Origin of the sequence: Pseudomonas sp. MPFS, from assembly GCF_022537035.1 — a bacterium.
Lineage (GTDB): Bacteria > Pseudomonadota > Gammaproteobacteria > Pseudomonadales > Pseudomonadaceae > Aquipseudomonas > Aquipseudomonas sessilinigenes.
Map to the genome: position 1 here is coordinate 3,111,601 of NZ_CP066123.1, position 115,343 is coordinate 3,226,943.

The window sequence follows — 115,343 nt, forward strand, 5'->3', positions numbered from 1 at the left end:
AGGAAATTTCCTGCTTATTGATGGTGCCGGTCGATACTGGCGGGGACCTGGTCAGCGAGCCTGCAGATCGATGGAAAGTCCCGGGCGTGGCCTTAGAGGCTGTCCGGGTCGCCGAAGAACATTTGGATCCGCGAGCGCAGCCAGCGTTCCCCAGGGTCGTTGTCCTGGGAGCCGCGCCAGGTCATGTGCATTTCGAAGCTGCGCACCGGCAGGGGCGGGTCTTCGGCACGTACGCCGCCGGCGGCGGTGAGGGCCTCGGCGGTGTAGTCGGGGACGGTGGCGAGGATGTCGGTGCCGGCCAGCAGGGTGCTCAGGCCATTGAATTGCGGCACCGCCAGCACCACGTGGCGCTTGCGCCCGAGTTTCTCCAGCTCTTCATCAATGAAGCCGCTCAGGTCGCCGGCGAACGACACCAGGGCGTGGGGGCGGGCGCAGAAGTCGTCCAGGCTCAGGGGGCCGGGCATGGTGTCGGCGCGCAGCAGCTTGGGCATGCTGCGGCGCAGCACCTTGCGCTTGGCATTGGCTGGCAGGTCGGTGGTGTAGCTGACGCCGATGGATATCTCCCCGGACGCCAGCAGCGAGGGCATCAGCAGGTAGTTGGTCCGGCGTACCACCAGGACGATGCCCGGGGCTTCGGCGCGCAGACGCTTGAGCAGCATCGGCAGCAGGGCGAACTCGACGTCGTCGGACAGGCCGATGCGAAACACCGCGGTGCTGGTGGCCGGGTCGAATTCGGCGGCGCGGCTCACGGCAGTGGAGATCGAGTCCAGCGCCGGAGACAACAGGGCGAAGATCTCCACGGCTCGGGCGGTAGGCTCCATGCTGCGGCCGGTGCGCACGAACAGCGGGTCGTCGAACAGATTGCGCAGGCGCGAGAGGGCCGCGCTGATGGCGGGCTGGCCAAGGAACAGCTTTTCGGCGGCGCGGGTCACACTGCGTTCGTGCATCAATGTTTCGAACACGATCAACAGGTTCAGGTCGACACGACGCAGGTCATTACGATTCATCTGGAGTCCTGGCAGAGTCAGCGAGCTTGACGGGAGCGGCCATATCGAAACAATGGCCGGCGTGAATCTTACGGGTAAAGGCTGCTACTCTGCACCGGCTAATTGCCTGGATCGCCCCATGGAGAGCGCCCGACCCCGATTTTCAAGGGCCTGGAATCGATGACAGGCATGTCGACTATTAATCAGCACTGATAGTCTTGCTTTCAAAGCCCGGATAAAGTCCGCGGCATTAGAGGTTTTTTTTGACGAGGTTTGCGATGTCCCGCGCGATTCGTTTTCACAAGTTTGGACCGGCCGAGGTGCTCAAGTGCGAAGAGCATGCGGCCTCGTTGCCTGCGCCAGGCGAAGTGCAGGTACGAGTCGAAGCCATCGGTATCAGCTGGTATGACGTGCTCTGGCGGCAGAACCTGGCTTCCTCCCATGCCCGGTTGCCTTCTGGCCTGGGCCATGAGATGGCCGGTGTGGTCACCTCCGTGGGCGAGGGCGTCGAGGACCTGGCAGTGGGCGACAAGGTCGCCAGCTTTCCTGCCCAAAGCCCCAATGACTACCCGGTGTATGGCGAGCAGATCGTCCTGCCACGCTCGGCCCTGACTCGTTATCCGGAGGTCCTGAGCCCGATCGAGGCGGCCGTGCACTACACGCCGCTGCTGATCGCCTACTTTGCCTATGCCGACCTGGCGCGGGTCAAGCCTGGGCAGTTCGCCCTGGTTACCGATGCCAGCCATTGCGCCGGCCCGTCCTTCGTCCAACTGGGCAAGGCCCTGGGCGTGCGGGTGATTGCCGTCACCAAGACCGCCGAGGAGCGCGAGTACCTGCTGTCCCTGGGTGCGGAGAAGGTGATCGTCACCGAAGAACAGGACTTGCTGATGCAGGTCAACAAGCTCACGGACAGTCGTGGCGTCGATGTGGTGTTCGATGGCCTCGGCGGGCCGCAGATGTCCATGCTCGGCGATGTCCTGGCGCCTCGCGGCAGCCTGGTGCTGTACGGCCTGCAAGGCGGCAACCAGACACCGTTCCCGGCTTGCGCGGCGTTCCAGAAGAACATTCAGTTCTTCGTGCACTGCATCGGCAACTTCACCGGTAAACCCGAACTGGGGATCACCCAGGACCAGGCGGCCTTGCAACGGGCGCTGCGTGATATCAACCAGTTGACTACCGACCGGGTGCTGGTGCCATTGAAGACCCGGGTCTTCCCGTTCAGCGAGTTTGTCCAGGCGCACCGCTATATGGATGAATGCCCATGCCGCGAGCGGGTCGCACTGCAGGTCGAACCGGCCTGATTCCCTGACGCCAGGCTTCGCTTTCGAAGCCTGGCGTTCTTGTTCCTGCCTTCCTGGCAAATGCTTGCCTGTTGCTCTTGCCCATACATTTTCCTGGCGTTGCGTGCCCCCTGGGTTCGTGGCAAATGTTGCCGTGGCCGACGGATAGATTCCATCGCGCTGCGGTCAAACTGCCAGTAAACTGCGCGGCATTCTCGAACCACCCATCTTTTGAGGTTTTGCATGACTCTCAGTCCTTTTGCGGGCAAACCGGCACCAACCCAGTTGTTGGTGGATATCCCGCGACTGGTTACGGCTTACTACACCGGTCAGCCTGATGCATCGGTCCCTACCCAGCGCGTGGCGTTCGGCACCTCCGGGCATCGTGGCAGCTCGTTCGACCTGAGTTTCAACGAGTGGCATGTCCTGGCCATCAGCCAGGCCATCTGCCTGTACCGCGAAGCCCAGGGTATCGATGGTCCGCTGTTCCTGGGAATCGATACCCATGCTCTCTCGACTCCGGCCGGTGCCAGCGCCCTGGAGGTACTGGCTGCCAATGGCGTGACCGTGATGATCGCCGAAGGCGACGAATACACCCCGACGCCTGCCGTCTCCCATGCGATCCTCTGCTACAACCGTGGCCGCACTTCGGGCCTGGCGGACGGTATCGTCATCACACCGTCGCACAATCCGCCGCAAAGCGGCGGCTTCAAGTACAACCCCACCAACGGCGGTCCGGCCGATACCCACATCACCAAGTGGATCGAGGCCAAGGCCAACGAACTGCTGGCGGCCCGGCTGGCCGGGGTCAAGCGCATCAGCTTTGAGCAGGCGCTGAAGGCCGACACCACCCATCGTCATGACTACGTCAATACCTATGTCGCCGACCTGATCAACGTCATCGACCTGGATGCCATTCGCAATGCCAAGCTGCGCCTGGGCGTGGACCCGCTGGGTGGAGCAGGGGTGCGCTACTGGTCGGCGATCGCCGAGCACTACAAGCTGGACCTGGATGTGGTGAACCGCGAGGTGGACGCGACGTTCCGCTTCATGTCGGTGGACTGGGACGGGCAGATCCGCATGGACCCATCCTCCAGCCACGCCATGCAGGGCCTGATCGGTTTGAAGGATCGCTTCGATGTGGCCTTCGCCTGCGACCCGGACCATGACCGTCACGGCATCGTCACTCCGAGCGGTGGCCTGCTGGCGCCGAACAACTACCTGGCGGTATCCATCGACTACCTGTTCCAGAATCGTCCGCAATGGCGCGCTGATGCCGCGGTAGGCAAGACCGTGGTCAGCAGCGGCTTGATCGACCGTGTGGCGGCCCGCCTGGGCCGGCGCTTGTATGAAGTGCCGGTGGGCTTCAAGTGGTTTGCCGACGGCTTGTTCGATGGCTCCCTGGGCTTTGGCGGCGAAGAAAGCGCTGGGGCTTCGTTCCTGCGCAGGGATGGCGGTGTGTGGTGCACCGACAAGGACGGCCTGATCCCGGCATTGCTGGCGGCGGAAATGACCGCCCGTACGGGTCGCGATCCGAGCCAGGCCTATCGTGCATTGTGCGATGAGCTGGGTGAGCCGTTCTCTGTACGGGTCGATGCCAAGGCCAACCCGCAGCAGAAGGCGTTGCTCAGCAAGCTGTCGCCACAGCAGGTGACCTCCACTGAGCTGGCGGGCGAGCCGATCCAGCAGATCCTCAGCCACGCTCCGGGCAACGACCAGGCCATTGGCGGCTTGAAGGTGATGACCGAGAACGGCTGGTTCGCCGCGCGGCCGTCGGGCACCGAGGACATCTACAAGATCTACGCCGAAAGCTTCATCGGCGATGATCACCTCAAGCAATTGGTGCAGCAAGCCCAGGCCCTGGTGGATGGCGCCATCAGCGGTAACTGATCAGGCGACGGCCACCAATGAAAAGGGGCGACCATCTCGGTCGCCCCTTTTTTATTTGCCGCTGTGTCGCGCCTAGTCTCAGGCCAGGTCCACCAGGACGATCTCGCTGTCCTGTACTGCGGTTACCCGTAGCACCTGTTCATCCTGCACGGCGACGCCGTCTCGAGCTTCGGCGCGCAAGCCATTGATCTCGATGATCCCGGTGGCCGGCACCAGGTAGGCCCGGCGCCCGGCGTCCAGGCGATACTCGGCGCTTTCACCGGCCTTGAGGTTGGCTGCCACCAACCGCGCATCGGCACGGATACGCAGGCTCTCCACGTCGCCATCCTTGCCGCTGGCCAGGGTCACGAAGCCTTCACGTTGCCCCTTGGGAAACGGTTTGGCGCCCCAGGAAGGCGCAGAACCGGCCTGGTTGGGGATGATCCAGATCTGGAAGATCTTGGTTGGCGTGTCTTCCAGGTTGTACTCACTGTGGGCGATGCCGGTGCCGGCACTCATCACCTGCACGTCGCCCGCCTCGGTACGCCCCTTGTTGCCCAGGTTGTCCTGGTGGCTGATGGCGCCTTCGCGCACATAGGTGATGATCTCCATATCCCGGTGCGGATGCTGCGGGAAGCCGGTGCCAGGGGCGATCACATCGTCGTTCCAGACCCGCAGGTTGCCCCAGTGCATGCGTTCGGGATCGTAGTACTCGGCAAAGGAAAAGTGGTGATGGGCATCCAGCCAGCCGTGGTTGGCGCCGCCCAGGGAACTGAAGGGTCTGAGTTCAAGCATGATCGTCTCCTCGTCAGGGTTCGTCATGGCACGTTGCGTCTGGCCAAAAACGATAACCGTTGGTTGATGGCGAGCATCATCTATCAGTCATTGATCGATAAAAAGCGCAAAAAATACCGTAATCCAATCGATAAAGTAGATGTTTTTAAAGCTGGCAAAGAGGGTGTCGAATCTCCGGTTCATCGCTTAAGTTGATGACTTGCAAGCAATTGACTGGATGCTGCGAGAAAATCCGGCGACCATAACCGCTCAAGCCTCACACCCTGGAGTCCGCGTGTCGCAACACACCCCCGATCTACCTCCCGAACTCATGCCACTGGCGCAGATGCCGTTGCTCAAGCGCCTGGCGGCGCGTTTCTTCGGTCATGGCCTGAGTCGCCTGCGGGCCCAGCATCGGGCGTCCTGGCTGCATGGCCAGGCGGATGGCTTTCGCAGTGGCCATACGGCAGGGGTGGAGTACGGTTACCGGGAAGGACGCTTGGAGGGCTTGGAGGAAGGCCGGCAGGTCTTGCTGATTCGCGACAGTCGCAATACCGAGCACAGGCCCCCGGGTGTGGACGACCGCCTGTTCGACGATTGGCGCCTGCCCCTGGGGGCCGAGCTGAAGAAGCGCTTCAAGGCCGATGTCGCGCGCTTGCTGGCGCCCGAGGCCCAGCCCAGCGCCGCGCAATGGAAAATGATCTTCAGCGATACTCCAGCCACCGTGGTGATCGCCGGGGCGGGGGCCGGCAAGTCGACCTCGCTGGTGCTGCGCCTGCTGTTGCTTCATCACTACCTGGGGTTCGAGCTGGACTCCATGACCGTGGTGACCTTCACCCGGGAGTCGCGCAAGGATTTCATCGCCAAGCTGATACAGGTGTTCGCCCTGTGGGGCCGGCAACTGGATGCCCGGCAGGCCCGGGACCTGGTGCGCACCTTCCATTCACGGATCCTGCCCATGGTCCGCAGCCTGCCGGGGTTCGAACGGCTGCAGGCCTTCGAGAACCTCAACGAGCGGCAGCCGGGCCTCGACGCCGAGGTGGACAGCAACCCCTTCGACCTGCGTATCAACGATGCCCAGCGCAAGCACCTCAACGCCTGCTATCAGGGGCTGTATAACAGCGACGAGCGCTTTCGCCTGGCCTTGAAACCGCTGTTGCGCCATGCCCTGCAGCTCAAGGAGCTGGAGCGTGATCACCCGGATGTGCAAAAGCGCATGGCCGTCACCGAGCTGGCGGCCAAGCGCGACGAGGAACTGTGCGACGCAGTGGAGGACTTGTGGTTCAGGGCCGGGGCCTGGCCGATCAAGGGCATCGAACCCAAGCGTCAACGTTTCGAGATCAACGGCGCGCCGTTCCACTGCCATGGCTACTGCGCCGAACTCGATGCCTGGGTGGTGCTGGGCTTCGACCCGCGGGAAAACCCGCAAATCACCCGGCCCGGGGCCAAGCTGAGTGTCCGTGCGGAGTGGGCGGTAAAGCGCACCCTGTTTCAAGCTTTCTGTCGTAAGTCATTGATTTGGCTTGATAGTTACGAAGACTCAAAACGCGCCCTCGGCGCTTTTTCGGCCCAGGCCAGTGCCGGCCCTGGCTTCGATTACCGGGTCAAGGGCGAGCTGGCTTCGGCACCGCTGCTGGACTGTTTCGTCGCCGCTGCCGGGTTCATCGAGAACCTGGGGCTGGAGGTGGGCGACGCCGTGGGCCGCATGAGTTTTGCCCAGGATGACCCGGACCGGTACTTCTTCGAGGCCCTGAGCCTGTTCTGGCGCGCCCTGGAAGACCATCTGCTGGACCAGTCGCCACCGATCATGACCTACAACCGCATGTTCGCCCTGTTCAGCGAGCGTTCGCCGGAGAACTTCAAACTGCTGGCCGACGCCTGCCTGAGGCCGATGTCGCACCTGATGATCGACGAGTTCCAGGATGTCTCACCGCAGATCGTCTCCTGGATCAAGGCCAGCCTCGGCGAGATCCGCCGTCGTGGCGCGACGCTGCATGTCGGGCGTGGTGCGCAGCATTCCTCGTTGTTGTGCGTGGGGGACGACTGGCAGTCGATCTATGGCTGGCGGGGTAGCTCGCCGCGCTACTTCATCGAGTTCAACAAGGAGTTTCCATCCCCGGGCGTCACCCGGGTGATGCTCAGCGAGAACTACCGCAGCCACCAGTACGTCATTGATGCGGCGGAGCACATCGTCCGCTCGGCCCCGACGATTGCCGGTAAGAAAGCCAAGGCCAGCGGCGAGGCCCGCGAGCCATGGCCGGTGCAAGTGCTGGATCGGGACGACGGGGGCTTGGCCCAGCGTTTGACGGAGCACTATCGACAGGGCGATTCAATCTTGATGTTGTTTAGAAAAACAAGTGATAAGTTTTTGATTGAAAACGAAATTTCACAAATAGTTAATGTTGATTCTAGCTTGCCGTCAGCGGCCAGGCGGCTCAAGCAGTTGACCTTTCACAGCGCCAAGGGCTTGCAGGCCGACGTGGTATTCCTGCTGGGCGATTGCCAGCACCTGAGTAGCTCCCCTTACAAGAACCAGGTGTATCGCATGGCCGGGCTGGGCAAGGACGGCGATGCCACGCCCTACGACAGCGCCCAGAAAGACGAGATCCTGCGCCTGGCCTATGTGGGCATCACTCGGGCGGTCAAGCACTGCTACTGGTATGTCGAGCGCCAGGACTCCAGTGCGGGCAATGCTCCGAGGGCGTCGGACCGGGTGCCGAAGGACAAGCCGTATTTCCAGGACCTGCGGCAACGGCCATGAAAAAGCCCGCCGGTTGGGCGGGCCTGGGTGAAGGGGTCAGGCCTTGAGGACCAGGGAGGGCGAGAAGGCCTCCAGTTCATCCTCCACCGCCTCGATTATTCGTTCGACATCCGCGGCGCTCATTACCGTTGCGCAGGGAATGCCGGCGATGGCGATCATGGTTTCGCCGCTGGCGCGGTCGAAGAGCCGGGCGATCATGCTGCCAGGCGCATCCATGCTGGCTTCGAAACCCATGGGATGAAAATGCCAGCGCATCAGCTGGCAGGCGTTGGGGAAGGTGACTTTGCTGGCCCAGGCTGTGTTCATCGATGGCCCACCTTGATTCATTGAGCGCTTCCTTGTGCTCGCGGTAGGAACGAGGGCTCGTCGCTGAGCCGCTCGGTTGAGGTTCTAAAAATAGCACCGGGTCATGGCCGCTTGCAGTTTTTTTGGCCACCGTCCGGCGGTTCGTTCATGAAAGTTTGATGCCAGCCCTGCAGGCATTGGATGACCGAGCGCGCGGCTTGTCCCGGTTATCGGGGTGGTGATTGCCGCCTGTCGGCAAGTTCGGCAAGCTGCACTTTTTCTTTTCGGGAAATCTATGGCTGGCGCTGACGACGGGCCCCTGCAAACCGAAATCACCGGCGACACGGTGATGCGCTACCACCTGTGCTGGAAGCTGCGCGATCTGGAAGGGGTGATGGCGCTGTATCACCCGCAGATCCAATACAACGATTTCTTCCAGAATCGCACGCTGGCCCTGGCTGACCTGCGCGAATACGTGCAGGCCAGCATGCCGCGGGCCCCGGACGAGACCCTGGAGCATTGCGATCGTATCCGCCTGGATGGCGACACGGCCTTCATCCAGTACCAGGTGACCCTGAGGGGTAGCCGGGGGCTGGTGTCGTTCCGGGCCAGCGAAGCGATCACCGTGCGTGACGGCCTGATCTGGCGGGTCAACGAATATGCGGCCCTGGTGCGCGAAGGGGCTTCGGCCCAGGCTACCGGCGGCCCGCGTCCGGCAACCAGCCGCCTGGGGTTGTCGCCGCGCCAGCTGGGGCGCATGGCCGACGACCTGGATCAGTATTTCCAGCACCAGCAACCCTATCTGGACCCGGAGCTGGACCTGCAACGGGTGGCCGGCGAATCCGGCTACAGCCGCAACCAGATTTCCTACCTGCTCAACCAGGTGCTGGGCCAAAGCTTCTACCGCTATGTGAACCAGGCGCGCCTGCAACATGTGCTGGCGGCCCTGGAACAGGCCGTGCCGCCGGTGCGGGTCGATGAGCTGGCCTTCGCCGCGGGCTTCAATTCGCTGTCGGCGTTCTACAACTGTTTTCGCCAGCACACCGGCCAGACCCCCAAGGCCTATGCCCGGAAAATTTCCTTGCGTGCACGGGCACAAGACAGCGCCTGAGGCCGGGCACTAGGATCGGCCATCGAAAGTTCGGTTGGCGGAGTGTTGGCATGCCTGCGTGGCGCAATATCAGTTTGTGGATGGACCAGCTCGACGAGCCGCTAACCCCCCGGCCAGCCCTGGAACGGGACCTGGACCTGGACGTGGCGATCATCGGCGCCGGCTACACCGGCCTGTGGACCGCCTATTACCTCAAGCGCCTGGATCCTGGGTTGAAGATCGCCGTGTTCGAGGCACAGATCGCCGGTTTCGGTGCCTCCGGGCGCAATGGCGGCTGGCTGATGGGCAACTTGCTGGGCGAGGACCGCCTGCTGGCGCCGCTGCCGCCCGAACAGCGCCGGGCCTCCTATGAACTGCTGCATGGCATACCCGATGAGGTGGCCAACGTCATCGAACGTGAAGGCATCGACTGCGACTACCGCAAGGGCGGCGTGCTGTATTGCGCGGCCCGTTATCCGGAGCAGCACGCCAGCCTGCGCCAGTACCTGGCGCATCTGCATGACCAGGGCCTTGGCGAGGCCGACTACCGTTGGCTGACTCCCGAGCAACTGGCTGGGCAACTGCGCGTGGCCAATGCCTATGGGGCGATCCAGGCTGCCCATTGCGCCACCATCCAGCCGGCCAAGCTGGTGCGCGGCCTGGCCCGGGCGGTGGAGCGCCTGGGGGTGGCGCTCTACGAGAACAGCCCGGTGACCCATTGGCAGTCCGGCAGCCTGCAGACTCCACGGGCGGCGGTGCGCAGCCGCTGGATAGTGCCGGCGGTGGAGGGCTATTCGGTGACCCTGGCCCCCCTGGGGCGCTACCAACTGCCGGTGCAGAGCCTGCTGGTGGCCACCGAGCCGCTGCCCCAGTCCACCTGGGACGAGATCGGCCTGAGCCAGGGCCAGGCCTTCAGCGAGGGCAGTCGCCAGGTCACCTACGGCCAGCGCACCCTGGACGACCGCCTGGTGTTCGGCGCCCGGGGTGGCTATCAGTTCGCTGGCAAGCTGCGCCACGACTTCAACCTGAGCCAGGACGAAGTGCAACTGCGCCGCTACCTGTTCGGCGAGCTGTTTCCACAACTCAAGAACGTGCGCATCACCCATGCCTGGGGTGGCAACCTGGGCATGTCGCGCCAGTTCCATCCGCACATGCTCTGCGACCGCCGCAAGGGCATCGCCCTGGCTGGCGGCTACGGTGGCGAGGGCGTAGGGGCCAGCAACCTGGGCGGCCGGACCCTGGCCGAGCTGATTCTGCAGCGCGACAGCCCGTTGGTACGCCAGCCCTGGGTCCTGCCCGAAGGCGGCCTGGACCGACTGCGGGCCTGGGAGCCCGAGCCCTGCCGCTGGCTGGGCTACAACGCGATCATTCAAAGCTTCGTTCACGAAGACCAGACCCTGGCCAATCCGGCCACGGCTCCCTGGCGGCGCAGGATGGCCAGCCGGATCGCCGGGTTCATGGAAGGCTTCATGCACTGACCCGGCTTCACCTGCCGGGCGCTGTGCGCTCGGCGCTTCCGCCTGAGGTAGCACCATGAGCATCACGCAATTGAAGAACACCGCCACGGCCATCCTCGAGCAATCGGCTCCGGTCGCCGTGCCCCTGGGCGAGCCGTTGGCCGTGACCTCGGTCACCGCCGTGGAGCGCAGCGACGGGGTCGAGACCGGCATCTGGGAGTGCACGCCAGGACGCTGGCGGCGACAGATCGTCGCCCAGGAGTTCTGCCACTTCATCCAGGGCCGCTGCACCTTCACCCCCGACAACGGTGCAACCGTGCACATCCAGGCCGGCGATGCCTTGATGTTGCCGGCCAACAGCACCGGGACCTGGGACATCCTCGAGACCGTGCGCAAGACCTACGTCCTGATCTTCTGATCGCCAACTGCCTGCCAATAACAAAACCAACCACAGGTATCGCTCCATGACCCGCAAGACTCGCGCTTTGCTGCTGAGCCCGTTGTGCCTGGCCGCCGCCCTGGCCCAGGCCGCCGATACGGTGAAGATCTACAACTGGTCCGACTACATTGCACCGGACACCAACCGCCAGTTCCAGAAGGCAACCGGGATCGGTTTCACCTACGACGTCTATGACAGCAACGAAACCCTGGACGGTAAGTTGATGACCGGAAAATCCGGTTACGACGTGGTCTTTCCTTCCAACCACTTCATGGCCCGGCAGATCCAGGGCGGGGCCATGAAGAAGCTCGACAAGACCCAATTACCCAACTGGCAGAACCTCAACCCGGTGCTGCTCAAGGCCCTTGAAGTCAATGACCCGGGCAACCAGTACGGCTTCCCCTATCTGTGGGGCTCCACCGGCATCGGCTACAACGTGGCCAAGGTCAAGGCAGTGCTCGGGGACGATGCACCATTGGATTCCTGGGACCTGATCTTCAAGCCCGAGTACATGCAGAAGTTGCACAAGTGCGGGGTGGCGATCCTGGATAACGGCCCGGAACTGATACCGGCAGCCCTGAACTACCTGGGGTTGGCGCACCACAGCAAGAATCCGGCGGACTACAAAAAGGCCGAAGCCTTGCTGATGAAGGTCCGGCCTTATGTGAGCTATTTCCATTCCTCGAAGTACACCAGCGACCTGGCCAACGGCAATATCTGCGTGGCAGTGGGCTTTTCCGGCGACATCATGCAAGCCGAAAGCCGCGCCAAGGAGGCCGGCAACGGTATCCAGATCGGTTACTCGATTCCCCGGGAAGGCACGCCGCTGTGGTTCGACATGGTGGCCATGCCGGTGGATGCCCCGGATGAAAAGGCCGGCTACGCCTACATGGACTACCTGCTGCGTCCAGAGGTGATGGCCGATATCAGCAACTACGTGCATTACGCCAATGGCAACCAGCAAGCCGACAGCCGGGTGGATCCGGCGATCAAGGACGACCCCAAGATCTACCCGAGCCCGGCGATGATGGACAAGCTGTTCGCCTTGCAGGCCATGCCGCTGGATATCGACCGGCTCCGTACCCGTTTGTGGAACAAGATCCGCAGCGGCAACTGACAACCCAAGCCGCTAACAGGCCGTTGAAAAAACCTAGGCGAGGCAGCCAGCGCAAGGCAAAAACAGGCGAAAAAGCGCAGTTTACACGTGCTAGATGAGCATTTGACCGGGCTGGCGCCCCCGCTTGTTTTTAACACCGCGATGGCAACGTAGGTAGTTTTTCAACGTCCTGCTAGATCTGGGTGTTCTCTGGAAGCACGGCGCCGCCATCCACCACCAGGGTCTGTCCGGTGATGTAGCCGGCCTGCCGGGAGGCCAGGAAGGCCATGGCCCAGGCGATGTCCTGGGGCGCCCCCAGGCGCTTGAGCGGAATGTGCCTGGCCAGGGCACCGGCATCCCCCAGGTTGTCGGTGGCCTGGGTGGCGATCAACCCCGGCTCGACGCCATTGACCGTGATCCCGTATTCCGCCAGCTCCAGCGCCGCAGCGCGGATGAATCCGTTGACCCCGGCCTTGGACGCCGCGTAGTGGGCCAGCCCGGGTATCGCCGTGCGCGGCCCGGTGACCGAAGAGGTCACGACGATCCGCGGGTCCTGGGCCCGGCGCAGCGCCGGCAGCGCGGCCCGGGCCAGCCAGAAGCAGCTCTTGAGATTGACCGCCAGGGTGCTGTCCAGGGTCGCGTCCTCCAGTTCGGCGAGCCGCTGCATGGGGAAGATCCCGGCGTTGTGCAGCAGCAGGTCGAGGCCGCCGAAGGCCTGTTCGGTAGCGGCCACGGCCTGCTCGGCGGCGGCCCGGGTACCCAGGTCGATGGCCAGCAGCTCGGCGCAGCCGCCGGCCTCGCGGATCAGGCGCAGGGTCTCGGCGCCGGAGGCGGCGCTGCGGGTGGCCAGCATCACCTTGGCGCCCTGGGCGGCGAACAGCTGGGCGATGGCCCGGCCGATGCCCTGGCCGGAGCCGGTGACCAGGGCGATGCGTCCTGCCTGTTCGCCGCTCATGAACCTGCTCCCGGCAGCACCTGGGCCAGGCACTGGTCCAGCAGGCGGTTGTGCAGGTCCACCTGCTCCTCGCTGGCGCTGGGGCACAGCAGGGCCATGTTGTGGAACGGCGTCAGCAGCACCCCGCGATTGAGCAGGTACAGGTGCAGGTAGGCCTCGATCAGCCCGTGCCGCGCATGGTGGGCTTCGCCGCCGTTGCGCGGGGCATGGGGCATGAACAGGTACTCGACCCGGGCGCCGATGCGGGTCACGTGCCAGGGCAGTCGGTGGCGCTGGATGATCGCCTCGACCCCGGCCCGCAGGCGTTCGGCCAGCTGGAACATGCGTTGGTAGTTGGCCTCGTTCATCACCTCGCTGAAGGTGGCACGCATGGCGGCCATCTGCAGGGCGTTGCCGGCCAGGGTGCCGCCAAAGCCGAAATGGTTGATCGCCTGGCCCGGCGCAAAGTGCGGCAGCACCTGCCAGATGCGCTCGGCCATGGCCTGGCTGGCGCCCCAGACCGCGGTGGGAATGCCCCCGGCGATGCACTTGCCGAGGACGAAGAAGTCCGGTTCCAGGCCATGCTCGCCACAATAGCCGCCAGGGCCGCAGGACAGGGTATGGGTCTCGTCGATGATCAGCGGCACGTCATAGCGCCGGGTCAGTTGCCGCAGGCCATCATGGAAGCCCGGCGCCGGCGGCACCATGCCGACGTTGGTCATGAAGGGTTCGGTGAGTACCGCAGCCACATCGCCATGGGCCAGGGCCGCCTCCAGGGCCGACAGATCGTTGAACTCCACCAGGCGGGTGGTGGCCTCGTGATGCAGGCCGTTGGCATGCACGCCTTCGCGGGGAATCATCTGGCCGCCGGCATCGAACTCCACCTGGGACTCGTCGATGCTACCGTGGTAGTTGCAGTTGAACACCAGCACTTTCTGCCGGCCGGTGATCATCCGGCACAGGCGCAAGGCGAAGCGATTGGCATCGGTGGCCGAGGTGGTGACCTGCCAATAGGGCAGTTTGAAGCGCCGGCTCAGCTCCTGGCCGACCCACAGGCTGTCGGCGGTGGGCAGCATCAGGGTCGAGCCATGCCGCGCTTGCTCGGCGATGGCTGCTGCCACCACCGGTTGGGCGTGGCCGAACATGGCCCCGGTATCGCCCAGGGCGAAGTCGGCGTACTGCTGGCCGTCGCAGTCGGTCAGGGTCGCGCCCTGGGCATCGGCCACCATGATCGGATACGAGCCGGGCCACTGCTGCATCCAGTGCAGCGGGGCACCGTAGAGCCAGTGCTCGAGGTTCTGGCGGTAGAAGGCGCCGGAGCGCGGATGGCGCTCGGCAAACAGTTGCAGTTCGCTCTGGTAGCAGTCGGCGACGCGTTGCAGGTCGAGTCCCAGGGTCATGGCAAGGTCCTGTAAAAAGTGTGCGGTGGCAAAGGCTCAGCAATGGCTGGTGCGATTGAGCACCCGGGCCAGGGCGCCCACCGGGAAGTTGGCGAAGCTTTCGAAGTCCGCGCCCTGGTAGCCGAAGATCTTGCCGTCGCTGCGTCCGGCTGCGAGGTCGATCAGCACCAGGCCCAGGGTCGGGACGATCTTTTCCCGCCAGACGAACAGGTACAGCTGCTCGGCGACCTTGTAGTAGTGGCAACGGTCGGTGTCCGCCAGCCCTTGCTCGACGCCCTTGAGGCACTGCCAGCTGTAGAAATCGGCATTGAGGTAGACGTGTTCGTAGGCCTCGCTGGCGCTGTAGACGTACTGGTTGCGCAGGCCGACCAGTTCCTGGGTGGGGGCGTGCCGTGGCGTATCGGCGGTGCATGGCCGGTCGATGGCGCCGTGCAGGAACTGCGCCTTGACGCCGGTCAGCTCGCCGCCGGCCAGGGCCCGGCTGAACAGGTCGGTGCGGCACTCTTCACGGCTGGGCATCCGCCCGAGGACCGCGGTGAAGCACTGGCGCTCCAGGTCCAGGACCAGGCTCACCGAATGGGTGGCGCCCTGGTCCTGCTTGAGAAAGTCCACCAGGTACAGGCCGGGGCGCACGGAGGTGGCGCGGTAGGCCAGTGCCTCGCTGGCGGTTTCGCCGACGTTGTTCCAGCTCAAGGTGGCGGCGCCGAAGCGATGCTCGATCTGCCAGCCGTTGTCGAAGTGCAGGGTCAGGTGGCGCCCGGCCAAGTCGTCGAGGGCGGGGAGGATATGGTTGTCGCCGGCAAACCCGTCGGCCAGGGCGCCGACGGTGATCCATTCAGGTTGCTGGTTCATGGCAAGGCTCTTGTGCGTTGTCGTAGAGCTGCATGTTCGGGCCTGGTGCGGCGCCTGCCCATCAACCGGATGGTTGAGTCCTGGCTGTTTCAGAGGAACAGCGTGCTTACCAGTTCGGTGCGGTTGCCCGCGCCGACCTTGCGGAACAGGTTGATCAGGTGGGTCTTGACCGTGGGCAGGCCCAGGTCCAGGCGCCGGGCGATGGTCTTGTTGTCCGCGCCGTCGCGCAGCAGCCAGGCGATTTCCCGCTCCCGGGGCGTCAGCCCGGCCAAGCGCGGGTCGGCCTCGGGGCAGGGGGCCCGGGCGGCGATTTCCAGCAGCCCCTGCAAGGCTTGCAAGGTGGTCAGCTCATCGTTGCTGAAGCGCCCGAGGCTTGCATCGCGCAGCAGCGAAAGCCCGGCGATGGGCCGCTGTTTGTCGCAGGCCAGGATCTCCACCACATCCAGCACTCCGTGGCGCTGCAGGAAGCCCTGGTACACCAGGGTGTCGTGGCGATCCTGGCGGGCCATGCCCATGTGCAGCGACAGCACCGGGCGCCCGGCGGCCGCGCACAGCTGTGGTTGCAGCGGGTCGTAGCGCCGATAGCGTTGCAAGTAGGCTTGGTGCATTTGCTCGGGCATGCGGTACAGCGCGAAGTCTTGTGCTTGCAGTTGTGGGTCGATGCGGTAGAAGGCGCAGAGGGTGGCAGGCACCACCCGGGTGAAGGCGGCGATGCAGCGTTGGCCCAGCTCATGGGGCATGGCGACTGCGTTCATGGAAGACTCCTGGCTGCCCGCTGGGCAGGGGCTCGGGGCTGGCGCAGGTAGCGGGCCGCGCGATGGCGGCCGGCCATTGGAGAGTGCCGGCGCTGCCCGCTGCGAATGCGGGCAGTACCGGTGGGCCGGTCAGCGCCGGGCCTGGCTCAGGCCCTGGGCGAGGGCGTCGACGATGACATCCACCTGCGCCGGCTGGATCACCAGCGGCGGCGAGAGAATGATCTTGGTGCCCACCGGGCGCACCATGACCCCGTGCTCCCGGGCGATCTGCGCCACCTGGTTGGCATAGCCGCTGGTGGGGTCGATGGGCTCGCGGGTGCTCTTGTCGGCCACCAGGTCCAGGGCCACCATCAGGCCCTGGCCACGCACTTCGCCAACGCTGTCGAAGCGTTCGACGAACGGCTGCAGCTTGGCCAGCAGGTAGTCGCCCATCTTCGCTGCGTTGGCCGGCAGGTCTTCCTTGACCACGATGTCCAGGCAGGCCAGGGCCGCGGCGCAGGCCACCGGATGCCCGGCGTAGGTGTAGCCGTGCATGATGGCGCCGGTGAAGTTGCCGTTCTTCTCGAACGCTTCCTCGATCCGCCGGTTGACCACAGTGGCGCCCAGGGGGATGTAGCCCGAGGTGATGCCCTTGGCCAGGCACATGATGTCGGGCTTGACCCCCCACAGGCGGCTGCCGAACATCGAGCCGCTGCGGCCGAAGCCGGTGACCACTTCGTCGGCGATCAGCAGCACGCCGTACTTGTCGCAAACCTCGCGGATCAATGGCCAGTAGTTGGCCGGCGGCACGATGACCCCGCCCGCGCCCTGGATCGGCTCGGCGATGAAGGCCGCCACGGTGTCCGGGCTCTGGAACTGGATTTCCCGCTCCAGCAGGTCGGCGCAGATCTTGCCCAGTTCTTCCGGGTCCTGGCTGTAGGGGTTGCGGTACAGCCAGGGGGTGTCGATGTGATAGCAACCGGGCAGCAGCGGCTCGTAGTTGCGCCGGAACACCGTGTTGCCGTTGACCGAAGCACCACCGAAGTGGGTGCCATGGTAGCCCTGGCGCAGGGAAATGAACTTGGTGCGATCGGCCTGGCCCTCGAGCTTCCAGTACTGGCGAGCCAGCTTCAGGGCGCTTTCGATGGCGTCCGAGCCGCCCGAGCTGAAGGCCACCCGGCGCATGTCTTCAGGCTCCAGCAGGTTCATCAAGACCCGCGACAGTTCCTCGGCCCGAGGATGGCTGACCCCATCGAACAGCTGGAAGTACTCCAGCTCATCGAGCTGGGCGGTGATGGCCGCCTTCACTTCCTTGCGGTTATGGCCAACGTTGACGTTCCACAACCCGGCCACGCCATCCACCAGTTGACGGCCCTGGTCGTCGTACACATAGCAGCCATCGCCGCGCACGATGCGGATCGGCTCACGTTGCTTCATCTCGTTGGGGTGCAGCATGGGATGCCAGAAATGGCTTGCTTGGCTCACGTTGGATCTCCTGATAGGGCTCGAACAGCTTGGGGCCATTAGGGCGCGATTGGCCGACGTGTTGCTTGCCTCTGTGTGCCAGGGCATTTGATCCAGGCTGCCAAGGGTTTGTCGAGGCTGTCGGGCTTGGCAGCCAGCGCCAAGTTTTGCGGCAGCCAGGATCAAGACGACTCCCGGCTTTGGGCTCAGAGTCTCGGTCAACAGGTACAACCAAGAGGATTGACGATGAGCGTTGCCATCGACCCACGTGTCGCCGCATTCATAGACAGCCAGCACGGCCTGCTGATCGACGGCCATAGCCGACCGGCGCTCTCCGGGGCGCGGATGCCGGTCCATAACCCGGCCACCGGCGAGCAATTGACCGAAGTGGCCATGGCCGCCCAGGCCGACATCGACCTGGCGGTGGGGGCCGCACGCCGGGCCTTCGAGGGAGAATGGAAGACACTGCGCCCGGCCGACCGCGAGCGCCTGCTGCTCAAGCTGGCGGATGTGCTGGAAGCCAATGGCGAGGAGCTGGCACAACTGGAAACCCTCAACAACGGCCAGTCGATCCACCTGGCCCGGGCCCTGGAAGTGGGCGCGGCGGCGGAGTTCACCCGCTACATGGCCGGTTGGGCGACCAAGATCGAGGGCAAGAGCCTGGATGTGTCCATTGCCGCAGTGCCCGGCGCGCAGTACCGGGCCTACACGGTGCCGGAGCCGGTGGGCGTGGTGGGGGCCATCGTGCCGTGGAACTTCCCGCTGCTGATGGCCATCTGGAAGATCGTCCCGGCCCTGGCCTGCGGTTGCACTGTGGTGCTCAAGCCGGCGGACGAGACCCCGCTCACCGCGCTGCGCCTGGGCCAGTTGTGCCTGGAGGCGGGCATCGCCCCTGGGGTGGTCAACGTAGTGACCGGTACTGGGGCCGGGGCCGGTGCGGCCTTGGCGGCCCATCCGGGCATCGACAAGCTGGCCTTCACCGGCTCGACCCAGGTGGGCAAGCTGATCGGCCATGCGGCGGTGGACAACATGACCCGATTTTCCCTGGAGCTGGGCGGAAAATCGCCGGTGATCGTGCTCGATGACTGCGATCCGGACACCGCCGCCGCTGGCGCCAGCGCGGCGATCTTCTTTAACCAGGGCCAGGTGTGCACCGCTGGCTCGCGGCTGTACATCCAGCGCGGCATCTATCAGCAGGTGCTCGACCGGCTGGTGGCCATTGCCGGATCGCTGAGCATCGGCCCGGGCCTGGATGAAGAGGCGCAGATCAACCCGTTGATCTCGGCCAAGCAGCAGCGTCGGGTGCTGCAGATGGTCGAGCGCGGAGTCGAGGAGGGCGCGCGGGTGCTGTGCGGGGGCGTGGCCTTCGGCGAGCGCGGCTTCTATGTAAGGCCCACGGTGGTGGCCGATGTGCAGGCCGGGCAGCAGTTGGTGCGCGAGGAAATCTTCGGCCCGGTGGTGGTTGCCATGCCTTTCGACACCCTGGAAGAGGTGGTGGCGCTGGCCAACGACAACCAGTACGGCCTGGGCGCGAGCATCTGGTCCAACGACCTGGGGCAGGTCATGCGACTGATCCCGCAGATCAAGGCCGGTACGGTCTGGGTCAACACCCACAACATGCTCGACCCCTCAATGCCCTTCGGTGGCTACAAGCAGTCCGGCATCGGTCGGGAAATGGGCCATGCGGCCATCGAGGCCTACACCGAGAACAAGTCGGTGTGCATCGCCTATTGAGCCACACCCCGCAGGCCAGCCCTGCGGGACGACTCCAGGCTGCGCCAGACAGCCGAGCATGGCGGCCACGCGTGCCCTTGAAATGCCTAGAACAACAATCATCAATCCCTGCTTTCGAGGTTTACCAGCATGTCGCTCAACGACAGACTCAACCGGCACCTGCACCAGGGTGTCGTCGGTTTTCCCACGGCCCTGGCCAGTGCCGTGGGCCTGATCATGGCCAGTCCGGTAATCCTTACCGCCACCACCGGTTTCGGCATCGGCGGCGGGGCCTTCGCCGCGGCCATGGTGATCGCCCTGCTGATGATGCTGGCGCAGTCCACCACCTTCGCCGAGGCGGCCTGCCTGTTGCCCACCAACGGTTCGGTCTATGACTACCTGGCCTGCGGCCTGGGGCGTTTCTTCGCCATTACCGGCACCTTGTCGGCCTACCTGATCGTCCATGTGTTCGCCGGCACTGCGGAAACCATCCTCAGCGGGGTCATGGCCCTGGTCAATTTCGAGTCCCTCAATACCCTGCTGGAGCAGAGCGGCAGCGCCTGGCTGGTGGGGGTGGGGCTGGTGCTGTTCTTTGGTCTGCTCAACGCCGTAGGGATCACAGCCTTCAGCCGCGCCGAGGTGATCCTGACCTTCGGCATGTGGAGCACCCTGATCATCTTCGGCGTAATGGGCGTGCTCAAGGCCCCGGCGGTGCAGCTCGATGGCTGGTTCGGTGCTTCCACGGTGGGCACCGACCTGCCCACCATCCTGTCCCTGGTGGGCATGGCGATGTTCATGTTCGTCGGCTGCGAGTTCGTCACGCCCCTGACCCCGGACGTACGCAAGGCCTCGCGGACCATTCCCCGGGCCATGGCCCTGGGGTTGGTGGGGGTGGCGGTGTGCATGTTCATCTATGGCGCGGCGATGAAGCGCCAGGTGGCCAACGTCGCCCTGAGCGAGGACGGCAGCGTGCACTTGCTGGAGACACCCATGGCCATCCCGCATTTCGCCGAGCAGATCATGGGCCCGTTCGGGCGTATCTGGCTGGGGATCGGCCTGCTGTTCGCCGGTGCCGCCACTATCAATACACTGATGGCCGGGTTGCCGCGCATCCTCTATGGCATGGCCCAGGACGGCGCCTTGCCGAAGGTATTCACCTACCTGCACCCACGCTTCAAGACGCCGTTGCTGTGCATCGCCGTGGCGGTGCTGATTCCTTGCCTGCACGCCTGGTGGCTGGGTGGCAGCACCGACAGCATCATGCACCTGGTGCTGGCGGCGGTTTGTGCCTGGAGCACGGCGTACCTGTTGGTCACGCTGTCGGTGGTGATGCTGCGCATTCGCCGGCCGGACCTGCCGCGACCCTACAAGTCGCCCTGGTTCCCACTGCCGCAGATCCTCTCTTCGGTGGGCATCCTGCTGGGCATGTGGTTCATCACTCCACCGGGGATGAACCCGAGGGACATCTACGTGCCGTTCGGCAGCATGCTGGGCCTGACGGCAATTTATGCCCTGGCCTGGACCCTGCTGGTGCAGAAGGTCAATCCGTTTCGCCCGGTGCCGGTGGAAGAGGTGCTGGAGCAGGCGTTGGGAATGATTCCAGACGAGATCCCTGGTACTCGGGAGGGCATGGGCGATGAATCTTTCAAGCTGGCGACAAAATCTCTTTGAGTTCTGGCATCGGCCACCTTCGGGCTACCGCCCGGGACTGACCCTCAATCAGTTGCGGCGCGACCTTGCGGGGCTGGGGTTCGATGGACAGGGCATGGCGCGGGGGACTTTCCGTTGCCTGCAGCGCGGCCTGGCCTTCGAGGTGGCGGAGTGCCCCCAGGCCCAGTTCCTGATGCATATCGTGGCTTGCCAATGGTCCATGCGGGTGCCATGTGCCGGCCCGGGGCAGGCCCGAATCACCCTGCGCCATACCGGGGCGATCCGGCGCCAGGGGGTTGCCGCCCGGTTGCAGGTGGGCGATTCGGCCGACTGGGCGCCTCTTCTCCAGCGCCTGTGTCGGGATCGGCAGTTGCTTGAGGTGCTGCTGCCCCTGGATTTCAAGCGCCTGGAGCTGTGTCGTGACGAGCGGGGCTGGCAGGTGACGCTGGAGCACTTCGGCGCCAGCGAGGTGGTCAACCGGCTACCGGGAATGCGTCGCTACATCCGTTTGAACACCGAGCAGCGCGAGGCGTTGCTGGGCAGTTTCAGCCATCTGCAACGCTTGTTGGGAGGCTACTGAACCGCGTACTGGCACAACCTCTGCTTGAGCCGCGACAGGTTATCCAGGTTGCCAGGTGCCTTGCCTGGCAAATAGATAACATGTTAATGATATTGCCATAACAACAATGGCGGTCTGAACCGGCTTTCGGAGGTGCACAGTGCTTGCTTCGCATAGTTTCAGTTCCTGGGTCGGCGCCCTGCAGGGCGTCTGCGGTCGATTTGATGCCCGTCCGGCGCGCAATCCGGCGTTGTTCATTGGCGAGGTCGGATTGCAGGACTACGCCGGGCTGGAGGTGGCGCAGATCCGTACCAACGCCGGGCTGATCTCCCGGCAGAGCACCACGGCCGACCATGACGACGATCGCCATTGCTTCCTGATCGTCCAGCGCAGCGGCCATGCGCGCCTGAGCCAGGACGGCGAGAGCGTGGAGCTGGCCCCGGGCGACATGGCCTTGCTCGATTCCGCTGGTGCTTGCGAGATCGTGCCCCATGGCCTGATCGAGCATGCCTCGTTCCATTTGTGCCGGGAGGAGGTCTACCGGCACCTGCCGGCCCAGCAGCGCAAGTTCGGCAAGCTGTCGCAAAACTGCGCCAGTGGCCGGTTGATGCGCCTGCTGGTGGAGCAGATCTGTGCCGGCGACCTCCACGGCTGCGCGGCGCAGCAGGAAGGGCTGGCCTTGCAGGAAGCGCTGATCGCCTTGCTCGGCCCGACCTTGCGCCATACCGCAGGCCTTGCCGGCATCGACGAGGGCCTGCATGGCCCATGTCTTGGGGAGCAGGCGCGGCAATTGATCCAGCAATCGCTCAACGAGCCGAGCCTGACCCCGGTGTCCCTGGCTGGGCAACTGAATATCTCGGTGCGCCAGTTGTACCGATTGTTCGAGGAGCAGGGCGACAGCGTCTGTCGTTTCATCCAGCGTTCACGGCTCAAGCGCAGTGCGGCGGATTTGAGCAACCCGCACCTGCGCAACGAATCGATCACCGATATCGCCTTCAAGTGGGGCTTTACCGATTCGGCGCATTTCAGCCGCACCTTCAAGAAACATTTCGAACAGTCGCCCCGGGATTTCCGTGCGCGTTCATTGAATGCCTGAGGGCGTGTAGCCGCCGGCGTCGGTGGGGCGAGGCGATTCCCAGAAGGCCCTGCGGGCCTTGTCGCAGCCTTCCAAGCTCGGCAGCGGCTACAGGCCAGTGCTGTGTGTAGCCGCTGCCGCAGGCTGCGCCCGGGCGCGTAGCGGCCGCAAGGTTGGCGCAGTGGTGGATCGTTGAAGGCCGACGGGCTCAGGGGTTTTCCAGGTCGTGGCCCAGGGACTGGATGAACAACGAGAACAGTTCCGGCTGGCTGGAGATGTCCAGCTTGGCATAGAGATGCCGGCGGTGGACCTTGACGGTGTCCGGGGAGATCTTCAGGCGCTCGGCCATGGCCTTGGAGGAGAACCCGCGCAGGATCAGCCGGGCGATCTCCAGCTCCCGCTCCGATAGCACGGCATGACCGAACTGGCTCAGGGCATCGCGCACCTGGCTGGCCATCTCGACGGCGGCTGGCACCTGGGACTTGGCCTGGCTGTGCTGCCAGTGCTGCTGCATGAGCGGTAGCACCCAGGCGGCGAAGGTGGTGAGCAGGCCGACTTCATCGTTGCCGAACAGGCGCTGGCTACCCAGGGACAAGGACAGGGTGCCGGTTTCAGGCAGTTGCAGGATGAACTGCACTTCGTCCTCCAGCACGTTGTCGTGGAAATAGCTGAGGAAGTACTCGCTCTGGCGGAAGTGGTCCGGCGTCACTTCTTCCAGGCGATACAGGCCGCTGGGGTAGCCCTCGCGGCAGGCCTGGAAAAACGGGTCCAGCAGGTACATGCCACTCAGGTAGGTGACCATCGGGGCGGGCTTGCTGTTGGGCTGGGCATCGTACTCCTCGAGAACCTGTGGCAGGCCTTCGTGGGGGTAGAGCATCACCAGGGCGTTGTCGAACGGCGTGGCCTGATGCAGCAGCAGGACCAGCTGCTTCCAGAATCGCGGTTGGCCAATCAGCGTGAGGGCTCGTCCCAGGCTGCTATGCAGGCCGACTTCCCTGAACAGGTTACTCAAAGGTTGCGCTCCACCGATGTGCTGAAAATGCGTGATCACGGTTTCGTCGATTTACCCGATGCCGTCAAGGGGGAGTACTCCAATAGGGGAATTTCTCGCCAGCGAGCCACTGACTAGAGTGGCAGGCGTCAAGTGCGACCCAGAGCGCACCCGCCCGATGAATCTCGTTCCTGCCTCAGACCAACAATAAGCACGAGGATAACGATATGAGCTCTCCCTCTACGCCTGACGGCGTATTGAAACCCACCTTGAGCGTGTTCGACGTGGTGGCTATCACCGTGTCTGCAGTGACTCCCGCCAGTTCCGTGTTCGTGATCGCCCCCTTTGCCATCCATCAGGCCGGCAGCGGCGTGTTCCTGGCCTTCGTCATGGCGGGCCTGTTGGCGCTGATGTTCGCCTTCTGTTATGCCGAGCTGGGCCGGGCCCACAACAGTGCCGGCGGCGAATACGTGTATGCCAAGCGGGTGTTCGGCGGCCTGGCCGGCTATGCCACCTTCCTGACGGTGCTGGTGACGCTGCTGTTCATCCCGCCGGTCCTGGCCACGGGTGCCGCTACCTACCTGAACAACGCCCTGGGCACTCAGTACGATTCCCAGACCGTGGCCCTGGCGATCGTCACCTGCAGCTACCTGCTGGGCATCCTCAATATCAAGCTCAACGCCTGGATCACCGGGACCTGCCTGTTGCTGGAGGTAGCGGCGTTGCTGGTGATCGTCTGGCTGGGGTTCGGCAACGCCACGCAACCGGCAAGCATCCTGTTGCAACCGCAGATCCTCGATCATGGCGTGTTGCAAGCGGCGCCCTGGGCCCTGGTGATCGGTGCGGTGGGCATCGGCCTGTTTGCCTATAACGGCTACGGCCCGGCGGTGTTGCTGGCCGAAGACATGAAGTGCGGGGGCCGCGGGGTGCACAAGGCGGTGCTCTGGTCCCTGGTACTGGTGGTGATCATCGAGCTGGTGCCGCTCACGGCGCTGCTTATCGGCGCACCTTCTTTGAGCGAGATGCTCGCCAGCCCCGATCCGATCGGCTACCTGCTCACCAGCCATGGCAACGAAACCCTGGCCCGGGTGGTCAGCGCCGGGATCTTCCTCTCGGTGTTCAATGCCATCGTCGCCATCGTGATCCAGATCGGCCGGGTCGTCTTCAGCAGCGGCCGCGATGCCCTGTGGACACCGGGCATCAATCGTCTGTTCACCCGTATCCACCCGCGCTGGGATTCGCCCTGGCTGGCCACCTTGTTCCTGGCGGTTCCTTCGGCGCTGCTCAGTTTCAGCTCGAACCTGGCGGACCTAACGTCCTTCAGCGTGCTGCTGATCATGCTGGTGTATCTGGTGGTGGCTCTGAGCGCGCTGATGAGCCGGGTCCTGCTGCGCGATCGCGAGCATCCCTATCGCATGCCGCTGTGGCCGGTGCCGGCGCTGCTGGCGGTGGTCGGTGCCGGGTACCTGCTGGTCAATCTGTTTCTCGACGCGTCCCTGCGGGACATCATGGTAATCATCGGCTTGCTGGCACTGTCGGTGATCCTCTATTGCACCAATGGCCGGTACAGCCCGGCGTTCCAGAAATTGTAAGGAGTGGTTATGCGAGCACGTGAAGTGGGTATCAGTCTGGGCCTGGGAACTCCCGGCCCGCTCAATGCGATTACCGATGTTGCCGGTATCCGGGTCGGCCACAGCACGTTGAAAACCAGCATCGGCGGCAAGCAGGTGCGCACCGGTGTGACGTTGATCGAGCCCCGGGCCGAGCATGCTCGTCTGCAGCCGTGTTTCGCCGGTTGCCATGTGCTCAATGGCAATGGCGATGCCACGGGCCTGGAGTGGATTCGCGAGGCTGGAACCCTGACCACGCCGATCGCCATTACCAATACCCATAGCGTGGGTGTGGTGCGCGATACGCTGATTGCCCTGGAGCGCGAGGCGCTGGCCGATCCTTCGGTGTACTGGTGCATGCCGGTGGTGATGGAGACCTTCGATGGCCTGTTGAACGATATCTGGGGCCAGCACGTGGGGCCCGCGCAAGTGCGTGAGGCCATGTCCAGGGCCGAATCCGGACCGGTCGCCGAAGGGGCGGTTGGCGGGGGCACTGGAATGATCTGCCACGAGTTCAAGGGTGGCATCGGTACCGCGTCCCGACGGCTGCCGGCGGAGCAGGGTGGCTATACCGTCGGGGCGCTGGTCCAGGCCAACCATGGCAAGCGCGTGGAGTTGCGGGTCGATGGTTATCCCGTGGGACGCCACCTGCGCGAGATCGTCTCGCCCTTCGCTGAGCGTGGCACCCCGGGCATGGGTTCGATCATCGTGATCCTGGCCACCGATGCACCGCTGTTGCCGCACCAGTGCCAGCGCCTGGCCCAGCGCGCATCCATCGGCATCGCCCGCACCGGCGGTGGCACCGAGGATGCCAGCGGCGACATCTTCCTGGCCTTTGCCACAGGAAACCGGGACTTGCCCACTGCCGACTACACGCTCGAGGAATCAGGGCGGACGACGCCGGTGACGATGCTCAACAACGATCAGATCTCTCCGCTGTTCAGTGCTGCTGCCGAGGCCGTGGAGGAGGCGATCATCAATGCCTTGCTGGCTGGCGAGCCGATGACCAGCGCCGACGGCGTGCAAGTACCGGCCCTGACTCCGCAGATATTGAGGAATGCACTGCAACTCAGTGGTTGGAACATTAAGTAAGTACCAAAAAACTGAGACACAGTCGGCATAATTCAACAGGAGCGATATTTAATAATTAAATTGTAGATTGTCAGACAATGAGTGCTGCCCAGCAATTGAAAAGGGAATATCTGGACTGGGCAGTCATTGTTTGCTGGAGTTTCCCGGAACAGTGGAATTTGACGTCAAAAAAGTAGTGGACGTCCGATTTCAAATTGTGTCAGTTTCCTTGCGCCTGCTTAAGGCGAGTGATAGGACGATCTCGCCAGGGATTGTCGCTATCTGACAAAAACTGTTCCATTGATTACAAGGAAGTGTGTTTATGTCGAAAGTAAAAGTGAATGACGCTATTGATGCAGCTGAACAACAACTGGTGCCTCTGGCCGCAGCAAGTTCGGCGTATAACCAGATCAATAGCTTCAGCCACCAGTATGATCGTGGCGGCAATCTCACGGTCAATGGCAAACCTTCGTTCTCGGTCGACCAGGCAGCTACGCAGATCCTGCGTGACGGTGCTTCCTACAAGGACCTGAACGGCAATGGCAAGATCGATCTGACCTATACCTTCCTGACCTCGGCGACCCAGGCCACCATGAACAAGCATGGTATCGCCGGGTTCAGCCAGTTCAGCGCCCAACAGAAAGCCCAGGCCGTGCTGTCCATGCAGTCCTGGGCCGACGTGGCCAATGTGGTCTTCACCGAGAAGGCTTCCGGTGGTGACGGCCACATGACTTTCGGCAACTACAGCAGCGGCCAGGATGGCGCGGCGGCATTTGCCTACCTGCCGGGCACTGGCGCAGGTTATGACGGTACTTCGTGGTACCTGATCAACAGCAGCTATACCCCGAACAAGACCCCTGACCTGAACAACTATGGCCGTCAGACCCTGACCCATGAGATCGGTCATACCCTGGGCTTGGCCCACCCTGGCGACTACAACGCCGGGAATGGCAACCCGACCTACAAGGATGCCACCTACGGGCAGGACACCCGTGGCTACAGCATCATGAGCTACTGGAGTGAAAGCAATACCAGCCAGAACTTCAGCAAGGGCGGGGTCGAAGCCTATTCGTCCGGTCCGCTGATCGATGATATCGCTGCCATCCAGAAGCTCTACGGTGCCAACTACGCCACCCGTGCCGGTGACACCACCTACGGCTTCAACTCCAACACCGGACGCGACTTCTACAGCGCGACCTCGTCGGCCGACAAGCTGGTGTTCTCGGTATGGGACGGTGGAGGCAACGACACCCTGGACTTCTCTGGTTTCACCCAGAATCAGAAGATCAACCTCAATGAGACTTCGTTCTCCGATGTTGGTGGCCTGATCGGCAACGTTTCCATTGCCAAGGGTGTGACCGTAGAGAACGCCATCGGCGGTTCGGGCAACGACCTGTTGATCGGTAACAACGTCGCCAACGAGCTCAAGGGTGGTGCCGGCAACGACATCATCTACGGCGGTGGCGGTGCCGATAAACTGTGGGGCGGTTCCGGCGCGGACACTTTCGTGTTCGGTGCCAGCACCGATTCCAAGCCGGGTGCGGCCGACCAGATCATGGATTTCGTCAGTGGCCAGGACAAGATCGATCTGACCGGTATCACCAAGGGTGCGGGCCTGCACTTCGTCAACGCCTTCAGCGGCGCGGCGGGTGATGCGATCCTCAGCACCTCCGGTGGTGTCAGCACCCTGTCGGTGGACTTCTCCGGGCACGGCGTGGCGGACTTCCTGGTCACCACCATCGGCCAGGCAGCAGTCAGCGACATCGTTGCCTGAGTGAAGTAGACGCGGGGCGCTGCCGATGCGGCGCCCTGTGTTCTTGCATCGGCCCTGGCAACTGGGCGAGTCTACCGGGCGGACGGAGTACCTTATGACCCCACACACCCTGAGTCGCAAGGCGGCCATCTGGCTGGCGGCGACGTTGATGATGTTTTATGGAGCGATGAGCATGGCAAGTAGCCTGCGTTTGGCGGACCCCTCGGAACTGGTTGGGCATTGGCAGCTGCAGCAGGAGGCCCGCCCGGGCACCGCGTGCACCCTGGACTTGCTGCAGAACGCTGCCCTGGGGGCGGGCGCCGACTGCCTGTCGCAATGGGTCGGGGAAGCCGTTGTCGGCTGGTTCCCGGAGCCTGATGGCATCGCCATCACCGGGCGTGAAGGTTCGAAAGTGATTTTCTTCAGCCGCCAGCAAGAGGGGGTGTATGAAGCACGCCTCAAGGCCGACGAGCTGATAGTTCTACAGCGTGCGGCTAATTAACGGTCGAGGTTGTTCGTTCTCTATTGGATGGGCGCTGGATTGTTTCTCGATTGAACGACAGGAGTATGTTCGGGTTGCTGTTGCAGACAGCGGTCCGAATTATCTGTGTCCGCAGGCTTTATGAATTAAAAAGAGCAATTAACTAGTTATGTACTAGATTGGTTCTTCGCAAATGGACGCGGACTAACAGCTCAGGGAAATGGTTAAAAAATGGTGAAGAACTCTCATCCTGCACCTCCACTGTTCAAGGCACTGGGCGAATATAAAGGCATCTTGATCAGCGTCGGTTGTTTTACCGCGTTGATTAACTTGCTAATGCTGGTTCCTTCTATCTATATGCTGCAAGTGTATGACCGGGTGCTGTCTTCGCAGAACGAAACCACCCTGGCGATGCTGTCGCTGATGGTGGTGGGGTTCTTCGTGTTCATCGGCCTGCTGGAGGTGCTGCGCAGCTTTATCGTGATCCGCATCGGCAGCCAATTGGAGCGACGCTTCAACCTGCGGGTCTACCAGGCTGCGTTCGAGCGTAACCTGGCCCGGGGCGAAGGCCATGCCGGGCAGTCCCTGGGCGATCTGACCCATATCCGCCAGTTCCTCACCGGGCCGGCGTTGTTCGCCTTCTTCGATGCGCCCTGGTTTCCCATCTATCTGCTGGTGATCTTTGCCTTCAATATCTGGCTGGGCGTCATGGCCACGGTGGGCGCGGTGATGCTGATCGGCCTGGCCTACCTGAATGAGGGCTTGACCAAGAAGCCCCTGAGCGAAGCCAGCGGCTTTTCGCAGCAGTCCACGCAACTGGCCACCAGTCATTTGCACAACGCCGAGACCATCCAGGCCATGGGCATGCTGGGCGCCTTGCGCAAGCGTTGGTTTGGCGTGCATTCACGTTTTCTCGGCCTGCAGAACCAGGCCAGCGATACCGGCGCGGTGATCAGCTCCCTGAGCAAGACCTTGCGCCTGTGCCTGCAATCCTTGGTGCTGGGCCTGGGGGCCTTGTTGGTGATCAAGGGTGACATGACCGCCGGGATGATGATCGCCGGATCAATTCTCATGGGCCGGGTGCTGAGCCCTATCGACCAGTTGATCGCCGTCTGGAAGCAATGGAGCTCGGCCAAGCTGGCCTACCGCCGCCTGGATGCGCTGCTGGGCGAGTTCCCTCCCAGCGACACCGCCATGTCGTTGCCAACCCCCAAGGGCGAGGTAAGTTTCGAACAGGTCAGTGCCGGCCCTCCCGGGCGCCGGGTCGCGACCCTGCAGCAAGTCAATTTCAGCCTCCATGCCGGCGAGGTACTGGGGGTGCTGGGAGCCTCGGGTTCCGGCAAGTCGACCCTGGCCCGGGTGCTGGTCGGCGTGTGGCCAACCCTGGCTGGCGTGGTGCGCCTGGACGGCGCTGACATCCACCGCTGGAACCGTGATGAGTTGGGCCCCTACATCGGCTACCTGCCCCAGGATATCGAGCTGTTCACCGGCAGCATTGCCGAGAACATCGCGCGTTTTCGCCAGGCCGACCCGGAGCAGGTGGTCCAGGCTGCGCAACTGGCAGGCGTGCACGAGCTGATCTTGCGCCTGCCCCAGGGCTACGACACGGTGCTGGGGGATGACGGCAGCGGCCTGTCCGGCGGTCAGAAGCAGCGGGTGGCCCTGGCTCGGGCCCTGTACGGCAACCCCAGCCTGGTGGTACTCGACGAACCCAACTCGAATCTCGACACCGTTGGTGAAAGTGCCCTGGCGGCCGCAATCGCCCAGCTCAAGGCCCGCGGTACCAGCGTGGTGCTGGTGACCCACCGCTCTTCGGTACTGGCCCTGGCCGACAAGCTGCTGGTGCTCAACGAAGGTCGATTGCAAGCCTTCGGCCCCAGCCAGGAAGTACTCAAGGCACTGTCCGGCGCGCAACAGACCCAGGCCCAGGATGCGCCTCGGGAGCGACCCGCGGCAGCAGCTCCCGGCGGCTTGAGCATGAGCCGCCAGTATCAGGCCCCTACGCGCAATCAAGGCGCATGAGCAAGGACAGCAGCATGATGATCGAACAGGACTACGCGCCGGAGCGGGTCGAACGCGATGCCGGGTTTTTTGTGCGCATGGGTTGGCTCCTGGCATTGGCAGGGGCTGGCAGCTTCTTCGCATGGGCGGCCCTGGCGCCCCTGGACCAGGGGATACCGGTGCAAGGCACCGTGGTGGTGTCGGGCAAGCGCAAGGCCGTGCAGTCCATGAGCAGCGGCGTGGTCAGCCGCATCCTGGTACGTGAAGGCGAAAGCGTGAAGCAGGGCCAGCCGCTGTTCCGCCTGGACCAGACCCAGGTAGCGGCGGATGTGCAATCGCTGCAAGCCCAGTACCGCATGGCCATGGCCAGCCTGGCACGCTGGCGCAGTGAGCGCGACGGCCTCAAGCAGGTGGATTTTCCCGCGTCATTGACAAACAGCGACGATCCGCGCCTGGCCCTGGTGCTCGAGGGCCAGCGGCAGTTGTTCAGTAGCCGGCGCGAGGCCTTTTTGCGCGAGCAAGCGGCAATCCGCGCCAATATAGAGGGCGCTACCGCGCAACTGGCCGGCATGCGCCGGGCCCGCAGCGACCTGGGCAGCCAGGCCGAGTCCCTGCGCCAGCAACTGGGCAACCTGCAACCCTTGGCCGACAACGGCTACATTCCCCGCAACCGCCTGCTGGAGTACCAGCGCCAGCTGTCCCAGGTTCAACAGGAACTGGCGCAGAACACCGGTGAGAGCGGGCGAGTGGAGCAGGGCATCCTCGAGTCCCGGCTCAAGCTGCAGCAGCATGGCGAGGAATACCAGAAGGAGGTACGCAGCCAACTGGCGGAAGCCCAGCTCAAGACCCAGACCCTGGAGCAGCAATTGACTTCCGCCGGGTTCGACTTGCAGCACAGCGAGATCATCGCTACCGCCGACGGCATTGCAGTCAACCTCGGGGTCCATACCGAGGGCGCGGTGGTGCGCCAGGGCGACACGCTGCTGGAGATCGTGCCCCAGGGCACGCATCTGGAAGTGGAAGGGCGCCTGCCGGTGAACCTGGTGGACAAGGTCGGCAGCCAGTTGCCCGTCGATATCCTCTTTACCGCGTTCAACCAGAGTCGCACACCCCGGGTCTCCGGCGAGGTCAGCCTGGTGTCCGCCGACCAGATGATCGACGAGCGTACCGGCATGCCGTACTACGTGCTGCGCAGCAGCGTCAGCGACCAGGCCATGGAGAAGCTCAACGGGCTGGTGATCAAGCCCGGTATGCCGGCGGAGATGTTCGTTCGCACCGGTGAGCGTTCGTTGCTCAACTACCTGTTCAAGCCCCTGCTCGACCGGGCTGGCTCTGCACTGACCGAAGAATAAGGATGTCGCGTCGTATGAGTAAGCTTTCCATCCTCGCTGCAACCTTGGCTTTGCTGGTGTGCCAGGGGGCCCAGGCCATGGGGCCGTTCCAGGTCTACGAACTGGCCGTGCGCAACGATCCGGTGTTTCTCGCCGCGATCAAGGAGCGCGATGCCGGGCTTGAAAACCGCATCATCGGCCGCGCCGGGTTGCTGCCCAGGCTCAGCTACAACTACAACAAGGGCCACAACAACTCCAAGGCGACCTACCCCAGCCCTCGGGGCGGCAACCAGACCGACAAGCGCAACTACGACAGCTACGGCTCGTCACTGACCCTGCAGCAACCGTTGTTCGACTACGAGGCCTATGCCAGCTATCGCAAGGGCGTAGCCCAGGCGTTGTTCGCCGACGAAAACTTTCGCAGCAAGAGCCAGGAACTGTTGCTCAGGGTCCTGGACTACTACACCAAGGCCCTGTTCGCCCAGGACCAGATCGACATTGCCCTGGCCAAGAAGAAGGCCTTCGACCAGCAGTTCCAGCAGAATCGCCACCTGTTCGAGCGGGGCGAGGGCACGCGTACCGATATCCTCGAGGCCGAGTCGCGTTATGAGCTGGCCACTGCCGAGGAGATCCAGGCCCGGGACGAACAGGATGCGGCCCTGCGCGAATTGGCGGCGCTGATCGGTGAACCGGCCATCGATGTGCGAGACCTGGACCCGCTGCAAGAGAGCTTCCAGTCGTTCGCCCTGAGCCCGGCCACCTATGACAGTTGGCATGAGATCGCCCTGAGCAACAACCCGATGCTGGCCTCCCAGCGCCAGCGGGTGGAAGTGGCCCGCTACGAGGTGGAGCGTAACCGCGCCGGGCACCTGCCCAGGCTCAGCGCCTACGCCACCTCGCGCCAGAACGAGTCCGAGAGTGGCAACACCTATAACCAGCGCTACGACACCAACACCATCGGGATCGAGATCAGCATGCCGCTCTACGCTGGCGGCGGGGTCTCGGCCTCGACCCGCCAGGCCAGCCGCAATATGGAACAGGCCGAATACGAGCTGGACGGCAGGACCCGGGAAACCCTGATTGAACTGCGCCGGCAATTCAGTGCCTGTCTATCTGGGGTGAGCAAGTTGCGCGCTTATCAGAAGGCCTTGACGTCGGCCGAGGCGCTGGTGGTCTCCACCAAGCAGAGCATCCTCGGGGGCGAGCGGGTCAACCTTGACGCGCTGAACGCCGAACAGCAGCTGTACACCACCCGGCGCGACCTGGCCCAGGCCCGTTACGACTACTTGATGGCCTGGACCAAGTTGCACTACTACGCAGGCACCCTGCGTGAAGCTGACCTGGCCAGGGTCGATGAGGCTTTCGGCCAACGTACAGTGCCCTAGGCCTTTGCCGAAGGACGTGGGCACAGGGATGAAAAAAGGAGAAAGCAGATGAGCATCTTCGATTACAAGAACGCCCTTGGCAGTGCCGGTAAAGCCCAGTACAGCGACGCCATTACCCTGGCCCTGTATGCCTCGACCCCCACGGGGCAACCGTTGCCGGGGACGTCCTGGCGGCCGATCAGCGCGACGCAGCTGGGCTATGAGGGCAACGTCAGTGCCCAGGGCACCATTTCCGGCGAGCAGGCCTCGGTCAGCGATGCCCAGGTGGAGATCCTCGGCAAGTACGACGCCAGCGGGCAGTTGCTGTCCATCGGCATCAGCTTTCGTGGCACCGACAGCCTCGCCGATGCGGTGAACGACCTGCAGGCGGCGTTCTCCCCGGGCTTTGCCGACAACTACAGCCGCCTGGCCTTCGACAACCTGCTGGGCAAGGTCGCTGGCTTCGCCGCTGCCCAGGGCCTGGCCGGCAAGGACGTGCTGGTCACCGGGCACAGCCTGGGCGGGCTGGGAGTCAACAGCCTGGCCGCCATGAGCGGCGAGCATTGGGGCGGTTTCTTCAAGGATGCCAACTATGTGGCCTTCGCCTCGCCGACCCAGAGCGCCAATAGCCAACAGGTACTGAACATCGGCTATGAGAACGATCCGGTATTCAGGGTGCTGGACGGTACCCATTTCAACGGCTCGTCCCTGGGCACCCACGACCGGCCCCAGGAGTCGGCGACCAACAATATCGTCAGCTTCACCGATCACTATTCGTCGCTGCTGGGCAAGCTGGTGCCCCAGAGCATCCTCAACCCGGCATCCTGGTCGGCCCATAGCGCGGTGGACTACGCCGCGGGCCTGAATCGCCTGGTCGCCTCGGATTTCTATGACCTGACCAGTCGCGATTCCACGGTGGTGATCTCCAACCTGTCCGAGGGCAAGCGCGACCAGGTCTGGGTCAAGGACCTCAACCTCTACGCCGAGCAGCACACCGGCAGCACCTTCATCATCGGCACCGATGGCAACGACCTGCTGCACGGCGGCAAGGGCAACGACTACCTGGACGGCGGTGCTGGCGATGATCGGTTCCGCGATGACGGCGGCTACAACATCATCCACGGTGGCCAGGGCCATAACGTGCTGGAGCTGCGCCAACCCTTGCAGAACTTCTCCATCGCCAACGACGGCGACGGCACCTTGTACATCCGCGATGCCTACGGCGGTATCAGCATGACCCGCGATATCGGGGCGCTGGTCAGCCACGAGCAGGGCAGCTTCTGGCAGTGGGGCGGTCGGGACGTCACCTACAGCCTTAGCGCCGACGGCATGTTCGACGGCCATGCGTGGTACGCCTACAACCATTCCCTCAATGGCGATGGCTATGGCAACACCTTGCTGGCCGGCGTCGATGGCGACTGGTTGTTCGGCCATGATGGCAACGACTTCCTGGGCAGCGACAGGCCCAACGTGACCTTCGTCGGTGGCAGCGGCAATGACGTGATGCAGTCCGGCGGTGGCGGGGTGAACACCTTTTTGTTCAGCGGCAACTTCGGCAATGACCTGATCCACGGTTACCAGGCCAGCGACAAGCTGGTGTTCATGGGCGTACCGGGGATCGACGCCCACTACGACTACAACCAGCATGTGTCCCAGGATGGCAACGACACCTTGCTCAAGGTCGGCGACTACTCCGTGACGCTGCTGGGCGTCGGTATTGAGGGACTCAACGGCTCAAGCTTCGTTTTCGCCTGAAGCCGAGGTAACGGGCCAGGGGCGGGCGAGCGCCCCTGGTTCGATAGGGCCGCAAGCTTGCGGCCAGGCAACGCAGCGGTATACCGATCGACCCGGAATGGGCGATCCAACAACAAAAACAAGAGAAGTCATCGACATGGATGTGAGATCTGATCAGCTCAAGACGTTGACGGGCACCTTGTGCCTGGCGTTTGCCACCGGACTGCCGCTGTCGGTTGCGGCGGCTTATCAGGAGACCGGCCGCCAGGGCGATCCCGCCAGTTGGCGTTCGGCCGAATACCAGCAGGACTGGGGCCTGGAACGCATGCAGGCGAACCAAGCCTATGCGGCCGGCATCACCGGTGCCGGGGTCAAGATCGGCGCCCTGGATTCCGGGTTCGACCCGGCCCATCCCGAAGCCAGCCCCGAGCGCTTTCATGCGGTCACCGCCAGTGGCCAATACCTGGATGGCAGCCCATTCAATGTCTCCGGTGTCCTCAACGGCGCCAACGACAGCCATGGCACCCATGTCACCGGCACCATGGGAGCGGCGCGCGATGGCAATGGCATGCACGGCGTGGCCTTCAATGCCCAGGTATACGTGGGCAACACCAACCACAACGACAGTTTCCTGTTCGGCCCAGGCCCTGACCCCAAGTACTTCGCCGCCGCATATGGGGCCCTGGCCGATGCCGGGGTACGCGCCATCAACAACAGCTGGGGTAGCCAGCCCAAGGATGTCAGCTACCAGACCCTGGACGGCTTGCGTGCGGCCTACGCCCAGCACTTTCAGCAAGGGACCTGGCTGGATGCCGCGGCCGAGGTCTCGCGCCGTGGGGTGATCAATGTCTTCAGCGCCGGCAACAGCGGTTATGCCAATGCCAGCGTGCGCGCCGGGCTGCCGTACTTCCAGCCGGACCTGGAGGGCCATTGGCTGGCCGTCTCGGGGCTGGACAAGAACAACCAGCAGAAATACAACCAGTGCGGCATCGCCAAATACTGGTGTCTGGCGACACCGGGCGCAGCGATTACCAGCACGGTGCCCGGTGGCGGCTACGCGACCTACAACGGCACGTCCATGGCTGCGCCCCATGCCACCGGGGCCTTGGCCCTGGTGATGGAGCGCTATCCGTACCTGAACAACCAGCAAGCCTTGCAAGTGCTGCTGACCACCTCCCGGCAGCTTGATGGCTCGCCCACCCAGGCCCCCAGCGAGCGGGTCGGCTGGGGGGTGCCGGACCTGGGACGGGCGCTGCATGGGCCCGGGCAGTTGCTGGGTGAGTTCAATGTCAACCTGGGGGCCGGGCAGGGTGATATCTGGAGCAATGGCATCTCCGACCAGGCCCTGGTCCAGCGCCAGGCCGAGGATGCCGCCGAACACCAGGCCTGGCAGCAGACCCTCAAGGATCGGGGATGGGAGCATGGCCTGGCGCCGGGGGCCAGCCAGCAGGACCGTACCGACTACGCCCTGGGCATGGCCCGGGATGCGGCCGCAGCGCAGCGGTCCTACCAGGGCAGCCTGGTCAAGTCCGGGGACGGCTGGCTGGTGCTGGGAGGCGCCAATAGCTATCGCGGTGCAACGACGGTCGAAGGTGGGCAACTGAGCGTCAATGGCAGCTTGCTATCGACGGTCACGGTCAAGGCCGCAGGCACCCTGGGAGGGACCGGGCAGATTGGCGGGCTGACCGCGCAAGCCGGTTCCCGAATCGCTCCGGGCAATTCCATCGGCACCTTGAATGTGGCGGGCAATGTGGATCTGCAGCCGGGTTCCAGCTACCGGGTGGAGCTGTCGCCCACGGCCGGCGACCGCATCGTGGCCAGCGGCCAGGCCAGTGTCCAGGGCGCCAATGTCAGCCTATTGCCCCAGAGCCGGCCGGACCTGCTGAGCGCAGGCCCAGTGCAGAGCCTGGTCGGGCGCCAGTACGACATCCTGCAAGCGGCAGGTGGGGTCAGCGGGCGCTTTGCCGGTGTCCAGCCTGGTTATCTGTTTCTGGATACCCGCCTGGATTACTCGGCCAACGCCGTGCAACTGGACCTGACGCGCAGTGCCGCGAGTTTTGCCAGTGTCGGTGCCAGCGCCAACCAACGCTCCAGCGGCGCGGCCGTGGAACGGCTGGGACCGGGTAACCCGGTGTACGAGAGCCTGCTGCTCTCGACTTCCCAGGCGGGTGCCCAGGAGGCCATGCGCCAGCTGGCGGGAGAAATCTATCCGGCCCTGGATTCGATGCTGCTCAGCCAGGGCTCTGTGGTTCGTGACGCCCTGGGCGAGCGCCTGCAACGCTCCGCACTGGCCCCGGCGGGTGAGTCGGGGGCGAACCAGGTGTGGTTCAAGGGCCTGGGCAGTTGGGGGCGGATCGAGGGGGTGGACGGCAACGAGTCCTACACCAGCTCCCTGGGGGGGCGCTGTTGGGTGTCGATCGGGATTTCGACGAACAGACCCGGGCCGGCCTGGCGGCGGGCTACAGCGACAGTTCCCTGGGCATGGGCGATACCCATTCCCGAGCCAAGGTGGATAGCTATCACCTGGGGGCCTATGCCCGGCATGACGTGGACGCGTGGCGCCTGAGCCTGGGCGGCAGCTACAGCTGGCATCGTGCGCAGGTCCGGCGCGACCTGGCCTACGGCGAAGTGTCCGGGCGCCAGCGGGCCCGGGTCGATGCTCGTAGCCAGCAGCTGTTCGCCGAAGCAGCCTATCGCTTGATGTTGCAACCCCTGCAACTGGAGCCCTTCGCCAACCTGACCTACCAGAACCTTGAGCGCGACAGCTTCCATGAGAAGGGCGGTGCGGCCGCCTTGCATGCCGGTGAAGAGCGGCGGGACGCCTGGCTCGGTACCCTTGGGCTGCGGGCCGGCCAGCAGTGGCAGCTGTCTTCGCAGCAAAGCCTGGACGTGGCGGCGAGCCTGGGCTGGCAACACCGCCTGAGTGGCACTCAGGACAGTGAACACCTGGCGTTTGCCGGCAGCGATAGCGCGTTTCGGGTCGACAGTACACCGGCCCTGCGGGATGCAGCGGTCGTGGGGGCGCAGGCGCGCCTGGGGCTGACGCGCAACCTGGACTTGAGCCTGGACTACCAGGGCCGCCTGGCCAGCCGTGAGCAACAGCATGGTGCCGGGCTCAATCTCCAGTGGCGTTTCTAAGGTCACTGGCTGGCGAGTGGAACGCCCGCTGGCTGGGCGTTTCTCGCGCCATTTTATTGATGCGGTTTTTTCAATGCAGCTAAGGAAGGTCGTAGTGAAGCAACTCAAATGCAGCGAGGGTCGTACGGTTGGACAGGGCAGGGTGCTACGCCCGTTGGGGCGGGCATTGATGGGCTGGGCGGTGCTGGCGGGTACCGCCCAGGCCGCGCCCTATGTCGAGAGCGGGCGCCTGGGGGATGCCAGTAGCTGGCGCAGCAGTGAATTCAAGGCTGATTGGGGGTTGGGGGCGATCAATGCCGACAGCGCCTATGCCGCCGGCTATAGCGGCAAAGGGGTCAAGCTGGGGATCTTCGACCAGCCGGTGTATGCCAAGCACCCGGAGTTCGCCGGCCAGGACAAGATCGTGACCCTCATCACCAATGGCATCCGCCAGTACACCGACCCCTATATCCCGGTGAAGGCCGGTGATGCCTTTCGTTATGACGGCAGCCCGTCGGTAGGCTCGGATGGCAAGCTCGGCTCCCACGGTACCCACGTCGGCGGGATCGCCGCCGGTAACCGTGATGGCGTAGAGATGCATGGCGTGGCCTATGACGCGCAGATCATCAGTGCCGACAACGGCGACCCCGGCCCCGAGGATGGCATCGTCCTGGGCAACGATGGCGCGGTGTACAAGGCCGGCTGGGACAGCCTGGTGAACAGCGGCGCACGGATCATCAACAACAGCTGGGGCATCGGCATCACCGATCGCTTCGCCAAGGGTGGGCGCAATCCGGATTTCCCGCATTTCACCGTGGACGATGCCCGCGCGCAGTTCGCGCAGATCCAGCCATTGCTGGGCACCTTGCCCGGCGGTGCCTATGACGGCGCCATCGCCGCTGCCCGCAGTGGGGTCCTGACCATCTTCGCCGCTGGCAACGACTACAACCTGAACAACCCCGATGCGATTGCCGGGCTGGGCTATTTCGTCCCGCAAATCGCTCCCAGCTGGATGACCGTGGCGGCGTTGCAGCAGAACCCCGACACCAGCAGCGCCAATCCGTACGTGATCAGTACGTTCTCGTCCCGTTGCGGCTATACCGCAAGCTTCTGCGTCTCGGCCCCCGGTACCCGGATCTACAGCGCGGTGATTGGCGGCACCAGCCTGGAAAACCTGACCCTGGGCTACGCCAACAAGAACGGTACGTCCATGGCGGCGCCCCATGCCGCTGGCGCGGCGGCAGTGCTGATGGAGCGCTTCCCCTACATGAGCGGCGCACAGATCGCCAGCGTGCTGCGCACCACTGCCACTGACATGGGCGCGCCGGGCATCGATGCCCTGTACGGCTGGGGCATGATCAACCTGGACAAGGGTATCCGCGGCCCGGGCATGCTGGTCACCGAGCAGGACATTCCCGAGGAGTTCCGCATCGCCGGCGGCTACGGGCCAACGCAGTTCGTGGCCGACTTGCCGGGCATCGGCGCCCTGGTGGACGCCGGCAAGCCGACCCAGCGGCGTTGCAACGACCTGAGTTGCGTGCTGGACCTGTGGAGCAACGATATCGGCGGCCATGGCGGCCTGACCAAGCAGGGCGTCGGTACCCTGGTGCTCAGCGGCAACAACAGCTACTCGGGCCCGACCCTGGTCAACCAGGGACGATTGGCAGTCAATGGCTCGCTGCAATCGACGGTGACGGTCAATGCCGGCGGCATCGTGGGCGGTAACGGCCGGATCGGCGCGCTGATCGCCAATGCTGGCGGCGTGGTGGCGCCCGGTAACTCCATCGGCACCTTGCAGGTGAGCTCCGATGTGACCTTCCAGCCGGGCTCGACCTATGCCGTGGAAGTGGCCACCAACGGTGCCGATCGCCTGGTCAGCGATGGCAAGGCCTCGCTGGGTGGGGCAAACCTGGCGCTGGACCTGCAAAACCCGGGAGTTTCCCTGGCAGCACAGCAGGCACCGAGCCTGGTGGGGCGCCAGTTCGACATCCTGGATGCCGCAGGCGGAGTGCAGGGCAGCTTTGCCAACGTGACGTCCAACTCGCTGTTCCTCGGTGGCGGCCTGGCCTATTCCGGTACCGGTGTGCAGTTGGCGGTCCAGCGCAATGCCACCTCCTTTGCCAGTGTCGGCTTGACTGCCAACCAGCGCTCGGTGGCGGCGGCTGCCGACCGCCTGGGGGCAGGCAATCCGGTGTATGAAAGCCTGTTGCTGTCCTCCAGTGCGAGCAGCGCCCAGCAAGCCTTCGACCAGCTTTCCGGGGAAATCCACCCGGCGGTGAGCAACCTGTTGCTCAACGACAGCCGTCATCTGCGCGATGCCGTGGGTGAACGAACCCGCCAGCAGGGCGTAGCGGCCGCGCCTGCGGTGAGCGGCGCCGATACCGGGTTGTGGGTCAAGGCCCTGGGGGCCTGGGGCAAGACCGATGGTGACTCCGCCCAGGCTCGCTACAGCAGTTCCATCGCCGGCCTGCTGCTGGGCGTCGACGGGCAGATGAGTGAGGACACCCGCGTGGGGGTGTTCACTGGCTACAGCGACAGCTCGCTGAACATGGGCGATGGGCGTCACTCTTCGGCCACCGTCGACAGCTACCACCTGGGGGCCTATGCCGGGAAGGAACTGGAGCAGGTGCGCTTGAGCCTGGGCGGCACCCACAGTTGGCACCGGATCGAGACCAAGCGCGAGCTGCAGTACAACGAGGTCTCCGATCGCCAGAAGAGCAAGCGTGACGCCCAGAGCACCCAGGTGTTCGGCGAGGCGGCGTGGAAAATCGCGTTGCCCAGTGTCGCCCTGGAGCCCTTCGCTGGCCTGACCTACGTGCATGTGGACAGCGACAGCTTCAAGGAACATGGCGGGGCTGCGGCGCTCAAGGGCGCCAAGGACAATCGCGATGCCTGGCTATCGACCCTGGGCCTGCGCGCGGGCAAGCAACTGCAGTTGTCCACGGGCCAGACAGTGGAGCTGTCCGGCACCCTGGGCTGGCAGCACAACCTGAGTTCAGTGGGTTCCGAGCAGCACTTGGCCTTCGCCGGCCAGGGCGACAGCTACAAGGTCCAGGCGGTCGCCCTGGATCGCGATGCCGCCGTGGTCGGTGCCCGGGCAGGCATTGCCCTGAACAGCCAGGCCCGGGTCAACCTGGACTACAACGCATTGCTGGGCAGCCGTGACAAGAGCCATGGGGTCGGCCTGACCCTGGACTGGGCGTTCTGAGGCCCCAGCAACGGATATGCAAGGTGTTGTACCAGCCCTGCCAGCCTGGCGACAGGCCGGCAGGGCACTCGCTATCTCTGACAAATCCAACAAAAGAGAGGCAATACCATGGGTGTCTACGACTACAAAAACCTCAGTACGGCTGAATCCAAGGCGCTGTTCACCGATGCCATGGCCATCACGCTGTATTCCTACCATAACCTCGACAATGGCTTTGCCGTGGGCTACCAGCACAATGGCTTCGGCCTTGGCCTGCCGGCGACCCTGATCACTGCCTTGATCGGCAGTAGCGATTCCCAGGGGGTGATCCCCGGCATTCCCTGGAACCCTGATTCGGAAAAGGCCGCCAAGGACGCGTTGAACAAGGCTGGCTGGTCCACCATCAGTGCCCAGCAGTTGGGCTACACCGGCAAGGTGGACGCACGCGGCACGTTCTTCGGGGAAAAGAACGGCTATGAGACGGCCCAGGTGGAAATCCTCGGCAAGTACGATGCCCAGGGGCACCTGAGCTCCATCGGCATTTCCTTTCGCGGTACCAGCGGTCCGCGGGAATCGCTGATCAGCGACACCATCGGCGACCTGATCAGCGACCTGCTGGCAGCCCTGGGGCCCAAGGACTATGCCAAGAACTATGCGGGTGAGGCTTTTGGCAGGTTGTTGGGCGATGTCGCGACATTCGCCCAGGCCAACGGCCTGTCCGGCAAGGACATCCTGGTCAGCGGCCACAGCCTGGGCGGACTGGCGGTCAACAGCCTGGCCGACCTCAGTGGCGGACGCTGGTCCGGCTTCTTCAAGGATGCCAACTACATCGCCTACGCCTCGCCGACCCAGAGCGCCAGCGACAAGGTGCTGAACATCGGCTATGAGAACGACCCGGTGTTCCGTGCCCTGGACGGCTCGAAATTCAACCTGGATTCGCTGCATATCCACGACACTCCCCAGGCATCGGCCACCAATAACATCGTCAACTTCAACGACCACTACGCCTCGACGTTGTGGAATGTGGTGCCGTTCTCGATCCTCAAGATTTCCACCTGGATCTCCCACCTGCCCACCGGCTATGGCGATGGCCTGACCCGGGTGCTGGACTCGAAGTTCTACGAGTACACCAGCAAGGACTCCACCATCGTGGTGGCCAACCTGTCCGATCCGGCCCGGGCCGATACCTGGGTCCAGGACCTGAATCGCAATGCCCAGGCCCACAAGGGCAGTACCTTCATCATCGGCACCGACGGCAATGACCTGATCCAGGGTGGCAGCGGCAACGACTACCTGGAGGGCCGCGACGGCAACGACACCTTCCGCGATGCGGGTGGCTACAACATCATCCTGGGCGGCAAGGGCAGCAATGTCCTCGACCTGCAGCATTCGGTGAACGACTACAGTTTTGCCAGCGACGGCGCCGGCACCCTGTATGTGCGCGATGCCAATGGCGGGATCAGCATCACCCGCGACATTGGCGCGATCCAGAGCAAGGAACCGGGTTTCCTCTGGGGCCTGTTCAAGGACGACGTGCTGCACCAGATTTCCGAGCAGGGCCTGAAGGCGGGGGGCGAGTTGACCCAGTACGCCTCATCGGTGCGCGGCGATGCGGGCGACAATGTGCTCAAGGCCCATGCCGGAGGCGACTGGCTGTTCGGCCTGGATGGCAACGACCACCTGATTGGCGGCAAGGGCAATGACATTTTTGTCGGTGGCGCTGGTAACGACCTGATGGAGTCGGGGGGCGGCAACAATACGTTCCTGTTTACCGGGCACTTCGGCGAGGACCGCATCGTCGGTTACCAGGGGGGGGACAAACTGGTGTTCATGGGGGTGAGCGATGTGCGGCCCGACCAGGACTATCGGGCCCACGCCAGCAGCCATGGCAACGACACGGTGCTGACTTTCGGCACCGACTCGGTGACCCTGGTGGGCGTCAGCCTCGCGCAACTCAACGGTTCCGGGATCACCATCGCCTGATGGGCGAGCAGCGCGGGCCCGGCCAGGGTGCGCGCTGTTTTTTTGCAATTGAGTGACCATTTGGTCAGGTGATGACTCCAATACCCCTAAAGTGTTGCCTCGTGGCTGCGTTACTACAGGCGCAGGACAAACGGTGCAATCGGTTCCAGGAGTTGGAGAGTGTTGACAGTGAGTAACAGCAAGAGGTACGTGAGCGGCCTGCTGCTGGCCTTATGGGCGTTGTCGGCGGTGGCCGAGGAGCTGCCTCATGGCTCGATTCTGCAACGTTTCGGTGTCAGCCCAGACCAGTTGCCGGCCGGGCAGGCGGGGTCGTCGATGGACCAGGCTCCGGCCCCCGCACGTTTTCATCTGGAACCTGAACAGCCGGCGTTGCAGCTACGCCTGGGAGACGACCGGCCCCCGGAGAGCACCGGCAATATCAGCATCGACAACGCCAATGCCAGGGAGCGTGCGCGCTGTCGACAACTGCGTGACGAGCTGGTGAGGCGTGGCAAGGCCATGGGGGTGTTTTGTGAGCCGGGGCAGGCGGGGTTGCCCTGGTCGCCCTGAGCCGGGCGCGGGTGTTATTTTTCCTGGCGGACCGTGGCGACATCGTCCGCCTTGACCCGGATGGTCTTGCCGGAAATGTCCTGGAATTCGTAGAAGCCATCGGCGCTCTTGGTCTTGGGTTTGTCACGGGTCAGGTACTGAGTCCCGTTCTGCAGCGTGACCACCGTAGGGGAGGCGCAGCCAGCCAGGGCCAGGGTGCCGACAATGGCCAGGGGCAGGGCCAGTTTCTTCATGTTCATGCAGACCTCTATCTCTAATGGGGCATCCGGGCGGTATCGGACACTATAATCCTGGGCCTTGGTGTCGTGAAGACGACGAAAGTTCGCTGGTCGCCCATAAAAATCTTCTCTCCACCATTTATCCAATACTATTTGCCAGGCTGGGGTGCTCGCTGTTATCTGTACGCATAACCAGTATCCATCCCGCCGTGGCGCCTTTTTCCTGTGACTTCCAACCCTCTCGAGAACCCCCTGTATTACCTGCACAACTTCCAGCAGGTGCTGAGCTGGCTGGACCAGCGCTATGCCGATGTCTTGAGCGCCGAGGAGCAACGCTTCATCGCCGACTTCTCCGTGCTGGAACAGCCCTCCCAGGCATTGCTGGTCCGCATGGTGATGCGCAAGGGGCACCACTTTCGCTTGAGCAGGCTGGCCTACCCGGAGATCGGCGACAGCGCCCGGGCCCTGGCGCCATTGCTGGAGCTGGGCTGGGTCGATGAGCAGGCGCCGCTGGCGGTGGACGAATTGTTCGGCCTGTTGCAAAAGGCCGAGCTCCAGCAGTGCTTCAGTGCCCAGGCGTTGCCGGCCAAGGCACGCAAGGATCAGTGGCGGGAAATCTTGCAGGCGTTGTACCCGCAACCCCGGGCATTTGCCCAATGGTGCCCCGGGCTTGGGGACCGCCTGTTCAGCCTGACGATCATGACCCTGTGTGATCGCCTGCGCCTGATGTTCTTCGGCAATCTCTACCAGGATTGGTCGGAGTTCGTGCTGGCGGACCTGGGTATCTACAGCTACGAAAAGGTCGAGATCGATGCCCAGGCTCGCGGCTTGCGCAGCCGCGACGATGTGGACGGCTTCATCTACCTGCACCGCTGCCAGGAGGCATTCGAAGCCGGACATCCATTGCCCGAGGTACTGGCGCTGGTGGTTGCCTTCGAGAGTGCCAACCCCTGGCTGCACAAGCGCCGCAGCAAGTTGCTGTTCCTGCTGGGCCAGCATTGCGAGCGCCTGGCGCACTGGCCCCTGGCCCATCAGATCTACCAGCAGTGCACCTATCCCGGAGCGCGCTTGCGCCTGATCCGGGTGCTGGAGCGTAGCGACGAATACCCCGCGGCCCTGGCGCTGGCCGAGCAGGCCTGGGCCGCGCCGCACAGCGCCGCCGAGGCCCAGCAGCTCGCTCGCGTGCTGCCCAGGCTGCGGCGCAAGCTGGGAGGGCCGGTGGTCGCCCGGCCCAGCAGGCCAGAGGTAACGCGACTGGACCTGTGCCTGCCCCGCGAGGATGAAAGCCTGGCGGTGGAGCAGGTGGTCCAGGCGCACCTGCAGCAGGCCCATGCACCGGTGCATTACGTGGAGAACAGCCTGATCAACTCTCTGTTCGGGCTGCTGTGCTGGCCGGCGATCTTCGCGCCGTTGCCGGGCGCTTTTTTCCACCCGTTCCAGCGTGGACCGGTGGATCTCTTGAGCGAGGACTTCCACCAGCGCCGCAGCGAGCTGTTCCAGGCCTGCCTGGATGAGCTGGACGACGGTCGTTACCGCGACAGCATTCGCCAGCGCTTCGCGAGCAAATGGGGCTTGCAATCGCCCTTCGTGTTCTGGGGCGCCTTGAGTGAGGAGCTGCTGGAGCAGGCCCTGGACTGCCTGCCGGCTGCGCACCTCAAGCATTGGTTCGAGCGCCTGTTGCTGGATATCAAGGCCAATCGTGCGGGCATGCCGGACCTGATCCAGTTCTGGCCCGAGGACAGGACCTACCGCATGATCGAGGTCAAGGGCCCGGGGGATCGCCTGCAGGACAACCAATTGCGCTGGCTGGACTTCTGCCAGGAGCATGGGATGCCGGTGGCCGTGTGCTACGTGCAATGGCAGGAGCCGAGTCTTTGAGCTACCGCGTTGCGGTGCGGGCGCTTTGCGAGTTCAGTGCCAAGAGCGGTGATCTTGACCTGCGCTTCACGCCATCGCCCAGCGCCCAGGAGGGCATGCTCGGACACCGTACCGTGGCTGCCCGGCGCAGCCCCGATTACCAAAGCGAAGTGCCCGTGGAAGGCCGCTATGGCGAGCTGCTGGTCAAGGGCCGGGCAGATGGCTACGACCCGCAGCAGAACCTGCTGGAGGAGATCAAGACCTACCGCGGCGACCTGGCGCGCATGCCCGACAATCACCGGCAACTGCACTGGGCCCAGGCCCGGGTCTATGCCTGGTTGCTCTGCCAGAGCCTGCAACTGCCGGCGATCCGGGTGTCGCTGGTGTATTTCGATATCCAGAGCGAGGAGGAAACGGCTTTTGTGCAAGAGCACAGTGCCGAGCAGTTGCAGGCGTTCTTCAACCAGCAATGCGCAATATTCCTCAGTTGGGCGCAACAGGAACTGCAACATCGGGCACTGCGCGACCAGGGGACTGCCGAACTGCGGTTCCCCCACGGGCAGTTTCGCCCCGGCCAGCGGCACCTGGCCGAGTCGGTGTACAAGGCGGTCAGCACCGGCCGTTGCCTGCTGGCCCAGGCTCCCACCGGTATCGGCAAGACCCTGGGCACGCTGTTTCCCATGCTCAAGGCCATGGCCCCGCAACGGCTGGACAAGCTGTTGTTCCTCACGGCCAAGACCCCGGGGCGGCAGTTGGCACTGGAGGGTGCGCGAATGCTGTTCGCCCAGCAGCCCGGATTGCCCTTGCGAGTTTTGGAGCTGGTGGCCCGGGACAAGGCCTGTGAACACCTGGACAAGGCTTGCCATGGCGAATCCTGCCCCCTGGCCAAGGGTTTCTACCAGCGCTTGCCCGCTGCCCGCCAGGCGGCGGTCCAGGTGCTGCTGCTCGATCGCCAGGCCCTGCGCCAAGTGGCGCTGGAGCACCAGGTCTGCCCTTACTACCTGAGCCAGGAGATGGCGCGCTGGAGTGACCTGGTGGTGGCTGACTACAACTACTACTTTGACTCCAGCGCCCTGTTGTTCGGGCTGGCCCAGGCCGCTCAAGAGCGCCTGGCGGTACTGGTGGACGAGGCCCACAACCTGGTAGAGCGAGGACGCGGCATGTACAGCGCCAGTCTCGACCAGCAACAACTGGCCCAAGTGCGCAAGAGCGCCCCACAAGCGTTGAAGTCGTCCCTGCAACGGTTGAACCGGGAGTGGAACGCGCTGCACAAGGAGCAGCTCGTGCCTTACCAGGTCTACCAACGTATCCCCGCTGCCTGGCTCAAGGCCTTGGGATTGTGCATCGCCGCCTTGGGCGACTACTTCGCCGAGCACCCCCAGGGGGTGGAAAGTGGGTTGCAGGGCTGGTACTTCGAGCTGTTGCAGTTTGCCCGGGTGGCGGAGTTGTTCGATGAGCAGCCATTCATCTTCGATGTCAGCAAGCGCACCTTGAGTGCCCGGCGCAGCCTGTCATGCCTGAGCCTGCGCAATGTGGTGCCGGCCGCGCTGCTGCGGCCACGGATGGAGGCTGCCCGCAGCGTGGTGCTGTTTTCCGCGACCCTCAATCCAAGGCATTACTACCAGGACCTGCTGGGGCTGCCCGAGGATAGCGTGTGGGTGGATGTCGAGTCGCCGTTCGCGGCCACGCAGTTGGAAGTCCATATCGTCAAGCGGATCTCCACGCGCTATGCCCACCGCCAACAGTCCCTGGGGCCGATTGTCGAGCTGATGGCCCGCCAGTTCGCGGCATGTCCGGGAAACTACCTGGCGTTCTTCAGCAGCTTCGATTACCTGCAACAGGTGGCTGAATTACTGGCCCGGGAACATCCACACATTCCTTTGTGGCTGCAGGCACGAGGCATGGATGAAGCCGCCCGCGAGGACTTTCTGCGCAAGTTCCAGGTCGAGGGCCAGGGCATCGGTTTTGCGGTGCTCGGTGGCGCCTTCGGTGAAGGCATAGACCTCCCGGGCTCGAGGCTCATCGGTGCCTTTGTCGCCACCCTGGGCCTGCCGCAACTCAATGTATTGAACGAACAGATGAAGCAGCGCATGGGCGAACTGTTCGGCTGCGGTTATGACTACACGTACCTGTACCCCGGCTTGCAGAAGGTGGTGCAGGCGGCTGGCCGGGTGATTCGCAGCCAGGCCGATAGCGGGGTGCTGATGCTCATCGACGATCGTTTCAACGAGCCCAGGGTGCGGCGGTTGCTGCCGCGCTGGTGGGCCATCGCGCCATAGACAACGCCGCAGGACAGCCGATGGCCGGCCGGCGGCGTTGTGTTGAACCCTATGGGGGCGTTACTGCCTGGCACCAGGCTGCGCGGCAAGTATCAATGGCCCTGGCGAGCCCTGACAAAACGACGCAGGGTCTGGCCGGGGCCAGTCTGGAACCGCGTCGGGCGTGGCTGGCCAGTGTCGGCGGCAATGAACACGAACTCATCGTCGGTCAACTGATAGCTGGCCGGCAGCGGTTGCCCGGCATCGGCCCCGATCGAATCGACCCAGGTAATGGACTTTGGATCGGTGCTGCTGTCGAGCGTGAAGCTGCCAGCCAGCAACAGCTGGCCGTCTACCGTCACCACGCGAAAGTTCTGGCCCTCGATCCGGGTCTGGGCGCCTGGAGCGCTGTGCTCGTCAGGTGGATTGAGTATGCCGCTGTCCTCCATTTCGACCTGCTCCCAGGTGCCTTGCAGGCGTTGCAGTTCCAGCAGGTCGCTGGTGATGGGCATTGTAGAGCTCATGCTGGTTGATTCCTTTCAGAGACAGGGGTCAGTTGAAGAGGTTGCGGCCAATGCAATAGGTCAGCAAGTCCAGGTCACTTTGCACGTCCAGCTTGCGCATGGCGGATATCTTCTGCGCACTGATGGTCTTCGAGCTGCGATTCTGGGTACGAGCAATGTCGCTGACACTTTTGCCGGAGACGAACAGCCGCAGTATCTCGAACTCCTTGGGTGAGAGGGTAGAGATACGTTCATCGATCGCCACATTCGATTCTGGTACCGAGCGGATGAGGGAGGTGTGATTCCGGTGGGCGCTTTTCTGGGCGATGGCCCTCAGGGCGAGCTGGATTTCCTCTTGCAGTTGGTTCTTCTGGATCACGCCCACCACTCCCAGTTCATGTAGACGGGCCAGGATCAATGAGTTGGAAATCACGGTCAGGATCAAGATCTGCGGGTGCGAGAAGTTGCGCTTGATGTACTCCACCAGCTTCAGGCCGTCGCCGTAGGGCGAGCTTCCAGGCATGTTGTAGTCGGTGATGACCAGGTCTACATGTCGGGTTTCCAGCAACTGGACCAAGTCCCTGGAGCACACGGCTTCACCCACGATTTCGAAGCGGTCGTCGTGCTCCATCAGCTCACGGACTCCGAGCAACACGATAGGGTGATCGTCAGCAATGATGACTTTGAGCTTTTCCATGAGCAATTCACTCGTGTAGTAGACAAGTTAGAGAATAAGAATGACAGGTCGAGAAACGACCTGCATACCGCGGGTCGTCATGCAAGCCGCGACAGCAGTTCGGATAGCTGTCGCATCAGTTGCCTGGTCTGTACCACCAGTTGTGGGTCCGATGGGGATTCCAACAGGCGACATTCCATTTCGGCACAGGCCCAGGACAAGGTGCTGGCCCGAACCGCACCCAGGCCCCCGGCAATGCTGTGCAGGCGTTCGGCGGCGGCCTGCAGGTCACCTTGATGCAGCGCCCGGTCCAGCTGTCGCAGGTCCTGGTCCATGGTCTGGAGAAACAACGGGCGCATACGCTGTGAAATCTGAATGTGTTCGCCAGTGGCTAGCGTCGTGCCGCAGAGGAATTCCTCAGAAGGGCTGGCAGTCTGCGAAGGTGCCGGGCTGGCAGGGTGAGAAGGCTTTTCGGCGCCCGCTGGGCAGAGTCGCGTGAGCTGCTCGTACAAGCCTTGCAGGTCGATGGGCTTGACCAGCCAGCTGTTCATGCCCGCCGCCAGGCAGCGCTGGCCTTCTTCACGCAAGGTGTTGGCGGTGATACCGATGATGGGCAGTTGCGGGTCTTGGCCGCGTAACTGTCGGGCGAGTTCATAGCCGTTCATCACGGGCATGTTCACGTCGGTCAGCACCAGGTCGAACAATTGCGGTTGCCAATGTTCCAGCGCCTGTGCGCCATTGCTCGCCTGGGTGACTTGGCAGCCCAGGGTGTGTAGCTGCTCCAGGATGATCGCCTGGTTGACCGGGTTGTCTTCGGCTACCAGTACATGCAGGTTCAACGGCCGTAGGGCTTCAGGCTGGCGGGGGGCGCTGGGCAGGGGCAGGCCTTGCCGGGAACGCGAGGCCGCTTGGGCAATGGCACGAATATCGTGGGCATCGACTGTCCTTGGCTCGTCCGGGCTCGCATTGCCGACGGCACTGATGCACAGGCCGGGCCACGAGACCAGGGTGTCCCGGGGCAGCATGTCGATGAGCAACGGGTGCTGCGGTTGTTCGTCCCAATCAGTAGGCACCGCAGAGGCCTGGATGCCCAGGCGCTCGAGCCATTCGCAGGTGTTCTTGAGCAACTCGGGTATCGGCGCCCGGACATACACGGGCGGCCCATCGGGGAATGACTGGAGGCCGGGTAAGGCGCCTGCCAGGCGCGGTAGCCGCAGGCGCATGGAAAAACTGCTGCCCAGGCCGGGTTCGCTGGTTACCTGCATGTGTCCCTCCATCAGGGCGCAGAGGTGGCGGGAGATCGCCAGGCCCAGGCCGGCCCCAGCCTGTGTCGAGGTGTCGCGCACTTGATAGAACGGATCGAACAGATGCTTCTGTTGCTCCGTCGAGATGCCGATGCCGGTATCGGTGACTTGCCATTCGATGCTGGCTTGCTGCTCGTCCAGTTCCAATACCCTGGCCCGCAGCACCACCCGGCCGCTGTCGGTGAACTTCAGTGCATTGTCCAGCAGGTTGCCGAGAATCTGGCGGATCCGTTCGGCGTCGCCCTGCAGCAGCGCGGGCAGGCCAGGGTCGATGCATCCATAAAGCAGTATCCCGTGATGTTCGGCGAGGGCTGCATGGGTGCGCAGGAGGTCCTCCAACAGATCCAGGGGACAGAACTCCACCGGTTCTATCTTCATCTGCCCTGATTCGATCCTGGAGAGGTCCAGGACGTTGCTGATCAATTGCAGCAGGTCACTCGAGGAACGCTGGATGGTTTGCAGGTAGTCGGCCTGGCGTGGGTCCAGCGCTGTCAGGCCGAACAGCTCCAGGGTGCCGAGCACGCCGTACAAGGGCGTACGGATCTCATGGCTCATGGTGGCCACGAACAGGGCCTTGGCTTGATTGGCGGCATCCGCCGAGCTCCTTGCTTGCTCCAGGGCCTGGGCACTTTCGATTTGCCAGGTGATGTCATTGAAAACGCAGAGCACCGCCTCCTGGTCCTGGTAGCGTGTGGCGGCGAACCTGACTTGCAGGTACCGCCCTTCGATCATCAGGCACGATTCCGTGCCGTCGATGCACTGTGGGTCCTGCTCCAGCAGTGCCAGCAGGTCACTGGTAATGGCCTGCTGCCGGGCCAGGGGATTTTCCAGCAGGACCTTGAAGTCTTCCCGACGCAGCACGCACAGGCCCGTGGGCGAGGTTTCGATGACCGTGCGGTTGAAGGCTTCACTGTCAGTAACGCTCTGTTGCGCCAGGGGGTGAGGTGCCTGTTCCCAGGCGCGATACCAGCGACTGGCACTCCAGCCACAGGCCACGGCTCCGGCCATCAGGCCAAGCAGGCTGGCCAGGGCCCACAACGCTTGGCTGTAGAGCTCCCGGTAGCTGATGTTGTAGAAACCGGTCCAGAGAGCGGGGGTGTGACTGGTGAGCTTCAGGGTCATGCCTTGCCAGCCAAGGTTCAGGCCCTCGTGCAAGGACTCGGTCGGTTCTCCAGAGCCGACCAGGATGTTACCCGCGGGATCGACCAGGGTGAGTGCGTCGTAGGCTGTCGAATCCTTGAGGCGTTCGACGTTCTGGATGTCATCGAGCTCCAACAACGAGGCGACTCGTGTCTCGCCTTGATTTGCAGAGAAAGGGCGCTGAGCGGAGCCCATATGCAAATTGATGTAGGCCAGCATGCCTGGGCGCAAACCCAGCGCCTGGGAACCGGGGTATTGTCGCCAGCGCACCTGGTGGCTCGCAGGCCACCCCTTCTCCAGGGTTGCCTGGCCCAACTCCAGCATCGCCAGCGAGGCCACATGTCCAGAGCCGTTGCGGTCATTTTGTGTGGCCAAGGCGGCGATATCGAGGTTACCGCACGAGTTGAACATAAACGCTCGCGGTGTCTGGTTGCGTGATGAGGACCAGAAGGCCTGGTAGAGGCTCGAGAGCTGCAAGCCGAGGGCGAAGATACGAGGTATCTGGCGCAGCGCCGGATCGAGGGCGAGAGACGTTGCCGGCGAGCGTGGAATGTTCCAGTTTTCGCAGTCCCGGGATTGCACCAGTAAATGGCTGAGCTCATGCAAGTCGCCGGTATTTCTGCCCGACAAGTCGATCGGGTCATAAGCGGCTACTCGCCTGAGAAACAGTTCCTGCTCCTGGATGTGTTCCATCAGCCGGGTGAAATGAAACCTGATGTTGCCGGATTGCTCATCGATCGACCGAGCCACTGTCCAGTACATAGTCCCCAGCAGCAGTGCCAGGCTCAGTGGCGCCAGCAGCACGGGGTACACGCACAATGGCTTGCGAGCCGGGCTTTTCAAGAGGGCTGCGCTGTCATTCATCACTCATTCACCAAGCAGGTTTGTGGGCTCAGGTATCGCGGCTTCAATTTCAACAAGGCATCTAGCGCTACAGGTAAAGGGCGAAAGGACATTGAGCCACCGGCCCTGCATCCTTGTGGCGTCACCCGGGATGGCGGCAGGTCATTCGGCGCCAGGTTCGGACGTGGCTGCCGGAGGGTTTATCCAGGGTCGCTGCCTTTGCTCGCCCTTTGCCAGGAACGCAGTCGAAGGCGGTGTCGGTCATGTTGGGTTCTGGTCGGCGAGGCCCGGGGCGTCACGGGCGGTTCGTGCATAAATCGACAAATAGTTGAACAAGGCCCTCAGGGCGAAGGGCTTGACCAGGCAGTGGTTCATCCCGGCTTCGGCGCACTTCTCCTCTTCACCGCGCATGGCGTTGGCGGTGGCGCCGATGATCGGAATCGCAGCGTCCCGCCGGCGTAGTTCCCTGGCCAGTTCATAGCCATTGATCTTGGGCATGTTCACATCGGTCAGGACCAGGTCGAAGTGGCCGCTTTTCCAGATGGCGAGGGCCTCTTCACCGTTGCGTGCCAACTCTACGCTGCAACCGAGTTCTTCCAGTTGGTCCTTGAGGATCAGTTGATTGATCAGGTTGTCCTCGGCTACCAGCACATGCAGGTGAAGCGGCTTGAGTTCGCGGCTGTCGGGGTGTTCCTGGCCCGGTTTCGACCATAGGCCCTGGGCCTGGCCGACTGCCTGGTGGAGGGCGCGCAGATTGTTGCAGTTGACTTGCCAGATACCATCCTGGCTCCGGGTCTCCTGGTGGCCGTCGCCACTGGCAAGCACCAGTGGGCCTGGCCAGTCGGGCTCCAGCCGGCGCTCCAACGGGCCCGGGTGCAATTCGATGAGCAGCGTGTCGCGATTGATGCCGACCACGTTGGGCGAGCAAGGCTGGGCCCGAGCGCCCCAGCGTCGCAACCACCCGGCCACCGACTCGGCCAGCTCGCGTACTGGCGACACGACATAGATGATCTGTGGCAGCAAGGCGCCGATAGTCGGGGGGCGGGGTGGCGTGGTGGGAGTTTCCAGCGGCAGGGTCAGGGTGAAGCTACTGCCCAACCCCAACTCGCTGACCGTACGGATGTTGCCATTCATCAGCTGGGTCAGGCGTTGGCAGATCGAAAGCCCCAGTCCGGTACCGGCGATGACGTTGGTATTGCCCTCGGACTGGTAGAACGGCTGGAAGATCAACGCCTGGTCGCCCTGGGCGATACCACGGCCAGTGTCGGAAACCTGCCAGACGATGCTGTCGTGCTCGTCTTCGTGGCGATTGACCCGAACGCGCAGGACGATACGTCCGGAGTCGGTGAACTTCACCGCGTTGTTCAGCAGATTGCTGAGGATCTGGCGGATCCGCGTGACATCCCCGACCAGCAACTCCGGCAACTGTGGATCGATGCACGCATAGAGTTGCAGGCCCTTGGCCTGGGCGGCGGCTGCGTAGCCCTGGACGATCTCGTGCACCAGGTCCAGGGCGTTGAATTCGCTGAGCTCCAGGGCCAATTGTCCGGCTTCGATCTTGGAGACATCGAGCACGTCGCAGATCAACTGCAACAGGGTCCCGGAAGAGCCCTCGATGGCCCGCAGGTAGTCTTTTTGCTGGTTGTCCAGCGGGGTGCGGGAGAGCAGCTCCAGGGTGCCGAGGACTCCGTACAGGGGCGTACGGATCTCATGGCTCATGGTCGCCAGGAACAAGGTCTTGGCTTCGTTGGCGATGTCGGCCAGGCGCCGGGCTTCCTCCAGGGTCGCCTCGATTTGCTTGCGCGCACTGATATCGCTGAAAGCACAGAACAACACGTCTTCGCCCTTGTAGCGGGTGGGCGCCGAGCTGAGATAGAGGTGGCGCCCGTCTGCGGTTTCAAAGTAGTCGGTGCTGTTTGCGCGTCCTGGATCGAAGGCTTGCTCGATCCAGCCGGGACACAATTGCTCGCGTTCGCTGCTGTTGCCCAGCCACTGTTGGGACAGGGTGTTTTCCAGTACCAGCCGGCCATCGCTGCGGCGCAGGACACAAAGGGCTACCGGGGCGATCTGGATCACGTCGCGGCTGAATGCCTCGCTTTCGATAAGGGCCTGGATCCGGTGCATGGCTGGGGCGAGCACGCGCATCTCTATCCAGTGGGTCAGCAGCCAGATCAGTGCCATGCCGAACAGGCTGATGAGCACGGCAGCGATCAGTTGCGGCAGCAGGTTCTCGAGCAGGGTTCGCAGCTCGAAGAAATAGACCAGTTGCCAACCCGAGGAACCTAGCTGCTTGCGCATCACCAAGTGTTCGGACCACCAGTCGCCACCCAGGACGCCGAAGAAACTATCGCCCTGGACCTGCCGTATGGCCTCGGCCAGTGGCGCGCTGGAGGAGCTGCCCAGAAGCACACCGCCCAGGGAGTTGAACATCATGAACTCGCCTGCACTGCGGTTCCTGAGGGCATCAGAAACGCTGGCGCCGTCCATTTCCAGACCCAACCAACCCGAGTCGGCGAAGCGTTCGTCCAGGCGGGTGAAAATGTACAGGTTGGCAGAGATCGAGGTCTGGTCCATCAACCATACCTCTTCACCCGGGGGTGTCTGCCCAGGCTTCAAGGCGGTCAGCCTGGCGAGTAACGACAGCGGTAGATGAGAGGTTTCGGGGCGCGGGTTGAACAGGTACTGCACTTCGGGTTTTTGTCCAGGGTGGACGTAGAGCAGCGTCAACTGTTTGCTCTTGAGGTAGTCGCGCATGCGCCGGGTGAGCCATACGCCCCAATGGTCTTCTTCTGGTGATCCCAGCTTCAGGTGGACTTCTTCGGTGGAGTCGAAACCGGTGGCTGCCTGAGGCTTGTGCACGGCCGACAGGCTCAGGCTTTCCAGCAAGGCCTCGCGGGAGGTGAAGAAGGTCTGGGCCTCGGCAATGGCGCTACTCATGTAGCTGCGTCGCTGGGAAAGCTCGTTGTTGAGGGTGGAGCGCATGAAGTTGTAGACCGCGCCCAGCAGCCCGATCAGGAAAACCAGCGCAACGATACGTAGCAGCCTGCGAACTGCTTCAGGGGAGGAAAATAGTGGATTGATCTGATGCAGATAGCTTTTTAATCTCATGCCCGCCACTGTAAATGGGGGGTATGCCAGACAGGGATCAGACAATTCTCAAATTGTCGGGTACAAAGTAGTTTTGTTAAAAGTGACAGCTACGGCTCATGTGTGTCACTGGCCAGAGTGTCTGCAATACCCCCTGGCCAGGGCCGGCAGGAGGTCAGACCATTTCCAGGTGCTGCTTGCGTCGGGGGGCGGGGAAGGCCAGGTCCAGGGTTTGCAAGTCCTCTGCCTGCAACTGTAGCTCGCAGGCCTGGGCGTTGAGTCGGACATGCTCGGGATGCACGGCCTTGGGGATGACCAGTACGCCTTCCTGGCGCAGCAGCCAGGCCAGGGCCACCTGGGCCGTTGTCACCCCGTGCCGCTGGGCCACTTGCTGCAGGGCCGGCTCGGCGAGCAGGGCGCCGCCCTGGCCGATCGGACAGTAAGCCATGATCGGCATCCGTAACTGCTGGCAGATGGGCAACAAGTCGAACTCGATCCCCCGGGACTCCAGGTTGTACAGCACCTGGTTGCTGGCGCAGGCCGGTGTGCCGAGCTCATCCAGGTCCATCACATCGAAGTTGGAGACCCCCCAACGGCGAATCTTGCCGTCCTGGCGCAGGCGCTCGAAGGCCTCGACGGTCTCGGCCAGAGGATGCTGGCCGCGCCAATGCAGCAGATACAGGTCGATGACCTCGCAACCCAGGCGTTTCAGGCTGCGCTCGCAGGCCAGGGTCAGGCCCTTGGCGCTGGCGTTGTGGGGGTAGGCCTTGCTGACCAGGAATACTTCATCGCGCCGGCCGCTGATGGCCTGGCCGACGACTTCTTCGGCGCCGCCTTCGCCATACATTTCGGCGGTATCGATGAGGGTCATCCCCAAGTCGATACCCATGCGTAGCGCGGCGATTTCCTGTTGGCGTCGTCCGCGATCCTCGCCCATGCGCCAGGTGCCCTGGCCAATGACCGGGACTTGTCTATCCGCGAGCGGCAATTTGCGCATGGCTACCTCCTGGTGTCGTTGGCAAGCGGGTGGGCGAGGGCCACAGAAAAGCAAAGCGATTGGCAATGGTCAAGACGGCATTCCGGGACCCTGGCAGGGAAGACCGAGAAATCCAGCCTGGCATTTTATATTTCCAAAAAGAATAAAATACTAATTATTTATTCCTTTGAAGGCTTTTGCCGAAGGTGCATGTTTAGCACCAGCCGCTCAAGTCCTGAGTCCGCTCTCAACAAGGGAAGTTCCAGCATGACCATTCAAGCGATCAACGTACGCAATCAGTTCAAGGGTGTGATCAAGGAGATCCACCAGGGCCAGGTGGTCTCGGAAATCGACGTGCAGACCGCCTCGGGCATTGTCACCTCAGTGATCACCACCCGATCGGTGCTGGACCTGGAGCTCAAGGTCGGCAGTGAGGTCATCGCCTTCGTCAAGTCCACCGAGGTCTCCATCGCCAAGCTCTGAGGCGGTGCCTTTGGACGTGGTCATTCACAGGGGAGTGGAACATGCCGCCTTCGCTCGATATCACCGCCTTGCCGGTCCTGGACCTGGCCCAGCTGGATGCTCCCCGGGAGCGCCGCCAGGCCTTTCTCGATGACTTGCGCCAGGCCGCGCGGGACGTTGGTTTTTTCTACCTCACCGGGCATGGCATCGACAGCCGCCTGCTGAGCCAGGTACAGGCGCAGGCCCGGGCCTTCTTCGCCTTGTCCGAGGCCGATAAAGCAGCGGTGGACATGATCCACTCGCCGCACTTTCGTGGCTACACCCGTGCCGCTTCGGAAATCACCCGTGGCCGGCCGGACCTGCGTGAGCAGTTCGATCTCGGCGCCGAGCGCCAGGTCCAGGCCCGGGACCCGCAAAGTCCGCCCTGGGCTCGCCTGCAAGGGCCCAATCAATGGCCGAGACAGCTACCGCAACTCAAGCCATTGCTGTTGGAGTGGCAGCAGGCGATGACCGGCATGTCCCTGCGCTTGCTCAGGGCATTCGCCCAGGCCCTGGCGCTGCCGGAACAGGCTTTCGATGGGCTGTACGGTGAAAGCCCCAACGAACACATCAAGCTGATTCGCTACCCGGGCCAGGCTCCGGGACAGGGCAACCAGGGAGTCGGGGCCCACAAGGATTCCGGATTCCTGAGTTTCCTGCTGCAGGACCACCAGGATGGCCTGCAAGTGGAAGTACAAGAAGGACGCTGGATCGATGCGCCACCCCGGGAGGGCACCCTGGTGGTCAACATCGGGGAGCTTCTGGAATTGGCCACCCACGGCTACCTGCGGGCCACGGTGCATAGGGTGCTATCGCCGCCAGCGGATCGCGAGCGCCTGTCCATCGCGTTTTTCCTGGGAGCCCGGCTGGATGCCCGAGTGCCGTTGTACCCGTTGCCCGAAACCCTGCAGCGCGAGGCCCGCGGGCCTGCCAGCGATCCTGATAACCCGTTGTTCCGCGATGTCGGTTGGAACTACCTCAAGGGGCGCTTGCGTTCCCATCCTGATGTGGCCCGACGCTTCTATGCCGATGTGCTGGTGCCCGACGCGCTGGGTGCCTGAGCCAATCCGTTGATCACAAGGACCTAGCCAATGCTGAAGAAGAACCTGCTCGCCCTGGCCCTGTTGGCCAGTTCAGGGTCGTTGCTGGCGACCGCCGTTGCCCAGCCGCTGCGGGTGGCCGCCGACCCGGTGCCGCACGCCCAGATCCTGGCTTATGTGCAAAAGCTCGATCCGCAGCTGGAGCTGAAGGTCATCGAGATCCCCAACGGTGTGAACTCCAATGAGTTGCTGGCCCACGGTGACGTGGACGCCAACTACTTCCAGCACCTGCCATACCTCAAGTCCCAGGAACAAGCCCTGGGGCAGCCGTTCGCGGTAGTCGCCAGCGTGCATATCGAACCCCTGGGGATCTATTCACACCGCCACCCGGGGCTCGAGCAGGTCCCCCAGGGCGGCACGGTGGCGGTGCCCAACAACGTCACCAATCTCAGCCGTGCCTTGTACCTGTTGCAGGACTATCGATTGATCCGTCTCAAGCCGGGCTTCAATGACCCGGCGCGCGACCAGGCCACGCCCAGGGACATCGCCGAGAACCCCCGGCAACTGAAGATCCTGGAAGTGGAGTCGCCACAGATCCCCAGGGCCCTCGAGGATGTGGACTTGGCGGTGATCAACGGCAACTACGCCCTGGAGGCCGGGCTGGTGCCGGCCAAGGATGCCCTGGGATTGGAGAAGGCCGAACACAACCCCTACGCCAACATCCTGGTGACCACCCCCGGGCTCCAGGATGATCCGCGCATTCGCCGCTTGGCCAAGGATCTCAATTCGCCCGACGTGGCCAGGTTCATTGCCCAGACCTATTCCGGCTCGGTCATCCCGGTCACGGAGCTGCAGCCATGATCCAGGTCGAACAGGTCAGCAAGGTGTACGGCGAAGGCCAGGCGCCAGCGTTGCAGCAGGTCTCGCTGAGCATTCCCGAGGGTTCGATCTACGGCATCCTGGGGCGCAGTGGCGCGGGCAAGTCGACCCTGCTGCGCTGCCTGAACCTGCTGGAGCGTCCCAGCAGTGGACGGGTGCTGGTCGATGGACGAGACCTGGGACGCTTGTCCGGGGCTGAGCTGCGTCGCCAGCGCCAAGGGATCGGCATGATCTTCCAGGGTTTCAACCTGCTGCATTCGCGCACGGTGCTGGACAATGTCGCGGTGCCGTTGGAAATCGCCGGCCTGGCCCGCGAGCAGCGCCGCAACCGGGTGCTGGAGCTGCTCGAACTGGTGGGGCTGGAAGACAAGGCCCAGGCTTTTCCCTCGCAACTGTCCGGGGGGCAGAAACAGCGCGTGGGCATTGCCCGGGCCCTGGCCGTTGGCCCGCGTTATCTGCTGTCGGACGAAGCCACCAGCGCCCTGGACCCGGAAACCACCACCTCGATCCTGCAGCTGCTGGCTCGAATCAACCGAGAGCTAGGGTTGACCATTGTGCTGATCACCCATGAGCTGGACGTGGTGCGCTCGATCTGCACCCATGCTGCTTCGCTGGACCAGGGGCGGTTGGTGGAGTGCGGGCCGATCGGGTCGCTGCTGGCGGACCCGCAGTCCGTGCTTGGGCGGGCGCTGTTGCCGGGTTACAACCTGCCGGTTACCGGCGATCAGCTCCAGGCCGAACTGACCTTTTTCGACGACCAGCGCGCCGCGCCCTTGTTCGAGCAACTCAGTGGCCAGCAGGCCGTGCCGCTCCGGGTCCTGGCAGCGGGTGTCGAGTCCGTGGCCGGCCGGCGGATAGGGCGCCTGCGGGTCGGTGCCGCAGGTTCCGACGCCAGTCGCTTCAATCACCTGTTGAGCGCATTGGTTCAGCGGGGCATTCGGAGTGAGCGCCTGTGAACCGCGGCCTCGATTGGCAAGAGCTGGCGCAGCTGCTGCTGACGGCCACGGGCGAAACCCTGTACATGGTGCTGCTGGCGGCGCTGTTCACCGCGTTGATCGGCTTGCCACTGGGGGTGCTGCTATTCGTCAGCCGTCCGCAAGGTTTGCTGCCAATGGTGCGGCTCAATCGCCTGCTGGGTGCCCTGGTCAACCTGGGGCGCTCCTTGCCTTTCGTGGTGCTGCTGATCGCCCTGATTCCCCTGACGCGGATGGTGGTGGGCACCACCCTGGGCAGTACGGCTGCCGTGGTGCCAATCACCATCGGGGCGTTTCCGTTCTTTGCCCGGATCGTCGAGAACGCCCTGGAGGAAGTGGACAAGGGCCGGGTGGAGTCGGTGCTGGCGATGGGAGGACACATCGGCCATGTGATCTTCAAGGCCTTGTTGCCCGAGGCGCTGCCGACCCTCCTGGCGGGGCTGACCCTGACCCTGGTGCTGCTGATCGGCTTCTCCTCCATGGCTGGGGTCATCGGGGGCGGCGGCCTGGGGGACTTGGCGATTCGTTATGGCTACCAGCGCTTCAACAACCAGGTGATGTTCGCCACCGTGGTGGTGCTGGTCGTGCTGGTCCAATGCGTCCAGTCGGTTGGCGATCGCCTGGTACGGTCCCTGGCCCATCGACGCTGAGCCCGAGGGCGCAGGCGATCAGTGGACATCCGGCAGTTGCTGCCAGCAGTGGTCCAACCAATCGCACAGGGCGCTGATCCGCTGCGGAACGAAGCGATTGTGCAGGCGCACCAGGTTCACCGGCAGCGTCGGCAACTGCCATTGGGGTAGCAGGCGCACCAGCTCGCCGCGCCTGGCCGATGGACCCAGCAGCCAATCCGGGCCTGCGTGCAGCCCGGCGCCGGCAAGCAGGGCGCGGTGAATGGCACCGAGGTTGTTGAGAAAGAAACGCGCATCGAGTTCGACCTTCGTCACTTCTGCCTGACGCTTGAATGTGAGCTGCGTCGGGTTGTGTTCGGTCATCCATGAGTAAACCAGCGCCCGGTGGGCCGGGAGGTCCGCAGGCTGGAGCGGGGTGCCATGGCTTTGCAGGTAGCCCGGGCTGGCATACACGCCGTGGGACAGTTGCCCCAGGGGACGTGCCACCAGGGAGGAGGCGGGCAGGTGGCCGATGCGCAAGGCCACGTCGATGCCTTCTGCCATCAGGTCCAGGACCCGGTCGGAAAGCACCAGGTCCAGGGTCAGCTGTGGATGCTGGCCCTGGAAGTCGGCGAGCCAGGTACTCACGTGATGCTCCCCCAGGGCCACCGGGGCGCTGACCCGCAGGCGGCCGGAAAGCTCGGTCGCACTCTGGTCGAGGCTGCCTAGCAGGGCGTCCATTGCTTCGAGCAACGGACGCATGTGTTCGTAAGCCCGGGTTCCGGCCGGCGTCAGGCTAACTTTGCGGGTACTGCGATTGAGCAATTGGGTATTGAGCCGATGCTCCAGGGCGGTGAGCTGGCGGCTGACGGAGGAGGGCTCCAGGTGCAGGTCGTCGGCCGCCAGGGTCAGGCTGCCGCGTTCCACCACCCGGAAGAAAATACGCCAGGCGGCGTTATCTTGAGTTTTGCGCATTATGCAATTTGCTTTTGATCAGGCGGTCATGTCAATGCGAAAAGTGCAGCAATAGCATCGAGGATTCCTTGAATCCCGAGCCTGTCACCATGCCTTCCAGCTCTCGTCCTGCCTCTGCTGCCGACCGTTACTGGCTGTTGTTCGCCGTTTGTGCGGCGGGCCTCATCCTGCCCTTGGAGTACACCGGCCCGGCCATGGCACTGCCGGCCATCGAACAGGCCCTGGGTGGTAGCCCGACCGCCCTGGCCTGGGTGATCAATGCCTTTGCCCTGAGCTTTGGCAGCTCGGTGATGCTGGCCGGGACCCTGGCCGACCGTTATGGCCGCAAGCGTATCTTCAGCCTGGGCATGGCCAGCTTCACCCTGTTCTCGTTGCTGATCGGTTTTTGTCGTGATGTCTGGATGCTCGATCTGTTGCGTGGCTTGCAGGGCATTGCTGCCGCCTTGGCCATGGCCGGTGGTGCGGCGGCCCTGGCCCAGGCATTCGAGGGCCGGGCGCGCACCCGTGCCTTCAGTCTGTTGGGCAGTGCCTTTGGCATCGGCCTGGCCAGCGGGCCGGTCATCGCCGGAGCCCTGGTGCAACAGGTGGGGTGGTGGGCGATCTTCCTGCTGGGAGCAATCATCGGTGCTGCCGTGCTGATCCTTGGTGTACCGCGCATGCAGGAGACCCGCGATCCCGAGGCCCAGGCCCTGGATAAGCTGGGGGGCCTGACCTTCAGTGCTTTCCTGGTGTGTCTGACGTTCGCCATCATGCAAGTCCCCGAGGATGGCCTGGGCAGCTTGCCAGTCCTGGGGTTGCTGGGTGGGGCTGCAGCTTGTCTCTGGGGGTTCGTGCGGGTGGAGCAGCGGCACCGGCGGCCAATGCTGGACCTGAGCCTGTTCGGCTTCCGGCGCTTCGTTGGCATCCAGTTGCTGCCGGTGGCGACGGCGATCTGTTTCATCGTGCTGTTGATTCTCTTGCCGTTGCGCCTGATTGGCATCGAAGGGCTGGGACCCTGGCGGGCCGGGGCGATGATGATTGCCTTGTCGGCCCCGATGGCCATCGTGCCGTTTGCCGCAGGCTGGCTGGTGCGTTGGTACAGCGCCGCTGGCCTGGCGTGCCTGGGCCTGGTGATTGCCGCACTCGGCCTGTTCTGGTTGAGCCTGGTCCCTGTGGGGCAGCCGAGCGCGGCGTTGCTTTGGCCGCTGCTGGTGATCGGCATCGGTACCGGACTGCCATGGGGACTGATGGACGATCTGTCGGTCAGTGTGGTGCCCGTGGAGCGGGCGGGCATGGCCACGGGGATCTTTACCACGATGCGCGCCTGCGGCGAGGCGATCTGCGTGGCGGCGGGCCTGGCTTTGCTCAAGGCCCTGCTCGCCAGCGAATTGGCGGGGCTTGCTGGCCACCAGGACATGGGGGATGTCGCCCTGGGACGGGTCGCCAATGCCCTGGCCATGGGCGATATGCAGAGGGTCCAGGCGCTGGCCGAGCGGGTATCGCCAGCGGCCATGGCACAGCTCTACAGCCAGGGATTTGCCCATCTGCTGCAGATTTTGGCAGGGATCACCCTGGCGGCGGCCTTGTGTTGCGCCCTGGCTTTGCGCCAGCCGCGGAAGGTGGCCTGCCCGACAGGTTGCTGATGGCGGGTTCAGCGCCCCTCATGCTGCTTGCGATAGGCCCCCGGTTGCAGGCCCACGGCTTTGGTGAACGCCCGGGTGAAGGCCGCTATGGATTGGTAGCCCACGGCGGCGGCCGCTTGCTCCACGGTCTGGTTGGCCTTGAGCAGCTGGCAGGCATGGCGCATGCGCAGGGCCAGTAGCACCTGCCCCGGCGACTGCCCGGCCAGTTCGTTGAAGCGCTTGAAAAATGCCGATCGCGAGAGCCCGGTCAGGGCCGCCATGGTTTCCAGGGGCCAGGGCTGCCCGGGTTGCTGGATCAATTGCTCCAGCAAGGGGGCGAAGGCCGGGTGCCGGGCCAGGGCCACCAGGCCCCCGAGGTCCTGGTTATGGTTGACCTGCTGGCGCAGTACATACAGGAACAACAGGTGGCTCAGGCGTTCCAGCAACGTGCTCGAGGGGGCCGGGCCCCGCTGGCACTCCTCGAGAATCAACTGGAACAGGGCCCTGGCTGCTGACAGCGACGGGTCGCCAGCGCGCAGGACGATCCAGCCGGGCAGGCCGTCGATGATCAATGACGACAGTCCCGACTTGAAGTGGAAGAACCCACAGACCAGTCCGACCCCGTCCTGGGCGCCCAGGTCCAGGGCGCCCATGGCGGTGCGCGGCAACTGTTGTGCCTGGGAGGCCTGCTGTGCGCTGGACAGCCGGTAATCCAGGTCCTGCAGCAGGAACACGGCGTCGCCCGCGTCCAGGCGCACGGCCTGGGATACGCCGTCCACATGCAGCCAGCAATGACCTTGCACGATCAAGTGGAAGCTGGCCCGGGCCAGGCCCTGGGTGCTGGCGTGCCAGCCACCGCAGTAGCGCCCGACGTGGAACAGGCTGGCGTCCAGTTCCAGTCCTTCTAATAACCAATCAACCAGGGGGCTCGACGAAATCATCTAAGGGAAACACTCAGGAGCAAGTAATCGCTACTTTAGAATATGGATCGGAATTCTTATAACCAACAGACTTGGCGCACACCTTCACCACAGGAGTCCACTCCATGTCCCGCGTCACTCTACACACCTTGTCCAGCGCTCCAGAAGCGGCCCGGCCTTTCCTGGAAAACGCCCAGAAGAATTCCGGCTTCATCCCTAACCTGCTGGGCATCCTGGCCAATGCCCCGGCTGCCCTGGAAACCTATGTCACGGTCTCGGGGCTCAATGCCAAGTCCGAACTGAGCCTGGCCGAGCGTGAAGTGGTGCAGTTGATTGCCGCCACCACCCATGGTTGCGATTTCTGTGTCGCAGGTCATACCGCTGTCGCCCTGAACAAGGCCAAACTCGCTGATCCGGTGGTCAGCGCCCTGCGTGAGCAGAGCACCTTGCCTGAAGCTCGGCTGGAGGTCCTGGCGGCGTTCGCCCGGGAAGTCATCGCTACCCGGGGCAAGGTCAGCGACCAGCGCTATGCCGAATTCAAGGCCGCAGGATACAGCGAAGGCAATGCCCTGGAAGTGATCCTGGGCATCAGCCTGGCGACCCTGTGCAACTTCGCCAACGTGTTCGCCGGTACTGAATTGAACCCCGAGCTGGCCAGGTATCGCTGGTCCGTGCAGGGCCAATGAGCAGGGCGTCGCCAAGCGGCGACGCCCCTTCAAGGAGAAAATCACATGCTCAATGCGCAATTGAGTCAATGGCTGGATGCCCAGGCCCAGGCGCTGGACCTGGGGCAGTGCGATCCGCAATCGGTGCTCGCCCAACTGGCGGCCGGCGGTGTGCTGCGAGCCGGCATCAGCCAGGCCCAGGGGGGCAGTGGCGGGGACCTGGGCGACGCCCTGGAAGTCATGGCCGAAGTGGCCAGCCACTCCCTGGCGGCGGCATTCGTCTGCTGGGGCCAGCGCGCCTTCATCGAGTACCTGCTGCACAGTCCCAACCAGGCCTTGCGTGAACGGTTGTTGCCGTCACTGCTCAGTGGCGAACTGGCTGGTGCCACCGGGCTGTCCAACGCCATGAAGTTCCTCTCCGGGATCGAGGCCCTGCAAGTCCGGGCGCAGGACCAGGCCCATGGCTGGCGCCTCAACGGGCGCCTGCATTGGGTGACCAACCTGCGCAAGAGCGGTTTCGTGGTGGCCGCGGCGGTAGAGCGTGAGGAGGGCGGGGCGCCTTTCATCCTGGCGATTCCTGACGGCTTGCCGGGGCTTGAGCGTTCCGAGGACCTGCAACTGATGGGCTTGCAGTCGAGCAATACCGCGGCCCTCGACCTGGAGCAGGTCGAGGTCGCTCGTGACTGGTTGTTGCATGAGGACGCCCGCCAGTTCCTGCCGGCAGTGCGTCCGGCGTTCCTGGGCCTGCAATGCGCCCTGGCGATTGGCCTTGCCCGCCGGGCATTGGCCGAGGTCGAGCAGCATATCCAGGGCGTTCGCTCGGTGCTCCAGGAGCCTTTGCTGGAGCAGCGCGAACAACTGCAACGGACCGTCGCCGAACTCAAGGCCGGCTTGCTCGACGGACGCTTCCTGGGCGAGCCCGCCGCCTTGTTCCGGGTCCGTATCGCCCTGGCGGAGGCCACAGCCAACGCCGTGCAACTGGAACTCCAGGCCAGCGGTGGCAAGGCCTACCTGTGCGAGCACGGTAGCGGCTTCGCCCGGCGTTGGCGCGAGTCGGCCTTCGTGCCCATCGTCACCCCAAGCCTGGTGCAACTGCGTGCCGAGTTGCAGCGCCAGGCGCGGAATGCCGCATGAGTGGCTTGTTGAATGCACGGCAGATCAGCCTGGGGTATCGCGCAGCGGACGGCTGGCACTCGGTACTGGAAGACTTCGACCTGCAATTGCAGGTCGGGGAGGTGGTCTCGGTACTGGGTCCCAGCGGCGTCGGCAAGTCCAGCCTGCTGCGGGTCCTGGCCGGGCTGCAATCACCGCACAAGGGCCAGGTGAGCCTGGCCGGCGAGGTGCTGGAGGGGCCTCATCCGCGGGTTGCTGTGGCATTCCAGGACCCCAGCCTGTTGCCGTGGCTGAACCTGGAGCACAACGTGGCTTTCGGCCTGGACTTTGCCCGCCAGCCGCGCCTGAGCGCCCGCCAGCGCCAGGAGCGTATCGACCAGGCCATTGCCGATGTCGGCCTGGAGCACGCCCGCCAGCGCTATCCGGCGCAGTTGTCGGGCGGCATGGCGCAACGTACCGCGTTGGCCCGCTGCCTGGCCCGCCAGCCGCAGGTGTTGCTGTTGGACGAACCTTTCGGGGCCCTGGACGAAGTGACCCGGGCCGACATGCAGCAACTGCTGCTCAAGGTGATCGGCCAGCACCGGACTTCGGCGCTGTTGATCACCCACGATATCGACGAGGCCCTGCTGTTGTCCGACCGGGTGCTGCTACTGGGTAACAGCCCGGCGCACATCCTCGGCCAGTGGCGTATCGACCTGCCGGCTCCGCGCGCCGAAAGGATCGAGGAACTGGGCGCCTTGCGCATTGAAATTCTCAAGACCCTTCGGCGGGCGAGCCGCAACCCTCTCACTTCCCCTTTGCCTGCACCGTCGGAGATTGACCATGTGCCTGGACGACTTCACCCACACGCGTCGTGACTTCCTCAAGCTCAGCGCGCTACTGACCGCCGGTGGCGCCTTGCCGCTGCTCAACAGCCTGCAGGCTCGCGCGGCCCTGGAGCCGGATGCGCCGGTACGCATCGGCTACCTGCCGATCACCGATGCCACGCCATTGTTGGTCGCCCACAACAACGGCCTGTTCGAGGCCGAGGGAATCAAGGCCGAGCGTCCGGTGCTGTTACGCAGTTGGGCCCAAGTGATCGAGGCCTTCATCTCCGGACAGGTCAACGTCATCCACCTGCTGTCGCCGATGACCGTCTGGGCCCGCTACGGCAGCAAGGTGCCGGCCAAGGTGGTGGCCTGGAACCATGTCGGCGGTTCCGGCCTGACCGTGGCCCCTGGCATTACCGAGGTCGGGCAACTGGCGGGACAGTCCCTGGCGATTCCGTTCTGGTACTCGATCCACAACGTGGTACTCCAGCAGTTGCTGCGTGACAGTGGCCTGGTGCCGGTGAGCAAGGCCACCGGTAGCGCCCTGGGAGCCAATGAGGTCAACCTGGTGGTGCTGCCGCCCTCGGACATGCCGCCAGCCCTGGCCAGCAAGCGCATCGCCGGCTACATCGTCGCCGAACCCTTCAATGCCCTGGCCGAGGAACTCAAGGTCGGCCGGGTGCAGCGCTTTACCGGCGATGTCTGGCGCAATCACGCCTGCTGCGTGGTGTTCATGCATGAGCACGATCTGAACAACCGACCCGAGTGGTCGCAGAAAGTGGTCAACGCCATCGTCAAGGCCCAGCTCTGGACCCGCGAACATCGCGCCGAGGCCGCGCAATTGCTGTCCAAGGACGGCAGCAACCGCTACACCCCCCATGCGCCCCAGGTGCTGGGTCGGGTATTGGCGCCGGCAGCCACGGACCGCGAGGCCTACCTGGCCAGTGGCGCGATCCGCAATGGCCAGTGGGATGAGCAGCGCATCGACTTCCAGCCCTATCCGTTCCCCAGCTACACCGAAGAGCTGGTCAAGCGCCTGAAGGACACGCTGATCGAGGGGGACAAGGGCTTTCTTGCCGGTCTCGACCCGCGGCACGCCGCTGGCGATTTGGTGGACGACCGTTTTGTGCGCAACGCCATCGCCAGCGTTGGCGGGCTCAAGGCCTTTGGCCTGGCGGAAAGCTTCGAGCGCAGCGAGGAGTTCGCGTTCTGATGGACAAGCAACCTTCTTCCCTGGGCCACTGGGGCCTGGGGCTGGCCGGTCTGGCCAGCCTGTTGCTGGGCTGGTGGCTGGGTGTGCACCTGCTGGCTGGCGACGGCTTGGCGATGCGTTTCTCGCCCGAGGCGACTTTCTCCAGCCTGGCCGAGCTGCTGGGGCGTGGCGAGTTGTACGAGCACATCGGGGTCAGTCTCAAGCGCATTGTGCTGGGGCTGTTGCTGGCCTTGCTGGTCGGGGTGCCCCTGGGCCTGCTGGTGGGCAGCTATCGGCACCTGGAGGCGGCCACTACTCCGGCATTCCAGTTCCTGCGGATGATCTCGCCGCTGTCATGGATGCCGGTGGTGGTGATGCTGATGGGCGTGGGCGATCAGCCGATCTACTTCCTGCTGGCCTTTGCCGCGTTGTGGCCGATCCTGCTGAACACCGCCGCTGGGGTGCGTCAACTGGACCCGCGCTGGTTGCAGTTGAGCCGCAGCCTGAGTGCCACCCGCTGGGAGACCTTGTGCAAGGTCATCCTCCCGGGGGTCGTGGGGCATGTGCTGACGGGAGTGCGCCTGGCCATCGGTATCTTGTGGATCGTCCTGGTGCCCTGCGAAATGCTCGGTGTCAGCGCCGGGCTGGGTTACTTCATTCTCGATACCCGTGATCGCCTGGCCTATTCGGAGTTGATGGCCATGGTGCTGTTGATCGGCGCCCTGGGTTTTGCCCTGGATGCCATGGCTCGCAGCCTGCATCGCCGCTGGGCCCACGCCTGAGCGGCATCGGACCATTCCCGGATGAGCCTCTCGCCGGCGGTACCGGGGATTATTTTCCCCGGTACGGTTGACGCTCACCCGTAGCACCTTTAACTTATGGAACGATCATTCCATAAAGGTGTTTGCCGTGCGTCCCAAGGAGTTCGACCCCGACCAGATCGCCGATGCCGCCATGCAGGTGTTCTGGCAGCACGGTTATGCCGCCACTTCCATCCAGGACCTGGTGGAGGGCACAGGCCTGAGCCGCAGCAGCCTGTACAACGCCTTCGACAGCAAGCATGGGCTCTACATGTGCGCGCTCAAGCGTTATCAGCAGATGACCACGGCCAATATCGAACTACTGGGCCAAGAGGCTCCGGCCCTGGAGCGGGTGCGGCGCCTGCTGATGAAGATCGTCGACAACGAACTGCAGGACGATCAGCGCCTGGGCTGCCTGGCGGCTAATGCTTCACTGGAAATGGCCGGTCAGGACCCGGTGGTGGCGCAATGGGTTGCGCAGAACTTCAAGCGCATCGAGGCAGCGCTGGAGCAAGTGCTGCGACAGGGGCAGGAACAGGGACAGGTCGCGTCGCAGAAGAATCCCCGGGCCCTGGCCAGCTTTGTGGTGTGCACCATCCAGGGCCTGCGGGTACTGGGCAAGGGCAGCCTGCCTGATGAGCGCCGCCAGCGCCTGCTGGATGTCGTGGAGGTGGCCGTGGCCAGCCTGGCCTGACGCCAGGCGTGGCCGTTGTCCAGGCCGCTGCACAGCGGTCGATGTATCGCTCAGCCAGCCCGCGGGGTGGCTGTTTTTTTACCCTTTATTGGAATGATCATTCCAAAAAATCGCTGAAATCGGAGAAACACATCATGTCCACGCCATTTCGTTCAGTCGCGGTATTGGGTATCGGCATCATGGGGGCGGCGGTAGCGCGCAACCTGCAACGCCGTGGGTTTGCAGTGCGTGCCTGGAATCGCACGCCACAGCGGGCCCAGGCGCTGCAGGAAGAGGGCGTCCAGGTGTTCGAGCAGGCCGTGGATGCCGTGCGTGGGGCTGAGGTGATCATTACCCTGGCCAAGGATGGCCCCGCCGTGCTGGCGGCCATGGAGCAGGCTGGCCCGGCCCTGGAGCCCGGTATGCTCTGGCTGCAAATGGCCACGGTGGGCGTCCAGGCCTGTGATGAGCTGCATGGCTTTGCCCAGGCCCGGGGGCTGGTGTTCTACGACGCCCCAGTCCTCGGTACCCGGCAGCCAGCGGAACAGGGGCAACTGCTGGTGCTGGGGGCGGGGCCCGAGAAGTACCGGGCCCAGCTCCAATCGCTGTTCGATGCCATTGCCAAGCGAGTGACCTGGGTCAGTGAAGTGCCTGGCGGCGGCAGTCGCTTGAAGTTGGCCCTCAACAGCTGGGTGCTGGCCTTGACCCACGGCGCCGCGGAGTGCCTGGCGCTGGCCAGGGGGCTTGGCGTGGACCCGGCGCTGGTGGTCGAGTTGGTAACCGGCGGCCCCCTGGACAGCGGCTACTTCCAGGCCAAGACCGCCGCCATGCTCAACGATGATTACCGCCCCAGCTTCACCCTCGCCAATGCCTTGAAGGATGCCCAGCTGATGGTGGCTGCCGCGCAGCAGGCCGGAGTCAAGGTCGATCTGGCCGAGGCAGGGATCCAGCGTTTCCAGCGCGCCCTCGACAAAGGCCATGGCGACAAGGACATGGCTGCCTCCTACCTCGGCTGAAACCCGGCCTTTTACTGCGGTGGCCACAGTGGTGCCTGCCGCAGCCCTGATCGTTGCTTGCGTGAGTATCTTCAGAATGAACATCCCTGAATCTTATCCGGCCGCCGCCACGCGGCTGCCGGTCTGGCGCCTCTTGGCCCTGACCCTGGCTGGCTTCATCGCCATCGTCACCGAAACCCTGCCCGCCGGACTGCTGCCGCAGATCAGCCATGGCCTGGCCATCGACCAGGCCATGGCCGGACAGTTGATCAGCGTCTATGCCCTGGGCTCGGTGGCGGCCGCCATTCCGCTGGTCGCCGCGACCCGCAGTTGGCGGCGCCGGCCCTTGTTGTTGATGGCTATTGGCGGCTTGCTCCTAGGTAACAGCCTCACGGCACTGTCGACTCACTATGGCCTGACCCTGGTCGCGCGGTTTGCCGCTGGCATGGCGGCGGGGCTGGTCTGGGGATTGCTGGCCGGTTACGCGCGGCGCCTGGTGGTCCCTGCGTTGCAGGGGCGGGCGCTGGCAGTGATGGGCGTCGGCCAGCCGCTGGCCCTGTGCCTGGGCGTGCCGCTGGGCACTTGGCTCGGGACCTGGATGGACTGGCAATCGGTGTTCTGGAGCTTGTCCCTATTGGCCCTGGCCTTGTGGCTCTGGGTGCGCCTGGCGGTCCCTGATCAGCCCGGGCAACAAGCCGGTCAACGCCAGCCGTTAGGGAAGATTTTCCTGACTCCGGGGATTGCCCAGGCGCTGCTGGTGATCTTCGTCTGGATCCTGGCCCATAACATTCTCTACACCTATATCGCGGTGTTCCTCGAATCCCTGGGGCTGGCCAGCAGCCTGGACCGAGCCTTGTTGCTGTTCGGCCTGGCGTCGCTGCTGGGGATCTGGGGCACCGGATTGCTGGTGGATCGCTGGCTGCGGGGCCTGACCCTGTGCAGCCTGGCGGGTTTCGCCCTGGCCTGCTTGCTATTGGGGATCGCTGGCCGGCAGCCATGGCTGGTATGGCCGGCCATCATCGCCTGGGGCCTGACCTTCGGTGGTGCACCGACCCTGCTGCAGACTGCCGTGGCAGACGCCGCCGGGGAAGGGGCTGATGTCGCCCAGTCGATGCTGGTGACCCTGTTCAACCTGGGCATCGCCGGTGGTGGGGTGGTGGGCGGCCTGTTGCTGCAGCGTTTCGGTGCGCTGTCCTTCCCCTGGGCGATGGCGGCCTTGGCCACGATGGGGCTGGTGCTGGTCTGGGCGGCTCGCCGATACGCCTTCAAGCCGGGTCAGCGGGTGACCTGTAGCGGCTGAGGCTGGGCAGTGCGCGCTTGCTGCAGCAGCTCCACCCACTCGTTGGCAAAGCGGTGGCAGTCCCCGGGCCAGCGTGCAGTCAGCAAGTTGCGATCGCGGACTACGAAACCGCGCTCGGGATGCTGCGCCGAATCGCGCCTGGGCAGCAACGGACCACGGATGAAGTCCTGCGGGTTGGCCAGGACCGACTTGATCTCTTCTTCGACGCTGTGGTCGTAGGTGCGGTAATAGCGTCCCAGCCATGGGGCGGTGGCGATCCAGGCCATTAGTTCCATGGGGCCGGCCAGCAAGGCCGTGACCTTGCGCCCGTAAAGTACCGAGTGGCCAGTCTGCGGATCGATGCAGCGAGCCAGGGCCAGGGGGCCGTGGCACACCGCGGCTACCGGTTTGTCGGCGCGAAAGAAGGCCAGGATGATCCGCCGCACTTGATCAGATTCCAGCAGGCTACGCATGCCTCGGGCATGGCCTCCCGGGATCAGCAGGCCCTCGAACGCCTGCGGATCGACCTCGGCGTAGCCCAGCGGATCGCGAAAGGCCGGATCGCGGGTCATGTCATGGTAGCGCTCCAGGTCGGCGGCGCGGGTCATGAGCATCGGGTTGAGCGGGCCGAAGCCCAGGCTGACCAGGCGCGAGTCGGCATAGGCCGGCATCCCCAATGGCGTTGCAAAGCATGCCTCGAAACCGGCCTGCCGGGCGGCTTGCCAGGGCAGGCCGCTTTCGGTGGGGTCGTAGTCGGCGTGGGGCAGCAGGATCAGGATCATGGGCAGGCTCGGGAGCACGAAGGGTCCGCTGCAGATTAGCAGCCCCCGGGGATTGCGCCGGGAACTGCCCAGGCTGCCCGTGATTGTCGAGTGCCCGGCACGGTCTCTTACTTGGCTGCCGCGGAGCGGGTCTGCTCGATGTCTCGTACCAGGCCATCGATGCGCTGCAACTGGTGGCGGTTGTCGTGATCCCAGGGGTGGAACCCCGGCTTGAAGTACTGCAGCCAGGGCAGGGCGATCCGTGGGAATATCCCCTTGGGCCCGTAGAGGTACTTGATCACCTGCCACATCCCGCGCCAGTGGCCACCACGCTTGCGATCGGCGATCAGCAGGCGCACATGGAAATCGAACACTACCAGCCAGAAGGTCAGGGTGGTGAACAGCATGGTGCCGGTGCGGATCAGATAGCGTTTGGGGCCCGGCTTGAGCACGGTGTTCCAGACGTCGTAGGCCACCGCCTTGTGCTCGGTCTCCTCCAGCGCGTGCCACTGCCACATCTGCCGGTAGCCTTCCACCGAGTCACCGAAGCGACTGGGATCACGCAGCAGCAGGTCGGCGAGGATCGCCGTGTAGTGCTCCAGGGCGATGGTCAGCGCCAGGTTGAAGGCGGGAGCGAAGTGCTTCTTCTGGAAGTCGAGGATCATGCGCAAGCGCCGATCCAGCAGGTGGGCCGGCAACCCGGCGTTTTGCAGCAGGTCGTTGTACTGCTGGTGCTCGCGGCTGTGCATGGCCTCCTGGCCGATGAAGCCCTGGATCTGGCGCTTGAGCTCGGGATCGTGGATGCGCTCGCGGTAGTGGCGCACGCTGTCCATGAAGAACAGCTCGCCGGATGGAAACAGCAGGGACAGGGCATTGAAGAAATGGCTCACGTGGCTGCCTTGTTCGTGCCAATCGCAGATGCGCTCGGCAGGCAGTTCGACCTTGATGTCACGGCGCACGGGCAGCATGGCTGTCGCTCCTCTAGACATGGAAATAGGTTGCGGCCTCACAGGCCGCGTTCATCCTGGGGTTCATACACCGCTGGCCGAGCCTTGCCCGGCTTGGGCGCCATGCGTCGGCTGACCCATACCACCAGGGCCTGGTAGGCGCTGGGCAAGAGGCGGATGAACAGGTCGAGGAAGTGCGCGTCGCGGCCGATCAGTACCCGGCGCTTGTTCTTGCGCACCCCCAGGAGGATGACCTTGGCGGCGGTTTGCGCCGAGGTGATGAACAGCTTTTCGAAGTCGTCACGGGCTTGCTGTTCGTTGTCGATGAGGAATCCCTTGACGTTGTCGCTGATGCGACTGGTGCGAGCGATGTCGGTACGGATGCCGCCGGGGTGTACGCAGGTGGCGGACACTCCGTTGCCTTGCAGGTCGAGTTCCTGGCGCAGGGACTCGGTAAAGCCGCGCACGGCGAACTTGGTGGCGTTGTAGCCGCTCATGCCCGGTTGCGAGAACAGCCCGAACACGCTGGAGGTGTTGATGATGTGGCCGTCGCCCGCCTGCTTGAGGTAGGGCAGGAAGGCCTGGGTGCCATGCACCACGCCCCAGAAGTTGACATCGACGATCCACTCCAGGTCCGCCAGGCTCGAGCCTTCGACAGTGCTCGACAGGGCGACCCCGGCGTTGTTGAAGATCAGGTTGATCTGACCGTGCTCGGCAGCGCTGGCGGCGGCCCAGGCGAACATGGCGTCGCGATCGCCGACGTCCAGCTCCTGGCTGCTGATGCGCAATGGCAACAAGGTGGCGGCCTGGGCCTGGGCAACGGTCTGGGCCAGGCCCTGGGGATTCTTGTCGGCCAGGGCCAGGTGGCAGCCTTCGCGGGCCAGGGCGATGGCCAGGGCGCGCCCCATGCCGGAGGCCGCACCGGTGATGGCGGCGACTTTACCGTTGAAGTTCTTCATGGGTGACGGCCTCTTGCAGGTTCAGTGGATGCGCGACGATCGGCGCGGCGACAGGAACGGGGCCGGGCAGGCGGCTGCTCAGGTAGTCCCGTAGTTCGAAGTGCTGCAGGGTCCTCTTGAAGCTCAGGGTTGAGCCGGGCCAGAGCGTGGTGTTCTGCCCGCTGCGTGGGTCCAGGTACCAGCTGCGGCAACCGCCCGTGGACCAGATGGCCCCGGCCAGGCGTTGTTGCAGGCGCTGGTTGTACTGGCGCTCTATGTCGGCCTTGACCTCCAGGGCACCGATGCCGTCCTGGCGCATCCGCTCCAGGGCCTTGAGGATGTAGTCCACCTGGGCCTCGATCATCAGAATCATCGAGTTATGCCCCAGCCCGGTGTTGGGGCCGACGATCATGAACAGGTTGGGGAACCCCGGCAGGCAGGTGCCCAGGTAGGCGTGGGCGCCTTTGGACCAGTAGTCCATCAGGTCCTGGCCCTGGCGGCCGAAGAGCAGGCCATGGGGCAGCGGGTCGGTGGCCTGGAAGCCGGTACCGAAGATGATGCAGTCCACGGGATGGCGGGTGCCGTCGGCAGTGACCACGGCATCGGCCTCGATGCGCTCGATGGCTTCGCTGACCACGCCGACGTTGCCCCTGGACAGGGCCGGGTAGTAGTCGTTGGAGATCAGGATGCGCTTGCAGCCGATGGTGTAGTCGGGAGTCAGGCGCTGGCGCAGCAGTGGGTCGGGCACTTGCTTGCGCAAGTGGCGCAAGGCTACGCGCTGCACCACCTTCATCAGTTTGGGCCGCCGGGCGAAAGCGATCACCCGGCTTTCCAGGGCCCAGTACAGCGCCGAGCGGGCCAGGCGCTGGGTAAAGGGCAGGTGCTTGAAGGCCCAGCGCTCCAGGGCACCGAGCTTGCGATCGGGCTTGGGCATGATCCACGGTGGGGTGCGTTGGAACAGCTTGAGCTGAGCCACTCGCGGGGCGATCTTCGGTACGAACTGGATGGCACTGGCACCGGTGCCGATCACCGCGACCCGCTTGCCTTGCAGGGAGTAGCGATGGTCCCACTGCTGGGAGTGGAAGCGCTTGCCGGTGAATGTCTCGAGCCCCGGGATGTCCGGGATCGCCGGGCGCGACAGGCCGCCCATGCCGGACACCAGGACCCGGGCGCTGACCCGGCGGCCATTGCTGAAATGCAGTTGCCAACGCTCACGATCCTCATCGAAGACCGCTTGCTCCAGGCCCATGTTGAAGCACAGGTAGGGCGCCAGGGCGAAATCCCGGGCGCAGTTTTCCAGGTATTCGCGGATTTCCGGCTGGGGGGCGAATTGCCGCGTCCAGTTCGGGTTGGGAGCGAAGGAAAAGGAATAGACATGGGATTGCACGTCGCAGGCGCAGCCCGGGTAGTGGTTGTCGCGCCATGTGCCCCCCAGGGAGGCAGCCTGTTCGGCAACGAAGAAATCCGTGATTCCGGCCTGCTTGAGCTTGATCGCCATGCACAAGCCGGCAAAGCCTGCGCCGATGATGGCGATATCGACGACCTCGGGGCCGTCGGGTGGCGAGTACGCATTCATTGTGTGTACCTCGATTGTAGTGACGCTTGGGTGACTTTCGTCAGTGAGTGAAAACTCAGGATTGCACAATTTAAAATAATGTTTTAAAAATTAATTTAAATAAATCACCTGAAAATGTCACCTGCGCTCGTCGCCTGTGGATTTGCGGGCTCCATCCGGACTTGGGTGGGATTCCACAGGCGGTACCAGGCCAGGGCGACAAGCCGGGCCGGATCAGTGATTCGGTTGCCGCGCGAGACAGGTCAGCTCGAGGGGGCGTGGTATGGAATGGCTGGTAGCGGTGACGGTATTCCTGGTGGTCAGTGTGGTGCTTTGGCTGGTGAGCTTTCGTATCGACCGCAAGATAGAAAGCCAGGTGCCGATCAACGGGCGCTTCCTTGAGGTCGGCGGCGAGCGCCTGCACTACACCGATGAGGGCAGGGGGCCGGTGCTCCTGATGATCCACGGCCTGTCCGGCTGCGCACGCAACCTGACCCATTCCCTGGCGCCACAGCTGCGTGAGCAGTTTCGGGTGATCACCCTCGATCGCCCCGGCTCTGGTTACTCCACCCGGGCCCGAGGGGCCCCGGCCGACCTGCCGGCCCAGGCCAGCCTGATCGCCAAGTTCATCCGGACCCTGGACCTTGGGCAACCTTTGGTGCTCGGGCATTCCCTGGGTGGCGCCATTGCCTTGTCGCTGGCGCTGAATCACCCGCAGTCTGTGTCGGGGCTGGTCCTGGTGGCGCCCCTGACCCACCCGCAACGGATGTTACCCCTGGTGTTCCTGTCCCTGGGCGTGCGGCCGGCCCTGCTGCGCCGCTGGATGTCACTGACGTTGGCCGCGCCCATGGCCATGCTCGGGCGGCACAGCCTGGTCAAGGCGGTATTCGCCCCGGACCCGGTGCCCGAGGACTTTGCGGTACGCGGCGGCGGCCTCTTGGGCATGCGTACGAGCAACTTCTACAACGCCTCCAGCGAGATTGCCGTGGTCAACCGGGCCTTGCCCGACATGGTCAAGCATTACTCCAGCCTGAAGCTGCCGGTGGGCCTGATCTACGGCTCCAAGGACCCGGTCCTGAGCTACCGCAGGCACGGCGAGTCCATGGTCGGCAAGGTGCCGGGCCTGGCGCTGGAGATCGTTCAAGGGCGCGGACACATGCTGCCCATTACCGCGGTAGAACGGGTGGTCGCCATGGTCCGGCACGTTGCCGGGCAGGCCGGACCGCAGCGTAGCGCGACCATATTGCATCCGCCGTTCGCGGCATCACGAGCAGGCTAGGGGCGTGGTGCGGGGTGCTTTCGGGGGCCCGGCGACGACTTTGGCAGCAGCTGTAACTGCTTTACGGGCGACATTCAAAACAGACTGAAAAAATAGTTGACGAGCTATCGAATCCGCGCTATTTATTTTAAAAAAATGTTTTGAATGTTTTTTTTGAAAGTGCAATTGAGTGGTTAAAATAATGAAAATACCGCCATTTCACGCTTCATCTTCATTCACTCTCGCTTCGGACAGCGCAGATGCGCTTTCCTTTATAGCATCCTTGTCCTCTGCCATCCTGCGGAGGCTGCCATGAATGTTTCAGTGGCGGCACCTCAAGTCTGGACCGATGGCAAGCGTCACCTGTGGTGGCTGGGTACCTTGCCCATGATCACCCCCTTGTTGTCTGGAGTGTTCGCGCTCCTTACCGGTATCCAGCTCTCCTGGTGGATCGGTGTACTGGTGATCTTCGGCCTGATCCCCTTGATCGACGGCCTGATTGGCGAAGACACCAGCAACCCGCCTGAATCCGCCGTTCCAGACCTGGAAAAACAACCCTACTATCGTTTCATCGTCTACAGCTGTGCCGTGCTCTCGGTGCTGTCCCTGATAGTCACCGCCTGGATGGCGGTCCATGGGGTGGACTGGATCATGGCCGGCGGCCTGGTCCAGCTGAGCGAACAGCTGCACCTGCAGGGCGGCCTGGCGAATTTCGCGGCATTCGTTACCGAACGTTCGCAATTGCACGGCAGTGTGACCTGGTTCACCTACCTGGGCATGGCCATGTCCACTGGGGCGGCCACTGGCATCGCCATCAACATCGCCCATGAACTGGGGCACAAGAACCTGCCGATGGCCAAGTTCCTGGCCAAGCTGGCCCTGGCCTCGACGTTCTATGGGCACTTCTTCGTCGAGCACAACCGTGGGCACCACGTCCGCGTGGCCACACCGGAAGACCCTGCCAGTTCGCGCCTTGGCGAGTCGTTCTGGAGCTTCCTGCCACGCACCGTGTGGTTCAGCCTGCGCTCGGCCTGGCACCTGGAAGGCGAGCGGCTGCGCAAGCAGGGCTTGCCGACCCTGCACTGGAAGAACACCGTGCTCAGTTCCTGGGCCTATAGCCTGGTGCTGTGGGGGGTGCTGATCGCTTGGCTGGGCGTTGCGGTGATCCCGTTCCTGGTGATCCAGGGCATCTACGGTTTCTCCCTGCTGGAGGTGGTGAACTACGTGGAGCACTACGGCCTGCTGCGCCAGAAACAGGCCAACGGTCGCTACGAGCGCTGCTCGCCACGTCACTCCTGGAACAGCAACCGGATCGTCACCAACATCTTCCTGTTCCAGTTGCAGCGGCATTCGGACCACCATGCCAACCCCACTCGTGCGTACCAGGCTTTGCGCCACTTCGATGAGTCGCCGCAGCTGCCTTATGGCTACGCCACCATGATCGTCTGGGCCTACGTACCGTTCCTCTGGCGCCGGCTGATGGATCACCGGGTACTGGCTCACTACTCGGGTGATGTACGGCTGGCCAATATCCAGCCGGCCAAGCGTGCCGAGATACTCAAGCGCTACGGCTTCAACGCAACCGATTGAGACACCGCTCTTTAGTTGTACTGCTCACCACTTCAAGTGCTCGTGAACCGTTTGTGTTCGCCTGTGATTCGCCTCTTGAAGGGTGAGCAGAGCAAGACAGAAGTCCTTAAACACGTTGACCGACAACAACAATAAGCAACTGTAAGGAAGTCACCGATGTCTATCTCACCGCTGTTTGCAGCCCGTCTGTTCGTGGTCCTGGTGGGTGTATCGCTGATGAACGCGGCCGACGCCGCGCGCATCGAACCGGCCAACACCGAGTTCACCGCCAAGGGCCCCATCAGTTTTGCCAAGAGCATTATCAATGCCGATTGCACCATCCAGGTCAGCGGCAAGATCAGTCCTGATGGCAGCTATGCCAGTGTCGAGAAAGTCGATTTCAGCGGCGGCCTCAAGTGTGGCCAGGTCGAGGCCACGCACTTGCCCTGGAAGCTGATTGCCAAGGACGAAACCAGCGGTGCCATGTCGGGTATCCGGGTCACGGTGCACGCCCCCCTGGTGGGCGGTGAATGCGGCCCGAGCACAGCCGAAGGCAGCTGGAACAACACCACCGGCAAACTCGAAGCGGCCCAGGTCAGCCTTGACGGCGGCTGCACCATCAAGACCGTATCGATCCAGATGCCGCCCAAGTTCCGGGTAACGCCCTGAGTAGCAACAGAATCCAAGGAGGGACGCTGATGATCTTGCAAGCGGATTGGAAAGCCCCGGCTGTCCAAGCGGCATCGATATCACCCTAGCGCACTCCAGTATCGAATTCGGTCGAGCCGGAGCGCCGATGGCGTCATCGACAACCTGGCGAGGCTGATAACCCCCCTGGCAACAACTGTTGCCTAATTCTTGAGGAAAACAACAATGCAAAGCATCAAGACTCTGGTATCTGTCGCTTCCTTCGCCATCTGCCTCGGCGCCGCGTCGATGGCTAGCGCAGCGACTATCAGCCCTGCCGGTCCGTTCTCGGCTCCGGGCTCCATCACTGTCACTTCGCCTGCGTCGTTCAATCAGCCGGTGACCTGCAACATCAACTTCACCGGCACCGTGAACGGCCCTAACGCCACCATCACTGGCGCCACTGTCAACGGTGCTAACCCACTGTGCGGTGTGCCAGTACTGCTCAACCTGCCTTGGACTCTGACTCCCGCCAACGCCACCTCGGGCACTGTGTCTGGCGTGAACTTCAAGATCATCAACGACTGCAGCGCTACTCCGGTCACCATCAATATTGCCTGGAACAACGGGACCAACACCCTGAGCGTTCCTTCGGCGCAAACAGTCGGCAAATGCAAGATCACTGCTTTGAGCGTCAACCCAGATCCACGTTTCACTGTATCGAACTGATGCAGGTGTAGGTTTCTAGCCTGCTGATCACCGGCTGGAAAAACAGGCACCTCGCTTGGGGTGCCTGTTTCAAGGTGCTTAAGATCGATCTGTAACGTAACTGAAAGTTGAGGTGTGAAGAACTTACTAACAATAACTTGAATGGATGTTCGGTCGAGTCCAAACATTAAGAGGTATAACGCGATGAACACTGTTAAAACTCTGTTTTCTGTGGCTTCTTGTGTTATCTGCCTGGGCGTGACGTCGATGGTCAGTGCGGCGACCATTGAACCTAAAGGGAAAGGTTTTAATGCGCCGGGTACTATTACGGTAAGGTCGCCTGGCTCACTTAATCTACCGGTGACCTGTAATATCAATTTCAGTGGCAATGTGACGGCAGATGGCTCCAAGGCCATGATCACCGGCGCCACTGTCAGCGGTAGTAATCGCCTTTGCGGTGTGCCCGTGTTGCAGAACCTGCCTTGGACGTTGACCGCTACCAGCACCACTACCGGTACGGTTTCCGGTGTCATGTTCCAAGTTATCTTTGATTGCAGCAGTGCTCCGGCGACCATCACTGGCAATTGGAGCAATGAGCAAAATCGACTGTGGATCAGCTCTGCGCAGCGGGTGGGAAGTTGCACGATCACTAATTTGAGTGTCAATCCAAATCCACCTTTTAAGGTGTCGGAATGAAACAGGCTCGAACGCTGTTAGTGTTCGAGTAACGCTGAAAATAGGCACTTCGCTAGAAGTGCCTATTACAAGGATCTGAGCGGGTCACGATTGTTTTATGTCATGTATAAAAAGCACGGGGCCGGTCTTGGAGTTTGGTGTGTTCAGTTTTTTGCGGGTGCTGTCTATAAGCTTTTGGGTTTTCGCGAGCGCAATTTTTTCAGCAACGATAAGGTTGATCTTAGTGCTTTGAATGTCACTTGGGTGCAGGCAATTGATATTTGCAATGTCATGGCTTTGTTACCCAGTTGCGGATTTTAGGGTAGTGCCATAACGATACATGAACGGCCATTTGTTGCTTTAACTGGAAACAGGCGCCTCATCGCAGGTGCCTGCTGCAATACCCAGGATCGGTGGGGCAACCGATCGCAGCCGATAACAATAAGTAAAGTAAGTAAGGAGTAGGGCATGAATAACAAGAAATACAAGCTCCAGGCGGCCATTGGCCTGGCAGTGTTGGGTGGCCTGATCGGCTCTGGCTCGGTGCAGGCGGGTGGTTTCTCTACTCCGACCTACGGGGCTCCTGGGTGGGGTCGAGCCTTCGGGGGAGGCTCGCTGTTCAAGAACGACCCCAGCGCAGCGTTCAACAACCCGGCGGCCATGGCCTTTATCGATCGCAACATCGCCCATCTGACGGTCGACTACGCCCGCATCAAGATGAAGTACAAAGGCAATGCCTATGACTTCCGTGGGGACCCGGCGACCACGCTGCCTGTAGATGGAGATGGCAATCCGGGGGATGCATCGGTTCCTCTGGATGGCAATGGTGGCCAGGGTGGCTTTACCGCCTGGTTGCCGACAGGGTTCATGGTGATGCCCATCAATGATCGGTTCGCCTTCGGCCTCAGCCAGGTGGTGCCCATGGGCATGCGCAGCACCTGGGACCAGAATGGCTCCAAGCTCCGTGATTTCGCGGTCGATACCAAGATCGAGACCGTGGGCCTGACCGGCTCCTTGTCGTACAAAGTCAGGGACGACTTTGCCGTGGGGGGAGGGCTCATCGTCCAGCGAAGCCAGGGCTTCGTCAGCCAGAACCTCAACCTCACCGGGGCTGCCGCCCTATCTCCCGGGTTGGGCGGAGCGATCGATTTTCCATCTGGAGTAGGGTCCAACCTGATGCGGGTCAAGGTGGACAACACCTCGGTAGGCTGGTTCACCGGGGTGGTCTGGAAACCCACGGATCGTGACACCCTGGGCCTGAACTATCACGCCAAGATCAAGAACAAGATGGAGGGCCACTACAATATCTATGCCGATGCGACGGGGCGCGGCCAAATGACGGTGAAGTTGCCAAACCTCGGCAACAAGACCCTGGTCGAAGCAGCCTATCCCGGCCTGAAGCTGTTCCCGGACGGAGCCAAGGCATCAGCAGAACTGGACATTCCAGCAACCGTCGGCCTGGACTGGGTGCATGTCTTCGATGATCGCTTCACCATGGGCGCCAGTATGCTCTGGACCCAATGGTCATCGTTCAAGGACCTGACCCTCAAGTCCCAAGGCAACACCATCGTCTCCATCCCGTATAAGTACAAAGACACCATGATGTACTCCCTGGGCGGCGACTATCGTTTCACCGACCGGCTGACCTTGCGTGCCGGTGTGGCATTCGACGAGACCCCGACCCGGGACTCGACCCGGGACCCGCGGATCCCGGACAACGATCGCTGGTTCACCTCCCTGGGCTTTGGCTATGACATCAAGGCCATTCCAGGCCTGACCATCGACGGCGCCTATTCCCGGCAATTCGTCAAGGAAGCCAAGCTCAAGACCGTCAACCAGGACCGCCTCGGCGGTTCCCGCCTGGACGGCAAGGTCAATGCCAAGGGTGAAGTGGTGAGCCTCTCCGCCACCTATAGCTTCTAAGGGCGAGCCACCGCCAGAGCCAACGACAGCACCAAGGGATTGCGCTGCTGCCGTTGGCTCAACGGGCCTTTGTAGAGGCCGTTTTCATTCATTTTTCCCCCTTCTGGCTGACTGCGTTCAGCCATTTTGTGTTGTAGAAAATTGTTAAATAAAAATTTCAAAATAAAATTTGAAACGCACTTGTTTCCTTTGTAGTGTGGTTTCCGAGGGGCCGGCACAACGCCCGGGCTCCAAGGAGCTGTCTCGTTAGAACAAGAGAGGTATTCCATGATTGTCTGGTTATTGGTGGGAGTTGCCGCGGCGCTGGCCCTGGCGTATCGACAGGCGAGCGCGGCCCTGTGGCTGGGTGCCGGCCTGGTCTGGCTGGCGGCCGGGCATCTGCTGGGCCTGGTAGGTACCCTGGGCCTGGTCCTGGGGGTCGTGCTGGTGGTAGCGCCCGCTGCATTGCTGACGCTCAAGCCACTGCGTCGTACCTTGCTCACCAGCAAGGCCTTGGCGATGTTTCGCAAGATCATGCCGGCGATGTCCGATACCGAGCGTGCGGCCATCGAGTCCGGCACCGTGTGGTGGGACGCCGAGCTGTTCAGCGGCAAGCCCGACTGGAAACGCCTGCTGGGGGCTGCACCGGCCAGCCTGAGCGCCGAAGAGCAGGCGTTCATGGACAACGAAGTGGAAACCCTGTGCGACATGGCCAACGACTGGGAAACCACCCAGGTCTGGCAGGACCTGTCGCCCAAGGCCTGGCAGTACACCAAGGAAGCCGGCTTCCTGGGGATGATCATTCCCAAGCAGTACGGCGGCAAAGGTTTCTCCCACTATGCCCATTCCCAGGTGGTGATGAAGCTCTCCACCCGCTGCTCGGCGGCGGCGATCTCGGTCATGGTGCCCAACTCCCTGGGCCCGGCCGAACTGCTGCTGCACTACGGCACCGAGGCCCAGCGCCAGCACTACCTGCCGCGCCTGGCCCGTGGCGAAGACATTCCGTGCTTTGCCCTGACCAGCCCCTATGCCGGCTCCGATGCCGGGGCCATTCCCGATACCGGCGTGGTCTGCAAGGGCCAGTTCGAAGGCCAGGAGGTCCTGGGCTTTCGTGTCACCTGGGACAAGCGCTACATCACCCTGGGGCCGATCGCCACCGTGCTGGGCCTGGCATTTCGCGCCGAAGACCCGGACGGCCTGCTGGGCAAGAAGGGCAGCCTGGGCATCACCTGCGCACTGATTCCCACCACCCATCCGGGGGTGAACACCGGGCGCCGGCATTGGCCGCTGAACGCGGTATTCCAGAACGGCCCGACTACCGGCAAGGATGTGTTCATTCCCCTGGAGTGGGTGATTGGCGGCGCGGCGCAGGTGGGCAATGGCTGGCGCATGCTGATGGAGTGCCTGGCCGCCGGGCGGGCGATTTCCCTGCCGTCGTCCAACGTCGGCCTGGGCAAGGTCGCGGTCCGCGGCACGACCGCCTATGCGGCGATGCGCAAGCAGTTCGGCCTGCCCATCGGCAAGTTCGAGGGTGTCCAGGCGCCCCTGGCGCGCATGTCCGGGCACCTGTATGCCTGTGACTCGGTACGCCGGGTATCGGTGGCGTCCCTGGATGCCGGTGAAAAACCTTCGGTGATCTCGGCCATCGCCAAGTACCACGTCACCGAGCGCGCGCGGATCATCGTCAACGACGGCATGGATATCGTCGCCGGCAAGGGCATCTGCATGGGCCCCAACAACTTCCTGGCCCGCGCCTACCAGCAAAGCCCGATCGCCATCACCGTGGAAGGCGCGAACATCATGACCCGCTGCCTGATCATCTACGGCCAGGGGTTGATCCGTTGCCATCCTTACGTGTTCCGCGAGATGGAGGCGGCCCGCGATACCGGGCGCAAGGGCCTGGAGGATTTCGACAGCGCCATGTTCGGCCACATCAGCTTCGTCTTCGCCAACACCGTGCGCGCGGCCGTGCATGCAGTGACCGGCGGGCGCCTGATCAAGGCCCCGAGCAACACCGACAAGGCCCTGGCGCCTTACTACCGCCAGGTCCAGCGCCTGTCGGTGGTGCTGGCCCTGGTCTCGGACATCTCCATGGGCGTGTTGGGCGGCGCACTCAAGCGCAAGGAAAGCATCACCGGGCGTTTGGGCGACATCCTCTCCCAGCTGTACATCCTGTCCTGTGTGTTCAAGCGCTTCGAGGACGATGGCCGGCCCCAGGCCGACCTGCCCCTGGTGCACTGGGCTGCCCAGGACGCGCTGTTGCGAGCTCACGAGGCCCTGGCCGAAGTGCTGGAGAACTACCCGTCCAAGGCCGCGGCGCGGATCATTCGTGGCCTGAGCTTTCCGTTCGGCATTCCCCAGCACAAACCCAGCGACCGCCTGCTGGCGGAGGTTGCGGAACTGGTGCAGACCCCGGGCGCGACCCGCGACCGCCTGCTGGCCGATTCCTACATCCCGCAACCGGACATCGACAAGCTGGCCTACGGCGAACTGGCGTTCCGCTTGCAACCGCAGGTGGAGCTGATCGAGGCGCGACTCAAGCCGGCGGTCAAGCAGGGCACCCTGGCACCGCTGCCGATCTCCCGCGACGCCTTCGACGTATGGCGACTCAAGGCCCGGGAACTGCAATTGATCAGCCAGGACGAGGACGAATTGCTCGACCGCTATGTGGAGTACGGCGATCACGCGATCCAGGTAGACGACTTCCCGCAGGATTTCGGTCTGTTGGAAGCCTTGCAACAACGCCAGGCGCATTTCGAACAGAGCGCCAAGCCGGCCTCGCGCAAGCGCAGCGCCAGCAGCGAAGACACGGTAGCGGCCAGCGACTCGGCCTATTGACCTTCTACTGGTTTTGATTGGAATCCATATATGTCCGACGGTTATCTTTCGTTCGTCAATTCCGGGTGGGGGCGCTGGCTGGCCCAGCGCACCGGCCTGCCACAACCGGTGCCGCTGCAACGCAACCGCGAGGGGCAGGGCGGCAACCTGATCAACCCGGTGATTCTCGCTGCGGCGCCCGAGGGGCGCCTGTTGGGCGAGTTGCAACGGATCTTTGCCGCCACCGATATCGTGGCGGCGCAGGCCGCAAGCATCAACGCGCCCTCGACCGTGAAGGTCCAGGGCGTGGTGTTCGATGCCACCGGGCTGGGCGACGTCGCCCAGCTCGATGAGCTGTATCGCTTCTTCCATGCCAACGTCCGGCGCCTGACCGCCCATGGCCGAGTCGTGATCCTGGGGACGCCACCGGAACGTTGCACCGAACTGGCCCAGGCGGTGGCCCAGCGTTCGCTGGAGGGTTTCGTGCGTTCCCTGGGCAAGGAACTGCGCCGGGCCATCACCGTACAACTGCTGTATGTCGAGCCCGGTGCCGAAGCGGAACTGGACAGCAGCCTGCGTTTCTTCCTGTCCCGGCGCTCGGCTTATGTCTCGGGCCAGGTGGTGCGCATCGGCGAACCGGTGGATGTGCCTCGGCAGCTGGATTGGGAGCGGCCCCTGGGGGGGCGCCGGGCCCTGGTTACCGGTGCCTGTCGTGGCATCGGCCTGGCCATTGCCAAGGTCCTGGCCCGCGAAGGCGCCCAGGTGGTGTGCCTGGACATCCCGCAGAGCGAGGTCGAGCTGCAACAGGCCGCCGCCAGCCTGGGTGGCAACGCCCTGGCCCTGGACATCACCGCGGCCGATGCTGGCCAGCGCCTGCTGGCGTTCGTCGCTGAGCAGGGCGCCTTCGATATCGTGGTGCACAACGCCGGCATCACCCTGGACAAGACCCTGGCGAAGATGACCGAGGCCGCCTGGCGCAAGGTCATGGCCGTCAACCTGGAAGCGCCGTTGCTGCTCAGCCAGGCGCTGCTGGAGGGGCAGGGGCTCAATCCGGGCGGGCGGATTGTCTGCGTGTCGTCGATTTCCGGTATCGCCGGCAACCTCGGCCAGAGCAACTACGCCACCTCCAAGGCCGGGGTCATCGGCCTTGTCCAGGCCCTGGCGCCGTTGGCGGCGCGCCAGCAGATCACAGTCAACGGCGTGGCCCCGGGGTTCATCGAAACCCAGATGACCGCGAAGATCCCGTTGATGATCCGCGAGGCGGGACGGCGGATGAACTCCATGTCCCAGGGTGGGCAGGCGGTGGATGTGGCCGAGACCATCGCCTGGCTGGCCCATCCCGCCTCCGGCGGGATCAATGGGCAGGTGGTCCGCGTTTGCGGGCAAAGCCTGCTGGGAGCCTGAGCCATGAGTGCCGATTCCGCGATTCGCATCATCGAGCCGCCACCGTCCCGTGGCCAGTTGCTCTACGACGGCCTGCGCGGCTTGCGCAAGCCCAAGCTTGAGACCGCACCGCCGTTGCCCACCGAGCGCCTGGTGCGCCCGGCGGTGGAGCTGCAGGCGGCACAGGTCGCCCGTTATGCCCAGGCCTGCGGGTTCCGCCGCGAGCATGGGGTGCCGCTGTCGTTCCCCCATACCCTGGCGTTTCCCCTGCATCTGTTGCTGCTCACCAGCCGGACCTTTCCCTATCCGGCCAGTGGCATGGTCCACCTGGCCAACCACATTCGCCAGCATCAGCGCCTGGAGGAGGGCCAGGCCCTGCGCCTGGAAGTCTTTGCCGAGCGCTGGGTCGCCCATCCCAAGGGCCAGGCCCTGTCCATCGCCACCCGTGCCTACGGTGGTGGCGGGCTGGTCTGGGAGGGCGACAGCCTGTACCTGCGCCGCGGCGTTTCCGACCCTGTGGGCGAACCCTGGGCAGGTGCACTGGCGCTGGATGAACAGGCCCTGATACGCACCCAACGCTGGAGCCTGGCCGGGGACCTGGGGCGACGTTTCGCCAAGGTCAGCGGCGACTTCAATCCGATCCACACCTCCTGGCTGGGTGCGCGATTGTTCGGTTTCCGTCGGCCCATCGCCCATGGCATGTGGACCCTGGGCCGGGCCCTGGCGGCGCAACAACCACCGCATCCGCTGGCCGTGGCGCAGTTGGATTGCGAGTTCAAGCTGCCGATTTTCCTACCGGCCTCGGTAAGCCTGTGGAGTCGCGTGCCCGACGGCCCGCGCCATGAATTCGAAGTGCGCAACAACGCGGGCGACAAGCCCCATATGCGCGGCCTACTGACCTGGGGAGCTCGGGAATGACTGAGTACAGTTTCAATCCGGCGCCGGTGCGTCGGGTAGCGATCATCGGTGGTAACCGGATTCCGTTCGCCCGTTCCAACACGGTGTATGCCAATGACAGTAACCAGGACCTGCTGGTGGCGGCCCTGCAGGGCCTGGTGGACAGGTTCGGCCTTGCCGGACAACGCCTGGGGGAGTTCGCCGCGGGGGCGGTGATCAAGCATTCGCGGGACTTCAACCTGGCCCGTGAGTGTGTGATGTCCACCACGTTGTCGCCGCAGACCCCGGCCTACGATATCCAGCAGGCTTGCGGTACCGGGCTGGAGGCGGCGCTGCTGGTGGCCAACAAGATCGCCCTGGGGCAGATCGAGGTGGGTATTGCCGGTGGCTCCGATACCACCTCCGATGCGCCCATCGGCATCAACGAAGGCTTGCGTCGCACCTTGCTCGCGGCCAATCGCGCCAAGGGTACCGGCAACAAGCTGCGCAGCCTGCTCAAGGTGCGCCCGGGGATGTTCTTCAAGCCATTGCTGCCGCGTAACGGCGAGCCGCGCACCGGCCTGTCCATGGGGGAGCACTGCGAGGAAATGGCCAAGCGCTGGCAGATCAAGCGCCTGGCCCAGGACGAACTGACCCTGGCCAGCCATCAACGGTTGAATGCGGCCTATCAGCGGGGCTTTTTCGACGACCTGATGACGCCGTATCGCGGCCTTGCGCGGGACAACAACCTGCGGGCCGACGCCAGCCTGGAAAAGCTCGCCGGGCTGGGGCCGGCCTATGACCGCAACAGCGGCACCCTGACGGCCGGCAATTCGACACCCTTGACCGATGGCGCCTCGGTGGTGCTGCTGGCCAGCGAAGAGTGGGCCGCGGCCAACAACCTGCCGGTGCTGGCCTACCTGCGTACCGGGGAGACCGCGGCGGTGAACTTCGTCGATGGCACCGAGGGCCTGCTGATGGCGCCAGCCTACGCAGTACCGCGCATGCTGGCCCGGGAGGGGCTGGGGCTTGGCGACTTCGATTTCTATGAGATCCACGAAGCCTTCGCTGCCCAGGTGCTGTGCACCCTCAAGGCCTGGGAGGATGCCGACTATTGCCGGGACAAGCTCGGGCTCGAAGGGCCGCTGGGGAGCATCGACCGGGCCAAACTCAACGTCAACGGCGGCTCCCTGGGGTGCGGGCATCCTTTTGCCGCTACCGGTGGGCGGCTGTTGGCGGCCCTGGCCAAGGCCATTCACGAGCGCGGGGGAGGCCGCGGACTGATTTCCGTCTGTGCAGCAGGCGGGCTGGGTGTAACCGCCATCGTCGAAAAATAAAATAACAAGGAGACTGCCCATGAGCGTCGCAAGCCTGCAACCTGCCGAGCGTATCTGGCTCAACGCTTACATGTCGGGTGTACCCAGCGATATCGAAGCCGACATCGACCGTTACCCGTCGTTGCGCGAGGTGTTTCTCGAACACGTGGACAAGTATCGACAACGGGTGGCCTATGTCAGCATCGGCACCGAGATGGGCTACGACCTGTGGGAAAAGCGCGTGTTCGCTTTCGCCGCGTGGCTGCAGTCCAAGGGGGTGAAAAAGGGCGATCGGGTGGCGTTGATGATGCCCAACAGCCTGCAGTACCCGATCTGCCTGTTCGGTACGCTGCTGGTCGGCGCCATGGTGGTCAACGTCAACCCGCTGTACACCGCCCATGAGCTGCGCCATCTGCTCAAGGACAGCGGCGCCGAGACCGTGGTGATCTTCGAGAACTTCGCCCATACCCTGGAACAGGCCATGCCGGGCAGCAAGTTGAAGAACATCGTGGTGGCCTCCATCGGCGACCTGGTGGGTACCTTCAAGGGGGCGGCGCTGAATTTCGTCCTGCGCCATGTGCAGAAGCAGGTTCCCAAGTTCAACCTGCCAGGTTCCATTCGCTTCCCGGCGATGATGAAGCTGGCGGCCGTGCTGGAGTACCGGCCGGTGGAGCTTGCGCAGGACGACATCGCCTTCTTGCAGTACACCGGTGGTACCACGGGCGATGCCAAGGGCGCCATGCTCACCCACCGCAACATCCTGGCCAACCTGATGCAGGCCAAGGCCTGGGTCGGCGACCAGTTGGACGAGAACCAACAGGAAACCAACGTCACCCTGCTGCCGCTGTACCACGTGCTGTCGCTGACGGTGAACTGCCTGATGTTCATGTGCCTGGGGGGGCGCAATATCCTGATCGCCAACCCCCGTGACGTGAAGCGGGTGCAGATGATCCTGCGCAAGGAAAAGTTCAGCGGCATCGTCGGGGTCAACACCTTGTTCAATGGCTTGCTGGAGAACGAGGAATTCCGTGGGCGCGATTTCTCCGACCTGAAGCTGACGATTGCCGGAGGCATGGCCACCCACACCGCCGTGGCCCAGCGCTGGAAAGAGGTGACGGGGGTACCGATCGTCGAGGGCTACGGCCTGACCGAATGCTCGCCGGTGGTGAGCATCAGCCCGATTGAGGTCGCCCGTGTGCGCGAAAGTGATTTCAGCGGCACTATCGGTGTGCCGTTGCCGTCCACCTGGGTGCGCTTCATGCGCGAGGACGGCCAACTGGCGGACATCGGCGAGGAGGGCGAGTTGCAGGTACGCGGCCCGCAGGTGATGAAGGGTTACTGGCAGCGACCCGAGGAAACCGCCAAGGTCCTGGACCGCCACGGCTGGCTCTCTACGGGCGATATCGGGGTGATGAACGAAAAGGGCTTCATCCGCTTGGTGGACCGCAAGAAGGACATGATCCTGGTGTCTGGCTTCAACGTGTACCCCAACGAGATCGAGGATGTGGTGGCCTTGCATCCCGGGGTGGCGGAAGTAGCGGCCATCGGCGTCGAGGATGGAGTCACCGGGGAGAAGGTGAAGATCTTCGTGGTACGCAAGGACCCGAACCTTACCCAGGAGCAACTGCTGGCCCATTGCCGGGAGTACCTCACCGGCTACAAGGTGCCGCGCTACGTCGAGTTCCGTGTCGAAGAGCTGCCCAAGACCACGGTCGGCAAGGTCCTGCGCCGGGCCCTGCGCTGAACCTGAGCGCAACGGGCATGTGATTGTGGAAGCGAGGCTTGCTCGCGATGGTCGTGAGCGGTAGTGCGCGTTTACGGGATAAACGCAGCGCTCTGCAGTCCATCGCGGGCAAGCTTCGCGCCTGATGTCTTTAACCGATCGGCATTGCCCTGCGGGGCGCTTTTTTATGCCTGCAGTTTCCTCAAGGCTGGCAAGCCATATCTTCCCAGCGCGCTCACTGGCCCTCGGGCAGTCGTACCTGGCCTGATTGCAGGCCGAACACTTCCACGCCTTCGGCCGTCGATTGGCCTGTGGTCACGGGCACCCGCCGGGGCGGCTGGTCGGCTGCGGTCCGATACTCCACGCTCATGCCCTCGGCGCTGTGCTGGATCGCCGAGGGAGGTACCACGATCGCCTGGTCATTGCTGTAGGTAATGATGGTGAGCCGGGCGCTCATGCCCAGGCGTACCCGTTGCAGTTGTTCCTGGGTCAGTTTAGGAACCGACAGGGTCACGGGGAATTGGGCGCTGCCGCCCGAAGCATCTGCCGGCAGGGCGAGGCTGCTGACGATGTCCACCTGGCCGCGAAGGCGCTCGCCATCGAAGCCATCGCCGAGAATCTCCACGCTCTGGCCCTGGCGTAGCTGGTTGATATCCAGCTCCGAGACCTTGCTGACGATTTTCAGCTGCTCGATGTTGGCCAGGCCGAACAGCGCCTGGCCCTGGCCGACCTTGCTACCGTTCTGGATCGAGCCCGAGGTGGCGGCCGAGGCCGCTTGCGCCAGGGTGATCCCGGGTGCCGGCACGACGATCCCGGCAAAGGGCGCCTTGACGTCCTTGCCGGCAAGCAAAGCGCGCAGGGCTTCGTACTTGACCGTGGCATTGGTCAGTTCCATGTCGGCGATCTGGCGGTATTCGCCCTTGCCCTGTTCCTGTGCCTGCTGCAACTCGCCCTGGGCCGCGGTCAGGTCCATGCGTTGGGTCTGCAATTGCTGGGTCAGGTCATCGAGTTCGTTGCGGGGGATGATGCCCCGGCTGAACAGGTTCTGGCTCTCGTTGAGCTTGCGCTCGGTATTGCTGACGGTCATCTGCGAGGTTCGCAAGGTGCGTCGGGCCCTGGACACTTGGGGGCTGTTGTCCCAATCCTGCAACTCCTGCACTGTGCGGCGCGCCTTGAGCTGTACCGACAAGGCCTCGCGCAACTGGATCTCGATCAGGCTCGGGTCCATTTTCAGCAGCACCTGGCCGGCTTCGACCCGCTGGCCCTGTTCCACCAGGCTGGCCAGGACATTGCCGTCGAAGGGCGCTACCAGGCTGATGGTCTGCAAGGGTTCGATCTTGCCCACCAGGCCGATCTGGTGGGTCAATGGCGCGTTGCTCACTTCGATCCACTGCCCTTTGCCGGGTTGCGGCTCGGCCGGGGCGCGATAGCTGATCACGACGGCACCGGCCACCACCAGCAGGGCGATGGCAACGCCAACCTGGATACGGCGTTTGCGTAGTTTCTTGGGATCAGAAGTCGTTGAGCTCAATGTCCCAGGTCTCCAAGGTCGTGCCCAGCGTCAGGTCCAGTTGGGTCTGGGCGTTGAGATAGGCAATGAGGGTATTCAGGCGCGCGTTTTCGCTGGTACGCAAATCGTTTTCATAGCTCAGTACCTGGAAGTTGCTGGAGCGTCCGGCGCTGAGCTTTTCCCGCTCGATTTCCAGCTTGCGCCGGGATAGCTCCACGGCGCGCTGGGAGATCTCATATTGGCGCCAGCGCGTCCCCAGGTCGCGCACTACATCGTTGACATTGCGCTCCAGTTCCTGACGGGCTTCGGCGATGGTCAGCTCCTGCTTCTCCACGGCAACCCGGGCCTGGACTTCCTGCTGGCGGGTCTTCGGGTCACCGATGGGAATTTGTACCTGGACCCCGGCATAACTGTCCCAGTTACGCCTTGAACCGTTGCCGCTGTCATTGTCGTAGCGATTGCGAACCTGATTGGCGCCAGCGACCAGGGAGACATCCCAGAGTCCCTGGCTCTTGGCCACGACCAGGTTCAGATCGGCCTGCTGGCTGCCCAGCAGGGTCGCCAGGTAGTTGGGCTGCTGGATTTGGGCCAGGCGCAAGGCCTCCTGGCGACCGATGCTGATCTGTGTTGCCTGCAACGCATCGCTGGCTCGAACCCGGGCCGACAGGTCAAGCGCCAGCAGGCGCAGCAATGACAAGCGATTGCTGTCGACCTGATTGCGCGCATCCTCGACCCCCAGTTCCTGGGTGGCGATATCGGCCTCAGTCTGCACGATCTCGAATTCGGCCATCCGGCCGGCGGCAATCAGGGCCCGGTTCACGTCGAGCAGGGCATTGGCCCGCTTGAGCGCCGCCTCCACGATAGTCAATTGCTCCTGGGCCCGAAGCAGATCGCGGTAGGCGCTGATGACGGCGGATATGGTTTGCGCCACGCCAGCCTTGAGGTTCAGGCGATTGGCTTGCTCGTTGAGGCGTACCAGGCGCAGGGGTGCGGTGGTGACATCCCAGCCGGCGCCCTTGAGCAGCGGTTGGATAATGGAGAGGTCCAGCCCGTCCCGGCGGTTGTAACCGGCACGGTTGGCATTGCTCAGCTCCTGGTTCCAGGCCAGGTTCAACCGAGTCCCGTATTCGGTGAGCAGGGTCGAGGAGGGCTTGAGCGTGGCGTTGCGTACACCGTCCGCACTGCCTCTGTTGGCCTGGTAGGTGCCGTTGATCGAGAGCTTGGGGTTGAAGGTGTCTTCCGCGACCAGCAAGTCGTATTTCTGCGTGACACGGTCCAGGTAGGCGCTGCGGATTGTGCGGTTGTTGCGCAGCCCCAGGTAGACGGCATCGGCAAGGGTCAGGTCGACCTGCTGGTTCAGCAGTGTGGCGCCGTCCTGGTGCCCACCGATATTGCGCATGCTGGGGGCCGATGCCTGGCTGAGCACATCCATCTCCTTGGCCAGGGCCAATGGGCTGAGCAGGCATGACCACAGCAACAGGGCGACGATACGTTCACTCATCCCGCAAGGCCTCCACCGGTTGCAGGGCAGAAGCCGAAAGCGCCGGATACAGGCCGAAGAACAGGCCGATCAGCAAGGTGCTACCGACACCCAGTGGCAGTGAGGTGGACGCCAGGGCGAATTCCCAGCCGGAGACCCGGGCATAGAGATAGGCGGCGCTGATTCCCAGGAGGGCCCCTGACAAGGCCCCAACGGCTGTCAGGGTCACCGCCTCGAGCAGGAACAGGTTGCGAATGTCCCGGCGCCGGGCCCCCAAGGCCATGCGGATACCGATCTCCCGACGCCGTTCCGAGACGTTCATCAACATCACGTTCATGACTCCAACGCCACCGCCCACCAGGGAGATCCCCCCCAGCGCCATCAGCAAATAGCCGAAGGTGCGGCTTTGCCGGGTCATGCCGTCGATGATCTGCTGTGGTATCTGGACCTCGACGCCTCGTCCTGGGACGAGTTTTTTCAAGGCTTGCTCCAGATCGCTGGCCACGTGGTTCATATCCTGTGCCGGGGCTGCGCGGGCGATGAGGTTGCTGATCTGTGGCGAGGGAGAAATTCGCCGCATGCCTTCCAGCGGTATGAACAGTGAGTCGTTGGTCTGTACCGGGATCAATACCGCGGAGGGTTGTTCGCGCAGAATGCCGATGATCTGGAACAGGTAATCGTTGACCCGAACCCGGTCCCCTAGCCGCAGGGGGTGATGGGGCGTACTCAAGGTCCGGGCGATGTTGGCGCCGATTACCGCATAGGTTTCACCGGCATCGAATACCGAGAGGAAACGACCTTCCAGCAATTGCAGGCGCATGGCCTGGGCCAGCGGTGCGGTAGCGCCTACCAGGCCGGCATTGGTGGTCCGCCCCTGGAAGACCACCGGGCCGCTGAACAGGGATACGGGCGCGATATGCAGGATGTGTGGCAGGCGCTGGTACAGGTAGTCGATATCCAGGACCGCAGGCATCCGGGCCTTGCTGCCGGATGTATCGGGAAACTGTACGGCAAGGGTATCGGTGCCCATGTCCTGGAAGATCGCCGCGGCATCCTTGGCGGCGTTATGGCCGATATTGATCAGGGCCACCACCGAGGAGCTGCCGATGACGATGCCCAACAGGGCCAGGATCGAGCGCTTGCCCAGGGTCCGCAGGCTGACGAAGGCTTCGTGCAGCAGCTGGCTGGCGCTTTGCTCGAGCATCAGGCTCATGCCGGACAGACCTCTTGCACCACGCCGTTGTTGACCCGGATTTGCCGCTCCAGGCGCTGGGCGATGCCGGGGTCGTGGGTAACGATGATCAGGGTGACCTGGCGTTCACGGTTCAATGACAGCAGCAGGTCCATGATGTCCCGGGCCGTGTGGCTGTCGAGGTTGCCGGTGGGCTCGTCGGCGAGGATGACCGAGGGTTCGCCCACCAGTGCCCGGGCGATGGCCACCCGTTGCCGCTGGCCGCCGGACAGGTCCGCCGGACGGTGGTCGGCACGCTGCCCGAGGCCGACCTGGTCGAGCATGTGCATGGCTCGCTCCAGGGACTCACGCCGTGCCACCCCGCGGTAGCTCAGGGGCAGGGCGACGTTGTCCAGTGCGCTCAGGCGTGGCAGCAGGTTGAAGCTCTGGAACACGAAGCCGATCTGGCGGTTGCGGATCGCCGCCAGCTGATCGGGGCTGGCGCGGAAGATATCGTGGCCAGCGAAGCGATAGTCGCCGCTGTCGGGCAGGTCCAGCAGGCCGAGGATATTCAGCAGGGTACTCTTGCCAGAGCCGGAGGCACCGAGGATGGCGCAGCTTTCACCGGCCTGGATGGACAAGGAGACGTTCTTGAGAATATGGAGCGGTTGCTCCGCCAGCCGATAGCTCTTGCCTATGCCCTGCAGGGAGATGAAACCTTGCTCGATTATCGTCTCTGTCATTGCTTACTGCGCCGGCTGGCTCGACGGACTGTCTGAAAAAAACCACACCTGGGGGAGTCTTCGGGGCAGTTTTTTGGAGCAGCGCCAAGCTCTGGTTTTATTTATTATTTTAAAAAACTTGTTTGAATAGTAACTGCGTTCATTCCTGTGCGCTAGCTGTCTAGAGCGGGTAATCGAGCGCTTTTTTTGACAGGTTCAGGGCAGGAACCCACTGGTCACAAAACGGCCTATGGGCGCTTTAGGAGTCCCTCAGGCCCTTGCTTTTAGGGAATCTCGCGGGTATAAAAAATCAAATTTTTTTTTAAAACACTGTTCGAACGGTCAGTTTTTCATCCAGTAAAGGTTAGCCCTCCATGGTCGCCAAGAAACTCAGTGCCCCCAATGTCACCAAGACCCGACTGCTGGAAGCGACCGAGGCATTATTCATCAAGTACGGCTACGACGCCGTGCTGCTGCGCCAGATCACCGAACGGGCCAAGGTCAACCTGGCGGCGGTGAACTATCACTTCGGCGACAAGGACTCGCTGATGAAGGCCCTGCTGATGCAGCGCCTGGGGCCGCTCAATGATCAGCGCCTGGAGCTCTTGGCCAAGTGCGAGGAGCAGAGCGACGGGCCGCTGGATTGCGAAACCCTGCTGGGGGTGTTGTTCGCCCCGGCGATGGGCATGGAACGCAGTGATGAAAGTGGCGGCGTGGAAGGTCGTTCGTTCATCCGCTTCCTTGGCCGGGTCTACAGCGATACCTCGCCCTTCATCCAGGAGTACCTCAAGGAACACTACCAGCCGGTGTTCGAACGCTTCTTCAAGGCATTCGCCCTGGCCCTGCCGGACCTGCCGCGTAACGAGCTGGGGGTGCGCCTGCAGTTCGCCCTCAAGGCGATTTCCGGGGTGATGGCGGGCACCGAGTTGCGGCTGTTGATGCAGGCGATGAGCCTGGGGCGCCCGGCCACCGATGCCGAGGTCATGGCCAAGCTGATCAGCCTGGTATCGGCGGCGATCCGCGCGCCAATGCAGGACCCGGACTCAGAGCAGGCACTGGAAAAGGTCCTCGCGACCCAGCGACTGATCCGCCAGCAAAGCCATGCCCTGGCCGGGCACCTGTAGCCGCTGCCGAGCTGGCGAGGCTGCGACCGGCTGCGCAGCCGCCGCAGTTCGCGAATCCACCTGAGCTGATGTCCGCCGCGCAGAGCCGACACCCGCATCATTCGGCTGATCGATGATGCTCAATGCCTGGCAGGACATCTGCTAGGTTTTCCTGGCACTTGCCAGGAGCCCTCGCCATGACTTCCTTCCAGCAGCACATTCTGGCCGTCAACGGCATCGAACTCAGCGTCTGGGTGGCCGGCCCCGAGCAAGGCCGGCCCGTTTGGCTGCTCCACGGCTTTCCCGAGTGCTGGCATTCCTGGCGGCACCAGGTGCCGGCTTTGGCGGCGGCCGGGTTCCGGGTCTTTGTCCCGGAAATGCGTGGCTACGGCCGCAGCTCCGCTCCCCAGGCGATAGCAGACTACGACCTGCTGACCCTGTGCGCCGATATCCAGCAGGCCATGGAGGCCTTCGGTCACGAGCGGGTGTGCATGGTTGGCCACGACTGGGGGGCGCCGGTGGCCTGGCACCTGGCTCTGTTGGAGCCGCAGCGGGTGGCGGCGCTGGTGACGATGTCGGTGCCCTTTGCCGGGCGGCCCAAGCGCCCGGCCAGCGAGATCATGCGCCAGGTGCACGGTGGGCATTTCAACTACATCCTGTATTTCCAGGAACCGGGCGTGGCCGAGGCCGAGCTCGACGCTGACATCGATACCAGCCTGCGGTTGTTCATGGGCAATATCGAGGCCCTGCTGCAACCCAAGCCGGCCGACTCCCGATTGTTCGATGGCGTGACCATCCCCGACAGCTTGCCCAGCTGGTGCCCGGAGGACGATTTCCAGGTCTATCGGCAGGCTTTCGTTGGCAGGGGATTTCGCCCGGCCTTGAACTGGTACCGCAATTTCGAGCGCAATTGGCAGCGTACCGAGTTTCTTGCGCAAGCCCGGGTCATACAGCCTACGTTGTTCCTGTTGGGCGATCGCGATCCGGTCGGCGTGCTGGAGGCCCATACCCTCAAGCGCATGCCCGACCGGGTCGCCGACCTGGAGCAGCATGTGCTGCAAGGGTGTGGGCACTGGATCCAGAGCGAGCGTGCGCAGCAGGTCAACCACCGGCTGCTGGACTTCCTGCACAGGCGCTTTTTGTGAACCTTGCCATGCGCTCACTTCTCGAGCCCTGGGAGGCGGGCCGTCAACCCAGGACTTCACGCAGCCGATGCCAGAGCATGCCCAGGGCCAGCAAGGGCGCACGCAAGGCGGGCCCGCCGGGAAAGGTCATGTGCGGTACCGCGCTGAACACGTCCAGGCCCTGGCTGTGGCCGGCATGGATCGCCTCGGCCAGCAGCCGCGCGGTCCAGTGGGTGACGTTAAGTCCATGTCCGGAGTACCCCTGGGCGTAGTACACGTTGGGGAACTGGCGCAGGCGTCCGACCTGGGGGAAGCGGTTGGCGGTGATGCCGATCTTGCCACCCCACTGGAAGTCGATACCGATGTCCCCCAGTTGTGGGAACACCTTGAGCATCTTCGGCCGCATGTAGCCGGCGATATCCGCTGGATCGCGGCCGGAGTAATGGCAGGCCCCACCGAACAGCAGGCGCCGGTCGGCGGTCAGCCGGTAATAGTCGAGGCCGACTTTCTGGTCGCACAGTGCCAGGTTGTCCGGGATCAACTGCCTGGCCAGAGGTTCCGGCAGCGGTTCGCTGGCGATGATGTAGCTACCCGCGGGCAAGACCTTGCCGCTCAGGCGCGGCTCCAGGTCCTCCAGGTGAGCGTTGCACGCCAGCACCAGGCGTCCGGCTCGCACGGTGCCCCTGGCGCAGCGCAGCTTCACGCTATCGCCGTGGCCTAGCTCCAGCACCGGGCTGTGCTCGAAGATCCGCACGCCCAGGGACGTCGCTACCCGGGCTTCGCCCACCACCAGCTTGAGTGGGTGCAGGTGGCCTGAGCCCATGTCCACCAGGCCTCCGGCGTAGGCCTTGGAGGCCACTACCTGGTGCATGTCCCGGGCCGCCACCAGGCGGGTGGCATGGCGATAATCCAGGCTCAGCAGGTGCTCCTGTTCGCTTTGGAATGCGGCGAACTGGGCTGGGGTATTGGCCAGTTCGCAGAACCCCCAGCGCAGGTCGCAGTCGATCCCGTGCTTGGCGATACGCTGGCCCACCACCTGCACCGATTCGATACCGGCCTGTTCCAGGTATTTCAGTCCTTCCTGGCCGACATAGCGGGCAAAGCCGCTGATGTCATGGCCGATGCCGCGGATCAGTTGCCCGCCGTTGCGCCCGCTGGCGCCCCAGCCGATGCGCCGGGCCTCCAGGAGGATCACCGTGAGCCCGCGCTGGGCCAGCTCGATGGCGGTGTTGACCCCGGTGAAGCCGCCGCCAACCACGCAGACGTCGGCTTGCAGGTCGCCTTCCAGGGATGGGTAGCCGGGCAGGGCACCGACCGACGCCGCGTAATAGGAGTGGGCGTGCCCGTTGGCACCGCCCAGGGAGAGTGGCTGGTTCATTTGTTGGACTTCACTTTGCTCCACGAGCGAGTCATGACGCGCATGATCGCGGGAGATGGAGTGCTGGCGATGTACAGCTTGTCCAGCACCTCCTTGGGTGGGTAGACCTCGGGATCGTTCACCAGCTGGGCGTCCATGTACTGCTGGGAGGACGGCGTGGGGTTGGCATAGCCGACCTGGGCGCTGACCTTGGCGATCACTTGCGGGTCCAGCAGGTAGTTGATGAAGGCATGGGCCTGTTTGGTATTGGCGGCGTCCGCGGGAATGGCCATCAGGTCGAACCACAGGTTGCTGCCTTCCTTGGGAATCGCGTAGGCGATGTTCACTCCATTCTTGGCTTCCCTGGCCCGGTTGGCGGCCTGGAAGGCATCGCCGGAGTAGGCGAACGCCACGCAGATATTGCCGTTGGCCAGGTCCGAGACGTACTTGGAGGAGTGGAAGTAGGTGATGTAGGGGCGCAGGCTCAACAGCTTGGCCTCGGCCTTCTGGTAATCGGCCGTCGATTGGCTGTTGGGGTCCAGGCCCAGGTAGTTGAGCATCGCCGGCATGACTTCATCGGGCGAGTCCATCAGCGAGACCCCGCATTGCGCCAGCTTCTTCAGGTTCTGCGGTTCGAACAGCACCGCCCAGGAGTCGATATGGTCGATGCCCAGCACCTGCTTGACCTTGTCGACGTTGTAGCCAATGCCATTGGTGCCCCACAGGTAGGGCACCGAGTACTGGTTGCCGGGATCGTTCTGCTGCAACAGGGTCATCAGCTTCGGGTCCAGGTTCTTCCAGTTGGGCAGTTGCGTCCGGTCCAGCTTGAGGAAGGCCCCGGCCTTCACCTGGCGGGTGAGGAAGTGGTTGGAAGGCACCACCACGTCGTAGCCGGTACGTCCGGCCAGCAGCTTGCCTTCCAGGGTCTCGTTGGAGTCGAACACATCGTAGATCACCTTGATCCCGGTCTGGGCCTGGAAGTCGGCCAGGGTCGTCTTGCCTATGTAGTCGCTCCAGTTGTACACGCTGACGCTGGGTTCGGCCTGGGCGGCGGTGCTGCACAGGGTCGCCAGGGCGACCGGGATCACTGCTTTGAATAGACGCATATTCGACACCTCTGTGGGATGTTTTTGTTGTTCGAAAAATCGCCGGATCAAACGCTGAGCAGCAGGAACTCGCGTTCCCAGGAGCTGATCACCCGCTTGAAGTTCTCGTTCTCGGCACGCTTGACCGCGACATAGCCACGCACGAACTTGCGCCCCAGGTACTGCTCGATGACCGGGCATTCCTCCATGTGCGCCAGGGCGTCCTCGATGGTGATCGGCAGGCGCAGGTTGCGTCGCTCGTAGGCGCGGCCTTCCACTGCCGCGCTGGGGGCAATGCCTTCGACCATGCCCAGGTAGCCGCACAGCAGGCTCGCGGCGATCGCCAGGTAGGGGTTGGCATCGGCACCGGGCAAGCGGTTTTCCACCCGCGTGGCTTCCGGGCTGGAGGTCGGTACCCGCAGGCCGGCGGTGCGGTTTTCCACGCCCCATTCGACGTTCACCGGGGCCGAGGTATCCGGCAGGAAGCGGCGGAACGAGTTGACGTTGGGGGCGAACATCGGCAGCACCTTGGGGATGTACTTCTGCAATCCGCCGATGTGCTGCAGGAACAGCTCGCTCATGCTGCCGTCGTCGTTGGTGAACACCGGCTTGCCGGTGGCGATGTCCACCACGCTCTGGTGCAGGTGCATGGCGCTGCCGGGCTCATCGGTGATCGGCTTGGCCATGAAGGTGGCGGTGACGTTGTGCTTGAGCGCGGCCTCGCGCAGGGTGCGCTTGAACACGGTGATCTGGTCCGCCAGGTCCAGGGCGTCGCCATGGCGGAAGTTGATCTCCATCTGCGCCGGGCCGTCTTCGTGGATCAGCGTATCGAGGTCCAGGCCCTGGGCTTCGCACCAGTCGTAGACGTCCTCGAACAGTGGGTCGAATTCGTTGGCGGCATCGATGGAGAATGACTGCCGGCCGCTCTCGGCACGTCCAGAGCGTCCCAGGGGCGCTTGCAGCGGCAGGTCCGGGTCTTCACAACGCTGGGTCAGGTAGAACTCCATTTCCGGAGCCACGATCGGCTGCCAGCCCTTGTCGGTGTAGAGCTGCAGGACTTTCTTCAGCACATTGCGTGGCGACAGTTCGATGGGGTTGCCGAACTTGTCGAATGTGTCGTGGATGACGATGGCCGTGGGTTCCAGGGCCCAGGGCACCAGGTAGATCGACGAGGGATCGGGACGACAGAGCATGTCGATGTCAGCCGGGTCCAGCAGTTCGTAGTACAGGTCGTCGTCGACAAAATCCCCGGTTACCGTTTGCAGCAGGACACTTTCCGGCAGGCGCATGCCTCGCTCATGCAGGAACTTGTTGGTGGGTGCGATCTTGCCGCGGGCAATGCCGGTCAGGTCGCTGACCACGCACTCTACTTCGGTAATCTTGTGCTCTTTCAGCCATGAGGAAAGCTGATCGAAAGGGGCGTTCATAAAGACCTCGATGATTGTTTTCATCTGCACCCAGGTGAGCGGGAGTATCCCGGCAAGGCTTCCCCTGCGGTGCATTGGCGACTATCTTGGGCGAGCCTTGTGGTTCCATCTATCCACTTTCAACAGACGCAAAACGCACCAAAAGAGTGCGTAAGGTCTTCCCATGACGACGTCCAATCCGCTTCAAGTCCAGGCTTTCAAGGCCTTCGATGTGATCGACCAGGTCCGGGCCACCCCCGGTTGGGTCCAGCAGTACCGGCAGATGTCCCCCGGGCATTTCAATGGCCTGGTGCGTTACCTGGACCTGCAGGGCGTGCAAATCTACGAAGAGCGCATGAATACCCGGGTCGAACAGAACTTCAATGCCCCCGAAGGCGCCCTGGCGTTCTGCTTCGATCGCAGCGACAACGCGCTGTACGTGCTCAATGGCGAGAGCCGTAATATCTGGATCACCCCCGAGAACTACCAGGAAGTGGCGGTGGTGTTCGGCCCCGAGTTCGTCCAGGGCCAGGGCCTGGGGGTCGAACGCCTGGATGGCCTGTTCATGGCGCCCTTGACCTGCCAGCAGAACGCGTTGTTCTGCCGCTGGCTCAGCGCGACCTTGACGCGCTTGTCACAGACCCTCGATCCACCCAGCCGGGAAGCCCTGACCCAGCAGTTGCTCGATGACTGCCTGTACATTCTCGACAGCGCTTGCGTGCGCCTGGACCGCGATGGCCTGCAACGGCGCACGGAGGAACGGGCCATCATGCAGCGGGTCGCGCAATGGGCCGCCGACCTGCCCGAGGAAACCCTCAACCTGCTGGAACTGGCCCAGGTCGCCGGGGTGTCCCTGCGCCAGTTGCAGAGCGCCTTCAAGGCCTTTACCGGCATGGCTCCCAGCCAATGGCTGCGCCTGCGCCGGCTCAACAGCGCCCATCGCGAGCTGCGCAGTCGCACTCCACAGGAAACCACGGTGGCCGAGGTGGCGATGCACTGGTCGTTCTGGCACCTGGGGCGTTTCTCCAGCAGTTATCGGGCGTTGTTCAAGGAGTTGCCCAGCCAGACCCTCAAGCGTCGTCCTGGATGAAAAGCTGACCTGTCGTTTGTGGCTGCTTGGCAAGCAAGACTCCGCAGGACGGCCGGCGGTGCCACGCCGTGCGTTTCATCGGGTTGCAAGACCAGGTTGTCTGTCCAGAAACGAGCATCGAGGTGGGGCTGATCAGCCTACGGTAGCGGCTTGCGCCTAAAAGATGGCGATTTGACATAAACCATTTAGAGTAATGAGCGGGATTTACAATCAAGGATTGATGATGGACAGATCCGTACGCTCCACCTATCGCAAGAGTGTCCTGTTGACAGGTGTGTTATTGAGTGCGATGGGCTGCTTGAAAGCCCAGGCTGCCGAACCTGATTTCATCACGGTGCTGATCGAGAACGAGGGTGACTACCCAATCACTTTCGAACCTGCATTCAATGTCAACGCGGCGGATTTCGAGCGCAAGTACCCCATTGATGTGCCTCGGTACGCCACTCTCAAGGGGACGGAGGCAGGGCCGGTGGTGATTGGGTCGCGTCAGCAGGGAGTGCTGGTGATGGCACTGAAGAAACCGGTCATCAATATCGTCGATCTGTTCAGCAAGGACTGGGGCTTCAATCTCAAGTTCTGCCAAGAGCGAGGTGCCTGCGATGAAGCCCGCGTGAGTGGCACCATTCGTTCCACCACGAGCTTCAGGTGGTCACAGACGAATAACTTCAGCAACGCCTCGTATGGCAGCATGACCAACGCGGAAATGCAGGCCTATGCCGGTGCCAAGTCTGCTGTTTCGGGAATACTGACTGTGCTCGGCGGTGTGCTGGGCCTGCCTTTCGGTATTGGCGGTATCTTTGGAGGGTTGCCCGATGCGCAAGACTTCAGGGTGACCTTGAAGCAGCAGTGCAATGCCCGCTTTTCCATGAATCTGGAACCCTCGGTTGCCCAGGATGGCGCGTTTCTTGTGGATCTGCGGGTCAACCGGGTGCTCCCCAGCGACATGACCAACTTCAATGGCTTTGTCATTGATGACAGCGCGGTACACAGCAACGGCTTCCATATCGTCGAAAACAGTTGCACCGATGGTCGGCAGGCCCAGTGCCTGATCAAGCTGCGCGGTGGAACGAGCGTTACCAACCTCAACACCACCGAATTCGCCGTCAGTAACCGCGCCGGATGCAAGGCCGACGAGAAACTGGCCTATTCCCAGGGCTCTTTCATGCTGAACAACAAAGTCGGCTTTCCGGTGCGCTACACGTTGTTCATCAAGGACCGCATGGTGGACAACGGTGAGGTCTGGCCTGATCAGAACAAGGATTTGCGCCAACTGGTGGGGCAGGTCATGGCCACTGTCGGCGATCAGGAATGTCCACAAGCCCAGGACCCCTGGATGGGTGGGCGGCGCATGGGCGTCTGTCCGCTGCGGTTGGAGGTCCAGGGTGATGGCGGCCCGGGGCTCAAGGGCAGCTTGCGTTGTACACTTTCCATGCGCCAGGGCACCGTGGGCGACCCCAATGCCGACTACATGAATCTCTACAGCTTGACTGGCTGTACGCCGAGCATGCCGGCCTCTATCAGTCCGACAGCCGATTTCTACCAGATGGATATCAAGCGCATGGTGCCGTTGAGCGGGATGTACAAGATGATTTCCATCGATCTGTTCAAGCCCGTTCGTCCCTAGAGAGTGAGGCGGCCCGTGGTGGTAGCAAGCAAGAGCAATGAGCACCAGGAACCAGGATAAGGAACTGCAACGAATGTCGACCATCCAGAATGCTAGCGTCTCTGGTGGAAATGATGCGCCACTCACTCACCGCCAGGACGATCTTCTGGACCGCTGGCCGTTAGCCAAGCTGATTCATCGCGTGATCACTTCCACTCCCCCGGACTGGTCCTCGCGCATCGGCCTGTACGGCCAGTGGGGCAGCGGCAAGACCAGCGTGCTGAACTTCCTGCAGCAGATTGCAGAGGAAAAGGGCGATATCGTCATCCGCTTTCCCGTCTGGCGCACCAACGGTGAAGACGGGTTCCTGGCCCGCTTCTACCTGGAGTTGACTCAAGCACTGCAAGGTGAAGGCCTGGCCGAGCCCTTGCGCCCCTGGCTGCGGCGCTTGAGCCAGAAGGTCAGCCATATCGCAGCCAAGGCGACGGATACGGTTGCCCAGGCGCAGCTTCCGGACTCACTGGAGTACGGTCAGGTCATCACTGCTGCGGCCAAGGTATCGGGGGTCGTGTTCGACAAGTTGGGCAGCATGCTGCAACTCAAGGAAGAGGACCTGGAGGCGTTGCACAGACAGTTGGGTGCGCGCCGGGTGATTGTCTTCATCGACGACCTGGATCGCGCCGACCCGAAGATTCTGCCGGAAACGCTCCTGGCCCTGCGGGAGCTGCTCGACTGGCCTGGGTTCGTCTTTGTCCTGGCGTTCGATCATGAGCTGATCAGCCGGGCGTTGTGCAGTTACTCCGAGGCTTTTGGCGAGTCCGCCCAGCACTTCCTGGACAAGATCATCGACGTACCCTTTGCCCTGCCGGCACCCACGGCCAAGCAGACAGAGAAGATGGTGATGAAGAACCTGCAGGCGTGCTGTGGTTTTTTACCTGCGACGACGATCGAGCGCTGTGCCCAGTGGTTTCCCGGCAATCCGCGCCAGGCCAAGCGCATCTGTCGCAGCCTGTCGGTGTTCGGTGCGGCGGCAGAGCGGCACAACGAGGGTGATCTGGACTGGCACGGGATTGTCTTGCAGACCCTGCTGCGTGAGCTGGAGCCCAGGATGCTCGATCATTTTAACCAGCACACCCAAGTGCTCTTCAATGCGTTCGGACCCAGCATGCTGGGTGGCCCAAACGAGGAAGAGCGCGAGCAGCAGCGACAGGCAGCGCTCGCCACGAGCCGCTTCGATCCAGAGGGGCCGTTGGCCCAACGCTCCTTGCAACTGTTCGAGGCGTTCGTACTCGCACGGCGCGACAGCCAGTCGGGGCCGGAGAAAATCGACTACGAGATGAGCCTGGCAACCCTGGTACCTGCCTTCACGCTTCGAGAGTTTGCGCTGTTCTTCGATAGCTGGCTGGAGCATCGGAGCAAGGGGGTCATCGATGAGTTCATCCACCAGGCCATCGACCGGAGTGGGGAAACCGAGCGCCTGGTGATAAGGGACATGCTCAATGCCGCCAACATCCAGTATGGGCAGCTTCACAGGGCGGCTGGCGCGTGTTACTCCCGGAGTGCATTTGAAAGTGCCGCTGATAAATGCCTGGCGTTGCTGGAGTTGATGGAGTGGTTCTACGGCGAGGGGGCGAGCGAGACCATCAGGGCGGTTTGTCGGGAGCCCGAGGCCTGCCTCGCCGCGATCAGGACCTTCTTCGACTTCCTGAGTCTGGACGACACTGAACTGGATCGGAACATTCGCCAACGCGAATGGTGTTTGGCCCAGCGCATTGCGGCTAACTGTGATGAACCGAACCAGATTCACTTTGCAATCCAGACCCAGTTCCGACAACTCATCAGCTATGGCAGGCAGGACTTTGAGGCCCGCGACCAATACCTGGACAAAGTGACACAAGCAGTGGTGCCAACCCTGGTGAGCAGGGCGATCGAGCTGTTCTTCTGCCCAAACGGTATCGCCAACTCATTGTTTACGGAAAACTCGAAGTATCAATGGCTGTTAAGTGGCAAGAGCTCGCCCTTGTATGAGAGCACGGCCGCAATAGAGCTGTTGGAGACCCGCATGCAGGCTTCCAGGGATGCCCGGCAGAATGCCGTGCTGGCAGATAACGCATCCGCTTACCTGAGCTACTTCGAGCTGGGTGATTCATTTATACAGCCGTTGCTCCATTACTCGGCCGCTACCCATGGTCGGTACGTTCAATTGAGTTGGCAGGCCTTGACCCAGGTCGAACCCAGGGTCCAGGTACTGGTTCGGCTCAGGAACCTGCGCCACAACCTGTTGACAGTAGGCGTGGCAGAGTCGCTGTTGCCCATTCCCGCTTGGTGGGCGGGCAGGGAAGGCGACCTGGAGCATGAGCAGCTGGGCCTGTAGCGGCTTGGCATAGGAGCGCTGCACTGCATCCTTCCAAGGCTGGAGCAATGGCTGGCCTGGTGCGCAGGAACGGGCCTGCTGGCCTCTCTTGTGAGTGGAACACCAGGCCCGGTGCAACGGGTAGCGAGTGAACTATCGGGACTCAGTGCGACAGGTCCGGCCCAGTGCCGACAGGGATTGGCACCGAGTTCACCCCGCACGGTTGGCGCAAGGTTCTGGCGCACTCCGGTAAACCTCTGGCTGCTTGCGTGGGTGTGCCCAACAGCAGGCAGGCGCCAAGCCAGCACGGTAGCGAGGTTTTGCAAGAGTCCTGCGAGAGTCGCAGATGCCCTGTTCACTGCATGAGGTTCAACGCCGGCTAGATCCATTTCTGGGCAGGGGGCGAGGGCAAGGGGCTTGACCCGAGTGCGTGGCCGAAACTAGCATCGGTCTTTCATTCAATAATTCAATTGAATGTATTGCCAGGAGTCCTCATGCCCAATCCCAGGAAAGCTTCATCGAGCTCCCGCCTCCCGCTGTGGGGAGGATGGTCATGACCGCACGAGGCCATCGCGATCAGGTGTCCATGCCTGGGACGGTCTACTGGTTGGCCCTGACCATTTTCGTCCTGACCACTTCCGAGTTCATGGTCGCTGGCATGATGCCGTCCCTGGCGGCGGTGTTCGGCGTCAGCGCGGCGCAAATCGGCTACCTGATCGCCCTGTATGCCTTGGGCATGGTCCTGGGCGGTCCCTTGCTGACGGCCTTGTTCCTCTGGTTGAAGGTGCCCAGTCGGCAAGCCCTGCTCTGGCAACTGGCCCTGTACCTGCTGGGCGCCGTAGTGGCTGCCAGCGCCAGTCACTACGGCACCATGGCATTGGCCAGGGTCATCACCGGTGTGGCGGGTTCGGCATGCATCGGCGGGGCGCTGGCGATCTGTGCCGAGACAGTGGCGCAGGAGGCCAGGGGCCGGGCCTCATCCATCGTGCTCAGCGGCATGATGCTGGCCACTGTACTTGGGGTCCCGGCGGCGACCCTGATCGACCAGCACCTGGGCTGGCGAACCAGCTTTTGGCTGGTGGTGGCGCTGACGGCTGTGTGCGTCGTGATCGTCAGGGCGCTGGTGCCGTCTTCGCGAGAGTCGAGCGGCGCTGGCCTGGGTGAGCAGTTCAGGGCCCTGGGCAGCGGCACGCTATGGGCCGCCTATGCCAGCAGCGGCTTGGTGATCGCCGCGGCCTACGCGGCATTCACCTACGTCACGGCGATCTTGACCGAGGTGTCCGGGGTACCTGGCACACTGCTGCCGATCCTGTTGGGGCTGTACGGCCTGATGAACCTTGTCGGCAACAGCCTGGTGGGGCGTTTCGCCGATCGCTTCACCTTCGCCGTACTCAGCTCGGGATTGCTGGTGCTGGGCCTGGCCTTGCTGGCCTTCGCGCTCTGCGCCGAGCAGGCGCTGTTCAGTGTCGTGGCATTCCTGGTCATCGGCCTGGTGGGCGTGCCCCTGAGCCCGGCCCTGATCGTGCGGGTCATGCGTACCGCCAATCCCGGACCCCTGGTCAACAGCGTGCATGTGTCGGTGATCAATGCCGGCCTGGCGTTCATCGCCTGGGCTGGCGGGCTGGCGATCCAGGCGGGCCATGGGCTCAAGGCACCTTTGTGGATCGGTGCCGTGCTGGCGTTGCTGGCCTTGCTGACGCTGTTGCCGCGCCGGGTCAGGGCTTCGTTGGCGCCAGCGCCACTTTGTGAGCCGGGTTGATGGTGGTGTTGCTCAACCCGGTGGTAGCAGGCGTATCGGGTCGACCGGCACGCCATTGGCGCGGATCTCGAAATACAACTGGGCGCGGTCGGTATCCTGGGACCCGGCTTCGGCGATTTTCTGGCCCTTGATCACCATCTGGCCTTCCTTGACCAGCAGTTTGCTGTTGTAGGCATAGGTACTGGTGTAGGACGGCCCGTGCTGGAGAATCATGAGGTTGCCGTAGCCGCGCATGTAGCCGGCGAACGCCACCTTGCCGCCGAGGCTGGCGTGGATCGGCTGGCCCTCGGCGGTGGCGATGCGGATGCCCTGGTTGAGCTTGCCGGTAGGCGAGAAGCGTCCGATCAGCACCCCGCGCAGCGGCCAGGTCCAGCCTTTGAGAGTGACCTTGGGCATCGGCGGGGCAGGCGGTGGGGCCTTGCTCCTGCTGGTGCTGGTTCGTGTCTTGCTGCTGGCCACCCGGGTCGTTCTGGGGGCGCCACCGCCCACCTTCAATACCTGGCCGACTTCCACGGTATAGGGCGCCTTGAGACCGTTGAGCCGCGCCACTTCCTTCCAGTTCGTGCCGTTGCGGCTGGCGATGGAATACAGGGTATCGCCGCGCTGGACGCGATACTCGCCAGCCTTGAGGGGCCCGGAGTTGGAGGGCTTGGAACTGCACGCCGACAGAGTCAGGAGCAGGGCAATGAATACGAATCTTGCGAACACACGTTATCCATTCTGTCTTGATAGGAGCGGGGGCCGGAGTGCGGCCAGCGCCGGAATCGGCTTGTCGCTCAGCGAGGTCGGCCACTATACCTGTTTGCCGATCGACCGGCGCGTAGTAGACCACGGCGACTGACAGGGAACTCCCCCCTGGCCGAGAAAAAAACGCTACGTACGTAGAAGAGGGGGCGTATGTGCAATGAAATCCAGCATGGCGCGTAACAGGCGGAACGTTGTGCCTGTCAGCGCCGGGCTATTGGCAGGTGCAGGCTGGTGGCCTGGATTGGAATCTGCAGCGGGCGCGACGGCATTGCGCGGCGCCCGCCAGCCACTCAATGCGGTGCGCGGTGAATGGTCTTGAGCAGGTCTTCGGGGCTGATATGGCCCACCACCGAGTCTGCACTGCTGCCGGGCAGCGGCAAATCGAGGATATGGCCCTTGATCTTGCCCACCACGTGCATTTCGCAAGGCTTGCAGTCGAACTTCAGGGTCAGCACCTCGTCACCGTGCACCAGCTGCATCGGGGCCACCTTGGTACGTACCCCGGTCACGCCCTTGGCCTGCTTGGGGCACAGGTTGAAGGAGAAGCGCAGGCAATGCTTGGTGATCATCACCGGCACTTCGCCGTGTTCCTCGTGGGCCTCGAAGGCGGCGTCGATCAACTGCACGCCATGGCGATGGTAGAAGTCTCGGGCCTTCTGGTTGTAGACGTTGGCCAGGAACGACAGGTGCGACTCGGGGTAGACCGGCGGCGGGTTGCTTTCGGCTTTGCGCGAGCCCCGTGGATGGGCGGCGATCCGTGCGGCGTCCAGGGCTTCGATGGCTTCCCGGCGCAGGGCCTTGAGCTGGGAGTTGGGGATGAAGTACGCCTGGGGGGCGTCCAGCTTGACGTCGGTGGCGTGGTAGCAGGTAGTGCCCAGCTGGCCCAGCAGGTCGCGCAATTGCTCCAGGGCCTGCTCCGGCTTGTTGGCCACGCCAAAGGGGCCGTCCAGGGCGACGCTGATGCCGATGCCTTCTTCACTGGTGGCGCTCAGCTCCAGTCGCTCCTCGCGCAGCCGGGCCTGCCAGGCCAGGCCGATACGGCGTTCGGCGGAGGTACGGGTCAGGGCCTGCTGCCAGTTGTGGTCCAGGTTGCGGCTCAGCGGATGGTTGGGGCGCAGGCGATGCAGGCCCTCGGGCATTTCGTTGGGCTCGACGCGATAGCGATAGCGCTTTTCACCGTCTTCCTCGAACTCGCCGCGGGCTTCGGCGATGTTGGCGCGAAAGCCCACCACCTCGCGCTTGACCAGCAAGTTGAGGCCGTCGCCGTTGGACAATGGCTCGAAGGTCACCACCTGCAGGTCGCGCTTGCCGACCTTTTCCACCACGCCCACCGGCAATCCGGTGAAGGTTGGTGAGTCGAACGCGCCGATGTCGATCTTGCGCTCGCTGACGAAGTAGTCGGTGCTGCCACGGTGGAAGGTCTTGTCCGGGTCGGGAACGAAGAAGTGCGCGGTGCGGCCGCTGGACGCGCGAGCCAGGTCCGGGCGGTCTTCCAGTACGTCGTCCAGGCGCTGGCGGTAGTAGGCGGTGATGTTTTTCACATACCCCATGTCCTTATAGCGACCCTCGATCTTGAACGAGCGCACCCCGGCCTCGACCAGGGCGCGGATGTTGGCGCTCTGGTTGTTGTCCTTCATCGACAGCAGGTGCTTTTCGTAGGCAATCACGCCACCGTGCTCATCCTTCAGGGTGTAGGGCAGGCGGCAGGCCTGGGAGCAGTCGCCGCGGTTGGCGCTGCGACCGGTCTGGGCATGGGAAATGTTGCACTGGCCGGAGAAGGCCACGCACAGGGCGCCGTGGATGAAGAATTCGATGGCCGCGTCGGTCTCGGCGGCGATGGCGCTGATTTCCTTGAGATTCAGCTCACGAGCCAGTACCAGCTGGGAGAAGCCGGCCTGGTCGAGGAACTTGGCCCGCTCCAGGGTGCGAATATCGGTCTGGGTGCTGGCGTGCAGTTCGATGGGCGGAATGTCCAGCTCCATCACCCCCAGGTCCTGGACGATCAGCGCATCGACACCGGCGTCGTACAACTGATGGATCAGTTTGCGCGCCGGCTCCAACTCATTGTCGTGGAGGATGGTGTTGAGGGTGGTGAATACCCGGGCGTGATAGCGACGGGCGAATTCCACCAGCTGAGCGATATCGCTCACCTCGTTACTGGCGTTGTGGCGGGCGCCGAAGCTCGGGCCACCGATGTACACCGCGTCGGCGCCATGCAGGATGGCTTCGCGGGCGATGCCGACATCGCGGGCAGGGCTGAGCAGTTCGAGGTGATGTTTGGGCAAGGACATGTTTTTTTAATCAGGCTTATCAGGGTCAAGGCGCGCATTGTAGCGGCGAAATGCTTGCCCGGCACCCGTGTGCTGCCCGGCGGCGGCTGCGCACTGGGCGCAGCCGCTTGGCATCAGGCCTTGGCGGCCATCGCGGTGACTTCCACGCGCATTCCCGGCACTGCCAGCGCCGCTACGCCAACGGCCGCGCGAACTGGCCAGGGCTTGGCGAAGAAACGCTGGTAGACCTCGTTGAAGGCTGCGCGATCGGCCATGTCGGTGAGGTAGATGGTCAGGTGCAGGACCCGGTCCATGGAGCTACCGGCGCGCTCCAGCGCGACCTTCAGCGCTTGCAGGGTGCACTCGCTTTGCAGGGTGATGTCGCCCAGTTCCAGGCTGCCGTCGGCATGGGTCGGGATCTGGGTGGAGACCAGCAGGCCGCCGAAGCCTGCGACGTCGGAGGAAATGGAGTCGGCGTCCGGATCGGGCAGGAAGGAAATATCTTGGTTTGCCATGGGGCTCTCTTGTTCGAGGGGGTTACAAGGGCAGGGCCGTTCGGGGCGGTCGCTGCGCAAGGCTTGCATCATGCCATCCGTGGCCCGGCGGTTCAAAACTGCAGGCTGAGCATCCTGGCCAACTGTCGGTGCGCCTCGCGGTGGGAGCGATTGCAGGCCTTCAACGTGTCCTGCAGGCACTGGACGAAACACTGGGCGGCCGAATCCAGGGGCTGGTCACGCAGGTGAATCACGCTGGCTTCGCTCTCCTCGAGGGGTTGCTCGAGGGTCAACGCCCGAACCCTGCCCTGCAGGGGAGGACAGAGCATCATGGGTTCGGGGGAGTAGCCGAGCATCCCGGCATCGGCGATCAGGCTGCTGAGCATGGCACTGGACTGGGCACAGACGATGCGCCCGGGGTCTATGTGCAAGCCGTGGCGTTCGAACAACTGGTGCATGAGTGGCGCTTGGCTGGACTGGCTGAAGTTGATCACCCAGTCATTCTCCAGCAACTCGGCCAGCGAGCGCGCCGAGCATCGCGGGTGCTCATGCACCGCCAGGACCTTCATCCGGTAGCGTGCCAGGGGCATGTGCACGAACTCCTGGGGGGGCAAGGGGGCGGCTGGCCCCAGGGCCAAGTGCATCAAGCCATTGCGCAGCAGCGGCAGACTGACGGCCAGCAGGCCTTCATAGACCTCCAGCTGGACCTTGGGCAGCGCCTGGCGAAAGGCCTGGACCGTGCTGGCGAGTACGGTCTGGCCCAGCCAGGGGGTCACCCCTACGCACAGTCGCGAGGGCGTTTCTCCTCGTAGGCTGGCCAAGTCGGCCTGGGCTTTTTGCAGCTGGCTGGCGATCTGCGTGGCGTGTGGCAGCAGGATCTTACCAGCCGGGGTCAAACGGGCCCCACCGGTATGGCGGACCAGCAGGGCCAAGCCCTGTTCTTCTTCCAGTTCCCGCAGGGCTCGGGTCACTGCCGCCTGGGACACCCCCAGGCGGCGGGCAGCGGCGCGGATTCCGCCGCCCTCGGCAACGGCCACCAAGGCCTGCAACTGATGGAGTTTCACTGGGGGCTCCTGAATACCAACGGTTGTCACGACAACGTTTTTGCGGCTTATGCCAGGCATTTTCCGGCGCTAGGTTAGGTCAATGGACCGGGGTCGGTCCATGCGCGGCACGTCACATAGACCTTCAGGACACGACACCATGTATGAAACCTGTATAAGTCCCGGAATCGCTGAAATCACTCCGGCAATGATCGAGTTGCGACGGGCGCTGCATGCCCAGCCGGAGCTGGGATATGAAGAGTTCCTTACCCGTGAGCGGGTGGTCGAGCTTCTACGCAAGTGGGGCTATGAGGTCCATCTGGAACTGGCCGAGACCGCCGTGGTGGCTAGCTTGCACAATGGCCATGGCCCTAGCCTGGGGCTGCGGGCAGAGCTCGATGCGTTGCCGATAACCGAGCAGGGCGAACATCCATGGCGCAGCCGCACACCCGGCAAGATGCATGCCTGCGGGCATGATGGGCACATCGCGATGCTCCTGGCCGCTGCTTGTGAGCTGGCTCGCAATCGCTGCTGGCGCGGCACCCTGCATCTGTTCTTCCAACCGGCAGAGGAAGGACATGGAGGCTCTGGCGCCAAGCGCATGCTGGAGGAGAACGTCTTCGAGCTGTTTCCCTGCGATGGGGTTTTCGCGCTGCACAATTCGCCAGGCATGCCGGTTGGCCAGTTCGGGGTGTTGGCCGGTCCATGCATGGCCTCTACCGACAACATCGTCATTCTCATCGAAGGTGTTGGCGGTCATGGTGCCATGCCGCACAAGAGCGTGGACCCGGTGGTGATCGGTTCCTCACTGGTCATGGCCCTGCAAAGCCTGGTGTCGCGCAATGTACCGCCCAGTGACATGGCCATCGTGACCGTTGGTGCATTCCTGGCGGGCGATGCCGCCAACGTCATCCCCCAGCAGGCCGAGTTGCGCCTGAGCGTGCGGGCCTTGCGACCTGAGGTCCGGCAGATGCTCCGGGCGCGCATCCAGAGCCTGGCCGAACTGCACGCCGGCAGCTTCGGCGCCAAGGTACGGGTGATCTTCGGTGAGGGGTATCCGGTCCTGGTCAACGACCAGCAGGCCAGTTCGCTGGCCGCCGGGGTGATTCGCGACTGGCTTGGCGAAAACGCATTGGTGCAGGGCCTGCAACCGATTTGTGCCAGCGATGACTTTGCCTACTGGCTGGAGCGTGTGCCCGGCTGCTACCTGTTGATCGGCAATGGCGACGGCGCGGGCAGTTGCGAAGTGCATCACCCGGAATATGACTTCAACGATCGGATCTTGCCCCTGGGCGCCAGCTTCTGGGTACGCCTGGCCGAGCGTTTTCTGGCCTGAATCGAACGCCTGAGAGGAACCGTTGATGACAACAACAAAAACAACGACCACGACCCTGCTCGATGCGGCAACTGAGTCGCCCCGGCCCAAGCATCACCGGGCGATTGCCGCGATCTGCCTGGGCAATGCCCTGGAGTTCTACGATTTCCTGGTCTACAGCATGCTGGCAACGCTGATGGCCCGGCTGTTCTTTCCCTTTGGCGATCACTCGCTGATTCCCCTGATGCTGTCGCTGGCGGTGTTTGGCACCGGCTTCGTCATGCGTCCGCTAGGCGGTTTGCTGATCGGCCTGTACGCCGACCGTGTGGGGCGCAAGGCGGCGTTGCGCCTGACCTTGTGGTTGATGGCGAGCGGCTCGCTGTTGTTCACCCTGGCCCCTACCTACGCCCAGGCCGGGCTGCTTGGGCCTGCGGTGATCATCCTGGCACGTCTGGTCCAGGGGTTTGCTGTAGGCGGGCAGATTGGTAGCTCCACGACGATGCTGATGGAATATGCGGACAAGGATTCCCGGGGCTACTACTGCAGTTGGCAGACGTTCAGCCAAAGCCTGGGCATCGCCTTCGGCGGGGTGCTGGTGATGAGCCTGAGCAGTCTGTTGAGCGCCGAGGCCATGGATAGCTGGGGCTGGCGACTGGTATTTGCCGTCGGCATCCTGGCGATTCCCATCAGCGAGTACATCCGCCACCGGCTGCCGGAGACCGAAGTGCACCGCAAATTGGTACGCCAGGAGCCGGAGGACGAACGCCAACTCAAGCTGCTGTTGCGCCACCCGCGGCAGATAGTGGCCGGAGTGCTGCTCGTGACCGGTGCCACCGTGCCTATCTATACCATTCAGTTCTACCTGGCGAACCATGCGATCAGTGTCTTGCACATGCCCCTGGCTGTGGCGACCTGGGCGGCTATCTTCGCTTGCCTGCCACCGTTGCTGCTGTCCGCCCATGCGGGGCGGTTGAGTGACCGCATCGGGCGACGCAAGTCGATCTTCTGGCCACTGCCCATCCTGCTGATCGCCATCTACCCGGCGTTCCTGTTGGTCAATCTGTATCCGAATATCCTGATGCTGCTGGCGATCGTGACAGTGCTGAGCATCCCCTTGACCTACACCATCGTCCCTAACATGGCGCTCTTGCCTGAATTGTTTCCGGCCCGGATCAGGGTC

89 protein-coding genes and 1 pseudogene (1 of these 90 running past the window's edge) are annotated in these 115,343 nt (G+C 63.4%); 58 read left to right on the plus strand and 32 right to left on the minus strand.

Going from position 1 to position 115,343, the window contains the following annotated elements; all coding sequences use genetic code 11:
* Positions 1 to 92: 92 nt before the first annotated feature.
* Positions 93 to 1,007: a LysR family transcriptional regulator gene (locus I9018_RS14510; RefSeq protein WP_241109887.1), complete on the minus strand. Its 915-nt coding sequence runs from the start codon at positions 1,005 to 1,007 to the stop codon at positions 93 to 95.
* A gap of 257 nt (positions 1,008 to 1,264) precedes the next feature.
* Between I9018_RS14510 and I9018_RS14515 the strand changes: the two genes are divergently transcribed.
* Positions 1,265 to 2,287 carry a zinc-dependent alcohol dehydrogenase family protein gene (locus I9018_RS14515; RefSeq protein WP_241109888.1) on the plus strand — a complete coding sequence of 341 codons (1,023 nt, stop codon included), beginning with the start codon at positions 1,265 to 1,267 and terminating at the stop codon, positions 2,285 to 2,287.
* Positions 2,288 to 2,509: 222 nt separating this feature from the next.
* Positions 2,510 to 4,156 carry a phosphoglucomutase (alpha-D-glucose-1,6-bisphosphate-dependent) gene (gene pgm / locus I9018_RS14520; protein WP_241109889.1) on the plus strand — a complete coding sequence of 549 codons (1,647 nt, stop codon included), beginning with the start codon at positions 2,510 to 2,512 and terminating at the stop codon, positions 4,154 to 4,156.
* Between the two features lie 78 nt (positions 4,157 to 4,234).
* Here pgm and I9018_RS14525 read toward each other — a convergent pair whose 3' ends face one another.
* The gene (locus tag I9018_RS14525) at positions 4,235 to 4,930 is read right to left on the minus strand and encodes a pirin family protein (RefSeq protein ID WP_068583401.1); all 696 of its coding nucleotides are present in this window, start codon (positions 4,928 to 4,930) and stop codon (positions 4,235 to 4,237) included.
* 274 nt (positions 4,931 to 5,204) lie between these two features.
* Here I9018_RS14525 and I9018_RS14530 point away from each other — a divergent pair, with 274 nt between their 5' ends.
* Complete coding sequence (locus tag I9018_RS14530; RefSeq protein WP_241109890.1) at positions 5,205 to 7,670, plus strand: UvrD-helicase domain-containing protein; 2,466 nt, start codon at positions 5,205 to 5,207, stop codon at positions 7,668 to 7,670.
* Between the two features lie 36 nt (positions 7,671 to 7,706).
* On the opposite strand, the gene I9018_RS14535 is transcribed toward I9018_RS14530, so the two are convergent.
* The gene (locus I9018_RS14535) at positions 7,707 to 7,976 is read right to left on the minus strand and encodes a DUF1652 domain-containing protein (protein ID WP_068583470.1); all 270 of its coding nucleotides are present in this window, start codon (positions 7,974 to 7,976) and stop codon (positions 7,707 to 7,709) included.
* Positions 7,977 to 8,250: 274 nt separating this feature from the next.
* Here I9018_RS14535 and I9018_RS14540 point away from each other — a divergent pair, with 274 nt between their 5' ends.
* Genes I9018_RS14540 through I9018_RS14555 form a run of 4 tightly spaced genes read left to right on the plus strand, consistent with a single transcriptional unit; the run spans position 8,251 to position 12,058 of the window.
* Positions 8,251 to 9,066, plus strand: a complete 816-nt coding sequence (locus I9018_RS14540) for a helix-turn-helix domain-containing protein (RefSeq protein WP_241109891.1) — start codon at positions 8,251 to 8,253, stop codon at positions 9,064 to 9,066.
* Between the two features lie 50 nt (positions 9,067 to 9,116).
* Positions 9,117 to 10,523 (plus strand): FAD-binding oxidoreductase, encoded by a 1,407-nt coding sequence (locus I9018_RS14545; protein WP_124346759.1) that lies wholly within the window; start codon positions 9,117 to 9,119, stop codon positions 10,521 to 10,523.
* A 55-nt stretch (positions 10,524 to 10,578) separates the two neighbouring features.
* Positions 10,579 to 10,920: a cupin domain-containing protein gene (locus tag I9018_RS14550; RefSeq protein ID WP_022639895.1), complete on the plus strand. Its 342-nt coding sequence runs from the start codon at positions 10,579 to 10,581 to the stop codon at positions 10,918 to 10,920.
* Between the two features lie 46 nt (positions 10,921 to 10,966).
* Positions 10,967 to 12,058: a polyamine ABC transporter substrate-binding protein gene (locus I9018_RS14555; RefSeq protein WP_241109892.1), complete on the plus strand. Its 1,092-nt coding sequence runs from the start codon at positions 10,967 to 10,969 to the stop codon at positions 12,056 to 12,058.
* A gap of 172 nt (positions 12,059 to 12,230) precedes the next feature.
* On the opposite strand, the gene I9018_RS14560 is transcribed toward I9018_RS14555, so the two are convergent.
* The 5 genes from I9018_RS14560 to I9018_RS14580 form a co-directional block, all read right to left on the minus strand.
* Entirely contained in the window at positions 12,231 to 12,992 is a 762-nt protein-coding gene (locus tag I9018_RS14560) for an SDR family oxidoreductase (RefSeq protein WP_068583417.1), read from the minus strand.
* Entirely contained in the window at positions 12,989 to 14,371 is a 1,383-nt protein-coding gene (locus I9018_RS14565; RefSeq protein WP_241109893.1) for an aspartate aminotransferase family protein, read from the minus strand. Before I9018_RS14565 ends, I9018_RS14560 begins: the two co-directional genes overlap by 4 nt.
* A 36-nt stretch (positions 14,372 to 14,407) precedes the next feature.
* The gene (locus I9018_RS14570) at positions 14,408 to 15,223 is read right to left on the minus strand and encodes a molybdenum cofactor biosynthesis F family protein (RefSeq protein ID WP_241109894.1); all 816 of its coding nucleotides are present in this window, start codon (positions 15,221 to 15,223) and stop codon (positions 14,408 to 14,410) included.
* An 89-nt stretch (positions 15,224 to 15,312) separates the two neighbouring features.
* Positions 15,313 to 15,978, minus strand: a complete 666-nt coding sequence (locus I9018_RS14575) for a helix-turn-helix transcriptional regulator (RefSeq protein ID WP_068583425.1) — start codon at positions 15,976 to 15,978, stop codon at positions 15,313 to 15,315.
* A 129-nt stretch (positions 15,979 to 16,107) separates the two neighbouring features.
* Positions 16,108 to 17,442: an aspartate aminotransferase family protein gene (locus I9018_RS14580; protein ID WP_083235972.1), complete on the minus strand. Its 1,335-nt coding sequence runs from the start codon at positions 17,440 to 17,442 to the stop codon at positions 16,108 to 16,110.
* Positions 17,443 to 17,667: 225 nt separating this feature from the next.
* Here I9018_RS14580 and I9018_RS14585 point away from each other — a divergent pair, with 225 nt between their 5' ends.
* The 4 genes from I9018_RS14585 to feaR all read left to right on the plus strand — a co-directional run bounded on the left by I9018_RS14585 (position 17,668) and on the right by feaR (position 22,439).
* Entirely contained in the window at positions 17,668 to 19,155 is a 1,488-nt protein-coding gene (locus I9018_RS14585; RefSeq protein ID WP_241109895.1) for an aldehyde dehydrogenase family protein, read from the plus strand.
* Between the two features lie 129 nt (positions 19,156 to 19,284).
* Positions 19,285 to 20,805: an APC family permease gene (locus tag I9018_RS14590; RefSeq protein ID WP_241109896.1), complete on the plus strand. Its 1,521-nt coding sequence runs from the start codon at positions 19,285 to 19,287 to the stop codon at positions 20,803 to 20,805.
* Positions 20,771 to 21,364, plus strand: a complete 594-nt coding sequence (locus I9018_RS14595) for a DUF3156 family protein (protein WP_241109897.1) — start codon at positions 20,771 to 20,773, stop codon at positions 21,362 to 21,364. The genes I9018_RS14590 and I9018_RS14595 overlap by 35 nt, the downstream gene beginning before the upstream one ends.
* Positions 21,365 to 21,503: 139 nt before the next feature.
* Complete coding sequence (gene feaR, locus I9018_RS14600) at positions 21,504 to 22,439, plus strand: transcriptional regulator FeaR (RefSeq protein ID WP_241109898.1); 936 nt, start codon at positions 21,504 to 21,506, stop codon at positions 22,437 to 22,439.
* A gap of 187 nt (positions 22,440 to 22,626) precedes the next feature.
* On the opposite strand, the gene I9018_RS14605 is transcribed toward feaR, so the two are convergent.
* Positions 22,627 to 23,430 carry a helix-turn-helix transcriptional regulator gene (locus I9018_RS14605; RefSeq protein WP_241109899.1) on the minus strand — a complete coding sequence of 268 codons (804 nt, stop codon included), beginning with the start codon at positions 23,428 to 23,430 and terminating at the stop codon, positions 22,627 to 22,629.
* Between the two features lie 206 nt (positions 23,431 to 23,636).
* Here I9018_RS14605 and I9018_RS14610 point away from each other — a divergent pair, with 206 nt between their 5' ends.
* From I9018_RS14610 to I9018_RS14665, 12 genes and pseudogenes are all read left to right on the plus strand, one after another.
* A complete protein-coding gene (locus tag I9018_RS14610; protein ID WP_241109900.1) occupies positions 23,637 to 25,001 on the plus strand; it encodes an APC family permease in 1,365 nt (454 codons plus the stop codon).
* A gap of 9 nt (positions 25,002 to 25,010) precedes the next feature.
* Complete coding sequence (locus I9018_RS14615) at positions 25,011 to 26,111, plus strand: P1 family peptidase (RefSeq protein ID WP_241109901.1); 1,101 nt, start codon at positions 25,011 to 25,013, stop codon at positions 26,109 to 26,111.
* Positions 26,112 to 26,412: 301 nt separating this feature from the next.
* The gene (locus I9018_RS14620) at positions 26,413 to 27,864 is read left to right on the plus strand and encodes a serralysin family metalloprotease (RefSeq protein WP_068588614.1); all 1,452 of its coding nucleotides are present in this window, start codon (positions 26,413 to 26,415) and stop codon (positions 27,862 to 27,864) included.
* A 94-nt stretch (positions 27,865 to 27,958) separates the two neighbouring features.
* Entirely contained in the window at positions 27,959 to 28,345 is a 387-nt protein-coding gene (locus tag I9018_RS14625) for an AprI/Inh family metalloprotease inhibitor (protein ID WP_068588617.1), read from the plus strand.
* Between the two features lie 210 nt (positions 28,346 to 28,555).
* A complete protein-coding gene (locus I9018_RS14630) occupies positions 28,556 to 30,346 on the plus strand; it encodes a type I secretion system permease/ATPase (RefSeq protein WP_241109902.1) in 1,791 nt (596 codons plus the stop codon).
* Positions 30,343 to 31,677 (plus strand): HlyD family type I secretion periplasmic adaptor subunit, encoded by a 1,335-nt coding sequence (locus I9018_RS14635; RefSeq protein WP_068588622.1) that lies wholly within the window; start codon positions 30,343 to 30,345, stop codon positions 31,675 to 31,677. The genes I9018_RS14630 and I9018_RS14635 overlap by 4 nt, the downstream gene beginning before the upstream one ends.
* 2 nt (positions 31,678 to 31,679) lie before the next feature.
* Positions 31,680 to 33,041 carry a TolC family outer membrane protein gene (locus tag I9018_RS14640; RefSeq protein WP_124346771.1) on the plus strand — a complete coding sequence of 454 codons (1,362 nt, stop codon included), beginning with the start codon at positions 31,680 to 31,682 and terminating at the stop codon, positions 33,039 to 33,041.
* 48 nt (positions 33,042 to 33,089) lie between these two features.
* Positions 33,090 to 34,775, plus strand: a complete 1,686-nt coding sequence (locus I9018_RS14645; RefSeq protein ID WP_241109903.1) for a polyurethanase — start codon at positions 33,090 to 33,092, stop codon at positions 34,773 to 34,775.
* Positions 34,776 to 34,911: 136 nt separating this feature from the next.
* A pseudogene (locus tag I9018_RS14650) lies at positions 34,912 to 37,892 on the plus strand (autotransporter domain-containing protein).
* A 169-nt stretch (positions 37,893 to 38,061) separates the two neighbouring features.
* The gene (locus I9018_RS14655) at positions 38,062 to 41,079 is read left to right on the plus strand and encodes an autotransporter serine protease (protein ID WP_241110145.1); all 3,018 of its coding nucleotides are present in this window, start codon (positions 38,062 to 38,064) and stop codon (positions 41,077 to 41,079) included.
* A gap of 108 nt (positions 41,080 to 41,187) precedes the next feature.
* Complete coding sequence (locus I9018_RS14660) at positions 41,188 to 43,041, plus strand: polyurethanase (protein ID WP_241109904.1); 1,854 nt, start codon at positions 41,188 to 41,190, stop codon at positions 43,039 to 43,041.
* A gap of 159 nt (positions 43,042 to 43,200) precedes the next feature.
* Complete coding sequence (locus I9018_RS14665) at positions 43,201 to 43,590, plus strand: hypothetical protein (RefSeq protein WP_346780102.1); 390 nt, start codon at positions 43,201 to 43,203, stop codon at positions 43,588 to 43,590.
* A gap of 14 nt (positions 43,591 to 43,604) precedes the next feature.
* Here the strand turns inward: I9018_RS14665 and I9018_RS14670 are convergent, their stop codons facing one another.
* Complete coding sequence (locus tag I9018_RS14670; protein WP_068587309.1) at positions 43,605 to 43,829, minus strand: YgdI/YgdR family lipoprotein; 225 nt, start codon at positions 43,827 to 43,829, stop codon at positions 43,605 to 43,607.
* A 204-nt stretch (positions 43,830 to 44,033) separates the two neighbouring features.
* On the opposite strand from I9018_RS14670, the gene I9018_RS14675 reads away from it, so the two are divergent.
* Positions 44,034 to 45,686 carry a VRR-NUC domain-containing protein gene (locus I9018_RS14675; protein WP_241109905.1) on the plus strand — a complete coding sequence of 551 codons (1,653 nt, stop codon included), beginning with the start codon at positions 44,034 to 44,036 and terminating at the stop codon, positions 45,684 to 45,686.
* Positions 45,683 to 47,944 (plus strand): ATP-dependent DNA helicase, encoded by a 2,262-nt coding sequence (locus I9018_RS14680; RefSeq protein WP_241109906.1) that lies wholly within the window; start codon positions 45,683 to 45,685, stop codon positions 47,942 to 47,944. The genes I9018_RS14675 and I9018_RS14680 overlap by 4 nt, the downstream gene beginning before the upstream one ends.
* Before the next feature lie 92 nt (positions 47,945 to 48,036).
* Here the strand turns inward: I9018_RS14680 and I9018_RS14685 are convergent, their stop codons facing one another.
* The 5 genes from I9018_RS14685 to I9018_RS14705 all read right to left on the minus strand — a co-directional run bounded on the left by I9018_RS14685 (position 48,037) and on the right by I9018_RS14705 (position 56,473).
* Positions 48,037 to 48,447 carry a TIGR03067 domain-containing protein gene (locus I9018_RS14685; protein WP_068587312.1) on the minus strand — a complete coding sequence of 137 codons (411 nt, stop codon included), beginning with the start codon at positions 48,445 to 48,447 and terminating at the stop codon, positions 48,037 to 48,039.
* Positions 48,448 to 48,475: 28 nt separating this feature from the next.
* Positions 48,476 to 49,123, minus strand: a complete 648-nt coding sequence (locus tag I9018_RS14690; protein WP_241109907.1) for a response regulator — start codon at positions 49,121 to 49,123, stop codon at positions 48,476 to 48,478.
* 77 nt (positions 49,124 to 49,200) lie between these two features.
* The gene (locus I9018_RS14695; RefSeq protein WP_241109908.1) at positions 49,201 to 52,410 is read right to left on the minus strand and encodes a hybrid sensor histidine kinase/response regulator; all 3,210 of its coding nucleotides are present in this window, start codon (positions 52,408 to 52,410) and stop codon (positions 49,201 to 49,203) included.
* Between the two features lie 240 nt (positions 52,411 to 52,650).
* Positions 52,651 to 55,497 (minus strand): ATP-binding protein, encoded by a 2,847-nt coding sequence (locus I9018_RS14700; protein ID WP_241109909.1) that lies wholly within the window; start codon positions 55,495 to 55,497, stop codon positions 52,651 to 52,653.
* A 154-nt stretch (positions 55,498 to 55,651) separates the two neighbouring features.
* A complete protein-coding gene (locus I9018_RS14705; protein ID WP_241109910.1) occupies positions 55,652 to 56,473 on the minus strand; it encodes an aldo/keto reductase in 822 nt (273 codons plus the stop codon).
* 246 nt (positions 56,474 to 56,719) lie between these two features.
* Here I9018_RS14705 and I9018_RS14710 point away from each other — a divergent pair, with 246 nt between their 5' ends.
* From I9018_RS14710 to I9018_RS14730, 5 genes are read left to right on the plus strand one after another with little or no spacing between them, the layout of a single operon-like run.
* Complete coding sequence (locus tag I9018_RS14710) at positions 56,720 to 56,935, plus strand: TOBE domain-containing protein (RefSeq protein ID WP_068587324.1); 216 nt, start codon at positions 56,720 to 56,722, stop codon at positions 56,933 to 56,935.
* 41 nt (positions 56,936 to 56,976) lie between these two features.
* The gene (locus tag I9018_RS14715; protein ID WP_241109911.1) at positions 56,977 to 58,014 is read left to right on the plus strand and encodes an isopenicillin N synthase family oxygenase; all 1,038 of its coding nucleotides are present in this window, start codon (positions 56,977 to 56,979) and stop codon (positions 58,012 to 58,014) included.
* A 30-nt stretch (positions 58,015 to 58,044) separates the two neighbouring features.
* Positions 58,045 to 58,854, plus strand: coding sequence for a MetQ/NlpA family ABC transporter substrate-binding protein (locus I9018_RS14720; protein ID WP_241109912.1), 810 nt, complete (start codon positions 58,045 to 58,047; stop codon positions 58,852 to 58,854).
* Complete coding sequence (locus I9018_RS14725; protein WP_241109913.1) at positions 58,851 to 59,828, plus strand: methionine ABC transporter ATP-binding protein; 978 nt, start codon at positions 58,851 to 58,853, stop codon at positions 59,826 to 59,828. Before I9018_RS14720 ends, I9018_RS14725 begins: the two co-directional genes overlap by 4 nt.
* Positions 59,825 to 60,496, plus strand: coding sequence for a methionine ABC transporter permease (locus tag I9018_RS14730; protein WP_241109914.1), 672 nt, complete (start codon positions 59,825 to 59,827; stop codon positions 60,494 to 60,496). The genes I9018_RS14725 and I9018_RS14730 overlap by 4 nt, the downstream gene beginning before the upstream one ends.
* 18 nt (positions 60,497 to 60,514) lie before the next feature.
* Here I9018_RS14730 and I9018_RS14735 read toward each other — a convergent pair whose 3' ends face one another.
* Positions 60,515 to 61,429, minus strand: coding sequence for a LysR family transcriptional regulator (locus tag I9018_RS14735; RefSeq protein ID WP_241109915.1), 915 nt, complete (start codon positions 61,427 to 61,429; stop codon positions 60,515 to 60,517).
* Between the two features lie 89 nt (positions 61,430 to 61,518).
* On the opposite strand from I9018_RS14735, the gene I9018_RS14740 reads away from it, so the two are divergent.
* Positions 61,519 to 63,051, plus strand: a complete 1,533-nt coding sequence (locus I9018_RS14740) for an MFS transporter (RefSeq protein ID WP_241109916.1) — start codon at positions 61,519 to 61,521, stop codon at positions 63,049 to 63,051.
* Between the two features lie 8 nt (positions 63,052 to 63,059).
* Here I9018_RS14740 and I9018_RS14745 read toward each other — a convergent pair whose 3' ends face one another.
* On the minus strand, positions 63,060 to 63,971 hold the full coding sequence (locus I9018_RS14745) for an AraC family transcriptional regulator (RefSeq protein WP_068587339.1): 912 nt from the start codon (positions 63,969 to 63,971) through the stop codon (positions 63,060 to 63,062).
* Between the two features lie 104 nt (positions 63,972 to 64,075).
* On the opposite strand from I9018_RS14745, the gene I9018_RS14750 reads away from it, so the two are divergent.
* The 8 genes from I9018_RS14750 (at position 64,076) to I9018_RS14785 (ending at position 71,497) form a co-directional block, all read left to right on the plus strand.
* Positions 64,076 to 64,636: a carboxymuconolactone decarboxylase family protein gene (locus I9018_RS14750; RefSeq protein WP_068587341.1), complete on the plus strand. Its 561-nt coding sequence runs from the start codon at positions 64,076 to 64,078 to the stop codon at positions 64,634 to 64,636.
* 45 nt (positions 64,637 to 64,681) lie between these two features.
* A complete protein-coding gene (locus I9018_RS14755) occupies positions 64,682 to 65,749 on the plus strand; it encodes an acyl-CoA dehydrogenase family protein (RefSeq protein WP_068587343.1) in 1,068 nt (355 codons plus the stop codon).
* A complete protein-coding gene (locus I9018_RS14760; protein WP_241109917.1) occupies positions 65,746 to 66,585 on the plus strand; it encodes an ABC transporter ATP-binding protein in 840 nt (279 codons plus the stop codon). Before I9018_RS14755 ends, I9018_RS14760 begins: the two co-directional genes overlap by 4 nt.
* Entirely contained in the window at positions 66,551 to 67,750 is a 1,200-nt protein-coding gene (locus I9018_RS14765; RefSeq protein WP_241109918.1) for an ABC transporter substrate-binding protein, read from the plus strand. The genes I9018_RS14760 and I9018_RS14765 overlap by 35 nt, the downstream gene beginning before the upstream one ends.
* Positions 67,750 to 68,511: an ABC transporter permease gene (locus tag I9018_RS14770; protein ID WP_124346786.1), complete on the plus strand. Its 762-nt coding sequence runs from the start codon at positions 67,750 to 67,752 to the stop codon at positions 68,509 to 68,511. Before I9018_RS14765 ends, I9018_RS14770 begins: the two co-directional genes overlap by 1 nt.
* Before the next feature lie 127 nt (positions 68,512 to 68,638).
* On the plus strand, positions 68,639 to 69,223 hold the full coding sequence (locus I9018_RS14775; RefSeq protein ID WP_241109919.1) for a TetR/AcrR family transcriptional regulator: 585 nt from the start codon (positions 68,639 to 68,641) through the stop codon (positions 69,221 to 69,223).
* A gap of 134 nt (positions 69,224 to 69,357) precedes the next feature.
* Positions 69,358 to 70,218, plus strand: coding sequence for an NAD(P)-dependent oxidoreductase (locus tag I9018_RS14780; protein WP_124346788.1), 861 nt, complete (start codon positions 69,358 to 69,360; stop codon positions 70,216 to 70,218).
* A gap of 76 nt (positions 70,219 to 70,294) precedes the next feature.
* Positions 70,295 to 71,497 carry an MFS transporter gene (locus I9018_RS14785; RefSeq protein ID WP_241109920.1) on the plus strand — a complete coding sequence of 401 codons (1,203 nt, stop codon included), beginning with the start codon at positions 70,295 to 70,297 and terminating at the stop codon, positions 71,495 to 71,497.
* Here I9018_RS14785 and I9018_RS14790 read toward each other — a convergent pair.
* From I9018_RS14790 to I9018_RS14805, 4 genes are all read right to left on the minus strand, one after another.
* Entirely contained in the window at positions 71,473 to 72,258 is a 786-nt protein-coding gene (locus I9018_RS14790) for a type 1 glutamine amidotransferase domain-containing protein (RefSeq protein WP_241109921.1), read from the minus strand. The genes I9018_RS14785 and I9018_RS14790 overlap by 25 nt on opposite strands.
* 107 nt (positions 72,259 to 72,365) lie before the next feature.
* The gene (locus I9018_RS14795; protein WP_241109922.1) at positions 72,366 to 73,205 is read right to left on the minus strand and encodes a metal-dependent hydrolase; all 840 of its coding nucleotides are present in this window, start codon (positions 73,203 to 73,205) and stop codon (positions 72,366 to 72,368) included.
* 38 nt (positions 73,206 to 73,243) lie between these two features.
* Entirely contained in the window at positions 73,244 to 74,143 is a 900-nt protein-coding gene (locus I9018_RS14800) for an SDR family NAD(P)-dependent oxidoreductase (RefSeq protein WP_124346792.1), read from the minus strand.
* Entirely contained in the window at positions 74,124 to 75,698 is a 1,575-nt protein-coding gene (locus tag I9018_RS14805) for an NAD(P)/FAD-dependent oxidoreductase (protein WP_241109923.1), read from the minus strand. Before I9018_RS14805 ends, I9018_RS14800 begins: the two co-directional genes overlap by 20 nt.
* A 262-nt stretch (positions 75,699 to 75,960) precedes the next feature.
* Here I9018_RS14805 and I9018_RS14810 point away from each other — a divergent pair, with 262 nt between their 5' ends.
* The 11 genes from I9018_RS14810 (at position 75,961) to I9018_RS14860 (ending at position 90,552) form a co-directional block, all read left to right on the plus strand.
* Positions 75,961 to 76,956 carry an alpha/beta hydrolase gene (locus I9018_RS14810; protein WP_241109924.1) on the plus strand — a complete coding sequence of 332 codons (996 nt, stop codon included), beginning with the start codon at positions 75,961 to 75,963 and terminating at the stop codon, positions 76,954 to 76,956.
* Between the two features lie 291 nt (positions 76,957 to 77,247).
* On the plus strand, positions 77,248 to 78,525 hold the full coding sequence (locus I9018_RS14815; protein ID WP_241109925.1) for an alkane 1-monooxygenase: 1,278 nt from the start codon (positions 77,248 to 77,250) through the stop codon (positions 78,523 to 78,525).
* Positions 78,526 to 78,681: 156 nt separating this feature from the next.
* The gene (gene praA / locus I9018_RS14820) at positions 78,682 to 79,173 is read left to right on the plus strand and encodes an alkane oxidation protein activator PraA (protein WP_241109926.1); all 492 of its coding nucleotides are present in this window, start codon (positions 78,682 to 78,684) and stop codon (positions 79,171 to 79,173) included.
* A 204-nt stretch (positions 79,174 to 79,377) separates the two neighbouring features.
* Complete coding sequence (gene praB / locus I9018_RS14825; RefSeq protein ID WP_241109927.1) at positions 79,378 to 79,860, plus strand: alkane oxidation protein activator PraB; 483 nt, start codon at positions 79,378 to 79,380, stop codon at positions 79,858 to 79,860.
* A gap of 183 nt (positions 79,861 to 80,043) precedes the next feature.
* Entirely contained in the window at positions 80,044 to 80,535 is a 492-nt protein-coding gene (praB, locus tag I9018_RS14830) for an alkane oxidation protein activator PraB (protein ID WP_241109928.1), read from the plus strand.
* Positions 80,536 to 80,982: 447 nt separating this feature from the next.
* On the plus strand, positions 80,983 to 82,437 hold the full coding sequence (locus tag I9018_RS14835; RefSeq protein ID WP_241109929.1) for an outer membrane protein transport protein: 1,455 nt from the start codon (positions 80,983 to 80,985) through the stop codon (positions 82,435 to 82,437).
* Positions 82,438 to 82,704: 267 nt separating this feature from the next.
* Complete coding sequence (locus I9018_RS14840; RefSeq protein WP_241109930.1) at positions 82,705 to 85,254, plus strand: acyl-CoA dehydrogenase; 2,550 nt, start codon at positions 82,705 to 82,707, stop codon at positions 85,252 to 85,254.
* Between the two features lie 30 nt (positions 85,255 to 85,284).
* A complete protein-coding gene (locus I9018_RS14845) occupies positions 85,285 to 86,637 on the plus strand; it encodes a 3-oxoacyl-ACP reductase (RefSeq protein WP_241109931.1) in 1,353 nt (450 codons plus the stop codon).
* A 3-nt stretch (positions 86,638 to 86,640) separates the two neighbouring features.
* Positions 86,641 to 87,534, plus strand: a complete 894-nt coding sequence (locus tag I9018_RS14850) for a MaoC/PaaZ C-terminal domain-containing protein (RefSeq protein WP_241109932.1) — start codon at positions 86,641 to 86,643, stop codon at positions 87,532 to 87,534.
* Positions 87,531 to 88,829, plus strand: a complete 1,299-nt coding sequence (locus I9018_RS14855) for an acetyl-CoA C-acetyltransferase (RefSeq protein WP_241109933.1) — start codon at positions 87,531 to 87,533, stop codon at positions 88,827 to 88,829. The genes I9018_RS14850 and I9018_RS14855 overlap by 4 nt, the downstream gene beginning before the upstream one ends.
* 19 nt (positions 88,830 to 88,848) lie before the next feature.
* Positions 88,849 to 90,552 (plus strand): AMP-binding protein, encoded by a 1,704-nt coding sequence (locus I9018_RS14860; RefSeq protein ID WP_241109934.1) that lies wholly within the window; start codon positions 88,849 to 88,851, stop codon positions 90,550 to 90,552.
* Between the two features lie 214 nt (positions 90,553 to 90,766).
* Here I9018_RS14860 and I9018_RS14865 read toward each other — a convergent pair whose 3' ends face one another.
* The 4 genes from I9018_RS14865 to I9018_RS14880 are packed head-to-tail and all read right to left on the minus strand — an operon-like array spanning position 90,767 to position 95,435.
* The gene (locus tag I9018_RS14865; protein ID WP_241110147.1) at positions 90,767 to 92,017 is read right to left on the minus strand and encodes an HlyD family efflux transporter periplasmic adaptor subunit; all 1,251 of its coding nucleotides are present in this window, start codon (positions 92,015 to 92,017) and stop codon (positions 90,767 to 90,769) included.
* A 25-nt stretch (positions 92,018 to 92,042) separates the two neighbouring features.
* Positions 92,043 to 93,542 carry a TolC family protein gene (locus I9018_RS14870; RefSeq protein WP_241109935.1) on the minus strand — a complete coding sequence of 500 codons (1,500 nt, stop codon included), beginning with the start codon at positions 93,540 to 93,542 and terminating at the stop codon, positions 92,043 to 92,045.
* Complete coding sequence (locus tag I9018_RS14875; protein ID WP_068576092.1) at positions 93,535 to 94,734, minus strand: ABC transporter permease; 1,200 nt, start codon at positions 94,732 to 94,734, stop codon at positions 93,535 to 93,537. Before I9018_RS14875 ends, I9018_RS14870 begins: the two co-directional genes overlap by 8 nt.
* Positions 94,731 to 95,435 (minus strand): ABC transporter ATP-binding protein, encoded by a 705-nt coding sequence (locus tag I9018_RS14880; protein WP_068576094.1) that lies wholly within the window; start codon positions 95,433 to 95,435, stop codon positions 94,731 to 94,733. The genes I9018_RS14875 and I9018_RS14880 overlap by 4 nt, the downstream gene beginning before the upstream one ends.
* A gap of 353 nt (positions 95,436 to 95,788) precedes the next feature.
* Here I9018_RS14880 and I9018_RS14885 point away from each other — a divergent pair, with 353 nt between their 5' ends.
* On the plus strand, positions 95,789 to 96,538 hold the full coding sequence (locus tag I9018_RS14885) for a TetR/AcrR family transcriptional regulator (RefSeq protein ID WP_068576096.1): 750 nt from the start codon (positions 95,789 to 95,791) through the stop codon (positions 96,536 to 96,538).
* Between the two features lie 176 nt (positions 96,539 to 96,714).
* On the plus strand, positions 96,715 to 97,662 hold the full coding sequence (locus tag I9018_RS14890; protein ID WP_241109936.1) for an alpha/beta hydrolase: 948 nt from the start codon (positions 96,715 to 96,717) through the stop codon (positions 97,660 to 97,662).
* A gap of 43 nt (positions 97,663 to 97,705) precedes the next feature.
* On the opposite strand, the gene I9018_RS14895 is transcribed toward I9018_RS14890, so the two are convergent.
* From I9018_RS14895 to I9018_RS14905, 3 genes are read right to left on the minus strand one after another with little or no spacing between them, the layout of a single operon-like run.
* Complete coding sequence (locus I9018_RS14895; RefSeq protein WP_241109937.1) at positions 97,706 to 99,019, minus strand: FAD-binding oxidoreductase; 1,314 nt, start codon at positions 99,017 to 99,019, stop codon at positions 97,706 to 97,708.
* Positions 99,016 to 100,104: a polyamine ABC transporter substrate-binding protein gene (locus I9018_RS14900; RefSeq protein WP_241109938.1), complete on the minus strand. Its 1,089-nt coding sequence runs from the start codon at positions 100,102 to 100,104 to the stop codon at positions 99,016 to 99,018. Before I9018_RS14900 ends, I9018_RS14895 begins: the two co-directional genes overlap by 4 nt.
* Positions 100,105 to 100,151: 47 nt before the next feature.
* Complete coding sequence (locus tag I9018_RS14905) at positions 100,152 to 101,510, minus strand: glutamine synthetase family protein (protein WP_068576105.1); 1,359 nt, start codon at positions 101,508 to 101,510, stop codon at positions 100,152 to 100,154.
* 163 nt (positions 101,511 to 101,673) lie between these two features.
* On the opposite strand from I9018_RS14905, the gene I9018_RS14910 reads away from it, so the two are divergent.
* The 4 genes from I9018_RS14910 to I9018_RS14925 all read left to right on the plus strand — a co-directional run bounded on the left by I9018_RS14910 (position 101,674) and on the right by I9018_RS14925 (position 108,294).
* Positions 101,674 to 102,579 carry a helix-turn-helix domain-containing protein gene (locus I9018_RS14910; RefSeq protein WP_241109939.1) on the plus strand — a complete coding sequence of 302 codons (906 nt, stop codon included), beginning with the start codon at positions 101,674 to 101,676 and terminating at the stop codon, positions 102,577 to 102,579.
* A 193-nt stretch (positions 102,580 to 102,772) separates the two neighbouring features.
* Positions 102,773 to 104,203, plus strand: a complete 1,431-nt coding sequence (locus I9018_RS14915; protein WP_241109940.1) for a hypothetical protein — start codon at positions 102,773 to 102,775, stop codon at positions 104,201 to 104,203.
* Between the two features lie 73 nt (positions 104,204 to 104,276).
* Entirely contained in the window at positions 104,277 to 106,556 is a 2,280-nt protein-coding gene (locus I9018_RS14920; RefSeq protein WP_241109941.1) for a P-loop NTPase fold protein, read from the plus strand.
* A 565-nt stretch (positions 106,557 to 107,121) separates the two neighbouring features.
* Positions 107,122 to 108,294 (plus strand): MFS transporter, encoded by a 1,173-nt coding sequence (locus tag I9018_RS14925; protein WP_124348354.1) that lies wholly within the window; start codon positions 107,122 to 107,124, stop codon positions 108,292 to 108,294.
* A 12-nt stretch (positions 108,295 to 108,306) separates the two neighbouring features.
* On the opposite strand, the gene I9018_RS14930 is transcribed toward I9018_RS14925, so the two are convergent.
* From I9018_RS14930 to I9018_RS14945, 4 genes are all read right to left on the minus strand, one after another.
* Positions 108,307 to 109,002 (minus strand): peptidoglycan DD-metalloendopeptidase family protein, encoded by a 696-nt coding sequence (locus I9018_RS14930; RefSeq protein ID WP_178083966.1) that lies wholly within the window; start codon positions 109,000 to 109,002, stop codon positions 108,307 to 108,309.
* A 329-nt stretch (positions 109,003 to 109,331) separates the two neighbouring features.
* The gene (locus I9018_RS14935; RefSeq protein ID WP_241109942.1) at positions 109,332 to 111,332 is read right to left on the minus strand and encodes a U32 family peptidase; all 2,001 of its coding nucleotides are present in this window, start codon (positions 111,330 to 111,332) and stop codon (positions 109,332 to 109,334) included.
* A 113-nt stretch (positions 111,333 to 111,445) separates the two neighbouring features.
* Complete coding sequence (locus I9018_RS14940; RefSeq protein WP_068576115.1) at positions 111,446 to 111,826, minus strand: RidA family protein; 381 nt, start codon at positions 111,824 to 111,826, stop codon at positions 111,446 to 111,448.
* A gap of 92 nt (positions 111,827 to 111,918) precedes the next feature.
* Entirely contained in the window at positions 111,919 to 112,869 is a 951-nt protein-coding gene (locus I9018_RS14945; RefSeq protein WP_241109943.1) for a LysR family transcriptional regulator, read from the minus strand.
* A gap of 139 nt (positions 112,870 to 113,008) precedes the next feature.
* Here I9018_RS14945 and I9018_RS14950 point away from each other — a divergent pair, with 139 nt between their 5' ends.
* Together I9018_RS14950 and I9018_RS14955 are read left to right on the plus strand one after the other, a co-directional pair.
* Positions 113,009 to 114,184 (plus strand): M20 aminoacylase family protein, encoded by a 1,176-nt coding sequence (locus I9018_RS14950; RefSeq protein ID WP_241109944.1) that lies wholly within the window; start codon positions 113,009 to 113,011, stop codon positions 114,182 to 114,184.
* Positions 114,185 to 114,209: 25 nt separating this feature from the next.
* Positions 114,210 to 115,343, plus strand: partial view of an MFS transporter gene (locus tag I9018_RS14955; RefSeq protein ID WP_241109945.1) — the 5' portion only. Its footprint extends 189 nt past the window's final position; 1,134 of the gene's 1,323 nt are visible here — the first part of the coding sequence; the start codon lies at positions 114,210 to 114,212; the stop codon falls past the right edge of the window.

Bases quoted from the DNA above. Each gene is read 5' to 3' on its own strand.
- I9018_RS14510 (WP_241109887.1), bottom strand. From the start codon at position 1,007: ATGAATCGTAATGACCTGCGTCGTGTCGACCTGAACCTGTTGATCGTG.
- I9018_RS14515 (WP_241109888.1), top strand. From the start codon at position 1,265: ATGTCCCGCGCGATTCGTTTTCACAAGTTTGGACCGGCCGAGGTGCTC.
- pgm (WP_241109889.1), top strand. From the start codon at position 2,510: ATGACTCTCAGTCCTTTTGCGGGCAAACCGGCACCAACCCAGTTGTTG.
- I9018_RS14525 (WP_068583401.1), bottom strand. From the start codon at position 4,930: ATGCTTGAACTCAGACCCTTCAGTTCCCTGGGCGGCGCCAACCACGGC.
- I9018_RS14535 (WP_068583470.1), bottom strand. From the start codon at position 7,976: ATGAACACAGCCTGGGCCAGCAAAGTCACCTTCCCCAACGCCTGCCAG.
- I9018_RS14540 (WP_241109891.1), top strand. From the start codon at position 8,251: ATGGCTGGCGCTGACGACGGGCCCCTGCAAACCGAAATCACCGGCGAC.
- I9018_RS14545 (WP_124346759.1), top strand. From the start codon at position 9,117: ATGCCTGCGTGGCGCAATATCAGTTTGTGGATGGACCAGCTCGACGAG.
- I9018_RS14550 (WP_022639895.1), top strand. From the start codon at position 10,579: ATGAGCATCACGCAATTGAAGAACACCGCCACGGCCATCCTCGAGCAA.
- I9018_RS14555 (WP_241109892.1), top strand. From the start codon at position 10,967: ATGACCCGCAAGACTCGCGCTTTGCTGCTGAGCCCGTTGTGCCTGGCC.
- I9018_RS14560 (WP_068583417.1), bottom strand. From the start codon at position 12,992: ATGAGCGGCGAACAGGCAGGACGCATCGCCCTGGTCACCGGCTCCGGC.
- I9018_RS14565 (WP_241109893.1), bottom strand. From the start codon at position 14,371: ATGACCCTGGGACTCGACCTGCAACGCGTCGCCGACTGCTACCAGAGC.
- I9018_RS14570 (WP_241109894.1), bottom strand. From the start codon at position 15,223: ATGAACCAGCAACCTGAATGGATCACCGTCGGCGCCCTGGCCGACGGG.
- I9018_RS14575 (WP_068583425.1), bottom strand. From the start codon at position 15,978: ATGAACGCAGTCGCCATGCCCCATGAGCTGGGCCAACGCTGCATCGCC.
- I9018_RS14585 (WP_241109895.1), top strand. From the start codon at position 17,668: ATGAGCGTTGCCATCGACCCACGTGTCGCCGCATTCATAGACAGCCAG.
- I9018_RS14590 (WP_241109896.1), top strand. From the start codon at position 19,285: ATGTCGCTCAACGACAGACTCAACCGGCACCTGCACCAGGGTGTCGTC.
- I9018_RS14595 (WP_241109897.1), top strand. From the start codon at position 20,771: ATGAATCTTTCAAGCTGGCGACAAAATCTCTTTGAGTTCTGGCATCGG.
- I9018_RS14610 (WP_241109900.1), top strand. From the start codon at position 23,637: ATGAGCTCTCCCTCTACGCCTGACGGCGTATTGAAACCCACCTTGAGC.
- I9018_RS14615 (WP_241109901.1), top strand. From the start codon at position 25,011: ATGCGAGCACGTGAAGTGGGTATCAGTCTGGGCCTGGGAACTCCCGGC.
- I9018_RS14620 (WP_068588614.1), top strand. From the start codon at position 26,413: ATGTCGAAAGTAAAAGTGAATGACGCTATTGATGCAGCTGAACAACAA.
- I9018_RS14625 (WP_068588617.1), top strand. From the start codon at position 27,959: ATGACCCCACACACCCTGAGTCGCAAGGCGGCCATCTGGCTGGCGGCG.
- I9018_RS14630 (WP_241109902.1), top strand. From the start codon at position 28,556: ATGGTGAAGAACTCTCATCCTGCACCTCCACTGTTCAAGGCACTGGGC.
- I9018_RS14635 (WP_068588622.1), top strand. From the start codon at position 30,343: ATGAGCAAGGACAGCAGCATGATGATCGAACAGGACTACGCGCCGGAG.
- I9018_RS14640 (WP_124346771.1), top strand. From the start codon at position 31,680: ATGTCGCGTCGTATGAGTAAGCTTTCCATCCTCGCTGCAACCTTGGCT.
- I9018_RS14645 (WP_241109903.1), top strand. From the start codon at position 33,090: ATGAGCATCTTCGATTACAAGAACGCCCTTGGCAGTGCCGGTAAAGCC.
- I9018_RS14655 (WP_241110145.1), top strand. From the start codon at position 38,062: ATGGGCTGGGCGGTGCTGGCGGGTACCGCCCAGGCCGCGCCCTATGTC.
- I9018_RS14660 (WP_241109904.1), top strand. From the start codon at position 41,188: ATGGGTGTCTACGACTACAAAAACCTCAGTACGGCTGAATCCAAGGCG.
- I9018_RS14670 (WP_068587309.1), bottom strand. From the start codon at position 43,829: ATGAACATGAAGAAACTGGCCCTGCCCCTGGCCATTGTCGGCACCCTG.
- I9018_RS14685 (WP_068587312.1), bottom strand. From the start codon at position 48,447: ATGAGCTCTACAATGCCCATCACCAGCGACCTGCTGGAACTGCAACGC.
- I9018_RS14690 (WP_241109907.1), bottom strand. From the start codon at position 49,123: ATGGAAAAGCTCAAAGTCATCATTGCTGACGATCACCCTATCGTGTTG.
- I9018_RS14695 (WP_241109908.1), bottom strand. From the start codon at position 52,410: ATGAATGACAGCGCAGCCCTCTTGAAAAGCCCGGCTCGCAAGCCATTG.
- I9018_RS14700 (WP_241109909.1), bottom strand. From the start codon at position 55,497: ATGAGATTAAAAAGCTATCTGCATCAGATCAATCCACTATTTTCCTCC.
- I9018_RS14705 (WP_241109910.1), bottom strand. From the start codon at position 56,473: ATGCGCAAATTGCCGCTCGCGGATAGACAAGTCCCGGTCATTGGCCAG.
- I9018_RS14710 (WP_068587324.1), top strand. From the start codon at position 56,720: ATGACCATTCAAGCGATCAACGTACGCAATCAGTTCAAGGGTGTGATC.
- I9018_RS14715 (WP_241109911.1), top strand. From the start codon at position 56,977: ATGCCGCCTTCGCTCGATATCACCGCCTTGCCGGTCCTGGACCTGGCC.
- I9018_RS14720 (WP_241109912.1), top strand. From the start codon at position 58,045: ATGCTGAAGAAGAACCTGCTCGCCCTGGCCCTGTTGGCCAGTTCAGGG.
- I9018_RS14725 (WP_241109913.1), top strand. From the start codon at position 58,851: ATGATCCAGGTCGAACAGGTCAGCAAGGTGTACGGCGAAGGCCAGGCG.
- I9018_RS14735 (WP_241109915.1), bottom strand. From the start codon at position 61,429: ATGCGCAAAACTCAAGATAACGCCGCCTGGCGTATTTTCTTCCGGGTG.
- I9018_RS14740 (WP_241109916.1), top strand. From the start codon at position 61,519: ATGCCTTCCAGCTCTCGTCCTGCCTCTGCTGCCGACCGTTACTGGCTG.
- I9018_RS14745 (WP_068587339.1), bottom strand. From the start codon at position 63,971: ATGATTTCGTCGAGCCCCCTGGTTGATTGGTTATTAGAAGGACTGGAA.
- I9018_RS14750 (WP_068587341.1), top strand. From the start codon at position 64,076: ATGTCCCGCGTCACTCTACACACCTTGTCCAGCGCTCCAGAAGCGGCC.
- I9018_RS14755 (WP_068587343.1), top strand. From the start codon at position 64,682: ATGCTCAATGCGCAATTGAGTCAATGGCTGGATGCCCAGGCCCAGGCG.
- I9018_RS14760 (WP_241109917.1), top strand. From the start codon at position 65,746: ATGAGTGGCTTGTTGAATGCACGGCAGATCAGCCTGGGGTATCGCGCA.
- I9018_RS14765 (WP_241109918.1), top strand. From the start codon at position 66,551: ATGTGCCTGGACGACTTCACCCACACGCGTCGTGACTTCCTCAAGCTC.
- I9018_RS14770 (WP_124346786.1), top strand. From the start codon at position 67,750: ATGGACAAGCAACCTTCTTCCCTGGGCCACTGGGGCCTGGGGCTGGCC.
- I9018_RS14780 (WP_124346788.1), top strand. From the start codon at position 69,358: ATGTCCACGCCATTTCGTTCAGTCGCGGTATTGGGTATCGGCATCATG.
- I9018_RS14785 (WP_241109920.1), top strand. From the start codon at position 70,295: ATGAACATCCCTGAATCTTATCCGGCCGCCGCCACGCGGCTGCCGGTC.
- I9018_RS14790 (WP_241109921.1), bottom strand. From the start codon at position 72,258: ATGATCCTGATCCTGCTGCCCCACGCCGACTACGACCCCACCGAAAGC.
- I9018_RS14795 (WP_241109922.1), bottom strand. From the start codon at position 73,205: ATGCTGCCCGTGCGCCGTGACATCAAGGTCGAACTGCCTGCCGAGCGC.
- I9018_RS14800 (WP_124346792.1), bottom strand. From the start codon at position 74,143: ATGAAGAACTTCAACGGTAAAGTCGCCGCCATCACCGGTGCGGCCTCC.
- I9018_RS14805 (WP_241109923.1), bottom strand. From the start codon at position 75,698: ATGAATGCGTACTCGCCACCCGACGGCCCCGAGGTCGTCGATATCGCC.
- I9018_RS14810 (WP_241109924.1), top strand. From the start codon at position 75,961: ATGGAATGGCTGGTAGCGGTGACGGTATTCCTGGTGGTCAGTGTGGTG.
- I9018_RS14815 (WP_241109925.1), top strand. From the start codon at position 77,248: ATGAATGTTTCAGTGGCGGCACCTCAAGTCTGGACCGATGGCAAGCGT.
- praA (WP_241109926.1), top strand. From the start codon at position 78,682: ATGTCTATCTCACCGCTGTTTGCAGCCCGTCTGTTCGTGGTCCTGGTG.
- praB (WP_241109927.1), top strand. From the start codon at position 79,378: ATGCAAAGCATCAAGACTCTGGTATCTGTCGCTTCCTTCGCCATCTGC.
- praB (WP_241109928.1), top strand. From the start codon at position 80,044: ATGAACACTGTTAAAACTCTGTTTTCTGTGGCTTCTTGTGTTATCTGC.
- I9018_RS14835 (WP_241109929.1), top strand. From the start codon at position 80,983: ATGAATAACAAGAAATACAAGCTCCAGGCGGCCATTGGCCTGGCAGTG.
- I9018_RS14840 (WP_241109930.1), top strand. From the start codon at position 82,705: ATGATTGTCTGGTTATTGGTGGGAGTTGCCGCGGCGCTGGCCCTGGCG.
- I9018_RS14845 (WP_241109931.1), top strand. From the start codon at position 85,285: ATGTCCGACGGTTATCTTTCGTTCGTCAATTCCGGGTGGGGGCGCTGG.
- I9018_RS14850 (WP_241109932.1), top strand. From the start codon at position 86,641: ATGAGTGCCGATTCCGCGATTCGCATCATCGAGCCGCCACCGTCCCGT.
- I9018_RS14855 (WP_241109933.1), top strand. From the start codon at position 87,531: ATGACTGAGTACAGTTTCAATCCGGCGCCGGTGCGTCGGGTAGCGATC.
- I9018_RS14860 (WP_241109934.1), top strand. From the start codon at position 88,849: ATGAGCGTCGCAAGCCTGCAACCTGCCGAGCGTATCTGGCTCAACGCT.
- I9018_RS14870 (WP_241109935.1), bottom strand. From the start codon at position 93,542: ATGAGTGAACGTATCGTCGCCCTGTTGCTGTGGTCATGCCTGCTCAGC.
- I9018_RS14875 (WP_068576092.1), bottom strand. From the start codon at position 94,734: ATGAGCCTGATGCTCGAGCAAAGCGCCAGCCAGCTGCTGCACGAAGCC.
- I9018_RS14880 (WP_068576094.1), bottom strand. From the start codon at position 95,435: ATGACAGAGACGATAATCGAGCAAGGTTTCATCTCCCTGCAGGGCATA.
- I9018_RS14885 (WP_068576096.1), top strand. From the start codon at position 95,789: ATGGTCGCCAAGAAACTCAGTGCCCCCAATGTCACCAAGACCCGACTG.
- I9018_RS14890 (WP_241109936.1), top strand. From the start codon at position 96,715: ATGACTTCCTTCCAGCAGCACATTCTGGCCGTCAACGGCATCGAACTC.
- I9018_RS14895 (WP_241109937.1), bottom strand. From the start codon at position 99,019: ATGAACCAGCCACTCTCCCTGGGCGGTGCCAACGGGCACGCCCACTCC.
- I9018_RS14900 (WP_241109938.1), bottom strand. From the start codon at position 100,104: ATGCGTCTATTCAAAGCAGTGATCCCGGTCGCCCTGGCGACCCTGTGC.
- I9018_RS14905 (WP_068576105.1), bottom strand. From the start codon at position 101,510: ATGAACGCCCCTTTCGATCAGCTTTCCTCATGGCTGAAAGAGCACAAG.
- I9018_RS14910 (WP_241109939.1), top strand. From the start codon at position 101,674: ATGACGACGTCCAATCCGCTTCAAGTCCAGGCTTTCAAGGCCTTCGAT.
- I9018_RS14915 (WP_241109940.1), top strand. From the start codon at position 102,773: ATGAGCGGGATTTACAATCAAGGATTGATGATGGACAGATCCGTACGC.
- I9018_RS14920 (WP_241109941.1), top strand. From the start codon at position 104,277: ATGTCGACCATCCAGAATGCTAGCGTCTCTGGTGGAAATGATGCGCCA.
- I9018_RS14925 (WP_124348354.1), top strand. From the start codon at position 107,122: ATGCCTGGGACGGTCTACTGGTTGGCCCTGACCATTTTCGTCCTGACC.
- I9018_RS14935 (WP_241109942.1), bottom strand. From the start codon at position 111,332: ATGTCCTTGCCCAAACATCACCTCGAACTGCTCAGCCCTGCCCGCGAT.
- I9018_RS14940 (WP_068576115.1), bottom strand. From the start codon at position 111,826: ATGGCAAACCAAGATATTTCCTTCCTGCCCGATCCGGACGCCGACTCC.
- I9018_RS14950 (WP_241109944.1), top strand. From the start codon at position 113,009: ATGTATGAAACCTGTATAAGTCCCGGAATCGCTGAAATCACTCCGGCA.